This is a genomic window from Aquibacillus kalidii (assembly GCF_014280935.1).
Taxonomy (GTDB): Bacteria; Bacillota; Bacilli; order Bacillales; family Amphibacillaceae; genus Aquibacillus_D; species Aquibacillus_D kalidii.
Window position 1 is genome coordinate 1 of the sequence record NZ_JACLZI010000056.1, and the last position, 115,343, is coordinate 115,343.

Annotated in this window: 123 protein-coding genes, 1 rRNA gene and 1 pseudogene; 36 read left to right on the forward strand and 89 right to left on the reverse strand. The window is 35.4% G+C overall.

The window, feature by feature from the left end; translation table 11 throughout:
* Positions 1-339: 339 nt before the first annotated feature.
* Both asnB and H7K77_RS15740 read right to left on the reverse strand, forming a co-directional pair.
* Positions 340-2,187 (reverse strand): asparagine synthase (glutamine-hydrolyzing), encoded by a 1,848-nt coding sequence (asnB, locus tag H7K77_RS15735; RefSeq protein ID WP_186579065.1) that lies wholly within the window; start codon positions 2,185-2,187, stop codon positions 340-342.
* Positions 2,188-2,334: 147 nt separating this feature from the next.
* Positions 2,335-2,703 carry a YisL family protein gene (locus H7K77_RS15740; RefSeq protein ID WP_186579067.1) on the reverse strand — a complete coding sequence of 123 codons (369 nt, stop codon included), beginning with the start codon at positions 2,701-2,703 and terminating at the stop codon, positions 2,335-2,337.
* 153 nt (positions 2,704-2,856) lie between these two features.
* Between H7K77_RS15740 and H7K77_RS15745 the strand changes: the two genes are divergently transcribed.
* Positions 2,857-4,053: an ornithine--oxo-acid transaminase gene (locus tag H7K77_RS15745; protein WP_186579069.1), complete on the forward strand. Its 1,197-nt coding sequence runs from the start codon at positions 2,857-2,859 to the stop codon at positions 4,051-4,053.
* Between the two features lie 202 nt (positions 4,054-4,255).
* Here the strand turns inward: H7K77_RS15745 and H7K77_RS15750 are convergent, their stop codons facing one another.
* Complete coding sequence (locus H7K77_RS15750; protein ID WP_186579071.1) at positions 4,256-5,431, reverse strand: DUF418 domain-containing protein; 1,176 nt, start codon at positions 5,429-5,431, stop codon at positions 4,256-4,258.
* 120 nt (positions 5,432-5,551) lie between these two features.
* Between H7K77_RS15750 and H7K77_RS15755 the strand changes: the two genes are divergently transcribed.
* The 6 genes from H7K77_RS15755 (at position 5,552) to H7K77_RS15780 (ending at position 7,482) form a co-directional block, all read left to right on the forward strand.
* Complete coding sequence (locus tag H7K77_RS15755; RefSeq protein WP_186579073.1) at positions 5,552-5,770, forward strand: spore germination protein; 219 nt, start codon at positions 5,552-5,554, stop codon at positions 5,768-5,770.
* Positions 5,771-5,781: 11 nt separating this feature from the next.
* On the forward strand, positions 5,782-5,991 hold the full coding sequence (locus H7K77_RS15760; RefSeq protein ID WP_186579075.1) for a spore germination protein GerPB: 210 nt from the start codon (positions 5,782-5,784) through the stop codon (positions 5,989-5,991).
* A gap of 63 nt (positions 5,992-6,054) precedes the next feature.
* Positions 6,055-6,636, forward strand: coding sequence for a spore germination protein GerPC (gene gerPC, locus H7K77_RS15765; RefSeq protein WP_186579077.1), 582 nt, complete (start codon positions 6,055-6,057; stop codon positions 6,634-6,636).
* Positions 6,637-6,639: 3 nt separating this feature from the next.
* A complete protein-coding gene (locus tag H7K77_RS15770; RefSeq protein WP_186579079.1) occupies positions 6,640-6,849 on the forward strand; it encodes a spore gernimation protein GerPD in 210 nt (69 codons plus the stop codon).
* Positions 6,842-7,225: a spore germination protein GerPE gene (locus H7K77_RS15775; RefSeq protein ID WP_186579081.1), complete on the forward strand. Its 384-nt coding sequence runs from the start codon at positions 6,842-6,844 to the stop codon at positions 7,223-7,225. The genes H7K77_RS15770 and H7K77_RS15775 overlap by 8 nt, the downstream gene beginning before the upstream one ends.
* 38 nt (positions 7,226-7,263) lie before the next feature.
* Positions 7,264-7,482, forward strand: a complete 219-nt coding sequence (locus tag H7K77_RS15780) for a spore germination protein (RefSeq protein ID WP_186579083.1) — start codon at positions 7,264-7,266, stop codon at positions 7,480-7,482.
* Positions 7,483-7,535: 53 nt separating this feature from the next.
* On the opposite strand, the gene H7K77_RS15785 is transcribed toward H7K77_RS15780, so the two are convergent.
* The 6 genes from H7K77_RS15785 to addB form a co-directional block, all read right to left on the reverse strand.
* A complete protein-coding gene (locus H7K77_RS15785; protein ID WP_186579085.1) occupies positions 7,536-7,820 on the reverse strand; it encodes a hypothetical protein in 285 nt (94 codons plus the stop codon).
* 22 nt (positions 7,821-7,842) lie between these two features.
* Positions 7,843-8,202 carry a hypothetical protein gene (locus H7K77_RS15790; RefSeq protein ID WP_186579087.1) on the reverse strand — a complete coding sequence of 120 codons (360 nt, stop codon included), beginning with the start codon at positions 8,200-8,202 and terminating at the stop codon, positions 7,843-7,845.
* 166 nt (positions 8,203-8,368) lie between these two features.
* Complete coding sequence (locus tag H7K77_RS15795) at positions 8,369-9,007, reverse strand: hypothetical protein (RefSeq protein WP_186579089.1); 639 nt, start codon at positions 9,005-9,007, stop codon at positions 8,369-8,371.
* Entirely contained in the window at positions 9,004-9,336 is a 333-nt protein-coding gene (locus H7K77_RS15800) for a PadR family transcriptional regulator (RefSeq protein ID WP_186579091.1), read from the reverse strand. The genes H7K77_RS15795 and H7K77_RS15800 overlap by 4 nt, the downstream gene beginning before the upstream one ends.
* A 171-nt stretch (positions 9,337-9,507) precedes the next feature.
* Positions 9,508-13,236: a helicase-exonuclease AddAB subunit AddA gene (gene addA, locus H7K77_RS15805; RefSeq protein ID WP_186579093.1), complete on the reverse strand. Its 3,729-nt coding sequence runs from the start codon at positions 13,234-13,236 to the stop codon at positions 9,508-9,510.
* Positions 13,237-16,725, reverse strand: a complete 3,489-nt coding sequence (addB, locus tag H7K77_RS15810) for a helicase-exonuclease AddAB subunit AddB (protein WP_186579095.1) — start codon at positions 16,723-16,725, stop codon at positions 13,237-13,239. It lies immediately after the preceding gene.
* Between the two features lie 84 nt (positions 16,726-16,809).
* Here addB and H7K77_RS15815 point away from each other — a divergent pair, with 84 nt between their 5' ends.
* Positions 16,810-17,955 carry an MFS transporter gene (locus H7K77_RS15815; RefSeq protein ID WP_186579097.1) on the forward strand — a complete coding sequence of 382 codons (1,146 nt, stop codon included), beginning with the start codon at positions 16,810-16,812 and terminating at the stop codon, positions 17,953-17,955.
* Between the two features lie 39 nt (positions 17,956-17,994).
* Here H7K77_RS15815 and H7K77_RS15820 read toward each other — a convergent pair whose 3' ends face one another.
* From H7K77_RS15820 to H7K77_RS15830, 3 genes are all read right to left on the reverse strand, one after another.
* Complete coding sequence (locus H7K77_RS15820) at positions 17,995-19,530, reverse strand: glycine betaine uptake BCCT transporter (protein ID WP_186579099.1); 1,536 nt, start codon at positions 19,528-19,530, stop codon at positions 17,995-17,997.
* A gap of 173 nt (positions 19,531-19,703) precedes the next feature.
* Positions 19,704-20,252 carry a signal peptidase I gene (lepB, locus tag H7K77_RS15825; RefSeq protein WP_186579101.1) on the reverse strand — a complete coding sequence of 183 codons (549 nt, stop codon included), beginning with the start codon at positions 20,250-20,252 and terminating at the stop codon, positions 19,704-19,706.
* 53 nt (positions 20,253-20,305) lie between these two features.
* Entirely contained in the window at positions 20,306-20,947 is a 642-nt protein-coding gene (locus H7K77_RS15830; RefSeq protein WP_328701148.1) for a TVP38/TMEM64 family protein, read from the reverse strand.
* Positions 20,948-21,168: 221 nt separating this feature from the next.
* Here H7K77_RS15830 and H7K77_RS15835 point away from each other — a divergent pair, with 221 nt between their 5' ends.
* Complete coding sequence (locus tag H7K77_RS15835) at positions 21,169-21,555, forward strand: hypothetical protein (RefSeq protein ID WP_186579104.1); 387 nt, start codon at positions 21,169-21,171, stop codon at positions 21,553-21,555.
* 37 nt (positions 21,556-21,592) lie between these two features.
* Here H7K77_RS15835 and H7K77_RS15840 read toward each other — a convergent pair whose 3' ends face one another.
* Positions 21,593-22,063, reverse strand: coding sequence for a DUF3939 domain-containing protein (locus tag H7K77_RS15840; RefSeq protein WP_186579106.1), 471 nt, complete (start codon positions 22,061-22,063; stop codon positions 21,593-21,595).
* Between the two features lie 228 nt (positions 22,064-22,291).
* Here H7K77_RS15840 and H7K77_RS15845 point away from each other — a divergent pair, with 228 nt between their 5' ends.
* Positions 22,292-22,813 carry a competence protein ComK gene (locus tag H7K77_RS15845; protein WP_186579108.1) on the forward strand — a complete coding sequence of 174 codons (522 nt, stop codon included), beginning with the start codon at positions 22,292-22,294 and terminating at the stop codon, positions 22,811-22,813.
* A gap of 159 nt (positions 22,814-22,972) precedes the next feature.
* Positions 22,973-23,356 carry a hypothetical protein gene (locus H7K77_RS15850; protein ID WP_186579110.1) on the forward strand — a complete coding sequence of 128 codons (384 nt, stop codon included), beginning with the start codon at positions 22,973-22,975 and terminating at the stop codon, positions 23,354-23,356.
* A 94-nt stretch (positions 23,357-23,450) separates the two neighbouring features.
* Here H7K77_RS15850 and H7K77_RS15855 read toward each other — a convergent pair whose 3' ends face one another.
* From H7K77_RS15855 to H7K77_RS15870, 4 genes are all read right to left on the reverse strand, one after another.
* Positions 23,451-24,386 (reverse strand): hypothetical protein, encoded by a 936-nt coding sequence (locus H7K77_RS15855; protein ID WP_186579112.1) that lies wholly within the window; start codon positions 24,384-24,386, stop codon positions 23,451-23,453.
* A 21-nt stretch (positions 24,387-24,407) separates the two neighbouring features.
* Positions 24,408-25,613: a M48 family metalloprotease gene (locus tag H7K77_RS15860; protein ID WP_186579114.1), complete on the reverse strand. Its 1,206-nt coding sequence runs from the start codon at positions 25,611-25,613 to the stop codon at positions 24,408-24,410.
* A 147-nt stretch (positions 25,614-25,760) separates the two neighbouring features.
* On the reverse strand, positions 25,761-26,756 hold the full coding sequence (locus tag H7K77_RS15865) for a lipoate--protein ligase (protein ID WP_186579116.1): 996 nt from the start codon (positions 26,754-26,756) through the stop codon (positions 25,761-25,763).
* A 107-nt stretch (positions 26,757-26,863) separates the two neighbouring features.
* Positions 26,864-27,598, reverse strand: coding sequence for an MBL fold metallo-hydrolase (locus tag H7K77_RS15870; RefSeq protein ID WP_186579118.1), 735 nt, complete (start codon positions 27,596-27,598; stop codon positions 26,864-26,866).
* Between the two features lie 101 nt (positions 27,599-27,699).
* On the opposite strand from H7K77_RS15870, the gene yhfH reads away from it, so the two are divergent.
* Positions 27,700-27,828 (forward strand): protein YhfH, encoded by a 129-nt coding sequence (gene yhfH / locus H7K77_RS15875; protein ID WP_186579120.1) that lies wholly within the window; start codon positions 27,700-27,702, stop codon positions 27,826-27,828.
* Between the two features lie 130 nt (positions 27,829-27,958).
* Here the strand turns inward: yhfH and H7K77_RS15880 are convergent, their stop codons facing one another.
* The 7 genes from H7K77_RS15880 to H7K77_RS15910 form a co-directional block, all read right to left on the reverse strand.
* A complete protein-coding gene (locus tag H7K77_RS15880; RefSeq protein WP_186579122.1) occupies positions 27,959-28,645 on the reverse strand; it encodes a hypothetical protein in 687 nt (228 codons plus the stop codon).
* Complete coding sequence (locus H7K77_RS15885; protein ID WP_222599404.1) at positions 28,642-29,391, reverse strand: hypothetical protein; 750 nt, start codon at positions 29,389-29,391, stop codon at positions 28,642-28,644. Before H7K77_RS15885 ends, H7K77_RS15880 begins: the two co-directional genes overlap by 4 nt.
* The gene (locus H7K77_RS15890; protein WP_186579126.1) at positions 29,372-30,274 is read right to left on the reverse strand and encodes an ATP-binding cassette domain-containing protein; all 903 of its coding nucleotides are present in this window, start codon (positions 30,272-30,274) and stop codon (positions 29,372-29,374) included. The genes H7K77_RS15885 and H7K77_RS15890 overlap by 20 nt, the downstream gene beginning before the upstream one ends.
* Positions 30,274-30,657 (reverse strand): GntR family transcriptional regulator, encoded by a 384-nt coding sequence (locus H7K77_RS15895; protein WP_186579128.1) that lies wholly within the window; start codon positions 30,655-30,657, stop codon positions 30,274-30,276. The genes H7K77_RS15890 and H7K77_RS15895 overlap by 1 nt, the downstream gene beginning before the upstream one ends.
* Before the next feature lie 163 nt (positions 30,658-30,820).
* Positions 30,821-31,768, reverse strand: coding sequence for a ferrochelatase (gene hemH / locus H7K77_RS15900; RefSeq protein ID WP_186579130.1), 948 nt, complete (start codon positions 31,766-31,768; stop codon positions 30,821-30,823).
* Positions 31,769-31,791: 23 nt separating this feature from the next.
* Positions 31,792-32,826: a uroporphyrinogen decarboxylase gene (hemE, locus tag H7K77_RS15905; protein ID WP_186579132.1), complete on the reverse strand. Its 1,035-nt coding sequence runs from the start codon at positions 32,824-32,826 to the stop codon at positions 31,792-31,794.
* A 254-nt stretch (positions 32,827-33,080) separates the two neighbouring features.
* Positions 33,081-35,255, reverse strand: a complete 2,175-nt coding sequence (locus H7K77_RS15910) for a transglycosylase domain-containing protein (RefSeq protein WP_328701141.1) — start codon at positions 35,253-35,255, stop codon at positions 33,081-33,083.
* A gap of 167 nt (positions 35,256-35,422) precedes the next feature.
* Between H7K77_RS15910 and H7K77_RS15915 the strand changes: the two genes are divergently transcribed.
* Positions 35,423-35,926, forward strand: a complete 504-nt coding sequence (locus tag H7K77_RS15915) for an antibiotic biosynthesis monooxygenase family protein (RefSeq protein WP_186579134.1) — start codon at positions 35,423-35,425, stop codon at positions 35,924-35,926.
* A 130-nt stretch (positions 35,927-36,056) separates the two neighbouring features.
* On the opposite strand, the gene H7K77_RS15920 is transcribed toward H7K77_RS15915, so the two are convergent.
* From H7K77_RS15920 to H7K77_RS15945, 6 genes are all read right to left on the reverse strand, one after another.
* A complete protein-coding gene (locus H7K77_RS15920; protein ID WP_186579136.1) occupies positions 36,057-36,461 on the reverse strand; it encodes a disulfide oxidoreductase in 405 nt (134 codons plus the stop codon).
* A 5-nt stretch (positions 36,462-36,466) separates the two neighbouring features.
* Entirely contained in the window at positions 36,467-37,180 is a 714-nt protein-coding gene (locus H7K77_RS15925; protein WP_186579138.1) for a DsbA family protein, read from the reverse strand.
* A 692-nt stretch (positions 37,181-37,872) separates the two neighbouring features.
* Positions 37,873-38,511: a response regulator gene (locus H7K77_RS15930; protein ID WP_186579140.1), complete on the reverse strand. Its 639-nt coding sequence runs from the start codon at positions 38,509-38,511 to the stop codon at positions 37,873-37,875.
* Positions 38,512-38,527: 16 nt separating this feature from the next.
* Positions 38,528-39,565, reverse strand: coding sequence for a sensor histidine kinase (locus tag H7K77_RS15935; protein ID WP_186579142.1), 1,038 nt, complete (start codon positions 39,563-39,565; stop codon positions 38,528-38,530).
* 16 nt (positions 39,566-39,581) lie between these two features.
* Positions 39,582-40,358 (reverse strand): cell wall-active antibiotics response protein LiaF, encoded by a 777-nt coding sequence (gene liaF / locus H7K77_RS15940; protein ID WP_186579144.1) that lies wholly within the window; start codon positions 40,356-40,358, stop codon positions 39,582-39,584.
* Between the two features lie 179 nt (positions 40,359-40,537).
* On the reverse strand, positions 40,538-41,188 hold the full coding sequence (locus tag H7K77_RS15945; RefSeq protein ID WP_186579146.1) for a phosphatase PAP2 family protein: 651 nt from the start codon (positions 41,186-41,188) through the stop codon (positions 40,538-40,540).
* A gap of 235 nt (positions 41,189-41,423) precedes the next feature.
* Here H7K77_RS15945 and H7K77_RS15950 point away from each other — a divergent pair, with 235 nt between their 5' ends.
* Positions 41,424-41,867, forward strand: a complete 444-nt coding sequence (locus tag H7K77_RS15950) for a ferritin-like domain-containing protein (protein ID WP_186579533.1) — start codon at positions 41,424-41,426, stop codon at positions 41,865-41,867.
* A gap of 132 nt (positions 41,868-41,999) precedes the next feature.
* Entirely contained in the window at positions 42,000-43,169 is a 1,170-nt protein-coding gene (locus H7K77_RS15955) for a M20 metallopeptidase family protein (protein WP_328701142.1), read from the forward strand.
* A gap of 529 nt (positions 43,170-43,698) precedes the next feature.
* Here H7K77_RS15955 and H7K77_RS15960 read toward each other — a convergent pair.
* The 3 genes from H7K77_RS15960 to H7K77_RS15970 are packed head-to-tail and all read right to left on the reverse strand — an operon-like array spanning position 43,699 to position 46,382.
* Positions 43,699-44,415 carry an EcsC family protein gene (locus tag H7K77_RS15960; protein ID WP_186579148.1) on the reverse strand — a complete coding sequence of 239 codons (717 nt, stop codon included), beginning with the start codon at positions 44,413-44,415 and terminating at the stop codon, positions 43,699-43,701.
* 13 nt (positions 44,416-44,428) lie between these two features.
* Positions 44,429-45,643, reverse strand: a complete 1,215-nt coding sequence (locus tag H7K77_RS15965) for an ABC transporter permease (RefSeq protein ID WP_186579150.1) — start codon at positions 45,641-45,643, stop codon at positions 44,429-44,431.
* Positions 45,636-46,382: an ABC transporter ATP-binding protein gene (locus H7K77_RS15970; RefSeq protein ID WP_186579152.1), complete on the reverse strand. Its 747-nt coding sequence runs from the start codon at positions 46,380-46,382 to the stop codon at positions 45,636-45,638. The genes H7K77_RS15965 and H7K77_RS15970 overlap by 8 nt, the downstream gene beginning before the upstream one ends.
* A gap of 533 nt (positions 46,383-46,915) precedes the next feature.
* On the opposite strand from H7K77_RS15970, the gene H7K77_RS15975 reads away from it, so the two are divergent.
* On the forward strand, positions 46,916-47,347 hold the full coding sequence (locus tag H7K77_RS15975) for an HIT family protein (RefSeq protein ID WP_186579154.1): 432 nt from the start codon (positions 46,916-46,918) through the stop codon (positions 47,345-47,347).
* Between the two features lie 144 nt (positions 47,348-47,491).
* Positions 47,492-47,857, forward strand: a complete 366-nt coding sequence (locus H7K77_RS15980; RefSeq protein ID WP_186579156.1) for a YtxH domain-containing protein — start codon at positions 47,492-47,494, stop codon at positions 47,855-47,857.
* A 225-nt stretch (positions 47,858-48,082) separates the two neighbouring features.
* Here the strand turns inward: H7K77_RS15980 and H7K77_RS15985 are convergent, their stop codons facing one another.
* The 3 genes from H7K77_RS15985 to H7K77_RS15995 form a co-directional block, all read right to left on the reverse strand.
* A complete protein-coding gene (locus tag H7K77_RS15985; RefSeq protein WP_186579158.1) occupies positions 48,083-49,021 on the reverse strand; it encodes a glycine betaine ABC transporter substrate-binding protein in 939 nt (312 codons plus the stop codon).
* Positions 49,022-49,090: 69 nt separating this feature from the next.
* Entirely contained in the window at positions 49,091-49,924 is an 834-nt protein-coding gene (locus tag H7K77_RS15990) for an ABC transporter permease (RefSeq protein ID WP_186579160.1), read from the reverse strand.
* The gene (locus H7K77_RS15995) at positions 49,917-51,113 is read right to left on the reverse strand and encodes a quaternary amine ABC transporter ATP-binding protein (RefSeq protein WP_186579162.1); all 1,197 of its coding nucleotides are present in this window, start codon (positions 51,111-51,113) and stop codon (positions 49,917-49,919) included. The genes H7K77_RS15990 and H7K77_RS15995 overlap by 8 nt, the downstream gene beginning before the upstream one ends.
* A gap of 322 nt (positions 51,114-51,435) precedes the next feature.
* On the opposite strand from H7K77_RS15995, the gene H7K77_RS16000 reads away from it, so the two are divergent.
* Positions 51,436-51,954 carry a GbsR/MarR family transcriptional regulator gene (locus tag H7K77_RS16000; RefSeq protein ID WP_186579164.1) on the forward strand — a complete coding sequence of 173 codons (519 nt, stop codon included), beginning with the start codon at positions 51,436-51,438 and terminating at the stop codon, positions 51,952-51,954.
* A gap of 3 nt (positions 51,955-51,957) precedes the next feature.
* Here H7K77_RS16000 and H7K77_RS16005 read toward each other — a convergent pair whose 3' ends face one another.
* Complete coding sequence (locus tag H7K77_RS16005; protein WP_186579166.1) at positions 51,958-52,296, reverse strand: DUF1878 family protein; 339 nt, start codon at positions 52,294-52,296, stop codon at positions 51,958-51,960.
* 270 nt (positions 52,297-52,566) lie between these two features.
* On the opposite strand from H7K77_RS16005, the gene H7K77_RS16010 reads away from it, so the two are divergent.
* Both H7K77_RS16010 and H7K77_RS16015 read left to right on the forward strand, forming a co-directional pair.
* Entirely contained in the window at positions 52,567-53,103 is a 537-nt protein-coding gene (locus H7K77_RS16010) for a DUF3267 domain-containing protein (protein ID WP_186579168.1), read from the forward strand.
* Positions 53,104-53,210: 107 nt separating this feature from the next.
* Positions 53,211-53,390, forward strand: a complete 180-nt coding sequence (locus H7K77_RS16015) for a hypothetical protein (protein WP_186579170.1) — start codon at positions 53,211-53,213, stop codon at positions 53,388-53,390.
* A gap of 87 nt (positions 53,391-53,477) precedes the next feature.
* On the opposite strand, the gene H7K77_RS21565 is transcribed toward H7K77_RS16015, so the two are convergent.
* Positions 53,478-53,567: a YjcZ family sporulation protein gene (locus H7K77_RS21565; RefSeq protein ID WP_186579172.1), complete on the reverse strand. Its 90-nt coding sequence runs from the start codon at positions 53,565-53,567 to the stop codon at positions 53,478-53,480.
* 177 nt (positions 53,568-53,744) lie between these two features.
* Here H7K77_RS21565 and H7K77_RS16025 point away from each other — a divergent pair, with 177 nt between their 5' ends.
* The gene (locus H7K77_RS16025) at positions 53,745-54,656 is read left to right on the forward strand and encodes a peptidylprolyl isomerase (RefSeq protein WP_186579174.1); all 912 of its coding nucleotides are present in this window, start codon (positions 53,745-53,747) and stop codon (positions 54,654-54,656) included.
* Positions 54,657-54,772: 116 nt separating this feature from the next.
* Here the strand turns inward: H7K77_RS16025 and H7K77_RS16030 are convergent, their stop codons facing one another.
* The 8 genes from H7K77_RS16030 to H7K77_RS16065 form a co-directional block, all read right to left on the reverse strand.
* The gene (locus H7K77_RS16030) at positions 54,773-54,976 is read right to left on the reverse strand and encodes a sporulation YhaL family protein (protein ID WP_186579176.1); all 204 of its coding nucleotides are present in this window, start codon (positions 54,974-54,976) and stop codon (positions 54,773-54,775) included.
* Between the two features lie 61 nt (positions 54,977-55,037).
* Entirely contained in the window at positions 55,038-56,306 is a 1,269-nt protein-coding gene (locus H7K77_RS16035) for an MDR family MFS transporter (protein WP_186579178.1), read from the reverse strand.
* A gap of 39 nt (positions 56,307-56,345) precedes the next feature.
* The gene (yhaM, locus tag H7K77_RS16040; protein WP_186579180.1) at positions 56,346-57,290 is read right to left on the reverse strand and encodes a 3'-5' exoribonuclease YhaM; all 945 of its coding nucleotides are present in this window, start codon (positions 57,288-57,290) and stop codon (positions 56,346-56,348) included.
* 71 nt (positions 57,291-57,361) lie between these two features.
* Complete coding sequence (locus H7K77_RS16045; RefSeq protein WP_186579182.1) at positions 57,362-57,922, reverse strand: GbsR/MarR family transcriptional regulator; 561 nt, start codon at positions 57,920-57,922, stop codon at positions 57,362-57,364.
* A 94-nt stretch (positions 57,923-58,016) separates the two neighbouring features.
* Positions 58,017-60,983 (reverse strand): ATP-binding protein, encoded by a 2,967-nt coding sequence (locus tag H7K77_RS16050; RefSeq protein ID WP_186579184.1) that lies wholly within the window; start codon positions 60,981-60,983, stop codon positions 58,017-58,019.
* Complete coding sequence (locus H7K77_RS16055) at positions 60,983-62,212, reverse strand: metallophosphoesterase family protein (RefSeq protein WP_186579186.1); 1,230 nt, start codon at positions 62,210-62,212, stop codon at positions 60,983-60,985. Before H7K77_RS16055 ends, H7K77_RS16050 begins: the two co-directional genes overlap by 1 nt.
* Before the next feature lie 348 nt (positions 62,213-62,560).
* Complete coding sequence (locus H7K77_RS16060) at positions 62,561-62,917, reverse strand: YlbF family regulator (RefSeq protein ID WP_186579188.1); 357 nt, start codon at positions 62,915-62,917, stop codon at positions 62,561-62,563.
* A 65-nt stretch (positions 62,918-62,982) separates the two neighbouring features.
* Positions 62,983-64,092 (reverse strand): DUF445 family protein, encoded by a 1,110-nt coding sequence (locus tag H7K77_RS16065; protein ID WP_222599407.1) that lies wholly within the window; start codon positions 64,090-64,092, stop codon positions 62,983-62,985.
* Positions 64,093-64,285: 193 nt separating this feature from the next.
* On the opposite strand from H7K77_RS16065, the gene H7K77_RS16070 reads away from it, so the two are divergent.
* The 4 genes from H7K77_RS16070 (at position 64,286) to H7K77_RS16085 (ending at position 68,103) form a co-directional block, all read left to right on the forward strand.
* Positions 64,286-65,569 carry a YheC/YheD family endospore coat-associated protein gene (locus H7K77_RS16070; protein WP_186579192.1) on the forward strand — a complete coding sequence of 428 codons (1,284 nt, stop codon included), beginning with the start codon at positions 64,286-64,288 and terminating at the stop codon, positions 65,567-65,569.
* Positions 65,570-65,627: 58 nt separating this feature from the next.
* Complete coding sequence (locus H7K77_RS16075) at positions 65,628-65,813, forward strand: hypothetical protein (protein WP_186579194.1); 186 nt, start codon at positions 65,628-65,630, stop codon at positions 65,811-65,813.
* Between the two features lie 157 nt (positions 65,814-65,970).
* A complete protein-coding gene (locus H7K77_RS16080) occupies positions 65,971-66,888 on the forward strand; it encodes a PucR family transcriptional regulator (RefSeq protein ID WP_186579196.1) in 918 nt (305 codons plus the stop codon).
* A gap of 114 nt (positions 66,889-67,002) precedes the next feature.
* Complete coding sequence (locus tag H7K77_RS16085) at positions 67,003-68,103, forward strand: ABC transporter ATP-binding protein (RefSeq protein WP_186579198.1); 1,101 nt, start codon at positions 67,003-67,005, stop codon at positions 68,101-68,103.
* Positions 68,104-68,150: 47 nt separating this feature from the next.
* Here the strand turns inward: H7K77_RS16085 and H7K77_RS16090 are convergent, their stop codons facing one another.
* The 5 genes from H7K77_RS16090 to fumC all read right to left on the reverse strand — a co-directional run bounded on the left by H7K77_RS16090 (position 68,151) and on the right by fumC (position 71,056).
* Entirely contained in the window at positions 68,151-68,405 is a 255-nt protein-coding gene (locus tag H7K77_RS16090) for a hypothetical protein (protein WP_186579200.1), read from the reverse strand.
* Between the two features lie 321 nt (positions 68,406-68,726).
* Entirely contained in the window at positions 68,727-68,930 is a 204-nt protein-coding gene (locus tag H7K77_RS16095; protein ID WP_186579202.1) for an alpha/beta-type small acid-soluble spore protein, read from the reverse strand.
* Between the two features lie 52 nt (positions 68,931-68,982).
* Positions 68,983-69,186, reverse strand: a complete 204-nt coding sequence (locus tag H7K77_RS16100) for an alpha/beta-type small acid-soluble spore protein (RefSeq protein ID WP_186579204.1) — start codon at positions 69,184-69,186, stop codon at positions 68,983-68,985.
* A 149-nt stretch (positions 69,187-69,335) separates the two neighbouring features.
* Positions 69,336-69,539, reverse strand: a complete 204-nt coding sequence (locus tag H7K77_RS16105; protein WP_186579206.1) for an alpha/beta-type small acid-soluble spore protein — start codon at positions 69,537-69,539, stop codon at positions 69,336-69,338.
* A 131-nt stretch (positions 69,540-69,670) separates the two neighbouring features.
* A complete protein-coding gene (gene fumC, locus H7K77_RS16110; protein ID WP_186579208.1) occupies positions 69,671-71,056 on the reverse strand; it encodes a class II fumarate hydratase in 1,386 nt (461 codons plus the stop codon).
* A gap of 346 nt (positions 71,057-71,402) precedes the next feature.
* Here fumC and H7K77_RS16115 point away from each other — a divergent pair, with 346 nt between their 5' ends.
* On the forward strand, positions 71,403-72,332 hold the full coding sequence (locus H7K77_RS16115) for a zinc dependent phospholipase C family protein (RefSeq protein WP_186579210.1): 930 nt from the start codon (positions 71,403-71,405) through the stop codon (positions 72,330-72,332).
* 32 nt (positions 72,333-72,364) lie between these two features.
* Here the strand turns inward: H7K77_RS16115 and H7K77_RS16120 are convergent, their stop codons facing one another.
* The 3 genes from H7K77_RS16120 to H7K77_RS16130 form a co-directional block, all read right to left on the reverse strand.
* On the reverse strand, positions 72,365-73,219 hold the full coding sequence (locus tag H7K77_RS16120; RefSeq protein ID WP_186579212.1) for a M15 family metallopeptidase: 855 nt from the start codon (positions 73,217-73,219) through the stop codon (positions 72,365-72,367).
* Between the two features lie 184 nt (positions 73,220-73,403).
* The gene (locus H7K77_RS16125) at positions 73,404-73,649 is read right to left on the reverse strand and encodes an IDEAL domain-containing protein (RefSeq protein WP_186579214.1); all 246 of its coding nucleotides are present in this window, start codon (positions 73,647-73,649) and stop codon (positions 73,404-73,406) included.
* A gap of 175 nt (positions 73,650-73,824) precedes the next feature.
* Complete coding sequence (locus tag H7K77_RS16130) at positions 73,825-75,099, reverse strand: MFS transporter (protein ID WP_186579216.1); 1,275 nt, start codon at positions 75,097-75,099, stop codon at positions 73,825-73,827.
* Between the two features lie 479 nt (positions 75,100-75,578).
* On the opposite strand from H7K77_RS16130, the gene H7K77_RS16135 reads away from it, so the two are divergent.
* The gene (locus H7K77_RS16135; protein WP_186579218.1) at positions 75,579-76,463 is read left to right on the forward strand and encodes a cation diffusion facilitator family transporter; all 885 of its coding nucleotides are present in this window, start codon (positions 75,579-75,581) and stop codon (positions 76,461-76,463) included.
* A 55-nt stretch (positions 76,464-76,518) separates the two neighbouring features.
* On the opposite strand, the gene H7K77_RS16140 is transcribed toward H7K77_RS16135, so the two are convergent.
* The 19 genes and pseudogenes from H7K77_RS16140 to H7K77_RS16230 all read right to left on the reverse strand — a co-directional run bounded on the left by H7K77_RS16140 (position 76,519) and on the right by H7K77_RS16230 (position 91,401).
* A complete protein-coding gene (locus H7K77_RS16140) occupies positions 76,519-77,055 on the reverse strand; it encodes a GNAT family N-acetyltransferase (RefSeq protein ID WP_186579220.1) in 537 nt (178 codons plus the stop codon).
* Between the two features lie 35 nt (positions 77,056-77,090).
* Entirely contained in the window at positions 77,091-77,384 is a 294-nt protein-coding gene (locus tag H7K77_RS16145; RefSeq protein ID WP_186579222.1) for an AzlD domain-containing protein, read from the reverse strand.
* Positions 77,381-78,115, reverse strand: a complete 735-nt coding sequence (locus H7K77_RS16150; protein WP_186579224.1) for an AzlC family ABC transporter permease — start codon at positions 78,113-78,115, stop codon at positions 77,381-77,383. Before H7K77_RS16150 ends, H7K77_RS16145 begins: the two co-directional genes overlap by 4 nt.
* A gap of 115 nt (positions 78,116-78,230) precedes the next feature.
* Complete coding sequence (gene map / locus H7K77_RS16155) at positions 78,231-78,983, reverse strand: type I methionyl aminopeptidase (RefSeq protein WP_186579226.1); 753 nt, start codon at positions 78,981-78,983, stop codon at positions 78,231-78,233.
* Between the two features lie 249 nt (positions 78,984-79,232).
* Positions 79,233-79,334: pseudogene (locus H7K77_RS16160) on the reverse strand (YjcZ family sporulation protein); the annotation flags it as partial.
* Positions 79,335-79,462: 128 nt separating this feature from the next.
* Complete coding sequence (locus H7K77_RS16165) at positions 79,463-79,567, reverse strand: YjcZ family sporulation protein (RefSeq protein ID WP_186579230.1); 105 nt, start codon at positions 79,565-79,567, stop codon at positions 79,463-79,465.
* 177 nt (positions 79,568-79,744) lie between these two features.
* The gene (locus H7K77_RS16170; protein WP_186579232.1) at positions 79,745-79,846 is read right to left on the reverse strand and encodes a YjcZ family sporulation protein; all 102 of its coding nucleotides are present in this window, start codon (positions 79,844-79,846) and stop codon (positions 79,745-79,747) included.
* Between the two features lie 176 nt (positions 79,847-80,022).
* Complete coding sequence (locus tag H7K77_RS16175) at positions 80,023-80,124, reverse strand: YjcZ family sporulation protein (RefSeq protein ID WP_186579234.1); 102 nt, start codon at positions 80,122-80,124, stop codon at positions 80,023-80,025.
* An 87-nt stretch (positions 80,125-80,211) separates the two neighbouring features.
* On the reverse strand, positions 80,212-81,810 hold the full coding sequence (abc-f, locus tag H7K77_RS16180; RefSeq protein ID WP_186579236.1) for a ribosomal protection-like ABC-F family protein: 1,599 nt from the start codon (positions 81,808-81,810) through the stop codon (positions 80,212-80,214).
* A 281-nt stretch (positions 81,811-82,091) separates the two neighbouring features.
* Positions 82,092-82,847, reverse strand: a complete 756-nt coding sequence (locus H7K77_RS16185; protein ID WP_186579238.1) for a (S)-benzoin forming benzil reductase — start codon at positions 82,845-82,847, stop codon at positions 82,092-82,094.
* Positions 82,848-82,862: 15 nt separating this feature from the next.
* The gene (gene mug / locus H7K77_RS16190; RefSeq protein WP_186579240.1) at positions 82,863-83,360 is read right to left on the reverse strand and encodes a G/U mismatch-specific DNA glycosylase; all 498 of its coding nucleotides are present in this window, start codon (positions 83,358-83,360) and stop codon (positions 82,863-82,865) included.
* A gap of 175 nt (positions 83,361-83,535) precedes the next feature.
* Positions 83,536-83,682 carry a hypothetical protein gene (locus H7K77_RS16195; protein WP_186579576.1) on the reverse strand — a complete coding sequence of 49 codons (147 nt, stop codon included), beginning with the start codon at positions 83,680-83,682 and terminating at the stop codon, positions 83,536-83,538.
* A 65-nt stretch (positions 83,683-83,747) separates the two neighbouring features.
* Positions 83,748-84,815: a C39 family peptidase gene (locus H7K77_RS16200; protein WP_235988964.1), complete on the reverse strand. Its 1,068-nt coding sequence runs from the start codon at positions 84,813-84,815 to the stop codon at positions 83,748-83,750.
* A 226-nt stretch (positions 84,816-85,041) separates the two neighbouring features.
* Complete coding sequence (locus tag H7K77_RS16205; RefSeq protein WP_186579539.1) at positions 85,042-86,175, reverse strand: zinc-dependent alcohol dehydrogenase; 1,134 nt, start codon at positions 86,173-86,175, stop codon at positions 85,042-85,044.
* A gap of 311 nt (positions 86,176-86,486) precedes the next feature.
* Positions 86,487-87,623, reverse strand: a complete 1,137-nt coding sequence (locus H7K77_RS16210) for a trans-sulfuration enzyme family protein (RefSeq protein ID WP_186579241.1) — start codon at positions 87,621-87,623, stop codon at positions 86,487-86,489.
* 442 nt (positions 87,624-88,065) lie between these two features.
* Positions 88,066-88,181: ribosomal RNA gene (rrf, locus tag H7K77_RS16215) — 5S ribosomal RNA — on the reverse strand.
* Between the two features lie 597 nt (positions 88,182-88,778).
* Positions 88,779-89,099: an MGMT family protein gene (locus H7K77_RS16220; protein ID WP_186579243.1), complete on the reverse strand. Its 321-nt coding sequence runs from the start codon at positions 89,097-89,099 to the stop codon at positions 88,779-88,781.
* 357 nt (positions 89,100-89,456) lie between these two features.
* A complete protein-coding gene (locus H7K77_RS16225; protein WP_186579245.1) occupies positions 89,457-90,302 on the reverse strand; it encodes a DegV family protein in 846 nt (281 codons plus the stop codon).
* Positions 90,303-90,405: 103 nt separating this feature from the next.
* Positions 90,406-91,401, reverse strand: coding sequence for a DoxX family membrane protein (locus H7K77_RS16230; RefSeq protein WP_328701143.1), 996 nt, complete (start codon positions 91,399-91,401; stop codon positions 90,406-90,408).
* 487 nt (positions 91,402-91,888) lie between these two features.
* Here H7K77_RS16230 and H7K77_RS16235 point away from each other — a divergent pair, with 487 nt between their 5' ends.
* Positions 91,889-92,590: a YetF domain-containing protein gene (locus tag H7K77_RS16235; RefSeq protein WP_186579247.1), complete on the forward strand. Its 702-nt coding sequence runs from the start codon at positions 91,889-91,891 to the stop codon at positions 92,588-92,590.
* Between the two features lie 16 nt (positions 92,591-92,606).
* Here the strand turns inward: H7K77_RS16235 and H7K77_RS16240 are convergent, their stop codons facing one another.
* Complete coding sequence (locus H7K77_RS16240; RefSeq protein WP_328701144.1) at positions 92,607-93,800, reverse strand: alanyl-tRNA editing protein; 1,194 nt, start codon at positions 93,798-93,800, stop codon at positions 92,607-92,609.
* A gap of 154 nt (positions 93,801-93,954) precedes the next feature.
* On the opposite strand from H7K77_RS16240, the gene H7K77_RS16245 reads away from it, so the two are divergent.
* The gene (locus H7K77_RS16245) at positions 93,955-94,569 is read left to right on the forward strand and encodes an HAD family hydrolase (protein ID WP_186579251.1); all 615 of its coding nucleotides are present in this window, start codon (positions 93,955-93,957) and stop codon (positions 94,567-94,569) included.
* 18 nt (positions 94,570-94,587) lie between these two features.
* Here H7K77_RS16245 and qoxD read toward each other — a convergent pair whose 3' ends face one another.
* From qoxD to qoxA, 4 genes are read right to left on the reverse strand one after another with little or no spacing between them, the layout of a single operon-like run.
* Complete coding sequence (gene qoxD / locus H7K77_RS16250; RefSeq protein ID WP_186579253.1) at positions 94,588-94,890, reverse strand: cytochrome aa3 quinol oxidase subunit IV; 303 nt, start codon at positions 94,888-94,890, stop codon at positions 94,588-94,590.
* Position 94,891: 1 nt separating this feature from the next.
* Positions 94,892-95,488 (reverse strand): cytochrome aa3 quinol oxidase subunit III, encoded by a 597-nt coding sequence (gene qoxC, locus H7K77_RS16255; protein ID WP_186579255.1) that lies wholly within the window; start codon positions 95,486-95,488, stop codon positions 94,892-94,894.
* Entirely contained in the window at positions 95,485-97,431 is a 1,947-nt protein-coding gene (qoxB, locus tag H7K77_RS16260; protein ID WP_186579256.1) for a cytochrome aa3 quinol oxidase subunit I, read from the reverse strand. The genes qoxC and qoxB overlap by 4 nt, the downstream gene beginning before the upstream one ends.
* Position 97,432: 1 nt before the next feature.
* Complete coding sequence (qoxA, locus tag H7K77_RS16265; RefSeq protein ID WP_407926443.1) at positions 97,433-98,410, reverse strand: cytochrome aa3 quinol oxidase subunit II; 978 nt, start codon at positions 98,408-98,410, stop codon at positions 97,433-97,435.
* A 331-nt stretch (positions 98,411-98,741) separates the two neighbouring features.
* On the opposite strand from qoxA, the gene H7K77_RS16270 reads away from it, so the two are divergent.
* The 3 genes from H7K77_RS16270 to H7K77_RS16280 are packed head-to-tail and all read left to right on the forward strand — an operon-like array spanning position 98,742 to position 101,593.
* Positions 98,742-99,431 (forward strand): response regulator transcription factor, encoded by a 690-nt coding sequence (locus tag H7K77_RS16270; protein ID WP_186579258.1) that lies wholly within the window; start codon positions 98,742-98,744, stop codon positions 99,429-99,431.
* The gene (locus tag H7K77_RS16275) at positions 99,428-100,825 is read left to right on the forward strand and encodes a sensor histidine kinase (protein WP_186579260.1); all 1,398 of its coding nucleotides are present in this window, start codon (positions 99,428-99,430) and stop codon (positions 100,823-100,825) included. Before H7K77_RS16270 ends, H7K77_RS16275 begins: the two co-directional genes overlap by 4 nt.
* Before the next feature lie 18 nt (positions 100,826-100,843).
* Positions 100,844-101,593 carry a glucose 1-dehydrogenase gene (locus tag H7K77_RS16280; RefSeq protein ID WP_186579262.1) on the forward strand — a complete coding sequence of 250 codons (750 nt, stop codon included), beginning with the start codon at positions 100,844-100,846 and terminating at the stop codon, positions 101,591-101,593.
* A 45-nt stretch (positions 101,594-101,638) separates the two neighbouring features.
* On the opposite strand, the gene H7K77_RS16285 is transcribed toward H7K77_RS16280, so the two are convergent.
* Both H7K77_RS16285 and H7K77_RS16290 read right to left on the reverse strand, forming a co-directional pair.
* The gene (locus H7K77_RS16285) at positions 101,639-102,094 is read right to left on the reverse strand and encodes a GNAT family N-acetyltransferase (RefSeq protein WP_186579264.1); all 456 of its coding nucleotides are present in this window, start codon (positions 102,092-102,094) and stop codon (positions 101,639-101,641) included.
* Between the two features lie 105 nt (positions 102,095-102,199).
* The gene (locus H7K77_RS16290; protein WP_186579266.1) at positions 102,200-102,667 is read right to left on the reverse strand and encodes a GNAT family N-acetyltransferase; all 468 of its coding nucleotides are present in this window, start codon (positions 102,665-102,667) and stop codon (positions 102,200-102,202) included.
* 81 nt (positions 102,668-102,748) lie between these two features.
* Between H7K77_RS16290 and H7K77_RS16295 the strand changes: the two genes are divergently transcribed.
* A complete protein-coding gene (locus H7K77_RS16295; protein ID WP_186579268.1) occupies positions 102,749-103,249 on the forward strand; it encodes a metallophosphoesterase family protein in 501 nt (166 codons plus the stop codon).
* Between the two features lie 54 nt (positions 103,250-103,303).
* Here H7K77_RS16295 and H7K77_RS16300 read toward each other — a convergent pair whose 3' ends face one another.
* Entirely contained in the window at positions 103,304-104,083 is a 780-nt protein-coding gene (locus H7K77_RS16300; RefSeq protein WP_186579270.1) for an SDR family oxidoreductase, read from the reverse strand.
* Positions 104,084-104,216: 133 nt separating this feature from the next.
* Here H7K77_RS16300 and H7K77_RS16305 point away from each other — a divergent pair, with 133 nt between their 5' ends.
* Positions 104,217-105,227 carry a TIGR00341 family protein gene (locus H7K77_RS16305; protein WP_222599408.1) on the forward strand — a complete coding sequence of 337 codons (1,011 nt, stop codon included), beginning with the start codon at positions 104,217-104,219 and terminating at the stop codon, positions 105,225-105,227.
* A gap of 34 nt (positions 105,228-105,261) precedes the next feature.
* Here H7K77_RS16305 and H7K77_RS16310 read toward each other — a convergent pair whose 3' ends face one another.
* From H7K77_RS16310 to H7K77_RS16320, 4 genes are all read right to left on the reverse strand, one after another.
* Positions 105,262-107,070 carry a diguanylate cyclase gene (locus H7K77_RS16310; protein WP_235988965.1) on the reverse strand — a complete coding sequence of 603 codons (1,809 nt, stop codon included), beginning with the start codon at positions 107,068-107,070 and terminating at the stop codon, positions 105,262-105,264.
* A gap of 54 nt (positions 107,071-107,124) precedes the next feature.
* The gene (locus H7K77_RS21570; RefSeq protein WP_268911928.1) at positions 107,125-107,256 is read right to left on the reverse strand and encodes a hypothetical protein; all 132 of its coding nucleotides are present in this window, start codon (positions 107,254-107,256) and stop codon (positions 107,125-107,127) included.
* A complete protein-coding gene (locus H7K77_RS16315; protein ID WP_186579272.1) occupies positions 107,253-107,855 on the reverse strand; it encodes a DUF5317 domain-containing protein in 603 nt (200 codons plus the stop codon). The genes H7K77_RS21570 and H7K77_RS16315 overlap by 4 nt, the downstream gene beginning before the upstream one ends.
* 418 nt (positions 107,856-108,273) lie before the next feature.
* Positions 108,274-109,569 (reverse strand): ATP-binding protein, encoded by a 1,296-nt coding sequence (locus tag H7K77_RS16320; protein WP_222599409.1) that lies wholly within the window; start codon positions 109,567-109,569, stop codon positions 108,274-108,276.
* Positions 109,570-109,841: 272 nt separating this feature from the next.
* On the opposite strand from H7K77_RS16320, the gene H7K77_RS16325 reads away from it, so the two are divergent.
* Together H7K77_RS16325 and H7K77_RS21575 are read left to right on the forward strand one after the other, a co-directional pair.
* Positions 109,842-110,357, forward strand: a complete 516-nt coding sequence (locus tag H7K77_RS16325) for a CBO0543 family protein (RefSeq protein ID WP_186579276.1) — start codon at positions 109,842-109,844, stop codon at positions 110,355-110,357.
* A gap of 65 nt (positions 110,358-110,422) precedes the next feature.
* On the forward strand, positions 110,423-110,554 hold the full coding sequence (locus H7K77_RS21575) for a hypothetical protein (protein ID WP_268911929.1): 132 nt from the start codon (positions 110,423-110,425) through the stop codon (positions 110,552-110,554).
* Positions 110,555-110,767: 213 nt separating this feature from the next.
* Here H7K77_RS21575 and H7K77_RS16330 read toward each other — a convergent pair whose 3' ends face one another.
* The 4 genes from H7K77_RS16330 to H7K77_RS16345 form a co-directional block, all read right to left on the reverse strand.
* Positions 110,768-110,971: a cold-shock protein gene (locus H7K77_RS16330; RefSeq protein ID WP_186579278.1), complete on the reverse strand. Its 204-nt coding sequence runs from the start codon at positions 110,969-110,971 to the stop codon at positions 110,768-110,770.
* Positions 110,972-111,081: 110 nt separating this feature from the next.
* Positions 111,082-111,645 (reverse strand): MOSC domain-containing protein, encoded by a 564-nt coding sequence (locus H7K77_RS16335; RefSeq protein ID WP_186579280.1) that lies wholly within the window; start codon positions 111,643-111,645, stop codon positions 111,082-111,084.
* 149 nt (positions 111,646-111,794) lie between these two features.
* Complete coding sequence (locus H7K77_RS16340; protein ID WP_186579282.1) at positions 111,795-113,120, reverse strand: TrkH family potassium uptake protein; 1,326 nt, start codon at positions 113,118-113,120, stop codon at positions 111,795-111,797.
* A 699-nt stretch (positions 113,121-113,819) separates the two neighbouring features.
* The gene (locus H7K77_RS16345) at positions 113,820-115,241 is read right to left on the reverse strand and encodes a SpoVR family protein (protein WP_186579284.1); all 1,422 of its coding nucleotides are present in this window, start codon (positions 115,239-115,241) and stop codon (positions 113,820-113,822) included.
* Between the last annotated feature and the right edge of the window lie 102 nt (positions 115,242-115,343).

Below are 115,343 nucleotides of genomic sequence, written 5' to 3' on the forward strand. Positions count from 1 at the left end.
GACTCCTGTGGGAAAAGCAACAGGTGAAGACCCCACAGGAAGCGGGTTTCTTCCGAGGAGGCTGAGGCGTTGCCCACGGAAAGCAACTGCCCGGAACGGAAATCAACGTTGTACTCATCCTTTTCAAGCTGAACATTACACTATGACGGATTTTCTCTCGACTGCGTCATTCGGGAAGCCGATGCGAAAGAGCCTAATAAAATAATAGAAAAATTAAATATAAGTTTAATTTTTATGCTATAAGATAGTCAGTCCCACAACTAACTTCTCCACTAGATAAAATTTTACTGTTATGTACGAAAAAGACAGTGTAGAATACATTCTACACTGTCTTACTTTTTATTTCTCAATTTTAATGTCATACGTTCTTAACCAGTGGTCCATTTGTGCTAAATGGGCCAGCAACTGTGGTCCTGTCATTAGCTGTCCAAACCACGGAGCGCCTATTTCCTTCCCTTCACTTTCCACTAATTTTCGAATTGCCTCTTTATCAAACAGTTCAAAAAGTCGCGCATTTGGATCTTCTAAAATTTGGTTCATCCATTCAATAACTGCATCCTTATATACTGGGTTATGTGTTTTCGGATACGGACTTTTCTTACGATAAAGGATTTCATCAGGAAGTAGACCTTCTAGCGCTTTACGCAAAATTCCCTTTTCCCTATTTTGGTAAGTTTTCACTTCCCAAGGAATATTCCAAACATATTCAACTAGACGATGGTCACTAAACGGAACACGTGCTTCAAAACTAGCTCCCATACTCATTCTATCTTTACGATCTAACAATGTTGGCATGAACCAATGCATATTTAGGTAAAACATTTGTCTTCTTTGTCTTTCGATTTCGTTATCTCCTTCGAACTCAGGTGTTTCATCAATCGTTTCTTGATACTTTTTGAGCATGTATCCCTGCAAATCAAGTTCATCTTTCCATTCATCGTTTAATAATGATCTTCTCACTTCAGAAGAACGAATCCATGGAAATCCATCACGCTTCAGATCGTCTTCACGATAGAACCAAGGATAACCACCAAAGATTTCATCAGCACATTCCCCTGATAAAGCAACAGTCACTTCTTCTTTCGTTTTTCGGCAGAACCATAATAAAGAAGAATCGACATCTGCCATTCCTGGTAAGTCACGTAGCTCAACTGCCTCTTTCAATAAATCAGCTAACTCCTTGTTATTGATAACAAAGTTGTGGTGCTCTGTATCATTTGCATCGACCATATACCCAATGAAGTCACTATCGCTGGTAGGTTGAAATGAGCTTTTCTCAAAATGCTCATCATTACCTTCATAATCGATGGAGAAAGTTTTTAAATTATCCTTCCCATGACGCTTTAGATAGTTTGATGCAATTGCAGTAATTGCACTAGAATCTACACCACCAGATAAAAATGTTCCAAGTGGTACGTCTGAAATAAGTTGACGTTCCACAGCATCCGTTAATAAATAACGAATCGTATCTGCTGTTTCCTCTACATCATCGGTATGTGCAGTACTAACAACGTTCCAGTAACGTTCGGTGCGGAAACCACTTTTATCAAAAATACCATAGTGCCCAGCTCTTAATTCATTAATCCCCTTAAACACGCCATTTCCCGGTGTACGTGATGGGCCAAGTGCTAAAACTTCACTAAGGCCTTCTTTATCCAATATTGGTTCTATTTCTTCATGAGCTAGTAATGCTTTTAGCTCTGAACCAAACAATAGTCCACCATCTTGTTCCGTATAAAATAACGGTTTTACACCTAAACGGTCTCTAGCAATAAATAAGTACTCATTTTTGGGATCCCAAATTGCAAACGCAAAGATACCATTTAATTTATCTAAACATTTTTCTCCCCATTCAATATAGCTCTTTAATAAAACTTCTGTATCTGAATGGGAATCGAACGTCCATTGCTTATTAAGTAGTTCCTTCCTAATATCTTCCGTATTATATAATTCTCCATTATAGACCAATACATAATTTGCTTTATCCCGAATGCAGTCCATCGGTTGTTTCCCACCATCAGGATCGACAACAATCAGGCGCTGATGACCGAAAGCAACGTCCTTTGAAATCCACTCATTATGCTCATCAGGACCTCGATGTTGAATTGCATTCGCCATTTTTCTTATATTATCAATCTCTGTTGAAAGATCACGGTTAAAATCTACCCAACCTGTAATACCACACATTTATTAATCAACACCCTTTCTTTCTTAAATAAGGCACTTAATAATCATATGATGAATGCGCCCAAAGTGTGAAAGAAGTGCGTATTTTTCTATAATTTAAATAAAAAAACTGAGTCCCCCCATTTTATGGTTGGAACTCAGTTTTTATTAGTTTAGAAAATGTAATCCGTAGGTTAAACGCCCAAAACCTAAAACTAGTGTAATAGCAAAAGCAACTGCAAATTGAATCCAGAAGCTTTTTGTCGGTTTACCCTTACTTACCTTCACTAAAATCATTTCTAATGATGCGATCACCCATAAACCTGCTAAGATTTTAACTATAGCCTCACCTAACATATAGCTCTCTGTGAAATATTGTGTTGATAAACTTCCACCTGAATACAAAATCAATAAATAGTCTAAACGTAGAATCATGTGTAGAATTTTACCTGCTTTTTTCTCTTGTTTGTAAAATGATAATGAAACAAAAAACAAGATTAATCCTAGTACCCAGGCTGTAATATGTAAGTGTGTCATCTCGATCTCCTCCAAAAATTAGTCAAGCATATCATACCATTTTTTTCTTTTCTTTTCACTCTTAATGAAACCTTTATCTTTTTTATAAGATGAAAGAAATATAAAATCATGAATATACCTATGAAGAGAGTTATTAATGAATGGAGGAGCTATATGGTCCATACCAGTCAAGAAATCATCGACAAGACACAGGAATACGGAGCAAAAAACTATCATCCATTACCCATTGTCATTTCAAAAGCGGAGGGTATTTGGGTTGAAGATCCCGAGGGTAATCGTTACTTAGATATGCTTAGTGCCTATTCGGCTGTTAATCAGGGACACCGGCATCCAAAGATTATTGAAGCACTAAAGCAACAAGCTGATCGAGTCACTTTAACTTCACGTGCTTTTCATAATGATCAATTAGGTCCTTGGTTCGAAAAGATATGCAAATTAACTAATAAAGAAATGGCTTTACCTATGAATACTGGTGCAGAGGCGGTTGAAACAGCTATAAAAGCAGCAAGAAGGTGGGGGTATGATGTAAAAGGAATCGCTAATGACAAAGCGGAAATCATTGCATGTATTGGCAATTTCCACGGTAGAACAATGGCAGCTGTCTCTATGTCATCTGAAACAGAGTACAAGCGTGGTTTTGGTCCTATGCTACCTGGAATTAAACTCGTACCTTATGGCGATATCGATGCCTTGGAAGCAGCTATTACAGAAAATACAGTTGGATTTATTACCGAGCCAATTCAAGGAGAAGCTGGTATTGTCATTCCACCAGATGGCTATTTACATAAGGCTGCCCAAATATGTAAGCAACATAGTGTCCTATTTATTGCGGATGAAATCCAAGTAGGTCTAGGTAGAACTGGTAAGCTTTTTGCTTGTCAGTGGGAAGATGTAAATCCTGACATTCTTATACTTGGTAAAGCATTAGGTGGTGGCGTTATACCTATTTCATGTATTGTAGCTAATAAGGCCATTTTAGGTGTTTTCAATCCAGGGTCTCACGGTTCAACGTTTGGTGGTAACCCATTGGCTTGTGCTGTTTCCCTCGCATCCTTACAAGTATTAGAGGAAGAAAACCTTGCTGATCGGTCTTTAGAATTAGGTGAGTATATGAAGAGTCAATTAAACAAGCTCGACAATCCCATTATTAAGGAAATACGGGGCAAAGGGTTATTTATCGGTGTTGAATTAACAGAATCAGCTCGTCCTTATTGCGAGCGGTTAAAAGAAAAAGGTTTGTTATGTAAAGAAACACATGACAATGTCATCCGCTTAGCCCCTCCATTAATTATTAAAAAGGAAGAATTAGATTGGGCCCTAGAACAAATAAAAGAAGTACTCTCTATTTAAGAAAAAGGTGCTGTATCCTGTATACAGCACCTTTTCTACATTCTAGTTGTGACAGGGTACAAAGAAGTAATTCAAGTAGTTCCAAAAGCTGAGGATTTCCTCATGGAAAGCCACACCCTGGAACAGAAATAACGTCTCTACGTACTCAGAGTTTATTAGAATTTGAGTAAAACCTTATGAGCAATTTCAAGTCACACTCTAATTACGTTTTTGCTCTCTTATTACCTAACCTTTGTTTGTACATTAAACATCTCCATACCCATTCTAGCGGTCCATAACGATATCGATTAATCCACCATTTACTTAAAGGCAATTGGATAATAAAAATGACTATCACAATTAATACACTAACGAGTGGACTTACCTTTCCATATAGCTGAAATCCGTAGAATAATAGGAAGCTGATGATCGATTGGAAAATGTAATTCGTTAGGGACATCCTACCAATGTATGTTAGTGGATATAACCATTTTTTTGTCGCTCCCTTTTGAAACAGCAAAGTAATGGTAATTAAATAAAATATCGCAGAGGCTGGCCCTCCAATTCCATCCTGTATCATGGAAAACCATAGAGGATTTTCAAATAAATGCGGTCCTGCCTTCAGTACGATGAATAACAATAACGAAAGCCACCAAATCCTGATAAGAATTGTTTTGTGTTTTTCTACATCGTGCAACCATTTCACCCTAGCAACAACCATTCCTAACAAAAACAATGGCAGTAAGCTCATCGTTAACATGACAAAACTAAATATTCCGTTACTATAGCGCCAGTCTATGTAGTTTTGCGTCCAAACATCTATTAATGAACCATTTCCATATCGTTCAAAAGCGAGATCAATAGCCTCGTAGTCTACCCAATTTAGTTGGTCTCTTACCAAGTATAGGAGCCCTGTGTACAACATGGTTGGTATTACCAAAAGGCATATGCTCCAAACAATAAGTGTTGTCTTCTTCCTGTTGAAAAAGAAGAAAAGAAGAAACCCTATAACTGCATAGGAAATAAGGATATCCCCATGCCAAAGTAGAAATGCATGAAATATTCCAAATAAAAGTAAGACAAATAACCGTCTTAGAATAAAAGGTTTTAAGTTTAATTGCTTTTCTGCTAGATTTTCTACAATAATTTGCATACCAAATCCAAACAAAAAAGAAAACATTGTATAAAAGCTTGCTTGGAAAAAGATATCAATAATATCTTGAACAAATTGGTCTACATTGCTTGTCCAATGACTATCCTCCCCACCATATAAAAAAAATGGTGCATTAAAAGCAGGCACATTCACCATAAAAATCCCAAATATTGCAAATCCCCTTGCAGCATCTATCCAATCTAATCGTTTTTTATTGCTCAATGGTCGTCCTACTCTTCCTTCCATCCACATCCCCCTAATTTGACTATTTCTATGATCATTTTAAACTAATTATTTCGTTTACTCTACCTAATTGTAGAACAGAAAAGAGCTAGACTCATAAACTAAAAGAAAGGAGGGATTCAAGTGCCTGCAGTTGTGGGAGCAATTAAAGTTATATCTATCGGTTCTTCAAGTATTTTTAATGTAGGGGATGTCTATTCCATGAATCCCTATACAGAAGCAAAAACATTTGCTGGTGGTGGTTCCTTTAATACTGGAGATAATATACGGATTAATATTCCACGGTCTAACGTGACGGTTTCCGACTCGGACACTTTTGACCAAAACATCACGGACATTTGAGGTGATCTTACATGTATTTTACGGTTCATCAATCCATTAATATACATTTATTAAAAGTTGGGAGTGTATCTAATTCCTCCGTGCTACAAATTGGAAGTGCTGGTAGCATAGAGGGGGAATCCTCCCTTTACAATACTGGCGGATTCGAATCTTTAGCAGAGGAAGCAGACCCTCCTATAGGGGCTGAGCCACCACTCGTTCCACTAATTCCTCCTAGTTAATCACAGCAATGTATATGTTGCATATTCTATTAACAATTAGGTCATAGTCTAGGAGGTATTCAAATGACATCGAATGCTTGGTACGACTACATCAACCAACTACACACACATATACAACAGCAAGATAAGCGCATTAAAAAATTAGAAAACAGAATAGAACTACTCGAATCGAAGGGGCAAAATAGCCAACAAACAACCATTGAAAAATTAGAATACCATTTTGATCAGTTAAAAATTGAACGGTTAGATGGAACTCTTCATATAGGCTTATCTCCGGAAGATCTAAAGAAAGTTGATGATATGTCTATAAGTCAACCAAATCCAAATTCTTTTCAAAAACAAGCAGATCCAACGAATCAACAACTTGCTTCAGAACTCGACTCCTACTTAATGTCAGAAGGACCTATGATGATTCATCAACTAGCACAGGAATATAGTTACCCTTTAAACGATGCCTATCGGGAAATGATTATACATGATGTTCGAAAACAATTACCTAGTCGAGTTGCCCACTATCAAAAATTAGCCTCAGAGGAAAACGTAACAACAAATGAACGAAATCCTTTTATCAAAGACAAGATTAAGAAGGAAATCGATCATTCTCTAAGGCTATTTTTTACTAATGACCAAGAGAAGGGAGAATAGCAAATGCATTATGAAGTTCATAACTGGGGTTTACATGTTGGAAACATCCAAGTATCGGGCGTAACATCCTCCTCTGTCTTCTTAATAGGGGATAACGAGCAGATGGTGCTTGACTCCTATTTTGATACCCCACCAGAGTCTTATATTGTCGGTTCGTTTGTTCCATTAGGAAGCAGTAGCACCAACAGGTTGGAAGAAATATCAAATGAATAAGCGAACTACTTATGTAAAAAACGTCCGATTAACGACTCTTTCCTACAGCAGCGGATTGGAAATTGGAGATACGCACCAAGCCACCCCCAACTCTAAAGTAATTGCTGTTCAGAAAGAAGGAGGCTTTCATACTGATGAGGGTTATGAGTTTAATCAGTTCCCCATCTTTGATTTAGAAGCAGACAAACCAATATTTATTTCTAATATAAAGCAACAACACCATATGCATAACCCCACTATTCAAGTTGATCATATTGATATAACGGGTGTTTCAACTTCTTCCATTGTTCAGATAGGGAATTTAGACATTGTAAATTCTGAAGCTAGGATCAAACACATTCGAATATTAAAAGAAGCACACAATAAACCAATTTGAAATAAGATAAAGTAAAAACAAAAAAAGGGTGTTTATAAATGCCATCAATGGTCGGTCCAATTAAAATTAATAGTGTCGGCGGAGGCGTAGTAAACTTTGGAGATAGCTTTTATTTATCCCCAAAAAGTGCCTCAAAAACTGCAGCTGGATCAGGAGCATTAAACACTGGTGATTTTATTAATACAAACAACGGAATGAATGCAACAAATGCCATTGATCCCGACGCAGTTGACCAGGTTATAAATGGAAATGGATAATAAGATAATGAGAAGGGCCTCTAATTATAGAGACTTTTCTCATTATTTACATTTTAGGGCATGGAGTTTACTATTATCTCAATGAGAAACGATAAAATAACTAAGAATATCACCACAAGTGTTGAACAAAAGGCAATCATCATCGTATTCAATTCTTCATGGTTGTATCTTTTTCTAGAAAATAAGAATACGAATAGTCCTCCAACAATGGAACCAATCCAGATAATTCTCCCAAACACTGTTTCTAAAGTTTCCCAATCTGCTATCCATAAATAGATAACTCCTAAATGTAAACAGATCAAAACTAAATTAAGACTGATAAGAAATTTCTTTTGCATTATGCTTATCTCCCCATTTACCCTACATACTTGTAATCCCAGCTACAAAGATTGCAAATAAAAAGTTGATTAAAGAAAAACCAAAAACAGGCAAAGTACCATAGTAAGTATTTTTCCACTCTTTAACACCTGCAAAGAAACCTATTAAACTGATACCTATCCATAAAGGTAAAAATAATTGTTCCGCTATACTACTAGGTACAAATTGAATCAAATCTGAAATGTAAACGATCCAATTAATTAATAATAAACAAAGTGCAACCCATGTTAGCTTGCGCACATACCTTAATTTTCGGGATTGATAAAGGATAATAAATGGCCAAATTATTGCTCCTATCATTATGATTAAAACACCCAACAAAAAAATAATACTAAGACCCATTTTCACTCCTCCTTTAAGAAATAATATATTGTTGTAACTGCCTACTTATAGTGTTTTACATATGCAGATTAAAAATGAACAAACTTTATAGAACACTATTACCTAGAAATACTATGTATTAATCCAAAAAAATATCTTGTTGTTAGAAGGAATATACTGTTCCAATCTAGACAGATATTTTTTTACCATAGTGATATCCAATACAGCATACAGGATAGAAAAATCCAGTTAATAAAATACACACTAAAATAAAAGGGATAGTTAAAAACGGTTGAAACCATTCATATGGAATTAACTTAAACACAGTTAGATTCATCAACACGATATTTGGGACAATGCTATAACTAAATGTCTTTTTAAGTAACTTACTTCCTCTAGGACCAAATTCCTTACCAACCTCATAGCCGAGTAATACCCAAAAAATGAGATAAATCATGATAATAAGAAACGGGATGTTAACCAATCTATCCCACATGAATTCAACCCATCTCCAATTCATCTTGTTATAGACAACAGTAAGCATTCCACCACCGATAAACATACAAAAGTTCATCATGACAAATAACCATTGTATTTTTTGCGGGGTGATCCCTAATTCTTTCCACCAAATTGCAGCAATATCTTTTGGAGAACCTAATCGTTCCACTAGTTGGAGCTTAAGATCTGCTATTATTCCCTTCTGTTCCAATTCGGTTATCAATTGCTCCACGTGTATTTGATATTCATCTATTATTTCCTGTTTATTTGGACATTCACCTAAAGCGGTCTCTAACTCCCTTAGAAATGGTTGGGCTTTAGATTTCATGATTCATTTCTCCCAATCAATTTGTTTATCACTTGAACATAGCGATGCCACTCGCTTGTTTTTTCCTTTAAAATTTCTTGTCCTTCGCTTGTTATCCGATAGTATTTACGAGCCGGCCCCTTTTGTTGATTTTGCCAATAGCAATCGATATATGCTTGCTTCTCTAACTTATGTAAAGCAGGATATAGCGTCCCTTCCTTTACTTGAAGGTTGTAGTCACTTCGTTTGTCCATTTCCTTCACTAACTCATAGCCGTACATATTACGCTCTTCTAATAGCTGCAATATCAAAAGAGATGTACTCCCTTTAACAAGTTCACGATTAAACATTATTATCACCTACCTAGAATAAAAAGGTATAGAGTTATCATAAAACAACCGTGTACAAAATTCAAGTAAATATTTACCACTCCTCCTATCTCATAAGGCTAGGATCTTTCAAACAACCAAATGAAAAGGAAGTACCCTTTAACTTGCAGGTACTTCCTTCACCAATCCTTATCACTTTACATCTATCAACAGTGCTTTATCAAGAAAATATAAGTATTTCTCGTTGATAGGTTTTTTCCATATATCTTCTAGTGCCTTGGAATATAACTCTATTTGTACAGTATATCGTTCTTTTAATTTGGCTTTTAACTCTGGAGTTACTTCTTCCGTGATTTGGTCTGTCTTATAATCCAATAGGATGAATCCATCATCTACTGGAATTAAGCAATCTATAACCCCTTGAATTAAAACCTTTTCGTCTGTTTCTTCTTGCCAATTATGATACACTTCATTCGCTTTGAGTGTATAACTAAATGGTACCTCACGGTGAATTACCGGTGATTTAATCATTCTCTCGGCAATATCGGTAGCAAGAAACCGTTCGATAGCGTCTAGGTTAACCACTTCGGCTTCATCCTGCGTCAATATTTCCTTTATTACCATATGTGAAACAAACTCTTCTATTTCACTACTATTCCATTTTTTTGTTAAAGGAAGATGCTGTAGAACCGTATGCATAATTGTTCCGATCTCAGCAGCAGTTAGGCGTTTCTCTTTTTGCATGAACTTTGGTCGCTTTACGATCGGCGCTTTAAACGGTTGTATTAATTCGAGATCACTGTAGTCATCTTTTACTTCACGTTGGCGTTTAATTTCCGTAACAGATTGCTTCGCGCGGAAACTAGATGCGAACTGATGTGGATAATTATAAGCAAGACGGTCTGCAACAAGCTCGTCTAGTTTTCCATCTGTCTGATCAATTGGTTTCCAGTCATTTATCGCCTTTTGCAAACTTTCCTCTTGCTGTGCTTCTATTTCATTTAACTTAGAATATTCGCTACCATGAACAAGCCTTACCTTCCAACTTGAAATGTCTTCGCGAATGTCATCTGGTACTTGAACGCTTATATCGACTGTACGTAAAACATCGTTATGCTTGTGACGGATTAGGGATGGTCCTACCCAATCTAAGTAGGTCTTCGCTTCTAACCTGTAATGTGGAGGTAATACCCAGTCCTTGTGTTCCACAATTTCTTGCCACTTCTCCTGCTTCTTCTCAAAGGATGCAACATTACCAACCATAACAAGCTTTTCTTTTGCCCGCGTTAGTGCTACATATAAAACACGCATTTCCTCAGCCCACAATTCACGTTGCTTTTCTTTTTTTAAGGCATGATATGCTAGTGTTGGGTACATGATACGTTTCTCTGGATCAATGAACTTACTACCGAACCCTAAGTCTTTATGCAACAAATATTTCTGACGGAGATCTTGCTGGTTAAACTGCTTGTCCATTGCTCCAACAATTACTACAGGAAACTCGAGTCCTTTACTTTTGTGTATTGTCATGATTCGGACAACATCTTCCTGTTCCCCTAATGCCCGTGCTGCACCTAAATCGTCACCTTTCTCTTCCATACGCTCGATAAAACGTAGAAAACGGAATAATCCTCGGAACGAAGTAGATTCGTAGGCTCTAGCTCGATCATAAAGGGCTCTTAGATTAGCCTGACGTTGCCTTCCACCAGGAATACCACCAACAAAATCATAATAACCTGTTTCCCGATAGATTTGCCAAACTAGTTCAGATAAAGCTCCCTGTCTAGCTCGAACTCGCCAGTCACTTAGCTGTCTTAAGAATTGTTCTATTTGCTTTTGTTTCCCTCTATCTACGGTATCATTCATAAATGTTAGTAAGGCATCGTAATAAGATGTTCGTTTCTTTGCCAACCTAATTTGCGCAAGGTCTTCTTCATCTAATCCTACAATTGGAGAACGTAATACGGATGCTAACGGAATATCTTGCTTTGGATTATCAATTACTTTTAACAGGCTCAGCATCACTTTAATTTCGATTGCTTCAAAATAACCTGTGGAAAGTTCGGCATATACAGGTATTCCCTGTTGTTTTAGTTCCTCCGTAATCGTTGGTGCCCAGGTCATCGAACGTAACAAAATAACGATATCGCGGTATTGAATATTACGCTGTGATCCAGTACCCTTATCTACTACTTGCATTGGAGATTCGTCACGATTTCCGATCCAACGATTGATCATTTGGCCATATGCTCTAGCTTCAATTTGGGCTTTCTCTAAATCTTGAAATTCTTCCCCTTCAGCCTGATCCGCATCTTTTTCCTCTTGAACTTCTCGGTCAATAATGAGGAGTTCAGCTTCTGTATCGGACAAAGTTAATTCATCATAAATTTTATTGGAATATATTAATTCTGCATCCTGCTCGTAATTCATCTCACCGACCTCTTCATTTAGTAGTTGTCTAAATATATAATTGGTCGCTGATAATACTTGTTCCCTACTTCTAAAATTACGTGCTAAATCGATCCGTTTTGCTGGATGATCGTGGTTCGCAAATTGCTTATATTTGTCCATAAACAATGTAGGCTCAGCATGTCGAAAGCGATAAATACTTTGTTTAACATCCCCAACCATGAACATGTTTCCATTTCCTTCTCGATCAGACATTAGTGAAATAATAGATTCCTGAACAAGATTTGTATCCTGATATTCATCCACTAATAACTCAGAAAAACGCTTTTGGAGATCCGTAGCAACAGCAGATGGCTTAATCTGATCAGGTGATGAATCCTCCGACATTAAAAGCCTCAACGCATAATGCTCTAAATCAGAAAAATCGACTAGTGCTTTTTCTTTTTTAGCTTGTGTAAATCGTTCCTTGAATTCCTTAACAAGCACTGTTAACTGCATAATAGTTGGATATAATCCAGCCATGTCAGACAAATAAGAAGATAGCTTTCTGGAAAACCAATCACCAGCTAAATCATTCCATCTTTTTTTATAACTATTTCTTAAATTTTTTAGTCTTTCTTTCTTAGCTTCGTCACACTCTACTTTTTTACGTGACAATGCCGCAAACTTTGCTTCAGTGAATACGCGTTGCATATCATCCCAAGAAAATTTTAGCATTGCACTTGCTTCATTGATTAAAGCAAAGTCTGACTCTATTGCTTCTGCATAGTGGTATGGACCATCGCTTTCTTTCGTAAGTTCCATAGCAGCGTTCGCTTCAGCATGCATGGCCTGAAGCTGACTAGCTACTTCTCTCTTTAAAATGGAAAGCCATTCAATTGACGTTTCATCTTCATCTTCAGCCACATGATACATTTTTGTCATATTGTCTAGCCAAGCATCTGGCCAGGGGTTTTGTGTTGCAAAGTCATAAAGCGTTAAGATTAGTTCTTCTACATCTAGATCACTTCTATCATTAGAAAAACGATCGACAACTGCAAAAAAGGCGGCTTGTTCCTCTCCTTCTTTTCCATACCATTCCTCGAATAAATCCTCTAACACTTCTTGTCGGATCATATCTCCCTCTACGTCATCTGCAATTCTAAACGCTGGATCAATATCAAGTAAGTAAGCATACTTGCGAACTAATTCCATACAAAAAGAATGTAGGGTTGAAATCGAAGCACGTTGCAACAACGATAACTGTTTCTTTAAATGAGTGGAAGAAGGATTGGCCTCTAATGCTGCTTCCAATGCTTCACCAACCCGATTACGCATTTCCTGTGCTGCTGCATTAGTAAATGTCACTACTAGTAAGGAGTCAATATCAATTGGATTATCCTTATTTAGCAGCTTTTGAATAATACGTTCCACAAGCACTGCTGTTTTACCAGAACCCGCTGCTGCAGCAACTAGAATATCGCTTCCACTTGAATAAATCGCTTGCTCTTGTTCTTTCGTCCATTGTGGCATTTAGCCTTCCTCCCTTCTTTTTATAGCTTCTAATACATCTTCATCTTTCATATCTTGTAGTTTACGATAGTTATTCTCTTCTAAAGTTGGATCAAACTGACACACTGACTTAAAGTCACAATACGTACATGCTGTTTGTTGCTTATGCTGATAAGGATTTAATTGAACCCCACCACTCGTTATATCTACACCAGCAGTTATCATTAAATCCCTTATATAACCTTGAAGCTGTTCAAAGGTTTCCGGTTGTGCGGTGCTAGAACCCTTACGGAAATCCCCATTATTTTTTAAGCCAGCTGGAACAATTGTACTAGAACCACTGTCCAAATTTGTATCCATCATTTTTACGATTTGCTCATTTTCTACTAAAAGACCTTGCATCTTAAACTTCTTAAAAATTTCTTTTTCAATGGATTTGTCATCTAACTTTTTATTTCCTGATATCATTGGATTATGAACATGGAAATAAAGGACACCTGCTGGCGTTGCTTTTGTACCAAGCCATTTCTCTGAATTAGATAAAACAACATCTAAATAAGCCAACATCTGTAAAGCTAACCCATAATATACTTCTACTAAATTCAATCCTTTAGAACTAGATTTATAGTCAATAATTCTTAAATATAGCTCTTCTTGATTGAGCGCACGGTCTACTCTATCGATTCTTCCCCTTAACATTAATTCAAAGCCATTAGGTAGCTCTAGACTAATTGGCGCTAACTGATTACCAGGCCCAAACCCTAATTCTAAACCAACTGGAGAGAATTGACTTTGCCTTGATTGCTCACTTAATACAAAAGTTGCTCTAGCTATAATATCCAATAACTTTTGTTGAATAAATTGATAGCGATTGGAACTATGCAAGATTTGGTGTTGCAAAACTGGTGCTAGACTAGTTACTGCACGATTTGCATATTTTCTAGATTCAGCTTGATAGATTTGTGAAAAGTCTAAGCCCTCCTCCTGAATCCATTCGGTTATTTTCTTTAGTGCCTCATGAAATAACTGGCCAATATCAGGTGCATCTAACTTATAGGTTTGTCTTTCCTCTAATCCTAAGCTGTAACGAGCAAAATGCTGATAAGAACAACGGTGATACATTTCTAATCTAGACACACTAGCCTTAATTTGGGTTGGATAGATTTGTTTAACTGTTTCCTCTGATAATTTTTTAGGCTCATTTTTATAAAATAAACTTTGAAGTATTTTGTTTGTAGTTCCATCCCTTTCAGAATGAGAGATATACCAATTCAACACACTCCACCATACTGGATCAATTGGATAACCTCGGAATTTCCTTGCAAGCTGAGCTGTTAAAGCAGATCTTGTTTTTACAGGTGTTGTAACAAATCGTTCCGCCTCTGTCATTTCCTCTGGATCTTGTAAGAGAATATGGTGCTGACAGGCAGGAAACAAATCCTCGATCCTCTTGATAAGCTGGGAAGCTACCTTTAATTTCCCTTCTTCGTTACTTAATGGATAGCTAATCCAAAGTCTATCGGAAGCTGTTGTAAAGGCAAGATATAGATAAAACCAGTCATCTAATAACCTTCGTTTGCTCCCATCAGCTAATTTCATTCCTTGGATCGCAAGTAATTCCCTTTCTTCTTCTGAGATCATCCCATCAGAACTTGGTTTCATTGGCCAAATTCCCTCGTTAACCCCTAGCAATAATGCACATTTAACTTCACTCATACGCGAACGATCAATGGTACCTGTCACAACATGATCCATACTTGGTGGTACATGGGCAAATTTTAACGATTCAAACCCAGTATCTAAAGTAGCCCTGAATACCTGTAGAGACATTTTTTCATTGCCTGCAATTTCAACCATTTCATCTAAAAGTTGGATGACCGCTTCCCAAACTTGCTCCTGTTCCCTACTTCTTTCAATTCTTCCCTTCTGCTCCAAATCATCTCGTACGCTTTCTAATTGCTCTGAAACTCCCATTGATTCTAGCCATTCAAATATGATTACCGCTTTGTCCTGAATGGTTGCTGCATCTCTTAGTTTTTCATCGAAAGCTTGAATTGCTTTTACTACTTGATTACGGTAACGATTTATCCTCTTTTGCATTTCTTTTTCCTGATCTGTTTGCGACGCTTTATCAAAACCACGGAACCGTTGAAACACCCATTCCTTTTCACTAAACCAACGACTTCTACCACGAATCCCATACTCTAACACATAATTTTCTAACTCATCGATGGCGTCTTCATCTAATGGGAAATATCGATCGCTCGGAGGGATTAGACCAGTTTTCAGCACACGAAAAACAGCATCATAACGCCAATTCCCTTCCACAATATCTAAGACTGACCTTAGTAATTCAATTAAAGGATGATTCATCATCGTTCTTTTTTCATCAATAAAAACTGGAATATCATAATCACTAAATACCGTTTCGATCAAATCGTGATAAACATCTGTTTGTCTAATTAAGAGCGCAATATCCTTAAAGCGATAGTTTTCCTCTCGAACGAGCCTTAATATCTCTTGAGCAGCACCTTCGACTTCTGCCCGTGGATGTACTGCCTCAGCAATTTGGATCGGCACCTTCCCTTCATATTTGGGGGCAGGTCTTACATCAAAATATTTCTCCAAATGGGCAAAATAAGGTTTATCTTTAAATGCGCCTTCTGACTCTTCCATTAAATCTACTTGTGTATTTATTTGGTTCTCTTTAGCAAGCTTCATTAGTGCAACGTAAGTCTCTTTTGTCTGCGCAAATAGATCAAGTTCGGATATATTATCTTGTGCTGGCTTGTCCAAGGTTAACGTCACTGATACGTGTTTTACTTTTTGTAAAAGTGCCTCAACAACCAATAATTCCTGAGGAGTAAATCGGTGGAACCCATCTACATACACTTCTGCTTCACTTAAAAAATCGGCTTCTCCAATTTTATCAGCTAGCTGCTGTAATTGATCTTCACTGTCAATGTAGTTATCTTTTAATGCATTTACTAAATGATCATAAATATAATGAAGATCCTCTAATTTATTACGTAAGGCGATTTCACCTGTGTATTTATGTTGAAATTGATCCATTTCCATCATCTGCAGGGCTACCATTTCTGGTGTAATTCGGTATCGTTTGAATTCCGTAATCATCGACTCTAATTGTTCCATAAAGCCTTGCTTTTCAATTGCCTTCTGAAACATCTTCCAGTCGGTCTTTTTTTCTTCTGCGATTTTTCTTATCATCATTTGGATACCAGTCGAACTCACATATTTCCTAGTTCCCCCACCAGTTTCCTGTAAGACACGCCATCCAAGTCGTGAAAAGCTAAACACTTGAGCACGAATACTTCCATTTACTTCTTCATCACTTAGAAGTGCATACTCCTGTTGAAACGTCATTTGATCCGGAACAATATAGATAATTGGTGGACCTTGAGGATTTGTTTTTAGTTTTTGCTTGATTTCTTCCACACACTTTTCACTTTTCCTAGTTGCTGCTTTTCCTAATATAAATCGAATCCCCACACTAGCCCCTCCTTTATTTTTCTGCACACAAAAGTTGCGTACTTTCATATAGTACAATAGTCTATTTTACTGAGGTGACTCTGTATGTCCAAGTCAACCACAACTGCAATTGTTTTCATTTACTGCTCCGTTTTCATAGCAAGTAGTATCTACGTAATGATCCCATTACACCCACAACTAGCTAGCCTGTTCGATGCGTCTATACAACTTGTATCGCTAACGAGCACACTATTTGTTTTACCTTATTCGTTTGGTTTACTTTTATTTGGAATGCTTGCTGAACGCTTTTCCTTACGTACTCTTTTACTTATCGGTATGGCTTTACTTTCCACCGTGACCGGTCTATTGAGTATCAGCGATTCCATCTATACTTTAATTGTATTACGTATTTTTCAAGGGATATTAGCTGCAAGCTTTGCCCCTATTACATTTGCTTATTGTTTTCAGCATTTCAAAGGCTCATTTCAAGCATTTGTAATCGCAATGGTTAATACTGGATTTTTATTTGCTGGTGTTTTTGGACAAATGATCTCAGCATTTTTTGCGGAAACATTTTCCTATCATGCTGTCTTTATAGCCTTTTGCTGTTTCTATTTAAGCTGCCTAGTTGGCCTATTTTTCACTTTATCATCTACAACTAAATCTAATAGCACTGTATCCTTAAAAATAAAGCAACTGTATCTTACTATTCTATCATGTTTTCGTAATCAATCCTTGAAAAAGCTTTACAGTATAACGTTTTTCCTACTATTTACGATTATGTTATTTTATGGTTCATTGGAAATATATTTGTATAAACAAACGAATGTGTTTCCTATTTCGTTACAATTAATAAGAGTAATCAGTTTGCTTGGCATCTTACCTGCTTTCTTTGTAAGTAGGTTAGTTAAGCAGTATGAAGCGAAAACAATTTTGAGGGTCCAGCTAGGGGTAATGATTATTGGGTTCATTCCAGCTATCCTAAGTATTAATGTCTATACAGTTGTGATTGCTTCGCTTTCTATGATAGCGTCGACCTCTTTAACAATTCCTATGGTCGTACTACTTGTCGGGAAGTACGCACAACAAAATAAGGCAACCGCTGTATCATTCTACTCCTTCGTCCTCTTAATTGGAGCTAGCATAGGCTCTGTTTTAGCAGCCACCCTTTCATTTGAAACGATTCTTATGAGCATTCCAATTTTATTTATTTGTATACTGTTTATTGCTGCAAGACTACCTTCTGGATAACCATTAATCTTAAAAACCCACAAAAAAGACAGATGAGAATTAAATCTCATCTGTCTTTTTTTGTACATTTTTTCTAGGTTTTGGCTTAAAGTAAAGCCCTAATTCTTTTTTCTCTTTTGATAAGGATCGATAGAGCGAGACCATCATGAGTGCCATTATAAACGAGAATGGAAATGCTGCGATAATTAAAGCATTTTGCAATGCTTGAAGTCCTCCACTAAACAGTAAGGTTAAAGCAACTGTTGACTGCGCAATACCCCATGTTAATTTCACACTATTAGACGGGGTTAGAGAACCATAAGTTGTTTGCATTCCTAGTACAAATGTCGCGGAGTCCGCAGATGTAATAAAAAAGGTACTTATTAACACAATAGCTACAATGGATAACACTTGTGAACCAGGAAATTCATTAAAAATAGCAAACAGTACTTCCTCTGTTGCATATTGTGTCAAATCAACATTACCAATACTCTGAATGTCAATTGCTGATGTTCCAAACGTTGTAAACCAAATAAAGCTCACTAATGCTGGTAATAATAAGACGCCAATGATAAACTCTCGAATCGTTCTTCCTCGCGATACACGTGCAATAAAAATCCCAACAAATGGCGACCAAGAAATCCACCATGCCCAATAAAATATTGTCCAGCCATTAATCCAATCACGGTGATCTTGATTCAAGGGAGCAATACGAAAACTCATTTGGGCAAGATTTTGTATATAACCACCAATTGAATCTGTAAACATGTTTAGAATTAAAATGGTCGGGCCAATAAAAAATGTTAATACAAGTAAAGTAATCGCTAATACCATATTTGTATTACTCAAGTACTTTATCCCTTTCCCCAAACCAGACCATGCTGAAATCATAAATAAGACAGTAACTGATGCTATAATAATAAATTGTACAGTTATATTATTAGGAATCTTAAATAAGTAAGATAATCCACCATTAATTTGTGCAGCGCCAAATCCTAGTGTAGTGGCAACGCCTATTACTGTGGCAAAAACAGCTAGAACGTCTACAACGATTCCTAGAGGACCTTCCATACTTTTTCCTAGTACTGGCTTTAATGTTGCTGATATCAAGCCTGGTTCATCTTTCCTAAACTTATAATATGCTAACGCTAAAGCGACAATAGCATATATTCCCCAAGCATGAATACCCCAGTGGAAAAAGGTGTACCTCATTGCTTCTTTCTGCGCTTGGTTTGTTCCAGCATCCGCTAATGGAGGACTCATGAAGTGGGAGAGTGGTTCTGCCGCTCCCCAAAATACAAGGCCTATACCCATTCCAGCACTAAACAGCATCGCAAACCATGTTCCTTTGGAATACTCAGGTTCCTCATCAGCTTTTCCTAATTTGATTGTACCTACAGGACTAAATATAAGAAATACACAAAATATAACGATGATGGTTACTAAAATAAGATAGTACCACCCAAATGTTGATGTAATTATTTTTTGGATATTTGCTGTAATTTCTTCAAAACTATTTGGCGTTGCTGCACCAAAAATTACAGCTACTAGTACAATGGCAAGTGTAATCCAAAATACACTGGATACCTTCTTCATAAACTTCTCCTCTCGATTAATAATTGCAAATAGTATATTACCCAGTTATCTATATTACATAAACCTACATTTTTCAACAACCTTCTTTTCTTATAATTCCTAATTACTTTCTACCTATTCATTTCAAAAGTTTTGTGTAGATCGTCTTGTTCACTCTCATGTTTTATCTAAATCTAATTATTAAACGTTAACCCTAGCTGTGATACAGGCCAATACCTAATATCTACTTTTCCCACTACTTTCTCTTCATCAACAAAACCAAAGTATCGGCTATCTAAGCTTTTCTTTCGATTATCCCCAAGAACAAATAATTTTCCATCTGGGACAGTTAAACTATCTGTAACGTCCTCTAAAGAAAAATCTTCCGTTAGTAGACTACCATCATTTGTTCTGTACGGATCTAAATAATGTTCCTCTACTTTTCTTTCATTAACATATAACGTATCATTTTTATATTCAATGTGATCTCCTGGCTTTCCGATGACCCGTTTCACGTAATCTTCTTCCTTATTTGCATGAAACACAATGACATCAAATCGATCAATATCAGTTAGATCATAGATCATTTTGTTAACCATTAATAAATTCCCATCATACAAAGTTGGTTCCATTGATTTTCCATCCACAATGTAACTAGCAAATAAGTAGGAGCGAAATATCATGGCTAACAATATAGCTATCAATACCGTTCTTAATATGGGCCAAACTTTCATACTCTTCATATTCATTTCCCCCAAAAGGATCGTTATAACTATTTTACCCCTGTGGAAATATTTTAATCCTTATTGGCTTTTAATATATCTTGTCTTTCTGCTTTTTTTTGTAAACGTTTCTCCATGTATTTACCAACTAACCAAAATAGGGCAATTCCAATAGCTACAACAATGGTTTTCATTGGATTTTTAGCAAAAGACATAATACTATCTCCTACGTAAGAAATCGTAAATATCATGACTGTTTTACCGAGCAAGACTGCCAAGGCAAACTGTTGAAAACTAACCTTAGATAAGGCTGCAACAATATTAATGATGGCAGACGGTGAAAATGGAAAACACATTAATAAAAATAATGGCCCAAAACCATGGCGCTCTAACCAGTTCGTAACCCTCATTACTTGTCGATTCTTTCTTAACCACTTAAAAAAACGTTTGTCACCCAATTTTCTTACGATCACAAAAACAGATAAGGCACCCGCACTGGCACCAATCCATGAAAATAAGAAGCCTTCTAGCAATCCATATGCAGCTGCATTTGTCATCACAAATACTACTAAAGGTAAAAATGGTAAAAAAGCTTCTAAGAACGGCAAAACCACTCCAGGAATTGGTCCAAGGCTCTCATAGCCCTGTAATAAATGAACGATTAAATCATCGAAACGATTACTTTCAATTAACTGTTTAATTTTTTCAATATCGATGTTTTCTAATGTTAAGTTTTCTATGCTACTAAATAAATACACGACGTCAAGACCCCTTAATTGTTAATCACCTTTTACTGGTATTAGTTTCCCTCATTTCATTTTAATGTAAACAATGGAAATTTCCTATTGTTACGTTTTTTTAATTTAGTTATTTTTTTCTTTGTATTTCATATACTAACATTATATAATAGAACATACGTTCGTTAAGGAGGGAAAACATGCGCTATCTCAGCGAAAAAGAATTAAATATAGCTTCCCGTTTCCTATTCCTTTCTATGGCTATTCTTGTCATAAAACAAGATCTTCAAAACATCGAGAAAGGAACAATCCTTAAAATTAAGGAGCCATACATCGAACTACTTAATAAAATGGAAGCCGACGCAACGAATGAAAGAAAAAGGTTGCGCAAACAAATGAGGAATTTGCAATTGCAAGTGACACAGCTAAACAAAAACGATGCTTTCTCCTCTTACCTATTTATTTGTAAGGGTCGGGAAGAAAAACGTAACTATTTTAACCCTGCAATCCGAAAAAAAGTAGAATTGATATTGGATGAATTGATGCATAAAGCATACGCCCTAAATAATAAAGTGGTATCTAACTAGAAAAAAAAGACAGTGTCATCTGTCTTTTTCACCTTGCTTACTTAGGCTTAATAGTTGTAACTAAGTCCTCTTGATCCGTAAGATAATACTCGTTTTCAGGTCGTGAAGCTAATAAACGTAACTTTGAAAGTTTATGAAAACTTATCTTTTTATACGGATCTCCATTAATAATAGGTAATTCATTGGTTTGCCGAATGTAATCATCTACCGCTTTTTGAACGTTGTCTAATTCAATAGCTAATGCATAATCTTGTTCATGGAATAAATCATATGTTTCACGAGACATGTAGAAGATTGACTCAGGGATACCTTTCAGTATTGGAGCAAGTAATTGGTAATCAATCGTTAAATCATCATTGATTAACACGCTGAGAGGTACTTCTCGGGGTAACTGCGAGCTATATTCTTGTATAGCAGTCTTTAGTTCATCAAAGGATATATCTTTCGTTGGGTACTGTTGTTGATTTTCCGCTTGCTGAGATTCTTTCCTGTTAAACTTTTTCCACATAATATCCCCTTTCCCTTGTTTACAGTTGATTAAATTTGAGAAAACAACACAGAAACTAGCCAATGAATACGCTTGCTTACCTTAAGTATAACAAATTTCATCCAAATAGGTCACAAATATGGCAAATTTACGTACAAACTAGCCATTTACTATAAGCCGTTATTTTAATTTTGCTACATTATAATTATTAAATGCTCAAAAAAGAGCATAATGAAAGGAAGATTTGTAATGAACGAATCGTTAAAATTAAATTATGAGGTAAACCCCTCCACTTTAGCTATTATCGCTAAAGAACTTGATGGTCGTCATGTAGCTTGGATTATGGAAGATGGAGAAGATGCTGATTATTATGTAAGACAATCTCCTAGAAAAATTATGGATGTAACCTGTCGTTTTTTTGGAAGTAGCCTTAAAGGCAGACAAGATGGCACTAAAGATGTATGTGGTATAAGCCATAAAGCACCTATATCAATCGACTCATCAAGCGGGATGTACTTCTTTCCCACAACATCACCAAACAACGTGAATTGCTCCTGGATTGCGCATTCACATCTAGACCGAATAAACAAACTGCCAGAACATTTTACCGAACTAGTATTTAAAAATGGAAGAACTGTCATTTTAAAAGTTTCGTATGGATCAATGATTAATCAAATTCAACGTACTGCGCAATTCCGCTATTTATTAGACAAACGGATAAAAGATTTATTAAGAAACAGATCCGATTTTGTTGCTGAACCATTTATGTAGCAACCATACAGCAGGAATAGCAGTCAACATTGATGTTCATTATAGATTAGAAAACACCAAATACTTTTGACAAATGCTCTAATTCATGTTTAAAAATGGCAAAAAAAACTCAAAATAATAGCAAATTCATTTGCCAAGGTAACAGGAAGGGAGCTAATAATGGACACTTTAATCAACCTTGTTACAGATAATTCCATAATAGGAATTATTGTCGTGATTATAGCTATTTCTCTAATAGTGGGGGTAATTAAATCTTTATTTAAAATGGCAATAACCGTTGCAGTAATTGGACTTGTTCTAGTTGTTTTCTTTAATTTCAACCCGAAAGAAATTATCAACAGTGGCAAGGATATAGCACATACAGGTTCACAGATTTTTGATGGCAGCCAATACTTAATGAACCTTTCCGAGACGGATTTTATTAAGGAAGAAAATGGAGAAACAATCGTAGAAATAGCGCCGTTAGGAATCAAGTACAATATAGAGAAATTATTAACCCAAATAGGTTCAGAAACAAAAGAAACAAATCCTCTTAAAGAATAAGTAAACTAATGAACAGAAGCGAAGATCATCGGTCAGCGACACAATTTCTTTTAAAATGACAAAAGCCAGGACTAAAAAAAGTACTGGCTTTTCATTAGCCTAACGTAACAAGATTTTCCCATTCCACTTTCAATCGTTGAACCGTCTTTTTAGTATTATCTAATAGTAGTTCTAATTTGTTTAGTGTGCTATCTGTTTCTCGATACATTTTGTCAACTTCTTGATAAGAATTATTAATTTTATCTTGTACAAGCCAATCCGAAATTAAACCATCAAAAAAATAATCCATGAAAGTTAAACCTCCAGAAACAGACAAGTTTGCTTCAAATTTATGACCAATGTCATCCAACTCATAGGAAAACTTTCTTAGCAATCGTTGCGCCCTGTGAACCTGTTCTTTAGCCGAATCAATATGCCCGTGTTTAATAGAAGTAGAGATAACACCTCCACCAAACATATCGAATGTTCCCCAGTTCTTCGCTTTATTTAAGGATTCTGAGGCATCTGCCAAGGCACTTCTAGCATGTTTCCCTGCCTCTAAGGCTTCTTTTATTTCTTTAACATCTGAGTTTAACCCTCCTATTTTATCAATGAGGTTCAATGCTTGATGTCCTTCTTGTTGACCGGAATGGATTAAATAATCCTGCTTATCTAACAATAATTGCTGATACGTCGCTTCTGGATCACCAAGGCTTTTTATTTTCCCTTCAAGCTGCTTTATGTCTAGTTCAAGATCTGCTATGGATTCCTGAGCTTCTTTCCACTTTAGCTGCGCTGCCAATACTTCTTGCTTCTCTTGATCGAGACGCTCATCTTTCTTTCCCGCTAATGCAAGAAATAAGCCTGCGATACTAAAGCCTTCAAGCTTTTCAACATCAATTTTTTCTTCATCTAGCTTCCGTTTATATGTACGTTCTTTGCGTCTAACTCCATTAAGCTCTTTCGTTAATGCTTCCTGCTCTTTCGTCAACTTGGCTAACTCACGCATCTTTTCTTTTTCAGCTACTAATTGTCCATGGAATTGATCCATATAAATCACCTCTCCTTCTATTTACGAATCAAACTGTTCCAATGTTTCACGTTTCTTCATTTCGTTTTGAATTAATTCTATTCTTTCCGATATCGATGGGTGACTGTACCTCATCCACTTCACCCAAATTAACGGGTCAATATCACTTTTGGATTGAATTGCTAGGCGTTTATAACTTTCCATTGCAGGTGTTAAGTTCTCGGTATGCTCAATAGCATATTTATCGGCAGACAATTCCATCTGACGCGACACATACAACGAGATTGGTTGAGACATTGTTAACAAAATAGACAAAATTAATAATAGCTTAGGTATATTCTCTAGCTTAGCCCCCTGACTATCTTTCGTTTGTTGTTTTCCCAATATCCACCGATATAGTTGTGCAGCAAGATAAAATAACACAACACTCAACAACAGATAGCCGCCAACCCCCATATAAACATGATTCATCACATAATGGCCTATTTCATGAGCTAAGATAAATAAAATCTCATCTTGTTCCATTCCCTCTAGCGTTGTATCCCATAATACAATCCGAGCGTTCCCCATAATCCCTGTGACATAAGCATTGAAGGTGGTTACCTTTTCACTCATATTGACTTGCAATAACGTTACATTCTCTAAGCCCATGCGAGACGTTAATTCCTCTATTGACGTACGTAACGTACCTTCCTCCAACGTGGAAAAGTCTTCATATAAAGGATCGATCCATACAGGTTGGATGTACACGATAAATGCCACGATAGGAAGGATCAATAACCAAAGAACGAGCCACCACATTTTTTTATACTTTTTTAATAATATTCTGGTCATCCAGATTCCAAGTGACAATGCTATCCAATAAAGAAATAAGTCTAATCCCATTTCACCAAACCAGTCTAGCAATGGTTGACGACTTGTACCTTCCCTATGGCTAATAACAAACCATAATAAGTTAAAGGGTAGTCTTAACAATCCATAACCTATAATGATTAATAAAGAAAAAATCATCGTTTTACCTAATTCAAATTTGACAAGACGGTTTATCCAACCGATCCAGTTGGATACACGATTTTTATCAATCAAGTAATATAGCAAAAGCCATTCTAAGGGTAGCTTAGAAAAGAAAACAGCATGGGCAAGTGCACCATAGTTAGAATCACTAAATGATTCTAATGGGTAAAAATAGTAAAAATATCCCCAGACAATAATTAAATAAAGACAATAAATACCTATGTACTTTTTCATCTAACCCCTCTTTCCTATAGACAGTGTTAGTTTGACCACTAACGTTTGAGACTAATCAGTGATTAAGGTTATTGTATTCAAAATATTCTACCTTATATGTATAAAAAAGAGTATCCCTCACAAGAGCTTGTAAGGGATACTTATACACTAGTATATCAAATCAATAAAGTCTTCCTTTGTAATTCTACCTAAATAGTGTGCCACATTCACTTCACTTAATGCCTCTTCCATTGCTTGTCTCTCATAACGAGTTCCCTCTAAACGCTGCTCCACTTCACTGACATCACCCACACCGAAAAAGTCCCCATAAATCTTACAGTTAGTGATGATACCTTTTTCAACATACAATCGTACATCTACTAAACCAGCATCGAACTTATGAGATTGCTTCACATTGAAGGAAGGTGATTTCCCATAATTCCAATCCCATTGTTGATATCGCTCTCTTGATAATTGATGAATATTTTCCCAATCTTGATCGGTTAATTTATATTCGGGAACATCGTTAATATCCTCTACATCGAAAATATAACGAAGAATATGTTTTTTGAATTCTTCCATTGTTATTTTTTCTTCCATAAATTCAGATATATTGGTTACACGACTCCGAATTGATTTAATTCCTTTTGACTTAATTTTCTCTGCATTTACTTTCAAAGCAGAGACAACATGTTCTATTTCAGAATCAAACATTAAAGTTCCGTGGCTAAACATACGACCTTTTGTTGTAAATTGAGCATTCCCAGATATTTTTTTTCCATCAGCAACTAAATCATTTCTTCCTTTTAATTCTGCTGGAACACCAAGTTGATTAAGTGCTTCCACCACAGGTTGAGTAAACTTAGCAAAGTTGTGGAAGCTATCTCCATCATCCTTTGTTATAAAACTAAAATTTAAGTTACCCTCATCATGATAAACAGCTCCACCACCAGATAAACGACGAACAACATGGATACCATTATCATCTACATATTTAGTATTAATTTCTTCAATGGTATTTTGGTTTTTACCAATAATAATAGACGGCTCATTTATATAGAATAATAAGTATGTATCGTCTGCACCAAAGTTTTGCAGCACATACTCTTCAATCGCTAAATTAATATGCGGATCTGTAATTCCTTTATTATCAATAAACTTCATTTAAATACGCTCCCTAATAAGATAATCTATGTGAAATTCTTCCTAAGATGATGCCTACTAGTAGTATAAGGGAAAAGGTTTTTGAAGGCAATTTAGATAGTTTAGTACTACTTTTCCCACGTCAACGCTTCTCTTGCAAGTTCAATTTTGCCATTATAATACTTCTCGACCTGTATCTTTAATTCCTTTCTGTCACCAAAATGTGGGAGATGACTTAACCATAGCTCCTTTACATTTGCATTTCTTGCAATAGTAGCACAATCCTTACTATTCATATGACCACCAGCAACACTTCCATCCTGATTCTCATAAAAACTGCATTCTGTAATCAATAGGTCTGCATCTTTTGTAAACGGAATAAAATCTTCTATATAGCTAGAATCAGCTGTATATACCATTGTACTCACACCATCTGAAACACGCATGGCATAACAAGGAACTGGATGAGCTGTTTTTAGAAAATTAATATGAAAAGGGCCAATCTGTAACTCCTTTGTCGGATCATAAGCAATACCTTTTGTACATTGATGCGTTAACTTTTGAAAAGACGCTTTATCTTCCTCATGACCATAAATCGGCAAAATTTGCTTAGAGTCCCTTAAGTAACTTTGAACCAGCCAACTGTACTGTAACACCCCTATATCCGCTATATGATCCTGATGATAATGTGAAATTAGAACAGCATCAATTTCCATTATATCGATGTAATTTTGTAGCCTCGACAACGCTCCGCTTCCACAATCCAATAGACAGGAAAAGCCGTCTTTCTCAAGTAGATAACATGTTGTAGCACTCTCGGCTTCTGGGTATGCTCCCCAATAGCCAATAACTGTAATCTTCATTTAAATACTCCTTCACATTAATTTTGTTATAAAACAAAGTGTTGTTTTTATCTATCTGTTATAATACAATAGAGTTAATAAAAACATGGAGGGGATACTGAATGAAAAGTATCGTTGAATTCTATCGCAATTTGCCTCGAAAAAAATGTTCCAAATGTGGTAAAGATTTTATTGAACAAGCAGAATGCTACAGCAGTCTATGCGAGAAATGTGATCACCCTGCACTGTAAATATTTCTAATAAAAGTATAATCAATTTTCCCTAAGCAGCTTTTGAGAAGCTGCTTTTTTTAAAACTTCAAAACCTTCCTAAACCATCTTCAAAAAAAGAAGCTCATAAGTAAGCTTCTCCTACATGTAACTACTTTAATAGATAAACATCACCGCTAAGCTTTATATCCTTTGGAATCTGCAAGTAATAAATCTCTGCACTCACAAGACCACTTACTCTCAAGTCCATGATATTTTCTTTATCAAATTGGCTAGATGTTAAAGTTTTTCCGAACATCGCTAAGTTTAGATGGATGTATGGTGGCTCTGTAACGCTTAATGTATTGCCATCCAGAATCAATTCGCTACTCGGTAGACTTATACCCTCTAACACCTTCTTTGATACATAACGGATTACCTCAATACGATTATCCTCCGTATCCACTCTTTCTACGTAAATGGGAGTACCACTATATTCTAAGTTATTGGATTTAATTAACATTTCGTTATTCTCATAGGGAAGAAACCACTTTTCTTCTACTTCGAGGGCATTTAATTGATTCAACTCTTCTAAACTCTGTATCTCATACCTATTATCTCTTACTAGTTCAACACCTTCTGTCATATTATCAGTTAAATAAGCTTTTGTATCTTGTGGAATCATATAATAGGCTACGATTCCAACCAATAATATTATGATGTAAACCTTTAAAAAAAGCAGGCCTTTACTTGCAGATAAATTCCTAGATTTAGAGGTTTTCCTAATAACTAGAACAACCGCTAGAACCAAAGCAATAAGTATAAGAAAAGGAAGTAATGTAACGATTAGTGTTGTCATCTTCTTACCTCCAATCGGTTAGATAGAGTGATTGACGCCAAAAACAGTATGATCAATGAAGCTAAGACTTTGAAAACAAATAAGAAAAAAGAGGCTTCTGTCGTGTAAATACCTGATATCCAATTAACAATAGCTGAGTAATCATACCAACTAGCTCCAATAAATAATTCACCAATAAACAAAGCAGGTATTACAAAACCAAATAGCCTATTAATTTGGACTAGAACACCAAGTAAATAACCGAGAGCGCCACATAGAAAGATATACAAAACGGTTGAAGAAAAACCGGTAATGGTTTCTGCTAGGGAATTAGTTGTATAAATGATATAGTCGTAATCATAAACGAGTAGGGCAATTATTTTATTCAAATAAAAAGACATCGAAGCAGTAAAAGCCCCTATAATACCAATAGTCAATAAAAAGAGAATGTTAGACATATTACTGGTGATTCTATTAGTTACAAAATTAAAGTCCTCATAGCGATATGCTTTAGTCGTGATAAGGATAGCTGTAGCAAATGCCCAAAACATGGTAAAAATCAAAACAAGCGCGTGTGAATAAATCGATACCTCAATATCGAATCGCTCACTGCTTCCCCCACCCATATGACTCATACCACCAACAGATAATAAAATAGCGATTAACTGTACCATAACGAGGGATGTATAGCTACCAGCATAAGATTTTAATTTATAGCAATACTGGTTAAAAATAACTTTCCAAAAGTTAACCTTGGTTAAATACATCATCGATTCCTCCTTTTGTTTCAGCTGTTAAATGGACACATAAGTCATCAGGGGAAATGGCTGTAACCTTGATTCCACTATCCCCCAATTTCACAAGTTCTTGCTTGGTGAGATCGTTCTTTATGACAAGGTAAGTATTCTTAACTCCTATATGTTGTTTATAAATTATCTCTTTGGAGTGAATCAGTTCTTCCAGAAGTTCGTTCTCCCCCTCCAATCCAATAGCATAGCTTTTTAGCTCCTCAACAGGTAAATGAAAAATTAAGTTTCCTTTATTTATTAAAATTACTTCCTCTAATATATCGATTAATTCATTTAATAAATGGCTGGACAACACGATAGACCTAGGATGTTCAATATAATCCTTGAGAAGTGCCCGATAGAAATCTTTGCGAACAGCAGAGTCCATACCTGTAGTCGGCTCATCAAATATAGTTAACGCACATCTTGAACAAAGTCCAAAGATCATATTAAACGTACTTTTCATCCCTTTTGAGAGACTCTGGTGGGTTGCTGTTCTGGGTAAAGAGAAATAGTCAATTAATCTCTCTGCTAACGGAAGATCAAATTTATCATAGAAGTTATTTGCTACTATCAATAATTGACTAAGGTTTAAAGATGACGGCAAATTCATGTTATCGTCAATAAATATCATATTTGCTGACACCTTTAAGTTATTATATGGCTTCTCCGAGAAGACTTTTAATTCACCTGATGTCTGCCGATCAAACCCGGAAATAAGCTTTAAAAGTGTCGTTTTCCCTGCACCATTTCGACCAATTAATGCCGTGATTTTTTTCTCTTCAACAGAAATGGAAAATTGATTCAATGCATGCTTCCTACCATAAGTCTTCGTTAACTGACGAGTTTCAATCACATTCACTATTTATCCCCCTTTACGTTGCTATTGGCTTCTATAATCAGTTGTATTAATTCCTTTTCACTCACCTCAAGGTGCCTTGCTTCTGATACTAATTCCTCTACTAACTTATTTAGGGTCTCATTCTTGCGTTTCGACAAAATAATTCCCTTGGCATAACTAGAGACAAATGTACCGAGACCTCTCTTTTTGTAAAGTATTTCTTCATTTATCAACATGGTTATCCCTTTTGCAGCTGTTGCAGGATTTATGGTAAACATATCAGCTAACTGGTATTGGGAATACATTTTTTCATCTACTTTAATATGATCATGTAATATTTCTGTTTCAAGCCATTCTGCAATTTGCACATAAATCGGTTTTATACTATCAGAATCTAGAATCAAAAGCTTCCCCCTCTCAACCATAGTACATTACTGTTGTAATGTACTATATATTAATTACCAATAAAATGCAATAGGCTAAATCCAATAAAACCTAAATCTGAAAAGAAAACCTTAAAAGAAACAAAAAAATCTCCCGGTTTATTTCCGAGAGATTTTCTAACTATTATTTATTTATTAAAACACTTTTATATTTTTTTAATACTACCTCTGCCAACGTATCGATAAATTTAGGCGCTACATTTGGCATTTCAGGACGATAGTATGTTGCTCCTAGTTCATCACAAACCACTTTACATTCATAATCATTATCGTAAAGAACTTCTAAATGATCTGCTACAAAACCAACTGGTGCGTAAACAAAGGAACGAAATCCTTTTTCATTATATAATTCTCTAGTCAAATCTTGAACGTCTGGTCCTAACCATGGATCTGGCGTGTTTCCTTCACTTTGCCAACCTAAAGCGTAATTAGTAATCCCTGTAGCCTCTGAAATCAGCTCTGCAGTTTTTTTCAATTGATCAGGATAAGGATCTCCATTTTGCAATATCTTTTCTGGAAGGCTGTGCGCAGACACAACTAAACAAGCTTTTTCTTTTTCTGCTTCCTCCATTTTTGAAAATTCTCCTATAATGGCATTTGCCCAGTAATCAATAAAGCCTGGTGCATCGTACCAATCTTCCACAGAGAAAATCGACGGTTTGCCGTGCTTATCTGCTTCCCTTTGTGCACGTTCATTATAAGATTTTACACTAAATGTAGAATAGTGAGGTGCAAGCACAATGGAAACAGCCTCTTCAATTCCATCCTCTGCCATTTGATGTACAGCATCCTCAATAAATGGCTCAATATGTTTTAGTCCAAGATATTGTACAAATTCCACTTCATCCTGACCATTATTCAATTTTGCCTCTAGCGCATCCGCTTGTTGCTGTGTAATTTTAGCTAGTGGAGAAATACCACCAATTGCTTGGTAACGGTCTGTTAAATCCTGCAACATTTCAGGAGTTGGTTTTCTTCCATGTCTAATATCAGTATAATATCTTTCAATATCATCTTCCTTATAAGGTGTCCCATAAGCCATTACTAATAAGCCGACTTTTTTCTTTGCCATGATGTAGCACTCCTTCTAATTATTTATTTTTTTGAATATTGATGAACAAACTCAGTCAATTTCTTTAATCTAGCTGGATCAATTTCTGGTGTCACTCCATGCCCTAAATTAAATACATGCCCAGGTTGTCTTTTACCTTCATCAAGGATGGCCTTAGCCCTTTGTTCCGTAACTTCCCAATCAGCCAATAAGAAGGCTGGGTCAAGGTTTCCTTGTAAAGCTTTCGTGACTCCTAGATTCCTAGCTTCTGTAATAGACATTCGCCAATCTAGTCCAATTACATCCACAGGTAAATCATTCCATTCTAAAATTAAATGACTAGCTCCAACACCAAATATAATTAATGGTACGCCTTCTCCCCTTAATTCTGTGAATATTCGATTCATGATAGGTTTAATAAAATAACGGTAATCAGCTACGTTTAAAGCACCTACCCAAGAATCAAATATTTGAATTGCCTTGGCACCAGCTTTCACCTGTGCTTTCACATATGTAATCGTCATATCAGCTAACTTTTCCATAAGTGCAAACCATGTTTTCTGATCACTATACATCATTGCTTTTGTTTTATGATAATTTCTTGACGGGCCACCCTCGATCATATAACTAGCCAATGTAAATGGTGCACCACTAAAACCAATTAGCGGAACCTCTAGTTGTTCTTCTGTTAGCAAACGAATCGTGTCCAATACATAGGGTACATCAGACTCTGGATCAATCTGCCCCAATTTTTCTACATCGCGATAGGACTTAATTGGATCATCGATCACTGGACCAATACCAGATTTAATTTCCACATCCACGCCAATAGCTGGAAGTGGAGACATAATATCCTTATACAGTACAGCAGCATCAACATTATACATTTCAACCGGTAACCGGGTTACATATGCACATAGTTCAGGTTGATGCGTAATCTCAAATAAAGAGTATTTCTTTTTAATTTCACGGTACTCCTTTTGGGATCTTCCAGCCTGTCTCATATACCAAACTGGAGTATAATCCGTCTCTTCGCCTCTAAAAGCCTTTAATATTGTATCATTCATTTTTTTTGCCATTTTTTTCACCCTCATAATTCGTCAATACTACTTTCCATTGGCTACTATTTATAACTCTTAAATATTAATAGATAAGATCCTACTCTATCAGTTAGTATAACCAAGTAAAGTTATACATTACCTATGTTATAAAAAAGCATTCGTTTAATAGTACATAAATACTATAACGATTTAAGCCCCTCCTGTATAGGGATTAACACTAATTGTCACTAAATTGTAATTATTTTAATTAAATAATACTTGTAATCTATTCCCTAAAAGTCTACGGATAAAACCGCTTTATTAGATGGAGTTCCTTCGCGCTTTGTTAAAGGATCATAAGGTGTAACATAATAGGTCTTCTCTTCGAATAAACTAACCCTATCTAACGTGTATTCCCCAGCACCCTCAACCGTTGCGATCAAAGTATCTTCCTCACCATTCTCTTGATATATCTGATATACAATTCTAGCGTCTTCTGCCTCTGTCCAAGTAAGCTTCCCTTTTACAAAAGCAAAACCACCTAATTTAAAATCAGCTGCAAGATCATTAATAGTAGGTAACTGGATTGGTTTAGGTAATTCCTCAACATTATTTGGCTTAGTGAAATTGGAAGTCAGCTGCTGTTGTTGATCAATAGATTTAAGGATGCTTTTGGCAAGGACAGTTGGTGCCTCACTTCCTTTAGTTAAATAATGGGCTTCATCTGACTTATCATACCCCATCCATGTAGCTGTTACATAATTAGGTGTAAATCCCACAAACCACGCATCCTTTACTTCCCCAGTAACTACTGGGTGTTGAGTAGAACCTGTTTTGCCTGCAAGCGCCTTTGTGTACTCCCCTTTACTCGCTGTACCATTATCTACAACAGCTTCTAACATTCGAACCATGTTCCACGCTACCTGACTAGAAAAAACATCTGTAGTCTCGGGCTCTATTTGACCTATTTTTTTACCACTGCGGTCACTAATTTTTTCTATCGTATGTGCAGAGATCCATTCACCGTTATGAATAAAGGTTCGATAGGCCTCTGTTAGTTGGATTGGAGTTAGTCCATCTTTCAGTCCGCCTAGTGCTATGGACAACCCTTTGTCGGGTAATTGAACCTTCATTTTTTCTAAATAGCTTTTACTATATTCAATGCCAATTTCATTTAGCAACCACACAGCTGGAGCGTTTTTCGACTCCCTAATTGCATCATACATCGTAACATCATTTGCATAGATACCGTCAGCGTTTGATGCCTCGTAACCATCGTAGCTCTGTTTTTTATCTTCAAGAAGTGTATATGGCTGATAGTCCGCTTGCATCATAGCAGGTCCATACACAGCTAAAGGCTTCATAGTAGATCCTGGCTGCCTTGCAACCTCGACGCGATTCCAATCTCCAAGAGTATAATCTCTACCTCCTATTAACACTTCCAGATGCCCATTCTCTTGATTCATAAGGACAAACGCGCCTTGAACACCATCCGTCGATCCATAAAAATACTGATTATCCTGAAATTTTTCATAGGCTAGTTTTTGAGCTTGTTCATTAAGATGGACAACTATATTGTATCCTCCTCGCTTTAATGCCTGAGTGGATAACTGATATTTTTCAGCCGCCTCTTTAATGACCATATCAAGATAGTCATCTAACCAAGGCTTCTCCTCATCTTTTGCTATCTTGATACCTAGCGTTTTACCTTGAAGGTCTAGCATTTCTTCTGTACCTATTTCATTTGTTTCATTCATTTGTTGTAAAACTAGGTTACGTCTTTCCATCGCCTTTTCTGGATCGTTTATAGGGGAATAAGAATTAGGAGCTTTAGCTAGAGCAGCTAACATTGCACCCTCTTGAATATTTAAATCCTCTACACGTTTATCAAAATAAAACTGTGCTGCAGTTCCAACCCCGTATATCCCATGTGCAAAATAAATTTCATTTAAATAAAGTTCTAGAATTTTATCTTTACTATAATTCCGTTCTAAATAAATGGAGGCCATCACTTCCTTTGTTTTGCGCATCCACGTTTTATCATTTTGCAAAAACAAATTTTTTGCTAGTTGTTGGGTGATCGTACTTCCCCCTTCAACCTTGCTCATCGCAATGATATCCCGATAAACAGCTCTTGCTACTGAAGGCAATGATATACCTGCATGTTCATAAAAACGTTGATCTTCTATCGCAATAAATGCTTTTTCTACATGATCTGGAATTTGCTTAATCGTTACTAAATCCCTGTTTTCTTCATACAACTTCCCAACCAAAGCCCCATCTTCTGTTATAACTTTTGTGGTCGATGGAAGAATTAGATTTTTTTCATCAAACACAAACCTTCCACCGAAGATAATAAATAAATATCCAATAATAGCAAGCAGCATCATCGAAGCTATTGCAATAACTGGCCATTTAGCCTTTCCTAACCATTTAGGAATTTTGGATATTGATGTAATAAAGTTCAAGATGATTCACCCTCCTGAAGTCCCCTCTTTCGTTCATGCCATATAATTATACTTTAGTTGATTTGGAACTTAAAGTTTTGGAAAGAATAGAGACAATATTAACTTGCTAAACAATACAGTCCGTTGCTACACTGAAGTTATATATTTTAATAGAAAAGAGGGAAACTATGAAGGCATATATGACCAATGGTACGATCGATTTTTTATTAAAAAAGGAGAAAAAACACCCAGATCTTCATTTTCTGTTTATGCAAAATAATAACAAAACAATCGCCTATTATGAAGATACCGAATCAACTGTGTTTGAAACAGCTAGAAATTATGAAGTGATTGTTTCTAAAGGGGACATTAAAAAAGAAGGGTTTGTTGTGATCAACAATATTCCTGTCACGGATGAGGGTAGACCAATTTTTGAGACCCAATTCAAGAACCGCGCTGGTATGATTGATGGATCCCCCGGTTTCCAAGCTTTACGCGTTCTTCGACCACTCCAAGGAAATATCTATATTGTTTTAGTGGAGTGGGCTGATGAGCTAAGTTATGAGACATGGAAAAACTCTGAGTCGTTTGCTAATTCTCATAAAAAGCCTTCTGGTACTAAGGAAAGGCCGCCGTATTCAGCAGGTCCATCGTATGCAGAAAGCTTTCATGTTGTAGAGGAACAAGCGTAATTTGCTTATCTAATATAACTAGTGGTTTTCACTTATATTTAAGGCAGATGTTGCGTGAAATTATTGTGAAGAGTCGTTGACTACTTGACCATGAATAATCAAAAAGATGAGGCAAAAGAAACCTTTTGCCTCATCTTTTTATTAGAATAACGATTTGGGTAATGGCAATCAATATAAAAGCTGTTAATGCAAGAAAAGGAATAGTTATGAAACCAAACCAATTAATATACGCCCCTGAACAGGGAACACCATCTGTACACGTTTCAAACTGACGCATATATGGAATCTTTTGGAGCATGTAATGGTAACTTGAAATAGCAGCTCCTATTATGGAAAGGGGTAAAATATAATAGGCAACTTCTTTATTCTGACGATAATATGCGATACCTAAAATGATAGGAAGAGGATACATAAATATACGCTGAAACCAGCACAATTCACAGGGAATAAACTGTTTCACTTCACTAAAATATAAACTCCCTAAAGTAGCTATAATAGAAATAATCCATGCAAACAGTAGGTTTTTATTTGGCATTTTACTTACTCCTTATTCGCTGCTTCTTCTACTGCTTTTTTTAAGTCATCATACGAACTGCCTTCAAATTTCTTTCCGTTTATGAATAAGGTTGGAGTACTTTGTACATTCAGTTCTTTGACCATATCCATGTCTGTCTTCCATGCCGCATCTGCCGAATCCTTTTCAAATGAATCCATGACTTTCTTAGTTTCTTCGTCTGTAGCAATTTTGCTTAAAGCCTCTTCAAGAAAAGATTGTGTTAATACATCCTTTTTTTCAGACTCCATGTTTCCAGGGTGGTTTTCAAATAAAAGTTCATGAAACTCCCAAAATTTTTCATTTCCTAATTCTTTATAAACTGTCTCCGCAAACTTAGCTGAACGAATTGAATCAGTATTTATAAAAGAGTAGTTAATAAAGTAAAAAGATGCCTTTCCTGTATCAACTAAATCCTTTTTTATCTGTGGGAAAAGGGTGTCATTAAAGTTTTTACAATGAATACACTTATAATCACCAAATTCCACTATCTTAACTGGCGCTGACTCCTCCCCTAAAAAAGGTTGTCCATCATAATCTATCTCATTCGCACTATTTGTGTTGGAAGAAGTATTAGCATTTGAAAGGAATATAATCACTGCTATAACTATCGCCACTATACCGATGATCCAGACAATAATTTTAGATGGTTTATTCGATTTATTTTGTTGCTTTTTCTTTTTCTTTGACAAGTTATCCACCTTCTTTTCTATATTTTTATAGAATTTCAATATACTATTTTGTTTAAATTATATAGAAATTATCTCTTCAAATTGTATGCAACTTTTATACAATGGTCAAGGATGTAGGTTCTCTTTCATAATTGTAATCTAATTAAATAAAAATAGTCTAACTTATTTATCTACTAAACTAAGACTTTGCACAACCTTGTGGCTGTTTAGATGAATAGTTGAGATAAAATCTGCAGTAACTTATAAGAACCTTTGGATGTGTGCTTGAACTCGTTCCGGCAGAATACTCCGCTTTCCGTGGGCACGGCCTCAGCTTCCTCAGAGCAAAGAACACTCTTCCGGGATCTTCGGACACGTGCTGTTCCCACAGGAGTCTCCGTATTCTGCCTACACTTATGATAGATTTCTACCTCTTATAGAACATTAATCGTCCAACTAAAGTGCTTGATTCTAAGGAATGTTACTCCTGTAATTTCTCCACCTTTATTGTTGATTGTAGCGGAGTGCAGTTGACTCCTGTGGGAAAAGCAACAGCTGAAGACCCCACAGGGAGCGTTCTTTGCGACCGAGGAGGCTGAGGCGTTGCCCACGGAAAGCAACTGCCCGGAGCGGAAATCAACGTCTCCACTTATTGGTGATTCTATATAAAAAGTGTACTAGAAAGCCAAGACTTTCTAGTACACTCCCAATTTTTCAGTATTCTAATTACTGCGAAACAACCCATTTTTATGTGCGTAAACTGCTGCCTGTGTTCGGTCATTTACTTGTAGCTTGCTCAAAATATTACTAACATGGGTTTTAACTGTCTTAATCCCAATAAATAGCTTGTCACCAATCTCTTGGTTAGTTAACCCGTCTCCAATACACATTAGTACTTCTAGCTCTCTATCTGTTAATAGTTTGTGCGGTTTACTAACGTTTGAGGAGCGAAAACTTGTCATCATTTTACTCGCCACTTTAGCCTCTATAACATTCTGGCCACTAGCAGCCTTCTTAATTGCTTTTGCTATGTCATCTGCAGAAGAAGTTTTTAGCATATAACTAAATGCCCCAGCCTCAAGAGCTGGAAAAACTTGTTCATCGTCATAATAACTAGTTAAAATAATTACTTTACAGTCTGGTAAAGTTTCCATTATTTTTTTCGTTGCCTCAATACCTGTGCCATTTTCCATAATTAGATCCATTAAAACAACATCAGGTTTCTTTTCAAGAACAACCTTTGCACCTTCATTTCCACTTGAGGCTTGCCCTACAATTTCTAAGTCAGGCTCTGTCATTAAATAGGAAATGACACCCTTTCGAACTATATCATGGTCATCAACAACAACAACTCGAATCATTTACCCACGCTCCTATTTATAATGGAATTCTAATATCTATATGTGTCCCTTCCCCTTGATTGGACCTGACAGCAAAGCTTCCACCAATCTCCTCACTACGTTCTTTCATCGTTTTCAATCCATATGACGTTTTTTTCTTTTGATCCGACTCTAGATCGAATCCTGTTCCATTATCTGCAATATGTACAAACAAGTCGTTATTTCTTTTCACTATCTCCACAGTCACTTCTGACGCATTCGCATGCCTTAACGTATTAGATAATGATTCCTGAATAATTCTAAATAGATGTTCTTCTGTTGTTTCAGATAAACCCTCAATTTCATCGATATGGATATGAAAATCGATTTGGCATTTTTGCTTCAATTCATCTATCAATTTACGAATTCCGATTTCTAAAGGTTCCCCTGACAAGTGGACGGGACGTAAATGAAGTAATAAAGCTCTCATCTCAGTCTGTGCTTTAAGTGCTGTTTCAGAAATTTCTCGTAGCTGTTCTCTTGCCTGCTCTGGATTTCTATCAAATAAGCGTAGAGATGCTTGTGACATCATTGTTAATGCAAACAATTGCTGACTTACAGCATCATGTAAGTCTCGTGCTAACCGTTGCCTTTCCTCAATTGTAGCTGCTTTATGTGCCGTCTTTGCATACTCTGCTTTTTCATCCGCCATTCTTTGTAAGGATTTTACCTGTCCTTGCATTTTTTCCCCTAACTCATTCAACTCAGAGCCAATTCTCGCAATCTCATCATCCGCATTATCATAGACTCTGGATGAATAATTCCCTCTAGCTAATTGGGCAATTAGTACCGATAAATAGTCCATACGCGCTTTCATGTCACCACTAGATTTAAAACCCACATAAACAGAGAATATAAAGGCTAAAACGATGTACAATATAATAAAGACAAAAATACTAACCTTACTTAGCCATCTAGGTTCAAACAGAACTTGTATGGATAACAAGATGGCAAGTAATGTAACACTAGTAAGAAACAGGCCATATAAATGGGATTTAATATAGGTGTATCTAATCGTATTAAGCTGTTTTAACACGCATGCTTTCCCCCTTTTATACTTTGTCTACTCTTATAGAACCCGCTTTTAAGTTTAGGTATATATTTAATTTTCTTGTTGCAGATTGATAATTAGGTGTTACATAGGTTAATTCTCGATTAATTCCATCTGCATTTTCACCAAATACATTAATATCTCCTGCTTTAACATGTGCTTCAAGTGCAAACTCTACATTCTCAGGCATTAGCACCCGAATATCTCCTGCCCATCCTTGGATATGAATTGGAATTTCCTTATCTGGAATAAAAGCCTTTGTAAAGTCAATATGATAATCCCCAACAGCATTCCATATATCCATAGGTTCCACTTTCCAATTCGGACTATTAAATTTGTGATCACCAACAGCAAATTTATGTTTTTTTACCTTCATTTTACCTTTTTCAACACTATCATTGGAATCAAATATGAATTGGAATGCCTTCTTTTTATGACGTCTACTTGAGGATCCAAAAATGCTAAATCCTAAGTAAACAATAAGTAGCGGCCAAAGCTTGAAAATATCCCAAAAAGTAAAATTTAAAAGGTTAAAACGATCTAATAATAACAACGTTCCAAAAATGACTAAGAAAGATCCCGATGACAAACCGCCATTTCCTCTTAGCCCATCAATCATCCATTTAAGGCCTAATATGACAAAAAACGCGGGATAAATATAAAGCCAGGCTTCTGTAAATTCCCAAGTAACAACCCCGACATTAGTAAGTACTAATACAATTCCTAATAAAATAATGATAATAGCAGCTGTGTTTCTAAAGAAGCTATTCTTTTTCATTGTATTCACCCTTTACATATACTTCATATTTAATATTCTAATAAACTAGGTATAATTCCTCTATCATAGAATTCTTTTCTTTTATCTCTTCTAACGATTTAACTATACTTTATCTTACATTCATTTTAAATAAAAAACTGTCGATCTTTAACGACCGACAGAATGGTTTCGCCTCCGCCCTAAGACGGAGATGTATTTTTTAAAAATGAATTTATAAGATGATAGATACCAATCCATATCATTAAAAACATGTAACCAAACATGTAACCAGCAAGGACATCTGTAAGGTAGTGAACTTGGATAACATATCGGCTGAAGCCTATGAGAAGTATCAAAGCAATACCAATTATATTTATCCATAAAACCGCTTTACGTGAAGCAGTATATTTTGTTAGAAAGTAAAGAAATAAGCCATATGCTATTATCGCTACCATTGCATGCCCCGATGGAAAACTATATCCAACCCCTTCTGCCTCTGCAAAAATCCTTGGCCTTTCTCTTTCCACTATCAATTTAATCCAATGATTAACTCTATACCCCAATAAGATTCCTGAAAATATCATAACTGGTGGTAACCATTTTTTTGAGTATCTCCACATAAAAAAGGAAAAGAATATAGTGAATGGCGTTAAGAAGCTCCCAGATCCTAATTCTGTAATCCATCTAAAAATATCAAACGTAACAGAATTTTCTATGCTTGCTACAGCTGGTGCAGACCAAACATCAATAACAGGAGTCTCTCCCTGAATAATACGTATCGTTAATAACCCACTACTTATCAAAGCTATTAAAAAAAAGGAAGAATAGAAATATTTAGTCTTCAATTTCATATTAGATAACACCTCTTTCGGATATATAGCAAGTTTTATCAACTATTCCAACCAATTTATTATATTTGTTATAGATAAATATAATACAAAATTTTACTAATAAACTTCAACCAAATTCAGCAAGAAATAAGACAAAAATAAGCAAAAAGTTTAGATTATTAACAAATGGGAATATAACTAATATAGGTTAAAACATACAGAAAGGATGGTTATGATGGCTAACAATGTAAGACAAATGAAAAATAATGACGAATTACAGGAATTAATTGAAGGGTTAAATGAAGATTTGGCAAATGAATACGCCGCAACAATTATGTACACTTATAACGCTTCTGTGGTGTCTGGATTATACCGCTCCATCCTAAAACCTTTCTTCGAGGATGAGATTAACGATGAAATCGGACACGCATTATACCTATCTAACAAAATTAAAACGTTAGGTGGAACCCCAACAACGACACCAGCAAAAGTAAAACAATTAACAAATGTAAAAGAAATGTTAGAGGAGACAAGAAATGCAGAACAAGATACCATCAACCGTTATGAAAAAAGAAAACAACAAGCAGAGCAACTAGGATTAACAGAGCTTGTTGTTAAACTGGAGGATATGATTGCTGACGAAACGGGTCATAAAGAAGAGGCTGATCGCTTACTAGCAGACTCTACCTTCTTTAACTAAGGCCTTACAGAGTACCTTGTTGATTAACAAGGTACTCTTTTTTTATTCGATGAGCTTATCAAACCCTAACAACGGACTATTTCAAGTTGTTATGATATACTTTAAAGAAAATTCATAGGGGGAGAGTTAAGTTTGAGAGAGCATATTCTAAATGAAGTTGAAGATTATTACGATGAAATGGTAGAGATGCGAAGATATTTACACCAACACCCGGAACTTTCCTTTCAAGAAGATAAAACAGCTAAATTTATTGCTGATCAATACCACAAACTTGATATTCCCTACCGAGAACATGTAGGTGGAAATGGTGTTGTTGCTACCTTAAAAGGTGCTAAACCCGGTAAAACAATAGCATTACGGGCTGACTTCGATGGTCTACCAATTCAAGATGAAAAAGATGTGCCCTATAAATCAACGGTAGATGGTGTTATGCATGCATGTGGTCATGACGGACACACTACAACCTTACTTACGATTGCCAAAATTATGAAAAAACATCAACAGGAACTCCAAGGTACATATGTATTTGTTCATCAGCACGCGGAAGAACTTGCACCTGGGGGCGCAAAGTCTATCGTGGAAACTGGTGTACTGGATGATGTTGATGTCGTATTTGGTACGCATTTATGGACGAATACTCCTTATGGTGTTGTGCAAACCTCACCAAAGGAATTCATGGCTGGAGCCGATAGATTTTCGATTACGATTCAGGGTAAAGGCGGACATGGTGCAATGCCACATCAGACTAGAGATGCTATCGTGATCGGATCACAACTAGTAACTAACTTACAGCAAATTGTTAGCAGAAGGATTGATCCCTTAGCAACTGCTGTGCTAACAATAGGAAGCTTCCAAGCAGGGAATACATTTAACATTATAGCAGATACTGCAACACTGACAGGAACGGTTCGTACGTTTGACCCTGAGTTACAGGATCAAATTATTGTAGAAATGGAAAAAGTGATCAAAGGAACCTGTGTTACTAACGATGCTACCTACGAATTTAATTATGAAAAGGGATATCCTCCAGTTGTTAATCATCCGGATGAAGCTGCATTAATTCTGACAGCTGCCGAACAAATTGAAGGTATAACAAAAGCAGAAGAAGTTGTTCCGAGTATGACAGGTGAAGACTTTTCATATTATCTTTTAAAGAAACCTGGAGCATTCTTTTTTACTGGTGCACAAAAAGACGGCCAGTTCTATCCGCACCATCATCCTAAATTTGACTTTGATGAGCGAGCAATGGTCTTAGCTGCCAAAACATTAATGCAAACTGCCTTTTTATATCAAGAAAAATAATCAAAAAACTGTCAGTGCTAGAATAATTTCTCCCACCGGCAGTTTTTTTATTGAAATTGATTTTTACAGGCTTGTTATACAGTAGAGAGAAACTCTCCAGTAACTTATTAGAACCTTTGGATGTGTGCTTGAACTCGTTCCGGCAGAATACTCCGCTTTCCGTATTCTGCCTACACTTAGACAGACTTCCAATCATGAAATAAAATGATCGTCAAGTATTTTAGTGTAAAACTAATTAAGTTAGAGTTTTTTTCACTATTGTTTTGTTGATTGTAGCGGAGGCAGTTGACTCCTGTGGGAAAAGTAACAGCTGAAGACCACACAGGGAGCGTTCTTTGCGACCGAGGAGGCTGAGGCGTTGGCCACGGAGAGCAACTGCGCGGAGCGGAAATCAACGTCTCCACTTACTGGTGATTCTATGGAAATTTTGTAGTACAGAATCCAAGTTATTTCTTCTTATGGAATCTTTAGTGAAAAGGGAGGAAAACTCGTTTATGAGTTTTCCCTCCCTTTTTTTATATAACACTGCTCACTTCGAATCCAATATCCGAATACGGTACATGTTCATGGCCGCTTCTGCCAATTGATCAAGCAGTTTCCTGTTTGCAATTGCACCTACAACAACACCTAGCCCAGGGATAAGCTGCATCATTTTCACAAAGTCAATAGAATCACGGTATTCCAGTTGAAGGGTCTTCCAATCAATATCTTTGCCATCCACCCGATTACTTTCCCAGTCTAGTAACGTTTGTAGAACTTCTTTTTGATTATCATCACTAGAAAAAGCAAACAAAAATACATGTAATAAGTACATTCGCTCCTCATATTCTTTCACATTATATCCATAAATTTGACCTACATCGAAAAGAAGTTTCATTTTTATACTTAATAAAAGTGGAAAGTCAGCAAGCCCAAGCATGATCCCACCCGCTCCTGTACCTGCCCCTTCAATCATCGCCGTTTGTTTGTATTGGTTTAATCGTTCCTTAATCAACTTCTCTTTTCTTTCCAAACTCCAGTAAGTATCTACATTGACTGGACGAATATATTCTGAGGAATAAAGCGCTAATTCAATCATTTTTTTTATACTTTCAGTTACAATCGTATGAACTTTTTCAGGGATCGTTGTGTTAATTTTGGTCTGAATTTTTTTTGAAGAACGTTTTATTAAAGAAGATTTTTTTCTGGTTGATCTTACATAACGTTCTGCATCATGAAGTACTCTCTGTTCGTAACCTTCAAGCATGAGATGACTCCTTTTATATTAATCGTTTTTTTACATAGCCTTGGGTAAATAAATAACTGAACACCATACCACCCAACCATACGATTGTGAGCCCTAAGAGGTTCCAATTAATTAAAAAAAGAAGACCAAAAATAAATGTTTGCACTATCATTAACCTCATTAACCATGATAGCAAGGCTCTTTGTCTTAATTCTTTAGCTAATGGATAAAGATCTAACCAAGCAATTGTACGGTGATGTTGCCAAAGTGTCATCAGTTGAAATGCACTTAAATATAGGAACAAAAATGCAAATGCCATTTTCACCCAAGTATTTGGTACAGAATAGATAGCCAATCCTCCAATTGCGATTAGTCGCGTGTACATCCCTAAGTAATCGCCACTTCTGATAGAGGTTATACGGTATAAATAATCGAATGAGTTTTCTTTTTTAAATGGGATATTTCTAATTGCAAGGCTAACTAGCCCATGCCTTTTCTTTATTTGTACTTTTAGCTGAGGCACATCCGTAAACATATTTGCAATCCTGTAAAATGTACGCATTCGCATTTGATCTTTCTCTACAAGTAAATCCCATACGATCGTTGCATGCTGCTTAGATAAGTAATAGTTGTACACAAATATACCAAATAATAAGAGTGTGACAATTCCTGCTAAGACTAGCTCTCCTTGTACAAAAAAGTAAAATACTACGATATTCAATAACAAACGTATAAATTGATCGGTCCAACGACTCCGTGGTTCCCTTATTTTAAGCATCCACCAATTCGCTAATAAATTCCATATTTTTAAAATGAATAAAACAAGAATAACAAGTAGGTAACTCTTTCCTGAACGATATGGGTACGAGGCAAAATATAAAGGACCTAAAGCAGCCGCTACTAGCATTAACATATAGAGCTGTATGACAAAACTATAAATGAGCGTATTACGGAAATATGGCCCCATCTTGTTTTCTGCTGGCAATAAGAAAACCAAATCAGGTTCCTTTAACATTGTACGAACAGGACTATAGCTTGCTACTAATCCAAACGCTACTCCAATAATCATAGCTGTCGGAAAATCTTCAGGAATTTCAGCTAACCATCGTTGATAATAATAGGCTAGTGCAGAAACCATGAACATCATTGCTATAACAATATGACCTGTAAATATATATCTTAGATAACGACTAGTCTCTTTTAAATGAGAGGAGAATCGTTCCATAAAGAATTGATGTGCATTAAACATGGCTATCTTCTTCCTTTGTAAGTTGAACATAGAGATCATCTAGTGTGGCCTGAGGCATATTAAAATCGGCACGAAGCTCTTCTAACGTTCCTTTAGCTCGTACTTTACCGTCATGTAAAATCACAAAACGATCACAATACCGTTCTGCAGTTGCCAGTATGTGTGTCGACATTAAAACCCCAGCCCCCTTCTCTTTCATTTCATTCATCCATTGTAAATAGGATTGAATACCTAATGGATCGAGTCCAACAAATGGCTCGTCCACGATGTAGAGAGAAGGCTCTACTAAAAAAGCACACATGATCATTACTTTTTGACGCATTCCTTTGGAAAAATGAATTGGAAACCATTTTAGTTTCTTTTCAAGACGAAATTCTTTCAATAGTGGGTCTAATCTCTTCTTAAATGTTTCTTCCGATAAATTATATGCCATTGCAGTCAAACGTAAATGCTCATATAATGTTAATTCGTCATATAGTAACGGCATCTCTGGAATATAAGCAAACTTGCCTCGATATGCTTCCATTGAATCTTTAATTGTTTTCCCTTCTATCGAAACAGTCCCTTTTTTAGCCTGTAATAAGCCAATTATGTGCTTAATTGTGGTACTTTTACCAGCACCATTTAAACCAATTAAACCGACTATCTCATTTGGATATACGTCAAATGATATTCCATGTAAAACATTTTTATGTGTATATCCACCCTCTAAATTTTCAATATGTAATAAAGGATCCAATTTAATATTCCTCCTAGTTTTTAGATCTGAACTGATTCAAATTTTACCATTTTACCTTCACTTTGCCAAAAATATACTGTGTATAAGGAGTTAATTTCTTGTCCATACTACGGAGGAAGGAGTTAGGATTTACTTTTACTCACAGTCATTAAGTTGGTTAATCCACGAAATGAGGTGTCAGTGAAAGCACAATATCATTAAGCTTTTCCAAAAGAAAGAAATCCTAGTAAATGGGGTGTCTGTGAACGACAACTTGTAGCTAGAACTTTCAAATTGGACAACATTCTTTAAGTCAAATGAGGTGTTGACGAAAGAGCTAATACTTGATAAACCTGAATCATTCCCCTGGTTCTGCATTACAAGTGTAAGATGATCCTAATCCGACTCCTTCAGGCAGCGGGTTGTCCCAAGGAGAGAAACCGTCTCTCTATTGGGATCAACCCGCTTGTTTTTTTATCTAAAAAACATCCTTTACTTTACATAAAAGGAATATTATTTATACAATATAATTATACGAAATAAGGAGTGATAGCATGACAACAAAAACAGATTGTATCTTTTGCAAAATTGCTAATGGTGAAATACCCTCTGCAAAAGTTTATGAGGATGAACATGTATATGCATTTTTGGATATAAGCCAAGTAACGAAAGGCCACACCCTAATAATCCCTAAAATACATGCAAAGGATATTTATGAAACCCCAGAAGACGTCGCGAGTGAGCTTTTTAAGCGTGCACCTAAAGTGGCTAACGCTATCAAAGAAGCTTATAACCCTGTCGGAATAAACATTCTAAACAACAACGGAGAAGAAGCAGGACAATCTGTCTTTCATCTACATATTCATTTAATCCCTCGTTATGGAAAAGGTGATGGGTTTGGTGCAGTCTGGAAGACAAACAATGACCAGTACAATCAAGATGATTTAGCAAAAATTGCAGATGATATTGGTACTAAAGTAAAATAACAAACCAAAGATTCTTTAGCGGGCATATTCTAATAGGATAAAAGCATTGCACTAACAAATTGAAAATATTTTTTTACAAAATTAAAGTTTATCACTACAACAAATGAGAAAATAGTATAATGGAGGCAGAAAGGAGTGTAAGCGATGAATGGCAAGTCATTACTACTTGGTATTTTAGCAGGTGGAGTCGTTAGTGCTGCAGTAACATTACTTAGTACTCCAGTATCGGGCAAGGAACTTCGTAATGATGCAAAAGAAAAAGGTGAAAAAGTAGTTGAGTCAGTAAATAAACTTAAATCTGATGGTTTTAACCTGAAAGAACAAATTGCGCAAACATCAAAAGAAGGTGCTGCTTTAATAAAGGACCTATCTGTAGATGTTAAAGAGTCAATTGAGACATGGAAAAAAACAGTGGAACCCCATCAGAGAAATATTCAAAAGTACTTATCACAAATTGAACAAAGTCTTAAGGAATTAGAAGAGAAGACAAATAACAATCAACAACAATAATAACAAATGAGAACCCTTTATTCATGGACAGGGTTCTTTATTTTTATTCTCAAAATGTTAAGACAAGTATCTTTTTTCTATAATGGAATGTAAAAATACGGTGTGGTTAGTGAATGATTTTTTTCTTCCGTATCCTCGATTTACCCCAAAGTCTTTGGACTCCCTTTAAAAGTAAAAAAACCACGACACGTTAACATGTCATGGTTTTTTTAGATATTATGCTTATTATTCAGCTGACTGTAGATCTTCGATTGAATCCACATCCATATATTTTGGAACAACTAGACCGATTTTAGCACCTTCTAAGTTAGCACCTAAATCTACAACAGCATCTCCGTATTCTGCAAATTGCGCTTCGTGTGTAGCTGGCAACCAAGCTGCTACCATACCATCAGCTTCTCCATCAGCTACAGTTTGCCACATAACAGCATTGTCAAGTGGAGTAACTTTTACATCAAATCCTTTTTGTTTCATAACCTCTGCAACAACATGAGTAGAAGCAACTTCAGAGTCCCATTCAACATATACTAATTCGACTTCTTCACCGTCTACATCTTCAACACCTTCAGTCCATGTAGCAACTTTGTCAGCATTTTCCTCTACCCAAGTTGCAGCAGCTTCTTCAGGTGTAGCGCCATCTTGTATATTTAACATAATACTTTCCATATCAGAAGTTTCCCACGCAAATTGATCTAAAAGTTTGTATGCATTAGGCTTTTCATCTTCTAAACCTTTACGAACCATTGTTTTAATTTCCTCTGCCTCTCCAAATACACCTTTAGGATCTTCTAAATACTTTAGATCATATTTTGCAAATTTCCAGTGCGGAGTCCAACCAGTTACAATAATAGGTTCTTCATTATCAATTGCTTCTCCTAGAGCTGTTGCCATTGCTCCACTTGAAGATGTTACAACTTCCCAACCAGCTAGATTTTCATAATCTTCAATTGCAGTCTCAGCAGAGCTTACAACTCCTGATCCTGGTTCAATACCAGTAATTTCGTAACCCATTTCTTCTCCATAGTTAGTAGCAGCTTCCTCGCCACCCTCTGATCCTGTATTTTCTTCTGTTTCTTCATCAGAACTACCGCAACCTGCAGCAATTAGTGTTAGTGAAAGTCCTGCAGCGATACCTAACTTTTTTAAATTAAGTTCTTTTAGCATAAATAGATACTCCCCTTTTCCTTAATTTTATTTTATATTAACTTTTCAAATGAAAAGTTTCCCACTGGTTTACTTATTAAGATTTTGAGTAAAACGGTCAATTATGATTGCCAAAATAACGATCCCAATACCGGCTACAAACCCTGTACCTACCTGAGCACGTTGAAGAGCTGACAATACCTGTCTTCCTAAACCTGGTGCTCCAATCATAGATGCAATTACAACCATGGAAAGAGATAACATTACTGTTTGGTTGATTCCAGCCATAATTGTTTTCTTCGCCATCGGTAATTCCACTTTAAATAACTTTTGCGAACCAGTACTTCCAAAAGCCTCAGACGCTTCCACTAGTTCTCTAGATACTTGTCTGATACCTAGGTTCGTAAATCTTACCGTTGGTGGTGTAGCAAAGATTAAAGATGCAAAAATACCAGGTACCATTCCAATACTGAAAAACGCAACAGCAGGAATTAAATACACAAATGCAGGCATTGTCTGCATAAAATCTAATATAGGAGTTAAAATTGTTTCAGCAGTTTTACTCTTTGACATTAATATACCGATTGGCACTCCAATAATTACAGACAATAAACTCGATGCTAGTACTAAAGTAAATGTAAACATCAAGTCTTCCCACATTCCTTGGTTATAAACTAGCCATAGGCCAATTATTGAGAATATAGAAAGTCCAAATCTTTTACCACTAATAAAGAATGCAAGAACTGCAACTACTAATATGACTATGACTGCTGGTATAGAAGCGAGTAAATCTGCTCCCCACTCCATAAAGTCTCCGAATTGATTTTTAATAGGGTCAAATAAAAATGCAAACATATCCGTTATAGTATCAGTTAAATCACTAATAAATTCTGCAATAGGTATCTTAGGTGCAAAATCAAGCATTTATGTTCACCTCACCTTCACCAGCTAATGCTGCTAATACAGCACCTCTAACTATTATTCCATACAACTTACCATCCTCTACAACTGCAATTGGGACTGGTGAGTTATGAATCACTTCAAAAATATCATGCATTGGTGTGTCTTTTGAAACTGTCGGTACATCCGTTTTTAAAATCTCTTTAATATCACGTATGTCGTTTTTCCGAGCATCCGACGCATCCTCTGCTGTTATATAACCTTTCAAGTTACGCTTACCGTCAGTCACATAGATACTAGAAAGACCTTCTTCTTTCATACGTTCTAATGCAACTCTTGGTCCATGTTTCTCCATATTAACGGTTTCAGGACGTTTCATTATATGTTCTGCTGTCAACACTTTTGAACGATCCACATCTTCAACAAATTTTTCTACATATTCATTAGCAGGATTAACAAGTATTTCTTCAGGGGTACCAATTTGTACAATAGAACCATCTTTCATTAGTGCTATTCTGTCCCCAATTCTTAACGCCTCGTCTAAATCATGTGTGATGAAGATGATTGTCTTTTTCATTGATTCTTGTAAATCTAATAACTCATCTTGCATATCCTTACGAATAAGTGGATCAAGCGCGGAAAATGCTTCGTCCATTAATAACACTTCTGGATCATTAGCTAGTGCTCTTGCTAATCCAACACGCTGTTGCATCCCACCAGATAGTTGTCCAGGATATTGATGAATATAACTTCCAAGTCCAACCAGTTCCAGGGACTCTTGAGCTTTCTTGCTTCTAGTTTCCTTATCAATCCCTTGAATTTCTAACCCAAACTCGGTGTTCTCCAGAATCGTACGATGTGGAAATAATGCAAACTTCTGAAAAACCATACTCAACTTTTGTCTGCGAACTTGTCTTAGTTTGTTTTTGTCGACTTTAGCTAAATCTTCCCCATCAACAAAAACACTACCTTCAGTTGGCTCAATTAAACGGTTTAATAACCGAACTAATGTTGATTTACCACTCCCTGATAAACCCATTATTACAAATACTTCTCCTTGTTCCACTTCAAATGATGCTCTATTAACACCTACAGTTGCACCAGTCTCTTTTAAAATTTCTTCCTTCGTCTTACCCGTTCCAAGGAGCCGAAGTGCTTCTTTCCAGTTTTTTCCAAAAACCTTCGATAAACCATCTACTTTAATAATCGGCACTACCTTCACCTCTTTACTTCATATGTTTCATACACTTATTTTTATAAACGCGTTATTAAACGGTTCAACTAACCATAAACAAAAACAAAGTGTAACAAGTAACTTTATCTTTTATACTATATCCTTTTCCCAACATATAATTCAAACGGTAAGAACCTTCAATTTCGTTCATATTTTACGTACAGTTTAAACTGTATAAACTTTTAGTTAGTTATCCTTTTATTTACTCCAAAATACTCGATTTTTGTATAATATCAGCTATTTTAATTCTTTTATTAATTAGTGTAATGTATTCTTATAATCGGATTCTGGGGAGGGAATTATGTCAAAAGATCAATTAGAAAATATAAACAACCTACTTATTGTGGAATTCGCGAAAACTGTCGAGATGTTTGCTATTTCTCCATCCGAAGCTAGATTATTTGCCATTCTTTATTTAGAAGGAAAACCGATGACTTTAGATGAAATGAGTGAATCCATAGGGAAAAGTAAGACATCGGTTAGTACGGGGATTCGTACATTGGTAGATTTACATTTAGTTGAAAGAGTATGGAAGAAAGGTGTAAGGAAGGACTTATACAAAGCAGATGAAAATTTATACCGGAAGTTTATGACATCATATATAAATAAATGGATTAATGAGACAACTAGACAAAAGCACTCTTTACAAGAAATCGAAAAATTATTGATGGAAGAAAGTAAGTATTATAAGAAAACCGAAGAAAAAAATAAAGAAATCAACATACTTTCTGAAAGAATAGAAGAGTTGATAACCTTTCACCAAAAGATTGAGAATGCATTTCGAGAAATTAATCCAAAAAAAAATAAAAAGATGGATTAAGTATTAAGTGTTTCTTTCATGTATTTTCAATAACACTTCAACTAGGGAGGGATAACACCCTTCTTTTTTTAGTGCATGTAATGTTTTAATCGGTTCTAACTTCTCGTTTAACATTCCAACGAAGTGCAGTAGTAACCATTCATAATCCAAAAAACCCTCCTCTTTTTGAGATTTATAACTATCATTTAGGTGGTTTAAGAATGCTATTAATTGCTCATACTCCAATTTAGAAAATTCATTTTCTAACAACATTTTTGTAAACGGATATTGCTCCATGTCACTAATTTGTAGTAATAAGTCTATTTTTAGTCTTAGATTTTCTAAATCTCCACTAGAGCCCATTCGAAAGCCCCTCCTGTTACATATCATCTGTATTGACATGCTTATCGTAATTTATTTTAGATACAACTTGCAATCTTAAAGCTTCTTAAACAGCAGCAGCACAATCTATAATTACATTATTATACTCGCTGTGAATTCGAATAATCTTTAATTTTTATTAAAGTTACAAAAACCTATTGATTTTTGGGACAAAAAATACTATATTCGTTGAGGGATATTTTCCTTTATTCATTTAAAAAAATAGACACCTTTATGTAAGGGGGATTCACGATGAATTGTTGGAAAACGATAAACGTAACCAGACAAGTAGGAATTAATCGGATTTATTTATTTTCACTAATTATGTTACTTTTATCTTTTATATTTCTGTACCTACCGTTTTCAATCATTCATCAATCACATGATATAAGAGATCATGGAATGTTCCCATTGATAATTGGCTTAATACTGTTACCACTTGCGCATAAACTCATGCATATTTTACCACTGTTATTAGTAAATAGACGAATTAAATTTAAATGTTCTATGAAAAATAGTTTCATACCGAATATTTCATTATTATCACGAGCCAAAATGTCAAAGAACATGGTATGTTTTGTATTATTAGCACCAACCCTTTTTCTAACTATACCCGGATTAATATCTAGTTATTTATTTGCAGATTATTATGTATACTTTTTAATATTCACTTCCTTCAATATCGGATTATCTTTTACAGATTTCCTTTATACGAAACATTTATTAGAAGCACCTAAAAAATGTATCATCGAGAATGCAGGAGATGGATATGATATATTAGTACAGTAATGGAAATGCACCCTTCAATAGGGTGCATTTGATTTTAGATAGGAATATACTGTTCAAGTTTAGTATTTTTTGTTAAAGTAGTTTCATAGGTATAAGGAGGTCACATTATGGCAATTGTATTTGTGTTGTTTTCACTATTTATCTTGTTTCTGTTTAATACATTAACGCATCGCTTGTGCTTACAAACAGAAATGTCAAAAGAGCGACAACCAAATGTATTTAGGACGATAAATATACTTATTACAATCTTACTTATTTCTTCCTACATTGAGGTTTTATATACGTAACTCGCATAATAGATCTCTTCATTAAAAAAGGATGATAAAGTGCTTCCTGAGCATTTTATCATCCTTTTTTTAAGTAATGTTTTTCACTTAGAGCCAAGCTGCACCAAAAATTATTCGTAAAACAAATAATTTAACAATCAAAGCAAATCCGCCTGAATATGCGAACCCATTTATCACTTCCAAATTGTTTTTTATAATATGCTTTCCTCATTACTCCGTGTGGACTATTTATGTAAAAAGTAAGTAATTTACAGCTTGGACTATTCATTTCCTATCGTTTTATGTTATATTATTTCAAGAGCTTCCAACGGGAGGCAAAAAGTAAAAGAACAAAGATTAGGAGTGTTTATATTAATGAAAAAACTAGCTATTGCAGCAACAATTGCAGCAGGTGTCCTTACACTATCAGCTTGTTCTGAAGAAAAGTCAGAAGTTGTTGTGGAAACCAGTTCTGGAGATGTTACTAAAGAGGATTTCTATAACGAACTGAAAGCAACAAGTGGGAGTCAAGTACTGCAACAATTAGTTCTTGCAACCGTTCTTGAAGATAAATACGATGTTACGGATGAAGAAGTTGATGAACAATTTAACACTTACAAAGAACAATACGGCGAACAATGGGAAGCTATCTTAGAACAAAGTGGATACAAAGATGAAGATGCCTTTCGTGAAGACCTACGTATGAATCTTCTTCAGGAGAAAGCAATGATTGAAGATGTTGAAGTAACCGATGAAGAATTAAAAACTCGTTATGAACACTCTAAAACAAATCTTGTAGCTAGTCATATTCTGGTTGCTGACGAAGAAAAGGCAAAAGAAGTTAAGAAAAAATTAGAAGAAGGCGGAGATTTCGCTAAACTAGCTGAAGAGTATTCTACTGATACAGGGTCTGCGGCTCAAGGTGGAGATCTTGGTACATTCGGAGCTGGGGATATGGTACCTGAATTTGAAAATGCTGCTTATGACTTAGAAGTCGGAGAAGTCAGTGAGCCAGTCAAATCTCAACACGGTTTTCACATCATCAAAGTAACTGATCGTGTGGAAGTAGAAGATGTTAAACCATTTGATGAAGTAAAAGACAAGTTACGTAATGAAATAGCTAAAAGCAAAGTGGATACTACAGTCGCACAAGAAAAAGTTCAAAAATTACTAGATGATGCTAAAATCGACGTTAAGATCGATGAGTTCAAAGACTTGTTTGAACAAAAAGCAGAAACAACAGAAAAATCTGATTCTACTAAGGAATCTGGTTCTACTAAGGAATAATGTTAAAACGGTCTGTTTTCATTTGAAAACAGACCGTTTTTTTACACTCATTATTCTAATTTAGAACAATTGAATACATGAAGTTTACAGATTGAAAGATACTCCCCTAAGTGTCGTTAACTGGAAATAGGCTCCTTCCCATCCTCTTCTTTTCTTTTGCTACGTGCATACTCTATTCGTTCCATATATACTTGTCCTTGTGTTTCAATATACTGCTTTTCAAGTTTTCTTTCGGCTACCATTGCCCTGAACGCCATGTAACCGCTCAAAAAGATAAATAAAATAAACATGTAGACCCACCATGGAATTCCTAAAATCATTTTTGTCGTCCTCCCTTGTCCACTTATGCTAAAAATATATGCTGGACATTTGAGATTATGATTAAGATGGCATACTTTTCATTTTTTGGTCCATTTTTTGAAACATAATCATGTAGGTTAAGGCACTTAGGACTGCAAAAACTCCTAATAGAAGAAAAACAACTGTATAGGATAAATAGCTTGTTAACACTAAGCTTAGAGGTGCGATTAGTTTTCCAACAGTAAATCGTAAACTTGCTGCCGAGAAATACTGTCCCCTCATTTCCTTAGGAGACAACTTCGAAACAAAGCTCTCTTGTATTCCAACAACCATCAATTCCGCTATAGTAAATAAACCCATTGCCACCATAAACATCCAAATATTCTGTGTAAGTCCATATAAGGTAATTCCCAAAGCATACATAATGCTTGATCCAATAAAGACGTATCGTTCTTTAAATTTTGTCATCACACGTGTGATATATACTGTAAAAAGTGCAACCAATAGTCCATTTTCAGCTAAAATGAGTGCAAATGCTGTTTCACCACTTACTGAAAAATGTAATTCGCCTATATTCAATAATGTTTGATTCTCTATGACAGCACTTGTGTACACGGCTATAAGAATATCTAATTGCATAAAAGTTTGCGCAACTAAAACTCCTGCTACAATAAACAATAAGAATGTCTTATCTTTAGCTATAACCCGATAGTCGCTTAACTCATCCCAAACAGCCTTATACCAAGGCTGTTTTTCTACCTTTACTTTCTCCTTAAAGGTAGCAGTCTCCCCTAAGAAGATTTGAAGTATAAATGTAAGAATACCTGTAAGGAGCGCACCTGCTAAAAGCATTTCAAATCGATAACTATTAAAAACAAAACTACCAATAATAGGACCAACAACTACTGCTATATTGATCGAAGTATAAAAAACAGCAAAAACAGCTGCTCGGTGTTTTTCACTTACGACATCAGCAACCATTGCATGCGATGCTGGCCAATATAGTGCACCCCAAACCCCTAATAAAGAGAATGATATAAAGGTTAGCATAGGTGAACTTTCCCACGGTGAATTTGCATATGCAAATAATAAAAAGGTCAAAAATTGTCCAAAGGTTGAAATGACCATCATACGCTTTCTACCAAAGCGATCTGCACAATACCCACCTACTAGACTTGCTATTACTGAAAAAGCTTGTGAAACTATTAGTAATAGTCCAGCCTTGTCTTTCCCAAACGACTTTTCAAAAAAAATAGTCATAAATGGGAAATATGACCAAAACAAAAAATTCATTGTACCTTCACCAAAAAGGCGAATCCTTAGATTTCTATCCCAATCTTTCCATTTCATCTTGTTTGCGCTCCGTTCATGATGTATTCATACATTTCTTTACTCGTCAAAAACTGGTTTGTAAAATGATCGATTATCCATGGCAAATAACCGCTCGGTAAATTCTCCAGGCTTCACTTTATCCAGTGCACGATTTAACATATTCATTTTTGCATCAATCAAATCTATTAAGTGAAGTAACTCTGCTTCCCTAATCATTGGAGGTTTAGGGCTTCCCCATTCCGACTTACCATGGTGACTAAGCACCATATGTTGGAGTATCATGACCTCTTCACTTTCAATTTCTAATTCTTTAGCAGCATGTCCTATTTCTTCAACCATTATCGGGATATGACCGATTAGTTTTCCTTCTAATGTATAAGACGGAGTAGCAACACCTGACAACTCTTTCATTTTCCCAAGGTCATGCAGTATGACACCCGCGTATAGTAAATCCCCGTTAATCTCCGGATATAGACTTTTTAACTCTTTAGCTAAATTGAGCATTGAAACAACATGGTAGGCAAGTCCTGAAACATATTCATGATGGTTTTTGACAGCAGCCGGGTAAAGAAGAAGATCATCCTGGTATTTTTTAATGAAGTATCTTACAATTCGTTGAAGATTAGGATTCTTCATTTCAAATATAATCTCTGTTAATCGGCTCATTAACTCTTCTTTATCAACTGGTGCTTTTTCGATAAAGTCAGATATCTTTACACCATCAGTTGGTTGAACTGGCCGAATCGTTTGTATTTTTAACTGGGGTCTTCCTCTATATTGGTTAACATCACCAGTTACTTTTACTAATTTCTCCGCCTGAAATAAATCCTCATCTTCAACTGAAGCGTCCCAAAGCTTTGCTTCAATGTCACCTGTTATGTCCTTTAGAATTAGGGTTAGAAAAGGTTTACCGTTACTAGCCACTCCCTTAGTAGCTGATTTTATCAACATATAATAATCAAATTGTTCTCCTACACTATAAAATGCTATCCCTTTTTTCAATTCATTCCCTCCCCTTTACTTACGAAAAACCCTTACAAGAGACCTAAAGGGCAGTAAGGGTTTTCCGTTCCTTAAGATTTGTTTAAATCATGCTTTGGTACAAAATTAAAAATTTCACCAGTTTCCACAACTTGAATGAATCTCATTAACCAACTGTAATAATTCTGAGCATATCGTAGACGTTCTATATCTAAATCTATCTTTTCAGTTAGTTTTTCATTATCTGTTTCTTCTTTTATTTCTTCTAATGCATGAATAGCTTCCTCGGCTTCATCAATATTTGATTCAGTATGGTGACGCCACCTGTTTCCAAATAAAGATGTAAATGATTTATACCAGTCATCATCTGCTTTATATAGATCCTTGCGTACACCTTTTTTAAAAGCAGGTTCAACCATTCTCATTTCTGCCAAAGCTCGTACTCCTGTTGACATGCTCGTTTTACTCATCTCTAATGCATCACGCATATCGTCTAATGTCATAGGCCCATCATTAAAATACAAAGCACCATACAGCCTTCCTACCGAGGGTTGTATGCCATATAGATTCATATTTTTAGCAATTACTTGGACAAACTTATCTACAATTTCTTCGTGTTTGGACCACTCATGATTTGATTCGTTTTTTGGCAATGCTACACCCCCCACCGCATAGAACTTATTGGTTAATCTTAGTCTTCTATATTTTTAATATGCTTTTTATTTTATCATTTTCATACCAGTTTTGCTAACCTGTTATACAAACCTGTGTAGTATGATTGTTCCTATCATCAACCATTTGCTTTACAGTTTCATGGCATGTAAATAAAATCACCTGCTGCGTTAACGCTAAATCATCTAATATAGATAACATTGACCTCTGTCGATTGGCATCAAAATGTACAAATGCATCATCGATAAAAAATGGAGATTTATCATGCTGATTCATGACTTCGCTTAACGCAATACGCAAGGAAATGTATAACTGATCTTTCGTTCCTTGAGATAATTCCGTTACCTGAAATCTATTTCCATTACTAGCTTCAACATACAACGCCTTTCCTTCCATTGGAGGATAAACACATGAGTACTTACCACTTGTAAGTCTGTTAAAGTAATGTGTTGTTCTCTTCATTACTTTTGGGAGGTATTTATTTTGATATACCTTTTTAGTTGCTAATAGTTTCTCTTTTGCTGTTTGATATACAGCCCACTGTCTTGCATACTGCCTCAATTCATCTAATTTTAATGCATATCGATGCTGTAACAAGGAATAATCTTCAGATTGCTCCATTGTTTTGATATGGGCTTTTGTATCAGATAATTGCTGTTGTATGTTCTTTCGATAGGTCTCTATCTTTTCTATTTCAGCTAGTTGTTCTGACAATTGTTGTTCTAAAAGGAGTTTATCCCAAATACCATCACGATCAAGAAGCTCCAACTCATTCTTACCTATCATTTCGAATAATTGTTGATAGCTTTTCTTTACTAGCTCCTGTAATTCAATCTGTTTTATCCTAAGTTGTCCTACTTTTAGAAAGCTATCTTCATCTTTTACACTTGCTACAGACCAAAGTTCATTGATTTCTTCCGTATAAGGTAGAAGTTTTGTTTCTACTTTCCGTTTTCTATCCGCCGTTTCTTTAGCCCTTTCTTGTGTCTTTTTCCAGTCTTCCAAGTCCTTTTCTTGCTCTTGCAGTAGAGCATTTACTTGTTCCATTTTAGAAAAAATCGTATCTTCTACAATATCTATCCCCAGTTGAGAAGTTAATTGATCAACTTTTATCCCAAAACTTTTCATTCTCTCATTGTACTCTAACTTTCGTTGTCGATACTCACTTAACCTTTTGTATTTTGAAAGCAGCTGACTTAATAGATGATATAATTTTGGCCAATACTGAATATTTACCTTATCTAAAAATGGATAGTCTTCTAGATGATCCAACACTCTTTGTTTATATCTTTCTTCTTTTTGTACTAAAAAAACACTTCGTTCCTCTAGTTTCAGTAGTTCGACATTTAGTTGACTTAATCTTGTATCAATCTGATTAACTTTCTTTTGAAACTGTTCTTGCTCACTTACTTTCATCTCTAGATGATGCAATTGGTCTCCACTTAGAAGAGAAATATTCTCATTTTGCTGATGTTGAGTATTTACAATGTTTTCGAAGGTTCTAGCGGAATATCCGACTACCCCTCTTTGAGCACTGCCGATCCCGGTTACTGCTATCCCTACTATTAACCACTCAAGTTGCCCTGTAACGACCGTTACAATAAGGAAACCAACAAGTGCTGTTAGACTAAAGAAGAAAAATTGTGTAGATAATCTTTTTCTCTTTTTCCAGTCTTGCGCTAGTTGTTCTATCTTGCTTCTGCTTTGACTGTCTTGCTGATGGGTACTATAGTATCTATTTTGAGAGATCTGTTCTTTTAGCTTGTTCAACTCGTGATGTTCCATTAAACGATTAACAATTGTATTTTTTTCCTGGTTTAGTTCATCTATTTGTATAGTTGAAGCATCTAAGTTAATATTTAGCTTTTCTTTTTCCGCTTGAATTTGTTCTGATTCGTGCTTTAATAACGACCACTCTTCCTCAATATGAAACGGAAAAGTCAATCCTTCTAGTTCGTACATATTTAATCCAATATTTAGTTGGTTAATTTCCTGTTCTAGCTCTTTTTCTAATAGATTCATATCCTGTTTAATAAATAAATAATTATTTTTTTCTTGGTAATCATTAAATTCACCAAATAACTCTCTCATGTCCTCAACTAGTCCGTCTTTAAGCCTTCTTTCCGCCAATTTATTCAGCTCTTGCCGATACCGATTATACGTGTCGTCTAGTACTGCCCATTCACTTTGTAATGGTAACCTTTTTTCCTTTAACCTTTGATACCGTTCTATTCCTTGCTCTGGAAATGGAATATTTTCAGGTAGTTTATCTAGTTCGTTTTTTGCATTTATATATTCAGAAATAACCGAGTAATTCTGAATGCGCTTCTCATTTTTTTCCTTTTGCTTATTAAGCATAGTTAACTTTGATTGAACTGTTAAAAGCTGCTCATCTAAATCATATTTCGCCTGTTTCAAGTTTACGTATTCATTTTCCTTAAGTGCTAACTCCGTAATTTTCCGATTAATATCCTCCGCGTCACCAAGTAACCTATTTATAATTGGCTTCTTTCCTTGTGGTTTAAATAAATCGTTTACTAGATTTTCTAACCTTTTTTCAATCTGATTAATTTTATCAGTACCAGTCATCCCGATTCCCAACAACACATCTCCTAGTTCTTTTTCCTTTATGGCATGTAATCTGTTCAAATCATTGGAATCAAATGAGTATATAGATGAAAAGGTTTGCTCGTTTAGCCCCGCTAGCTGTTCCTTTAGCCAGATTTCTGAGTACTCGGATCCATCTGACTGAAAACAAATTGCCTCCCCATTATGGCGATCATGTATACGCTCGATCGTGAACTGTCCTTTTTCCTCCATCCAAACTGTTAAAGTACCACCAAGTCGACCACCTGTTTTCGGTAAATAAAATTCTCTTTTTTTAGGTGTCATCCCAAATAACATAAACATAATAAATTGCCTTATTGTTGATTTCCCTGACTCATTTTCACCGTAAACGACTGTTAGTGATGCTTTGGAAAAGTCTAATTGATAATCTTGCCATTTCCCAAATCCGTAAATATAGGCGTTTAATAACCTCATTAACTCTCCTCCTTATCTAACAGCCAAGTTACTAATAATTCTTCTGCTTCTTCATTTATTGATTTTCTTTCATCTGATGTAAAAGGCTCCAAAAATTTTCTTGCCTGCCTATGTATGTGTAATGGTTGAAGATACTTTCCGTCCTGTTTATCATCAAAGGCTCGAATGACTTCTCCAATAAAATGTTGACCATTTGCTAACTCATCCTTGTTATAGTTTACTTTTTTTGTTAAGGTGATGGTTTGAACAATAGCCCATAAATGCTTTTGGTCTGTATCATTCACCAAGTCCCTAAGTTCCTCCACAAAAATGGATGGTTCTCCCATCACCAATTCCTCATTGACCGTAATATTAATCATTAAAATACATTTAAGAAAATTAATGCTTGCTTGATGAACAACTTGTTCAAGCAGCTCACCAACTTCTTGGATTTGTCCACACTCACTTGCATCTACTTCTATTGCCTCGAACCTTATATGCTGAAGCGGTATAAATTCAAGCGAACTACTACTTTGGGTTAACTCCACATAATAGCAACCTTTTTCACCGGTTTCTTTTTTTGACCTACCTTGAAGATTACCTGGATAAACGATAGGTGGTTTTTCCTTCAGCTCCTGACGTTTATGAATATGACCAAGTGCCCAATAATCAAAGTTCTTGTCTACTAATTCACTTATTTGAAAAGGTGCATAAACATCATGATCCTTATTACTAGCTATACTTCCATGCAACATACCGATATGAAAGGGGGTATTTGTTTCGCGTTTATACTCTTTAGTTTTATTTGCTAAGACAGCTCGTTCCTGGTAGCTAAATCCATAGATGGTTGCCACCGGTTGTCCTTGCTTATAATGAATGAAATGAGATACCTGTTCACTTTCAAATACATGAATATTTTCTGGAAAATCAAATGAAAATAGTCTTCCATTTACATGGTCATGATTTCCATAAGACAGATAAACATGAATATCTTCTTCCTGTAATTTTTTAAAAGCTTTAACAAGTCGTGTAAGTGACTTAATGCTTTGTGTTTCATTATCAAAAATATCGCCTGTCATTAGAACAAAGTCTACTTCTTTATCAATTGCTACACGGATAAGTTTTTCTAATGATATAAAAGTACTTTCCTTGACTTCTTGGAAAATCGCTTCAGGGACGTAACTTAACCCTTTAAAAGGACTGTCTAAATGTAAATCTGCACTATGAATGAAAGAAACGTGCTCGTACATAGTACACCCCTCTCTATAAACTATTATCTGTTACTATTTTAGCAAATCAAAAAGACGAATGCACGTTCGATTTTTTGATTTTTAATAATACTACTAGTTTAACAACTATTCACGCGCAACGACCATGATAAAATACTTAAATCCTACTTCACAAAATGGAATGTAACATACCACGATGGAAAAACATGTTCTTCTCTCTCCATTCACAGTCATATTACTAGCTATCTAAAATTAGTTTTCAAAACTAATACTATAAGCTAAGAACTCTGTTAGGACGCATAAAAGGGTACCACATAGAGTGGTACCCTTTTATGCATTGAGCAGTATGTAATAGAGTGCTTCTATTTGTTACTGTTGTTGTTCTGGTGTTCCATAAAGCTCTTCTAATGGCTTTGTAATGATTCTGCTAATATCATTAATTAAAACATTTAAACGTTGCTCTTGTTCCATTAATTTAGATATTTCAGCGTGTTGCTGAACTAATTCTACAACACTTTTCGCTTTTTCTACTTCTTCTTCCGTAATTTCTAGCCCTTGCATTTGCTTTTGTTGAAGTTCTAACTGAGTGTCACGGAAGTTTTCAAACATTTTCTTAGCAGTTTCATCCCCCATTACATTATCGTATGCCTGCTTTAATTCAAGAAACTCCTGACTATTCCTAATTGCTTTCTCAAGCTCATATGCACTATCATAAATATTAGCCATTAAATTAATCCTCCTATAAATTCCTTTTAATTTCCTTCCAACCCACTATAACAAACCATTTGTAATTATCCAATTAATACGACAAGGATTCCTTGGATTAACCCAATTATTCCACCTAATAACGCACCTAAATACGTAATTAACTTAAACTCTTTCCTAGAGATATTTAATACTAACTGCTCAACCCTCTGAAGTGGAAACCCACTCACTTCCTTTTCAACAATTTCTTCTAGACCAATATTGTTTAAAATTGGCTCAATTCGATCGGCAAGCACGGTTAGTAGTTTCTCCACTGTGTTCGGTAGGATTTGGTCAACTAATTGAGGTTTGATTGGATTAACTAATTCACTAACAGGCCCATTTAAAATGTCGTCAACAGGTACATTTGTCGCAATAATTTTTCCTATTGTATCCCCTATTACTTCTCGATTAAGTTTATCATCTACCACACTAATCGGTCGATCTAATAGGCGATTCCACTCCGTTTGCACCATCTGATTTATCCAATGCGAGGCTTCCTTAGACCTACTATAATCAACCAATACTGGCTGCACCTTGTCAGCTAATCCTTCTTCTCCAATAAATGATGAGATCATACTACCGAAGAAGCCTTTACCATCTAAATAACTATTAACCAAATTGTTTAGCCTCTGCCTTGCCGCATCACTTGCTAGCGCAGCTGTTAACTGAACTTGAATGTAATCCCCGATTTGGTTTATACCGCTTGTTGCTTTAGCAATCAGCTGTTCGTCAAGGACATCCCTAATCAGTTGGTCCTTGTTCTCTACCATATATTTCTGAACGTAATTACTAGACAACTTTGTTAGTTTATCTCGCAGATGTTTCTCTGTTATGTTTATACCAACCTGATTCAAAAAGTCTTCCAGTCGTATCTCTTTATTCAACTGTTTTTCTAGTTCATTCTGTGCCCATTCTGAAACTTGTTGCCTAAAAGATTCTTGTTTTATTTTTTTTGATATTCCCTCTGCTGTTATCAAATGTTCTACAACCATTTTCCCTAATTGTTTTGCTAGTTCTTCTCTTCGTTTAGGTATTAGCCCAGGTGTAAAGGGAATTTTCCAATTTCCGATAAACTTTGGCTCATAAGGCCGAAATAGCATTTTGATAGCTAATGAATTGGTTACACCACCTATTATTGCGCCTATAATGATCATTACTATAATAGTTAAAAAAACTGTCACTGAAATCTACCTTTCCTTATATTCACTTGTTTGGATAGCTAGTCATTAGTTATAAAGTATTGACATATACATATAAAAAATAGACACTACGTACTTTCAAAAGGAGGGGCAAGCAATTAATACATACACTTTTGATATCAAGTTTTATCCCGGAAACAAAAAAAGAATGATTGTCCCACATCAAGTTTTTCAACAACTTCACAAAGTTAAATATATACAATACGGGCCTAATCAGTCTCCAGTTGAATGTCTCGGACACCATAAAGATACAAAAACCTTATTTATTTCATCTAAACTTAAATCAACCATAAATCTTGCAACACACAAATCATTGACAATCCATATCCATGATAACACATGTAGGATTCCACTTACATTAGGTGTTTTCATTGCGGGATTTGATTCAGAAAATGAATTATTAGGACCACGTACTTCATTATATGAAAAAATGTCCCAAGCAGGAAATAAAATGGGCTTTCAAACAGTATTTTTTGGTCATCAGCATATTTTCTCTAATAGTAAAGAAATTTATGCTTATTACTATAACAAGAACAAGTGGCAACGTAAGTCTCTTCCCATTCCAACTGTTATATACAATCGCATTCCAAACAGGAAGATAGAACACCACCCAAATGTAATCGAGGCAAAAAAGATACTTAATAAACAAGCAACATTATTTAACCAAAACTTTTTTAACAAATGGGAAATTTACGAGCGTTTAATGAAAAATCCTGATTGTTCCTATCTACTACCTAAAACCATTTTGCACCCTTCCTACAAAAAAATTGCTACACTAGTTGAGCAGCATGGACTTTATATTAAACCGATTCACGGTAGCCGAGGTGAGGGTATTGTAAAGTGTAGTAAGCTAGATACAGGAGAACTGGAATGTCACTATTACATTAAGGAAAAACCACAAGTAAATCGTTATATTAATATAGACGCTTTTTTCACTCAACACTTTCCAAATGGCTTAAAGGGTTATGTAGCACAAGAAGAAATTCCTTTGTTGAAAAAGAGAAATAGTGCAATCGATTTTAGAGTTCATGTAAATAAAAATGATCGCAATAATTGGGAAGTAACCATTATCTGTGCAAAATTTGCTGGCAAAGGAAGTCTAACAACGCATGTGCAACGAGGAGGTAGTTTGCACCTAGTTGATGAGCTATTTAGTAAAGAAGAGACAAAACGAATTACGAATAAACTTAGTACTACAGCGGTTGATCTAAGCTATAAGCTGGAACAAGCACTTGAGGAAAACGTTGGAGAAATAGGCTATGACTTCGGAATTGACCAAGAAGGAAAGATATGGCTATTCGAGGCGAATTCTAAGCCTGGATTTAGTATTTATCACCATCCTGGTATCGAAAAATTAGCTAACCATGTATTGAGTTATCCCTTTCAATACGCATTTTATCTACACAATTTACGTAAGAACAAACTTAACTAACTTCAGGTGTATGTCTTTTCTTACTCGTGAAAAGATAAGCCAGAAGGAGGTTTGTTTAATGAACAAAAATCAAAAGTATAAAAACGATCCTTATGAAGATCGTAAAGAGTATGAATTAGATGTCGATCGTATGATTAGTGAAGGAATGGCCGGCGGAACTACTAAGTCTGTTCATGATCGGATGCAGATAGAACAAGCGAGAGAGTTACCAGAAGAGAACGAACCGTTTCCTGAAGAAAGCTAAACAAACACTAGCGCAAAGCATTGCGCTAGTGTTTTGTTTTTTTAGCAATAACCTCTTTACGTTTGATATAATAAAGAAATACATTGTTTACTGTATTTCAGTTGTCACGATTCCTAGATATTATAATAGAAAATTAAAAGAAAGAGGATTATTATTTATGATAGAAAAATTAAAGCAAATATACCCCTCACTAATCGAAATACAATCAGACTCTGATGTAGATACAGATCAGTATGTCTGGTATATCACCTCCACTCATCATATTGTCGGGATTCATAAAAGTGAGTTATCTGACAAGGAGAATAATTTATTAGAGACTTTCCTCTCTCCCTATTATACTAATCAAGCCCCTATTACAAATCGCGAAAAAGAGTGGCTAAATGTCATTTATAATGGCGGTGACCAAACTAAATTCAAAACGGAGGAAATTCTCAACTACAGATTCATTTACTTCTCATTATCTGATGACACGGTTGATCCCATTTCTTTTCGTGAAGCAGTTCACGGATTATTTCCTAGTAAAGTACCAATCCTATGGGAAAATAATCATGAAGGAGTCATCATTCAAGAAAATTGGAAATCAAGTGATGAATCCATATCCTATTTGGAAATTATTGATGTTCTAACTAGTGATTTCTATATGAATGTACATTTATTTGAAGGACCCATATTTTACGACACTAACTCTGCCGCTCATCATTACGAATGGATTAAGAAGTGTTTTCGTACTGTTCTTCCATATAGCAAAGGTAAGTTTTCGAACTATGTCTCTTCATTACCTTATTTATTAATAAACCATTTTGATGAAAGTTATGTAGAGACGTTGATTGACTCAATTCTAAAAGAAACTAAAACGGAAGAAGAACTTTTAAATACTATTCACGTTTTTCTAGAATGTAATTCAAACGCAACATTAGCAGCTAAAAAGCTTTATATGCATCGGAATAGTCTACAATATCGGGTGGATAAGTTTATTGAAAAGACAGGGATAGATGTGAAACAATTTGAAGGAGCAATTGCTGTGTACTTAACTTTAATCTTAAGAAATAAGAGAGCAAAAGAAAAAAGTATGTAAGCGTGCACAAAGAGCGAATGCTTTTTTGTGCACCGTTGCCATTTACCTGTCCTCAAATTTACAGTACACTAAACACATAGATAAAACGCTTTCAATTAAAGGGAGGAAATAATAATGTCAGAGTTAACATTAAAAAATATTGATAAGATTTATGATAAAGGTGGATCTAAAGCAGTTGATAATTTCAACTTAGATATCGCAGATAAAGAATTCATCGTATTTGTTGGTCCATCTGGTTGCGGTAAATCAACAACATTACGTATGATTGCAGGTCTTGAAGAAATTTCTGGAGGAGAATTTTACATTGATGATAAATTAATGAACGAAGTTGCTCCTAAAGACCGTGATATCGCAATGGTATTCCAAAACTATGCACTTTATCCGCACATGAACGTTTACGATAATATGGCATTCGGATTAAAACTTCGTAAATTTTCAAAAGAAGAAATAGAACAACGTGTCAATAACGCTGCTAAAATCCTTGGACTTGAAGCATACTTAGACCGTAAACCAAAAGCTTTATCTGGTGGTCAACGTCAACGTGTTGCTTTAGGACGTGCAATTGTACGTGATGCAAAAGTGTTCCTTATGGATGAGCCGTTATCAAACTTGGATGCAAAATTACGTGTACAAATGCGTGCAGAAATCCAAAAGCTTCATAAGCGTTTACAAACTACTACTATTTACGTTACACACGACCAAACGGAAGCTATGACAATGGCAACTCGTCTTGTTGTTATGAAGGATGGTGTAATCCAACAAGTTGGTGCACCTAAGGAAGTTTATGACAAACCGGATAACGTATTCGTTGGTGGATTCATCGGATCTCCATCTATGAACTTCTTTAATGGTAAATTAGAAGATGGATTCTTCGTTCAAGGCAATTCAAAAATAGCAGTTCCTGAAGGAAAAATGAAAGTACTTCGTGAACAAGGATATGTTGGAAAAGACATCATTCTTGGTGTACGTCCGGAAGATATCCATGATGAACCAGTATTTATTGATGCTAACCAAGGTTCAAAGATTACTGCTACTATTGAAGTTGCAGAGTTAATGGGGTCTGAATCCTACTTATATTCTAAATTTAATGACCAGGATTTCGTTGCTCGTGTTGATTCTCGTAATGATATCCAAGGAGGAGAAAAAGTAGAACTTGCATTTGATATGCACAAATCTCACTTCTTTGATGTAGACAGTGAATCAAGAATTAAATAATACAATTTTTCAGGGATATAACCATTTGGTTATATCCCTTTTTTATTTCACCTAATCATTTCCTTAACTGAAACATTATTTGTTGCCTCACATTCGGGGCAATAGAATAAGTGAACACATGTGTGACTTTCTAACGAATCTGGATCATGATCAATAAGTTTCGTCCCCTCATAGTCCAGATAAGCAATATAGTCACCCATAAAATCAACTAGTCTCCCTTGGTTTTCCATATTTCCCTGGCATGTTGGGCATGGTGGTGAATCGTTTATGAATCCATTACATAACGGACATGTTCTCTCCATTGTAGTCCCCCTAAACTTATTAATTTTCCTAATTATTATTGTGAACCCTTTGCCTTACTAACCATAGAAAAAGTTGGTATTTTTATTTAAAAATATTTAAATTCTTAGAATAAAAGGCATTTTTTAGTAAATGATATTAATGAAATAAAAGATTTTGAATTGTTTTAAAATCAAAAAAATTCATTAAGACAGCTTGGTTATATGTAGGTAAAAGTAAAGACGGTAACGAAAGTTTTTATGTGATTGACATTGAAGCATTAATTTCTTAGACCAAAAAAAGGAGACACCTTGTAGGTGCCTCCTTAGCCATAAAATATTTAATTATCTTGTTTGACCGCCGAATTGTTGTTCTGCAGTTTGTACTAAACGCTTAGTAATTTCTCCACCTACAGAACCGTTAGCGCGAGAAGTTGTGTCTGCTCCAAGGTTTACACCAAACTCTTGTGCAATTTCATACTTCATTTGATCTAGTGCTTGTTCTACTCCTGGTACTAGTAATTGGTTAGAATTGTTGCTGCTTGCCATGATAAAATCGCCTCCTGAAAGTTTTTAAATTATTTTAACGTATAGTTGATTCTTACTTAACTTGACCGCCAAACTGTTGTTCTGCAGTTTGTACTAGTCGCTTAGTGATTTCTCCACCTACAGAACCATTAGCGCGAGAAGTTGTATCTGCTCCAAGATTCACACCGAATTCTTGTGCAATTTCATACTTCATTTGGTCTAGTGCTTGTTCTACACCAGGCACTAACAATTGGTTTGAGTTGTTGCTGCTTGCCATGTGTATCACCTCCTGTATTTTATAGTGTTAACAGGTAACCCCAAATCCTATGCATGATTTTTTTTGGTAATAGTTGGTAAATACCACCTAGGGGTTGGTGAACTAGGGAAACAAATTCACTCATTTTAAAGATGCTTTCACAACTTTAATTATCTAGTTTGACCACCGAATTGTTGTTCTGCAGTTTGTACTAGACGTTTAGTGATTTCTCCACCAACAGATCCGTTAGCACGAGAAGTTGTGTCAGCTCCAAGGTTCACGCCAAATTCTTGTGCAATCTCATACTTCATTTGGTCTAGTGCTTGCTCGACACCAGGAACTAATAATTGATTTGAGTTGTTGCTGCTTGGCATGTTTATCACCTCCTGTACTCACTATTGTGGGCAGGTAAAGCAAATCTTATGATAATTTTTTTCTGGAAAAATCATGAAAAAAGCTCAAAATACCATTATAATAGTATTTTGAGCTTTATAATTTTTTATTATTATTTAGGATATGTCATCTCTTTGGGGTTAATTAGGCTATTAAATTGTTCCTCAGTGAGTAACCCCGAATCCACCGCAGCCTGTTTTAATGTAGTATTTTCTGTAAAGGCCTTTTTGGCAATTTTAGCTGCATTTTCGTAACCTATATGTGGATTCAATGCAGTCACTAGCATAAGCGAATCATTTAGATTCTTCTCTATATTCTCATGGTTTGGCTCTAAACCTACTACACATCGATCGTTGAACGATAGCATACTATCTGCTAGTAACTGTGCAGATTGAATAAAGTTGTAAGCAATCACCGGTTTAAACACGTTTAATTCAAAGTTTCCTTGGCTAGCAGCAAACCCAATGGTTGCATCATTTCCAATTACTTGTGCCGCAACCATCGTCACCGCTTCACTCTGTGTAGGGTTTACTTTACCTGGCATAATTGAACTACCTGGTTCATTAGCAGGAATATTAATCTCTCCAATTCCACACCTAGGTCCGCTGGCTAACCAACGTACATCATTGGCTATTTTCATTAAGTCCGCCGCAAGTGCCTTAAGTGCACCATGTGCGAAAACTAACTCGTCATGACTTGTTAGTGCATGAAACTTATTTGGAGCCGGAATAAATGCTTTTCCAGTAAATTCACTAATTTTTTGACTAACTCTTTCCGAGAATTCAGGATGTGCATTCAAGCCTGTACCTACAGCAGTCCCTCCAATGGCTAGTTCTTGTACATATTCCATACTATTGATTATCATTGATTCTGTTTTTTCCAACATACGATGCCAACCACTTATCTCTTGACCAAGCGTTAACGGTGTAGCATCTTGTAAATGTGTACGCCCAATTTTAACTATATCTTTAAACGCTTCCATTTTTTCTTTTAACGTTAACTTAAGTGTCTGTAATGCTGGCAATACTTGATCCTCTAATTGCAACAATGCTGCCACGTGCATTGCTGTTGGATACGTATCATTCGAGCTTTGAGATTTATTGACGTCATCATTAGGATGCAATGTCAGTTCACTACTTTGCTCCTTCAACCACTTGTTTCCGACAAAAGCGATTACTTCATTAACATTCATATTTGATTGTGTCCCACTACCAGTTTGCCATACTACTAGCGGAAAATGACTATCTAACTTACCTGAAATAATCTCATCAGCTGCATATGTAATGGCCTTTGCTTTCTCTTCTTCAAGTAAACCAAGATCATGATTAACCAATGCTGCACTTCGTTTTAAAATGGCAAATCCATTAATGATTTCTTTGGGCATTGTCTCAGAACCAATAGGAAAGTTTTGTTTACTCCTTTGCGTTTGCGCTCCCCAATATTTATCTGCTTTTACCTTTATTTCCCCTATTGTATCTTTCTCCACACGGTAATCCATTTCCCTATACCTCCCCATTAAATTATACTTCATTAGTATTGTATCAATTTTTATACTTTTAATAAAATTGAAAACTCTTTTATGGTAAATTTTATTAAAAGTCACATATATTGTGTCATTTCTGATGACACTTTACATGTTATAATAAAGTTACTTATTAAGAGAGGAGAGGAAAATCTAGAGATTTCCTCGATAATCTTTATAGCGCAAGTGGGTTAGATCTCTATTCATTAGAGATCTTTTTTTATTGGGATTGACACAAAATAGTACGGATTATGCTGCCATTAAATTGACTGCATCTTTTATAATAGATAAACAAAGGAATATCTTTAAAGGAGGGTGCATAATGCCCAATATTTGGACACACATTTTATTTTGCGAAGAATTAGTAGATGTAACAGAGATGGCTACTGGTTTTAACAGAAAAGACGAAGCATATCTAAATTTAGGTGCACAAGGGCCCGATCCTTTTTTCTACTACAACTTTTGGCCATGGAAAGCAAAAAGCCCCGTTAATGATATTGGTTTAATTTTACATACCGAGCAATGCGGAAAATTTTTAATGAATATGATAAAGGGAGCTAAGAGCGGCAGTAGAGCTATAAAAGCCTATGTAATTGGATTCGTAACACACCATATCCTTGATCGAAATACGCACCCCTTTATCCATTACCATGCCGGATATGAGAAAAATAAGCATCAACAACTAGAAATTATTATTGATACAATTATGATGGAACGATTTAAGAACCTTAAAACCTGGCGTGCTCCAGTTTATAAAGAGATGGATATAAGTCGTAAACTCGATTATGCCCTTATTAACATGCTTTATCAGAATATTAAGAAGGTGTATTCTCCAATAGGAACACCAAAGAACTACATACAAGCATCTTTTCGGGATATGATCCTTGCCCTTAAAGTATTGCACGACCCACATGGATGGAAAAATAGTATATTGCGATCAGCTATTTCATCCTTTTCTCATCAACCGGTAAGTAATAATGGAGTGGATTACTTAAATGATAATGAACAAATTTGGTTTCATCCTGCTACAAATGAAGCGTCCACGAAAAGCTTCCTCACTTTATATGAACAGGCCCGTGCAGAAGGACTTGAAATTTTACCGGAGATCATAAACTATTGGGAGAGGCCGTTTGGAACTGATGTGATCGAAAACGAAAGCAAATTAGAAAAACTCATCGGTAATGTTTCCTATGATACGGGACTGCCATTAGATTTAAATTACAGCAACCAATACGCAAGGCCGATTATTTAAAAAGACGAGACTAACATGGTTAGCCTCGTTTTTTAGTATCCAAAACCAAAATATTCTTCTAGAGTTAGCTGCTGCTTATAAACCTCATTAGCTATTTCTTTCCCTACATATCGTATATGCCATGGCTCATAACTATAACCAGTTATTTCTTCCTTACCTTCTAAATATCGAATGATATAACCGTATTTGTGAGCATTTTCTGCTAACCAACTGCCTTCAGCTGTTTGTTTAAAAGTTTGCTCAAGTGCAAAAGCCATTTCTGCAGAAGTAACATCCATGGCTAATCCTGTCTGATGTTCACTTGTTCCAGGCTTAGCTGAGAACTTATCGGCATTTTCTTGTCCGTTTCTAGCCACATTATTATCATAAATCACTTTTTGCCTATCGTATGACCTATAACCTGAAGCTGCAACTAAATCTAAACCAGCCGCTTCAGAAGCAGCGAATAATTCTTCCAGAGCCGCAGCTGCTTCTTTCCGTAGTTGTTTTCTAGGATCCTCGCCTGTAAAAGAAAAAGGCACATTCGGCACCATTAAATCTGGTGGAACATATCCGTCTGGAAGCTTCCGCTGCTTATTAACAAGAACTTCCTTACTTGTCTCATTGTCTACTATAGTAAGACCTGTTGACTCCTCAATCGTTCCATGTTGATCAACTTCCTTAGCTGGTTCAGTATTGGTCTCATCTTTAAATATATTAGCTTCCTCATCAGAAGGTGGCTCTTCTTTGTTTTGATCTGTTCCATTTGTTTCAACTAACTCTTTATTCGTTACTTCCTTTTGACTTTCTTGTACATCATTAGCTTTTTCTCTATTATTTGTGCAAGCAGATAATGTAATGGTTGTCAAAATTAGTATTGTAGCAGTTATAAACTTGAATTTCTTCATAGTTTGTTTCCCCTTCAGAACTTTTTTACATAACATTATTTAATATAACATATTTGACAGTCTCTTGATTATCGAAAATATTATTTCTAATATATACTAAATTCTTTGCCATTCTCCTTTTAGACATAGTACCTTCTAAAACTCAAAAAATCCTTGTCACTATCGACAAGGATTTTTTATTAAATCAATATTCCCATGTGTACGTTTGAAAGTCCTTACTTAATTTTAAAAATGTTTGTTTGTCCCTTAAATCAATTGATTCGTTAATCTGTTCTTCTAAGCGTGCCTTGTTCCAGTTAAAACATAACTCATCGAGGATAAGTTTTGAAGCTAATTTAATCTCATACGAAATTTCTCTTTTTGCCACAATTCTTGAAACCTTCTGACGACTAAATTCTTTTAACTTATAGTTAACTTTATGCTTTTTCATGGAACACGCCCCCTTGTTCCTTTTTTTTATTATCCTAGATTTTTCAGTTAAATGCAATAACTTTTATTAAATTTCCTTAAATTTTCTGAATATTTATATATCAATACCCTTTATGTATGTAATGTAAACATAAAAAAACCGACCACTCCTAAAATAGGCTGGTCAGTTTCAGTTATTACTGTTTTGAAAATAAAGTTGTACTCGGTTGTTTTTTGTCTGCAGATTGTGGCTTTATCGTCACTAAAGCAAGGATACCTGCTAAAATGGCACACGTCATAAACGTGATTACCAACCATGTTACACCTCTGTTCATTAACATGGCTGCTATTGGTGGGCCAGCTGCAACCCCCATATACCTAGCAGAGCTGTAAATACAAGTTATTGTTCCTCTTACGCTTTTTGAAATACTCTCTGTAATAAGGGAATCGAGACAAGGCAGACCTACTCCTATTCCAATTCCACAAATAAGAAAGACAATTAATAAATAGACAAATTGTTCAGAGAAACGTACTGCCAATACAGATCCAGCTGAAAGAATAATTCCAAAAAATGTTATCCATTTCATTTTTGATAAATTGTCCTTAATAACCTTCCCTGTAATATACGATGCCAAGCATAACGCGGCCAAAGGGCCAGCAAGATAGAGTCCTTTTTGTATTCCTTTAAAGTTATACGTATCCTCCAAGATACTAGACAAATAAAATAAGATTCCAAATAAAACAAACATAAGGATGGCACCTATCGCAAAAACGCCTAGAAGCCATTTTCCATGTTTGTGAAATGTCTCCTTTGTATTTTTCCAAAATACAGGAAAAGGAGGTCCTTTTTTATCGTTCTTCGGTTTCTTAACTAAAAATAATACTAACAACGCAGAAATTAGGCAAAAAACTGGAATAGACAAAAAAGGTAAAAACCAAATAAAACCAGCTAAAATCGAACCCAATATTGGACTTAGAACTTTTCCAAATGTATTGGACGTTTCCACTAACCCTAGTGTTGTACTAACATCTTTTTCTCTTCTAAACATATCCCCTACTAACGGTAAAACGATTGGTGCTGTACCTGAAACCCCAACCCCTTGTAATATTCTTCCAACTAAGACATATATATAAGCATTTTCCATTTTCCATGCCGCATAACCAGATATTAAACCACCTAATCCCGAAATAAGAAGGGATGGTACAATAATGACTTTCCTACCAAATCTGTCAGACAAATACCCTGCAATTGGGATAAGAAATATAGCGACAATCGAATAGACGGTAATAATATAACTTGATTGCAGTTTAGATATTCCCATCTCCTCTTCCATCATAGGAAGAACAGGTATTAACATCGAATTTCCTAACGTCATAATTAGTGGGATGGATGCTAATGATACTATAGCCCATCGTTTTGCATGGATTTCATTATCTTGTTGGTTGTTTTTTGTGTCTTGGCTATGTCCCATAAATCCATTCCTTTCAATAAAGTGCTACCCATAATATTGTCCTATTTAAAAATTTCATTCATGAAGAAAACTACAATTGTATAACAGGCCTCTTTCGTAGGAATTGGTCTTATCTCGGTTTATGATCATTTTTTTATATACTGCTAACTTAATGCTAATTAGCTAATATGCACCTAATTGATAAATTAGATTCCCTTCAAGACCAAGATAGTGCTCTGCATCAAGATGATACTGATTCCTTCCTAAAGTAACGTGTGTACCTTAATGGAGCGGAAAATACCTGGATGCTTTGTATGTAAATGAAGATTTAGAACAACAATAAATATCAATCTCGAACTAAATGTAATGTTGTGCACCACTAAAATTCTTGCCGCACAACAAATCATATTCATTGGCGACTCTTTTTTTCTCTAGACTTATCCCATAGTCTTTTGTTAAGCTATTAATGCTTTTTCAATCAGGATTCGGAGGCAATATAAATGAATCAATATGAAAATATAAAACAAGGTGAAAAAGGCGCTTGGATTAGTATTTTTGCTTATATCTTACTTTCTGCCATTAAACTAATTATCGCCTACATAGGGAGTTCTTCTGCACTTAGAGCAGATGGGCTTAACAATACAACAGACGTAATTGCTTCTATTGCAGTACTGATTGGGCTTAAAATTTCTAGAAAACCACCAGACAACGATCATCACTATGGTCACTTTAGAGCAGAAACAATTGCTTCCTTAATTGCGGCATTTATCATGGTAACTGTTGGTTTACAAGTAATTGTTGGTACTATTCAGTCCATAATAGAGGGTAATTATGAACAACCAAATATGTTAACAGCCTGGACCGCACTTGGAGCATCCGGGGTTATGTTAATTGTTTTCCGATACAACCTAAAGCTTTCAAAGAAAATTAAAAGCACTTCCCTTTATGCTGCAGCTCAAGACAATAAATCAGATGCATTGGTTAGCTTAGGGGCATTTATAGGTATCATTGGTGCACAGTTTGGTATTTACTGGTTAGATCCTATTGCAGGATTAGCTGTTGGGGTCATTATTGTAAAAACAGCTTGGGAAATTTTTAGAGATGCCAGCCACACCTTAACGGATGGTTTTGACGAAGATCAACTTAAAGAAATTAAATCAAGTATTGCTAAACATCCAGAAGTTGAAGAGGTAAAAGATGTAAAAGGTCGACTGCATGGTAGCCAAGCTCTAGTTGAGGTCACGATATTTGTAGATCCTGACCTCACTGTTCAGGAAAGTCATGACATAACAGAAAGAATTGAAACACTACTCGACGAAAAGCATGATGTACCACATGCTCACATCCACATAGAACCGTTTCACGAAGAAAATAATAAAGAATAGTATTTCTAATAACGAAGAACCAAAAGACTACTCTGTGCTAGAGTAGTCTTTTCAATTATTTATTAAATTTCAGCAATAAGTCATCGATATCGTCCCATCCATATGCTGTTTCTTGGTAGGTTCCTTTTCCAATTGTTGTTTCTTCTTTTTCTAGTTGTTTCGCACCATAATCCTTATAAAAACGATTAGAAGGATTCTTTGTTAAAACCCAGACGAGAAGAGACTGATAACCAGACTGCTTCATTGCTGTCGCAAATGATTCAAGCAACATCGATCCTAGTCCTTTTCGCTGATATTCTTCTAGTAAATAGATGGCGTATATTTCACCATCATAACCAAATCGCTTCGTCCTTTCCTTCCCTCCGGAGATAAACCCGACAATTCGTTCTTTGTTATCTACAATAACTAACGCAGGTTGATTTTCATTAGGCATACAGAGGATCGTTTCCCATAAGACTTTCCGATTATCATAGGTGATATTTGACATATCTTGTTCATTTATAAGCTCAGAATACGTTGACTTCCAGCTTTTTACATGAATATCTGCTATTCGCTCTGCATCTTCTAGCTTTGCTTCTCTAACCTTGTACATCGCTATTCCCCCATTTAAGACTTAACTTTAAGGTACTAAATGGTAAGTAAAAATACAGCCAATATCGCACCGATTACGACAAGTATAATATGAATATTAAAAACCGCTAACACAATAGCTATGATTCCTGCTAACACTCCAACATATGGCTTATCGGGTATAACAGACATGATTCCTGGAAAAATAAGAGCACCAAGAGCTGCATAAGGTATTGCCGCCAACCATTTGTTGACCCACTCAGGAAAGTTCACCCTATCCACAATATAGGCAGGAATAAATCGAGGAATCATCGTAACTAATGCCATTCCAATAATGATTACGACTATCATGATGACTCATCCTCCTCTTTAATCAGCACTATACCTACTAATCCACCAATTAGTGTACCAGCAACAATTGCCCATCCTTGATCAAGAAATTGGCTAAATAAATAATTAGTTAACATAGCAATAATGGGAATCAGGACAAGTTTTAACTCTTTCTTAACAGATGGAATGAGCAGTCCAATGAACATCGCATAAAGCGCTACTCCCATACTTTGACTGAGAGCCTCTGGTATTATATCCCCTAAGACTCCGCCGAGGAAGGAACCAGATACCCAAGATGTATAGGCTGTTATCATCATAGCTGCATAGAAATATGCACCGTTTTCCTGTTGAGCTTCTTTTGTATGTATAGATGCCACTGAAAAAGATTCATCTGTTAATCCTAAGGAAAGGGGAACTTTCCATCTTAATTTATAAGCCTTTATCCGATTCATAAAAGACAAACTCATGACAAAATGTCGAAAGTTCAAAACAAATGTTGCAACAATTATTTCAATAGCACCAGTACCAATCGCAATCATTCCTGCTCCCATGAACTGTGCAGCACCAGCATATACGAGCACACTCATTAATGTAAGTTCTGTAAGTGTCATGCCTGCTTGTTTTGCCAGAACCCCATAAGCAAGTGCAATAGGCAAGTAGCCTAACATTATTGGAAATCCTTTGGCAATTCCACGTTGGACCATCATAATCCTTGTGGAGGTATGAGGTTTATCTATTACCTTTGTTGTCATATCCTCTTCTCTACCCTTTCCTTTCACTTAGCACTTACAAAGAAGTTATTTCGTAGTTAAGTATTTTACTAAAGAGTTTTAGACAGACCTTACTTAGGTCTGCCCCAGCTTAACCTTATTCACCCTGATCAGTTAATATTAAAGGACCATCTTTTTTTATAACAATAGTATGTTCATACTGCGCAGAGCGCCCTCCATCAACAGTTCGAGCAGTCCAGTTATTATCATCCATTTTACTTTGCCATGTACCCTCATTTAACATTGGTTCAATTGTAACAACCATACCTTCTTTCAAACGAACCCCTTTACCAGGCTCTCCAAAATGGGGAATATGTGGATCTTCATGTATAGTTGGTCCAATTCCATGTCCTGTAAAATCACGTACAACTGAAAATCCTTCCGCTTCAGCATATTGTTGGATGGCATGACCTATGTCACCAAGTCTATTTCCTGGTACAGCTTTCTCTATCCCTTTGTATAAAGAAGCTTTCGTAACATCTAACAGTTTCTGTGTTTTCTCATCTGCTTTCCCTACCACGTAAGTCCAAGCAGAATCTGCCAACCCACCATTCAAATTAACTACCATATCTATCGTTACAATATCACCATCTACTAATTTCTCATCTCTAGGAAAGCCATGGCAAATTTCATCATTAATGGATGCACATGTAGCATACTCATAGCCGTTATAGCCTTTTTGTTCTGGGGTTGCACCATGTTTAGCTAAATATTCTTCAACGAAGGAATCGATTTCTTTTGTGGTTACACCTGGTTTTATCATCTTTGCTATTTCTCTATGGCAGTTTGCTAGCAATTTGCCCGCTTCCCCCATCATAGCTATTTCTCTTTCACTTTTTCGATTAATCATTAACTAACTTCCTTTCTGTCTATATGTACTAAGTTGTTGTGGTTATCACTTTTTTCATCATATAAAGTTTATCATATTTACCCCTGAAGTATGTTAGATAATACTCAGTTCTTTTCAAAATCAAAAGAATTCTAAAGTAAAACAGAAGTGTCCCCCTCATAGAGGGAACACTTCTCATTAATCCATATTAGTTAGTAATTAATAGCCATATCCGTAGCCTGCTCCGTAGCCATATCCAGCTCCGTAGCCGCCACCTAGCCAAGAAGAACCTACAATGATTAATAGAATAAACAACACAACAATTAACGCAAATCCTGAACCATATCCGCCTTCTACTACAGGTGCACTCATCTTTACATCCTCCTTCTACTAAATTACATCGATTTATTTGGTATTATCAGTTGATAATACGGGATCTACAATACTATAATCAGTTTGTCATCGATCCAAGCCAAGCTTAAACTAATGATTAGCTCCTATTAATAAGCTCCGTATCCGCCCCAAGAAGCACCAACAATAATTAATAGGATAAACAGCACAACGATTAGTGCAAAACCTGCACCATAACCATAACCTGCACTCATCTAATAATCCCTCCTTTAATTGGTTCACTAACATACTATGTAGCGGTTAATTAAACGGAAGGCATTTTTTAAAAAATGGGTGAAAACCTATATAGACTAGCCCATACATAAATTGATTTTATACATAAAAAAAGATAGAGGGTCGATTGAGACCCTCTATCCTTTAAACTTTACTACTTAGTATGCACCATAACCCCAAGATGCACCAATGATAATTAACAAGATGAACAATACTACGATCAACGCAAATCCTTGACCACTACCGAAACCTGCACTCATTAATAATTCCTCCTTTAATTTGTTTCACTAATAGACTATGACGCATTCTCATTTTTGGAATGGTTTTTTTATAAAATGGGTAAAAACCTATTTTATATTGTGTGGTAACTAGAGTAATGACAAAGTATCTAAAGAAGAGAGAGAATCTCTCTTCTTTAAGAAATACGTGCGCTTAATTAGTAAGCGCCATAACCCCAAGATGCACCAATGATAATTAATAGAATAAACAATACTACGATTAACGCAAATCCTTGACCATAACCGTAACCAAAGCTCATGAATTAACCCTCCTTTGTTTATTTCACTACATAGACTATGTGGTTTTAGCTAAATCGGAAGGGTATTTTATAAAAATGGGTGTTTGACTAGATAGACAGCTTTTTTCTAAGACCCTGCAGTGCTTTTAATATTCTTTGATACTCCGCTTCAAGCTCTTCTTTATTATCCTTTGGGTTAGATAAGCTTAATCGACTAAGCAACTCTGTCAGTTTAGTTTCTAGTTTCAAAATTCGTTCACCAATATCAGTCGGTGCTTTTTTTACTTTCAACGATTCCTCATATTCAGAAACAGTTCCATCAAAGGAATCGAGTATTTTGTTTTCCAAAATCCATAGATTGGTTGCAGTTGCTTGAACAAACTTTCGATCATGTGATACAAACAATACAGTTCCTTGATAATCCCTAATTAACCCTTCAACAGCTTTCAGTGCATCAAGATCTAGATGATTAGTTGGCTCATCCAGGACAAGTAAGTTGTAGTCACCGACAAGTAGTTTAGCTATAGCTATCTTAACCCTTTCCCCACCACTTAGAACTCCAATTCGCTTATTTACTGCCTCCCCATGAAGGTGGAGTCTTGCTAAAATAATACGGATTATGTGTTGAGGTAAATAACTATCCTTAGAAACATAAGCATACACCGTCTCATTTTCAGGTAGCTTTTCAAGTGCTTGATCAAAATGTGCTACTTTGATTTGTTCGGCCCTGTCTATTTCTAGATCAGTTAGTAATTGATTTATCAAAGTGGTTTTTCCACTTCCATTTTCGCCAAGAATAGCTGTTTTTGAACCTGTTCTTAGCTTTAGGGAGCTTATATTGTATAGCAGTCTATCCTGTATTTGCATCCTTAAGCGCTTGGCCATCAATATTGTTTTACGGTGAATTGGGGTTAGAGGTCGAAAATCCATTTTTACTTGATCCCATTCAATTGGTTTTTCAACCTTTTCTAACTGTTCCACTTTTCTTTGTATTACTTTTGAAACATTTTGTACCTTCTTTTGTTTTGCTTTTGCGTAATTTTTATGAAGTTGCCATTCTGAGTTCCCCATCCTTGATGGTGGTTTTAACATTCCTTTCGCTTGATTTTGTTTTTGTCTTATCGTTGCTTCCAATCGATTCTTTTCCTTTAAGTAAGTTTCATGTGCTTCATACTGCTGCCTTCTTTGTAACTCTTTTTCAGCCTCATAAAAGCTATAATTACCATTGAATTCTGTTATCTTGGTGTCTTCAAGCTCCCATATTTTGTTACAAACCGCGTCCAATAGGTGGCGGTCATGAGAAACAATTAATATAGAACCTTTATAGTTGGCTAGCTCTTTTTCTAACGCTTTAACTCGTTTCCAATCCAAATTGTTAGTAGGTTCGTCTAATAATAAAACATCTGGTTTATTTTCTAAAACTTTGTTTAGTTTAGTAATTGTCTTTTCCCCACCACTTAAATAATGATCTACACCTTCCTCTGCTCTGTTTAACTGCTCAAAGTGTGCCCAGGATCCCATCCAATTAACCCGAAAGTCTTCACCAAGTGTGTTTGTTAATGCCTTGATGAGTGAAGTCTTTCCTTGTCCGTTTCTTCCAATCAGACCAATTCTATCACCTTGATGAATGGTTATATTAGCAATATCTAAAATAGTTCGATCTCCAATCGAATATTGTATCTCGTTTGCTCTCATGTACAATAACATAAAAAAACCTCCCTGATTTTCCAGAGAGGCATTGGCATTTCAATTTAGATTCCATAATTAAAAAGCATTCATTTCGAACGAAGAGAAATGTAAATGTGCAGACTGATTCCTAATCAAGAACCGGCAAATTATAGGCTTTTAAAAATGGACATACCAACCCTATCTGGAACGAGTAAAATAAATATTTAAGACTCGTAAAAAAAATAGGATTAATACTTCATTAGCCTACAATTCATTCCCTTCCAACTTTAATTAAGATTATTATAACCTGAAAAGGATAATTATGACAAGTAATCCTTTACATTATATTGTTTTCCATTTTCAATAGTTGTAGGATTAATGAGAACATTTACTAGCACACGCGCAACGTCGTCTGTAGATCGTAGACTATTATCCTCTTTGTACTGTTTAAATGTCTCAATATCCTTAAAAGCCTGTTTATCTGCTGAACGAATATCTGCTTGCATTTCTGTATCCATAATTCCTGGATTATATAAAATCACTTTATGATCAGTATTTAATTCCTCCTGCTCTAACGCAACCGTTTCTGTAAAACGATTCAGTCCCGCCTTTGTACTACAATAAGCACTCCATCCATAAACAGAACGATTAGCAGCACCTGAAGTAACATTGGCTACGATAGCACGTGTAGTTATCCCTTTTACAGCTTGTAGCAACATATTAGTTGCTAACAACGGCGCTAAAAGGTTTAATTGAACATGATTTGTTAAATCTGCCGATGCCATACTACCTGCCCGTTCAATCGGCTCAACCATCGCCGCATTATTTACTAAATATATCAATTCTGGCTTTTCGTTTATTATACTTGTCATTACATCCATTAAGGGGGTTTCCATTGCACTATGATCAGCTAAATCTATAACAGCGTGCGTATAGGAACCTAAACCATTGTAATTCTCAAGCATCTCACTTTCACGTCTTGAAATCCCTATGACGTGTATCCCCTCGTCCATTAGTAAACGGGCAACCGACTCTCCCAGCCCTTTTGACGTTCCTGTAACAATGGCATATTTCAAAGCATTATCCTCCTTTTATAGGCATGTATGTATTCCTTTATAAATTTCTACTATATCAGCCTTTTTCATTCTAACTAACCCACTTGAGGAAGGTGCCACGTATTCAACAGCCTTTGAAACAGAATGTTCCTGTTTTCCCCATGATAGCTTTTGTTTCTTGCTATATTGCTGATAGACACCTTTCCCAACAAAACAAACTACTTTTGGTTGATACTTTTCAATTTTTTTTAGTAGTTCAATTCTCCCTTCTTGATACTCCTCCCTCGTAATTTCAGCAGCTTCTTTCGTAGGTCTAGCTACTATATTCGTTAATCCGTAACCTAATTTGAGTAAATCACTATCCTCTTCTGGTTGTAACTTTTTAGGCGTTAGACCAGATTCATGTAAGATTGACCAAAATCTGTTGTTCGGGTTTGCGAAATGATGGCCTGTCTCAGAAGAACGAATACTGGGATTAAATCCCACAAATAATATATTAAGTCCCTTTGCCAAATGATCCTGAATAGGTTTCATATTTTCTCCCCTCTATATATATTTTTTATAAGTTTAACATTTTGCCTTAGCAAAACAAAAGACGAAGGTGTTAACCAATTTCGATGCACACTCAATGATTAGTCATTCTTGTTATACTAGGTAACTTTAATTTCCCATACAAAAAAACACCTCAAATTGAGGTGTTCCCTACTTTTTATTCACTTGATTCCGTGATATTAAAGAACATCTTGTCATCAGGTTTCTTTTGATCTTCTGTTCTACGTTTTTTTGTTTGCTTATCCTTCCCCATTACACCATCAGATTCATAACTTTTATTATAGGGAATTTTCTCTTCTTTCAAAAGTAACGCCTCCTTTTGGCTTAGTATCTTACAAATTGTTTATCTATATTCTACTAATGATTACTTTATCGTGTAACGACTATAGCTTGGCTTCCCATTTGCTTCCACGCATCTTCAAAGTTTTCTCTTTTTACTTCACGATTTTTCGTTCCATATGGATCATTCAAGGATACAGTACCCTTATCATATCCAGTTAGTACAACACTATGAACACTAAACGTAATGTCAACCTCTCCAGTAGGCGTTTGCCAAGTTTGAATATCACTAACAGGTGCATACGCAGTATTGATGATCACCCAAACTGGCAGACCTTGATCCAAGTAGTAGTACAGTTCTTCCAAATTGCTACCTGTTAAATTAAGCGCTCGCTCACCTACATGATCTTTAGCCACATCATAAACAGGTCCATGATTTACACCTAGACCTGGCCCATCAACAATATCACCTACAAAACCTTCATTTGGATTGCCTTTTAAACCGCTAGCATAAGTCATTGGAACATAACGAAGCTCATTGGCTAATTCATTTTTTGTAACATCAAGTCCGTGAAATTGTAACAACATTGCAAGACTAGTTATCTCACATCCATTATATAACCTTGGTGATGCCATTTGATTGATTAACGGAACATCAAGCGGAAATTGTGCTTTTCTGTATATAGTAATGGTTTTAACTCCCTCTCTTTTATCTGTCTCAACAAGATAATCTGTATTATCTTGTATAAATGATAAAGGTATGAATAAGTTCTGTTTCAGTTCTAATACAATGTAGTTTCTTTCCGTTTTGGTGTCTTTTGTTTTGTTCAACAGATCATCCATACTGAATAATTCACTAGGTCGATGAATAGATAAATAAAATGCCTGTTCTTCATGAAAAACAGTAACCATATCAATTAACGGATTGATCATAATATTTCCTTTGACGATATTAGAAAGGTTACTTAATGGGATATAATATTGTTCCTTATAAAGTATAATCTCTTCTTCTAATTTGTTAAATTCAATATATAGCTCTATATCATTTTGCATTAAACTTTGCTCATAATCCATTTGGTAAGTTGTTTCTTCTTCCATAGTGTTAGCAACAGCAATTGCTTCTGTATCTTGCTGACTGTCACCAACATATTTACTCATGAAGACCAGTATTACTACAAAAAATAATATAAGTTTTTTTATCCATTTTCTGCTTACACCCAAATACTCACTCCTATATTTTTGGATTCAAACGACTTCCTTTTGTTAAAAAAAACTGCCTTATATTATAGCTTCATTATTTATTATTGTGTATGAATAACTATTACATATTTATGACAAAAAAAAACGAATAAGCAGGACTAATATGCTTATTCGTAGATATTCACTAAGGTTTTAATACTATTTTGATACAATTATCATCTTTTTTGTTAAACATTTCATACCCTCTTGGTGCATCATCAAGTGGCATTTCATGTGTAATAATCTTCGTAGGATCGATTTCTCCATTGACAATTTTATTATAAATTGGCTCCATGAACGATCTAGCATGCGCTTGTCCAGTTTTAATATTTATGTTTCTTGAGAAAAAGGGTCCTAAAGGAAACATGTTATATAAACCACCATAAACACCGGTTATTTGATAGGTTCCACATTTCCGAACAGCCTTTGTAGCAATTTGAATCGGTCCAAGTGTTCCTCCTTGTAGTTTCAACTTTTGCTCTACAAACTCTAGAGGTGATTTTTTCCCATCCATTCCGACACAATCTATTACTACATCTGCGCCACCCTTAGTCTCTTCTTTTAAAACTTCTCCCATGTCCTCATACTTAGTAAAATCATATACTTCAGTTTTATTCTGTTGTTTTGAAAAAGCTAATCTATTTTCGATGTAATCAACGGCTATAACACGTTTTGCCCCTTCTTTCCAAGCAAATTCTTGTGCCATCAAACCTATAGGACCACAACCAAGTACAATTACGGTATCGCCTTTTTTTACGCCAGCATTCTTAACACTCCAATACGCAGTAGGTAGTACATCCGATAAAAATAGTAAAGCATTATCTTCTAACTCACAGCTTTCTGGTATTTTGAATGGCGTATAATTTCCAAACGGAACCTTTAAATATTCAGCTTGACCCCCAGGGTGGTTTCCAAACTTTTCAGAGTACCCGAAATATCCACCTGAATCATAGTGAGGATTTGCATTATCACACTGACTCTCATGATTCTCGTTACAATACTGACATTGACCACAAGCTACAGTAAAAGGGATTACTACTCTATCTCCCTTTTTTACTTTCGTAACATTAGGCCCTACTTCTTCTACAATACCCATTGGTTCGTGGCCAATGCTATACCCTATGGGTAAAGGGAAATTCCCTTGATATAGGTGTAAATCGGAACCACAAATAGCAGTAGAGGTTATTCGAACAATTACATCTTCCTTATCTTCAACCTTAGGATATTCTTTTTTGGTAACAGCAATAGAATATTTCCCTTGATATGTGACTGCTTTCATCTTCACTTCCGTCCCTTCTACTGAATAAATTCCTCTTTATAGTGCCTTTATTATCCTTCCTTTATGTATCTATAGGGTTATTTTCCATATTACTTTTACATAACAGAGAGTAATTTTATAAGAGCTTTTAAGATGGACGATGTGAACAGGACAGAGGAGATTTTACAAACAAAAAAAACAGTTTTCCGTTGTTAAAACGAGAAAACTGTTTTGTAAACAAGAAAACCCCTTTAATAGGGGTTTTTGGTCTAAGAGATACGATTATTTAATTAAATTCCATAACCGTTAAATGTTTGCTTGCTCGTACATTTTTACAGTTTGGCATGCTGTATGGCATTTTCAAATGCAGCAACAATATCATCTGCATCTTCTATACCAACAGATATTCTAACTAGTCCTTCTGTAATACCTAGTTCTTGTTGTGTTTCCTTAGGCAAAGCACGATGAGAAGTAGTTAATGGATAAGATACTGATGTCTCTACACCAGCTAATGTTGGAACTATTTTAACCCATGATAAGGATTGGAAAAACTTCTCTACATTACATGAACCGGTGATATCAATCGAAACAATTGCACCATTACCTTTTGACGAAAAATCTTTAGGATAATAAACTTTAGCAACGGCATCATTTTTACGTAATGCATCTGCAAGAATTTGAGCATTCTTAGTATGTCGTTCCATTCTGACACTTAATGTTTTAATACCGCGACATGCCAACCATGCATCAAAAGGACTCAAGTTAGTCCCTATGTTAACAACCTTTGTTTTCGCTTTTGTGATTAGTTCTTCATTACCAACCAGTACCCCAGCAGTCACATCACTGTGACCACCTAGATACTTTGTAGCACTATGTACAACTAAGTCCACTCCTAATGTATATGGTTGGCACAAATATGGCGTAGCAAATGTATTATCGATCATGGATTTTATACCATGCTTATTTGCTATTCTTACTACTTCTTTAATATTTTCGACTCGTAGCAACGGATTAGTAACTGACTCAGAATAAATAAGCTTGGTATTGTCTTTAATATAACGCTCGATTTCTTGTTCAAAATCAACAAAAGAAACTTCTATACCAAAGTCACTCAACTCATTTGCTAATAATTGATAGGTACCTCCATATAAGTCAGTAGATGCTAATATATGATCGCCTGCTTTAACCACAGCCAAAATACCAACTAAAATAGCAGATAATCCAGATGAAGTCGCCACACCCTGAGGAGCTTCTTCTAATTGAGCAACAGCACTACCTAGTTCGTCTGAATTTGGATTACCGACCCTTGTATATAAATATTCTTTATTTCCTGTATAGAAACTTTCTAAGTCTTCTAAGTCTTTAAACTTAAAAGCAGAGGTCTGATAAATAGGTGTTACCTTACTATCTATTTTATTAGTATTATTTAACGATAGCTGTACTGATTTTGTATCAAAATTTTGCCCCATATTATATCTCTCTCCTTTGTTATCTTATTACTACTTTAACTTACAATGGATAAAAAGCCAATAAAATTAAAGATCAATTTTATTACTTTATTTATTATAAAGAAAACTAACAAGAAATATATATTCAACTTATCTTTGTTAATTTTTCCTATGGCATAAGAAACGATAATTTACCATTAAAAACGCCTACACAACAATAATAAGTATTTTAGTAAAAGTGAGCATGTATGATTATTTTCATAGCATAAATGGGAGATAATTACATTAAAGATCATTCAAGATTTTTACCCATAGAGCTTCAACTAAATAACTCCCTTATTAAAAAGAGGGGTATGGAAAATAAGATTCAATAATTGTAGCTTTGACGGTAGCATATCTATATTTTAATATAATCTAAAACAAAAAAACTTCTAGGAATTAATCTTAGAAGGTTTTTTGTTTTGCTTGGCGACATCCTACTCTCTCAGGTGCAAAGCCCCAACTACCATCGGTGTTGGAGAGCTTAAATACTGTGTTCGGCATGGGAACAGGTGTGATCTCTCCGCTATTGCCACCAAACCATATTAAGTTGAAGGTTGTACCTTCCAACGTAGATAAGAATGAGACATAAACAACAACCGTAAGCATTCTATCTACAGCTCCTAAAAGCTAGCGTATAGTTAATCCATCATTTCATACTCAAAGATCAAGTACTACATGCTGTCTTATCTATCCGTACACTTTTGAACAGTCGCTTTCGCTTTTAATTTTAGTTAAGTCCTCGATCGATTAGTATTCGTCAACTACACATGTCACCATGCTTCCACCTCGAACCTATCAACCTCTGGCTTTTCTTGGCAGTATGAAATCAGGAACTTCGGTACTATAGTTTCCTCCCATCACAGCTTGTGATTGCCAGACGGATTTGCCTATCTGACTCATTCACTGCTTAGGCGCGCATATCCAGCAGCGCGCTTTCCTTATCCTACATTGTTCAAACGGTCACGAGGTGGTACAGGAATGTAGGTACACGGTTTCAGGATCTCTTTCACTCCCCCTTCCGGTGATGAGGGATTTCTACATATACCATGATCTTCCCCTTTATCCTATCTAATGGTAGCCATTAATCATCTTTACCTTGATTCATAGAAAGGTTTCTATCTTCTATTCATTAAACTAATTATTTATATCCATACTATTTATCCTAAATTGATATTTTTCCAAATCTACTATATCATCTTTTACTGTAATGCCCTCATTTTCTAAAAAATACTTTTGTGACTGAAGTCCTTCTCCAGACAGACTTATTTCTCCTAGTCTATTTATTACTCTATACCAAGGTAGTGAATATTTCTCGCTCATAGAATGCAATATTCTAGCCACTTGCCTTGCTGCTCTCGGGTTCCCAGCAAGTGTTGCAACTTGTCCATAAGTCATTACTTTACCAAACGGAATTGCCTTTACCACACTTAGAACATTCTCTGTAAATATCTCCATAAATACTCTCCCTTTCTCCTTCTCCTATCGTATAATTAATTCCTTCAGATACACATTCAATATTCACAAAATACCTCGGCTAAAAAACAAGTAAAGAATTGCACAATTAAATATTGTTTTCAACTGGAGGATTGATTAGATACTTGATTTTAAATATGTTCTTATTCATATAGATATTGACTCTCTTTCTTTATTTTGTTCATCCTTTGATTAATCTTACTGAGCGCTCTTTCTGTTACATTTAAGTTAGTACCCTCTATATATACATACCTTGTAAATACCCTCTTTAATTATGCGCTTTTTGACCAACAATCAAGAAAAAAGAGTAACCCTATATGGATTACTCTTTACCCTCTTTTATTTTTTCCTCAACCAAGCCACACTCATAGTACCATATCCGGTATGGACACCAGCAACAGGAACAAGTGTCTGAATTTTAACTTTCATCTCTTGATGAATCTTTTCTAGTTCATCTTTCCACTTATTAGCCTGTTCAAGTACACCCGCATGTAAAATACACATTTCTTTTAATTGATGCTTTTCTACCGCGTCACTAATTAAGTCAAATACTTTTCGTTTCGCTCTCTTTTTAATTCTCACTTTATCATGAACAACAACTTTCCCATTATCAAAACCAAGAATAAGATTAATGTGAAGGAGAGTCGCAAATACAGATTGAGTAGTGCTTACTCTTCCACTTTTCCTTAATTGATCCAGACTTTCTGGCAAAAGATACATCTCAGCTAAATCTGGATAAGTTCTCATTTCCATAACAATTTCTTCGTAGCTCTTGCCTTGGTTCTCAAGTTCAAGTCCATTTTCAATCATTTTCCCCAGGGCATAGTCGCCGATTTTTGAATCAATGACTTGTACTGGAAAACCAGTCATCTCTGATGCACTAATTGAGCTTTGATACGTTCCGGTCAACTGGCTTGATGCGTGGACAGCTATTCCGTAATCGTATTCTTCTTTAAGTTTTTCATATAAAGTAATAAAATCTCCATAAGATGGCTGACTTGTCTTTGCGCCATCTCCATGCTCTTTCAGTAATTCATAAAATTGTTCCTTCGAGATATCCACGTCTTCTTTATAAGATTTACCATTAACAATAACGTTTAGTGGTAAGACATGAATATTATGCTTTTCAATAAAGTCCTTTGAAAATCCACAAGTACTATCTGTAATCCATGCGATTCTTTTCATGATAATCCCCATTCTACACTTTGTTATCTTTAGACGAACAATATAATTAAGTCATTATTGACTATTTTACTGTATTATACATCATGTGTAAAATTTTCTACCATTATCCGAATCTATAGTAAACGAGTATAAAGGTAGCCAACACAAAAATAAAGTTTAGAAAGACAAACACCATTTGATCAAGCCTTGTCTTATGAATTCTAATTGGTGGATGATAGAACGAAACACCTTCAATGATAAAAATGATTAAAACAATATGGATCATGGCGTGTCCGATTATTTCCGTCATTCCAAATATGGTTGTAGTTAAAATGAAAATAATTGTAACAACTACGGCCAAAATTCTATTCAAAATACCAACTACTAATAAATAACCTACAACAAATTCTACAAACGCTGCCATGACGATGAACAAAGCAGGTTCGAAACCGAATGTTGGGACGTGATGACTCTCTACAATATTTATTGTCATTCCAGGGTATACCCATTTCTCTACAGCAACCCAGCATAAACTTAATCCTGTTCCTAAGTATAAGAAAGGGAATCCCCAATCCTCTAACTTGGTGCTGCCAACTAGAAGTACTCCAATAATGGCAATGTAAAACCCATAGTCAAGCATGTAAAACCAACCTGTGTCAATCCACTCGTACACAAATAAACCTAACATTAATAACGCCGCAATCTTGGTAGAAATATGATGTGGTACGAGTAAAAACGCTATTATTACCCACATCATGATTGCTTCCCACATATAATTAATAGCAAAGTCAGGAGCAAACATCGTTCCCGATAACACTTGAATAATAAATGCAAACGCAGTTCCGTATTTTAAAATATATCGAGAATACTTTCGAAGTCGATCCAGACCATTATCCACTTTTTTAGCGATAGGTATATCTAATAATTTATGCATCACTTGGGATAAAATTGCTAATAACAAAGCTATTAGCAAGGCGAAAGTAATGAAGAATGGTGACAAAATTTCTTCAATTGACACCTTTTCCGGTGGTACTTCTGCAAACCATTTAACATGCCCATAAACTATCATAGGAGTAAAAAGAATAATCCAAAACATAAATAAAGATAATTTCTTACTCAAAACTTTTCTCTCCTTTTGTTCAAGATATTAATTTTCTGTGTTATTATCCACAGAATATCGTCAATTATGATAATTTATTTAAGTCAATCTTTCTTTCCATCATTTTATTTACCCGTCCAACTTTTATTAGAAACATTAAAAGCCCCTTCTCACACTGTGAAAGAGACTTTTAACAATCGTTATAAAGATAAGCATTAACCATAGAAATACTCCTTAAATTTTATGATTACTTTATTTAGGTCTGCGTTGATTTATAAACTCCTGAATATCTATTTCATTATACATCCATTTTACTCCTAACTTTGCTTTGCAATGTATCTTACTTCTTCTTTCTTTCTGCTCTAAGTATAGCTACTTCCAATCTTTACCTTAACCGGTTTAGGAATGAAAAAGAGTACGACCACGGTCTGATTCTAAATCAGCCTTTTTTTTATATGAATGGAACATTAAATATTAGGTACTCTAATATCGAAAGGAGCAGTGAACAATGGAACTATACAATTTAGTGCTAAGAATCGTACTGTCCTTTGGTGTTCTGTTGGCTTTAACCAGAATTATGGGAAGAAAGGAGTTATCACAGTTAACTTTCTTTAATTTTGTATCAGGAATTTCTATTGGTTCCATCGGTGCAATGTTAACTGTCAATAGTACCCTTTCTATAAGGAACGGGGTTATTGCTTTAGTGGGTTGGAGTTTGCTAACAATTGTAATGGGTTATCTTGACATTAAATCTAAAACAGCAAGAAAAGCTATTGTTGGACAACCTATGATCCTAATTAAAAATGGAGAAATTATGGAAAGTGAAATGAGAAAAGCCCGTTTGGATATTGATGCCCTTAACTCAATGCTAAGACAAAAAAACGTATTTTCACTTAAAGATGTTCAGTACGGGATTTTAGAAACAGATGGAAAATTGTCTGTGATGAAAAAAGACTACAAACAAAATGCTACACGTGCGGATATTGGGGCCCAAACAGCCTCCCCCTCCAATCAGTTCGATATCTCTACAAAAGTAATTTCGGACGGTAATATAGAAACTAAAAATTTAAAAAAACTGAATTTAGACGAGAACTGGTTAAATGAAAAGCTATCTGAAGCAGGTATTGATGACGCATCAGATGTTTTTTATGCAGAAGTCCAAAAAGATGGCAGCTTATATATCGATAGCAAAGATGATGTGGTGCATTAAAAAAGAAGTGATGAGACTACTTCCTCATCACTTCTTCTATCAACTTCTTCCAATCACTAGCTGACAACGTGGCCTCTGCCCCACCCTGTGCAAAACTGTCATTGCCTCCACCTTTACCGTTAACTAGTTCAAGTGCATTTTTTAAAAGTGTCTTCATACTTGCCTCCACTTTATTTCCTCTAGCACACACAATCTGAAATTTATTTTCATTTTTAGTAATTAGTACGATAATTGAAGTATTAACTTTAGCAACTACTTGCCTTGCCAAATATTGAACATCTTTCATTTCTTTATTTTCCAACAACTTGATTATAACCTGGTTATCGATCTCCTTCATTTCCCGAACATAACTGTCCGCCTCCAAAGATAAAACATTTTCATTTGCCTCTTTTAGTTTCTTTTTCGTTTCTAAATATTGCTGATTCAATTTTACTACCGATTCTGAAAGTTTAGGTTCAGGAGCGTTTAATAATTGAGTTAATTGGATAGTAATTTGATGTTTTGTCTCTAATTGTTGTAAAACCCGATTCCCACAAACAAACCTAACTCTCACTTGCCCTTTTTGCTTTTCCCAATCCAAGACTTTTAACGAAGCTACTTGCCCCGTTGAGCTCGGATGTGTGCCGCCACAACCATTATAGTCAAAGTCCGGAATAATCACCAAACGAATATTCTCCTTCACAGTTAGCTTCTTTCGGAGTTGATATTGTTCTAACTCCTGTTCTGATACCCATCTAGTTTCAATAGGCCTGTTTTCTAGGATAATGTCGTTTACTTTTTTCTCAATCAATTGTGCCTCAGCCTTCGTTAAGCTTTCTATATCAAGGTCAATTGTGCAGGTATCCTGTCCTAAATGAAAGCTAACTGTTTTATAGCTTAACAATTCTTCAAAGGCTGCTGATAATAGATGTTGTCCTGCATGCTGCTGCATGTGGTCAAATCGTCTATTCCAATCAATTTCTCCTGTAATCCTATCTTTTTCTGGTAGGTAATTTTCTATATAATGACGCAACTGTCCTCCAACCTCTTCGACATTTACTATATGAACATCACCAAGTATTCCTAAGTCATTAGGTTGCCCACCACCAGTTGGATAAAAAGCGGTCTGATCTAAGACGACATAATATCCAAATTCATCTTCGTTTTGTTCCACGATTTCCGCTTCAAAACTTTGTTGATAGGGATCCTGATAAAATAATTTAACCGTCACATTCCCACTCCTATTACCCTTATAAATTGGACATGCATTTTGTTTCATTTTATTAGAATTAGATAGAAATATCCATTATGAGATTGTTTTTAATGAAACATGGTGCGAAAATATAGTCTAGCAATAGCAAGTATGACTTTGGAGGGATTTTTTAATGCGTAGGTCCAGACCTCAACTTATTCTTGATATAGGTGGAGTCCTTGCCCCAAATTTAGATGAATTTTGGATAGAAATAGCCGAACAAGCGAAAACACCACACTCGGAAATCCGTTCTCATTATAAGCAAGAAATTAGCGATTCTTTATGGACGGGGAAAATAACAGAAACAGAGTTCTGGAGTTGGTTTAGAAAATATCCTACTATTAACATTGATCAAGCTAGAGAGTTTCTTATGTCTATTTTAAAGCCACTCCCAGCAGTTAAATATATACCAATTTGGAGTTCCTCTGTGGATATTCATATTCTTAGTAATCACAGAATTGAATGGATCAGGCCGTTACTAGAACCTGTTGAGTCCTACTTAACTAGTGTTACTATCTCTAGTCAGATAGGCTTTTATAAACCGAATCCAGCTATATTCAAGGAAATTACAAAACAGATAGATTCCCATAATAATATTTTGTTTGTAGACGATTCGAAAAGCAATTTAACTATCGGAACAGACCTAGGTTGGGATACCTTACTAGCAGATAAGGATGGTAAATGGATAGAAACCGTCCAGAATTATATCTTATCTATTGATAGCAAAAAAAATAGGCCCACCATTTAATGGTAAGCCTATTTATGTTTAGTGAGCAGCGTGGCCTGTTGTTAGTATCCAGATAGATCCCACAACAATAACTACTGCTAAAAATACACTATAAGTGATATTAATAATATTAATGACACCTGATTTTCCTTCTGTAATGTGCATAAACATAAATAATTGGATGGCAGCTTGTAAGATAGCTAGTGTACCAATTATAAACATGACTGTTGATTTAGAGAAATCAGTGTATTGAACCATCAATACTGCGAAAATAGTTAATGCAATTGAAAGGAAAAAGCCGATAACGTGATTCCACGGAAACCCTTTATGACCTTTAGACATGCTACATCATTCCTTTCAAATAAACAAATGTAAAGATAAAGATCCAAACTACATCCAGGAAGTGCCAATACAGACTAGCAACAAATACTTTACGTGCTGTTACAGGAGTAATTCCTCTCTTCATCATTTGGATAATTAATAGGGTTACCCATCCAATCCCTAACGAAACGTGAAGTCCGTGAGTTCCTAATAGGGTGAAGAAACCAGAAAGGAAACCACTTGTTTGGATGGTAGCTCCTTCATGTACATAATGAATAAATTCAGAAATCTCCATGTACACAAATCCTAATCCAAGCAACAACGTTACGATTAACCAGACAATCGTATCACGCTTATTACCATTACGCATCTCGTGAATAGCTAACCCACAAGTAAAACTACTAGTTAATAGTAGGAATGTTTCAATTAATACTTCTTTCAACATAAACAACTCTTCGCCTGTTGGACCTCCAGCAGTGTTATGTTCTAATACAAAATACGAAGCAAACAAAGTGGAGAAAAGCACGATCTCTGCGCCTAAGAAAATCCAAAAGCCGAGAATAGTCATTTGGTTTTGTTGACCTTGATATTCTAACGGTGTAGTTGATTGTGAACTCATTTTAGATCACCTCTCCACTTACGTTCTGTCTCTTCTACTTCCTCAACGGAAACATGATAACCATGATCATAATCGAAGGAATTTAGAATAAGACCAATTACAATCAATACAGCTGAAATAGCAGCTGGGATAAACCACTCAAATACTAGGAAGAACCCTACAATACCGAAAGCGACAGCCATAAATAATGGTGTCCATGAATTACTCGGCATGTGAATTTCCTCGATTTCATTTTTCTTCAATCCCGTAATGCCGGCTTTTTTATTTTCCCAGAATTCATCTAACTGAGATACCTCTGGTACTTTTGCAAAATTATAATGTGGTGGTGGTGATGCTGTTGCCCATTCTAATGTTCGAGCATCCCACGGATCATTTCCTACATCACGTGATGCATAACGGAAACTCCAATAAATGTTATAACATAATGCTGCGAAACCTGCTGCTAGTATTAAGGCACCAATTGCTGATAACCCTAGTAATGGTCCCCATCCAGTGCTAGCAGAATACGTGAACATACGACGTGACATACCATCTAATCCAACAAAGAACATTGGCATGAATGTTACGTTGAAACCAATAACGAATAACCAGAAATGCCAGTATCCAATTTTCTCATTTAATTTAAACCCAAACATTTTTGGCCACCAGTAGTAAAGTCCAGCAAACACCGCAAAAACAACACCCGGAATCAATACGTAGTGGAAGTGTGCCACTAAGAACATAGTATTGTGATACTGGTAATCAGCTGCTGCCATCGCTAACATAACACCTGTTACCCCACCAATGGTGAAACAAGGTATGAATGCTAGAGACCAAAGCATCGCATTGGTGAATTTAATTCGACCTTTACGCATTGTAAATAACCAGTTGAATATTTTAACACCTGTCGGGATAGCAATCGCCATTGTTGTAATCGAGAATACAGAGTTAACAGCACCACTATTACCCATTGTGTAGAAATGGTGAACCCATACAAGCATACTTAAGAATGCAATCCCCACGATTGAAGCCACCATTGATTTATATCCGTAAAGGTTCTTACGCGAGAATGTAGAGATAACTTCCGAGAACATACCAAATGCTGGTAAAACCACGATATAAACTTCAGGGTGTCCCCAAAGCCAGAATAGATTTAACCATAGCATCGGGTCCCCACCAGCTGCTACCGTAAAGAAATGAGTTCCAAATAAACGGTCAAGCGTCATAAACGCTAAAGCAACGGTTAAAATCGGGAAAGCTGCAACGATAATAACGTTTGTTACTAATGCCGTCCAAGTAAACATTGGCATTTTCATCAAAGTCATACCAGGAGCTCTCATCTTTAAGATTGTTACTATAAAGTTAACGCCCGTCGCTAGTGTACCTATACCAGCAATTTGCAAAGCAATTGCATAATAGTTGTTTCCTACACCAGGGGTAAATTCTTTACCTGCAAGTGGGAAATACGCTGTCCATCCAGCATCCGGTGAACCACCAATTACGAAGGAGATGTTGAATAACATTGCCCCTACAAAAAACACCCAAAAACTAAGTGCATTCAACTTTGGAAAAGCAACATCACGCGCGCCAATTTGTAATGGAATAACAACGTTCATAATCCCAATTAACATCGGCATCGCCATAAATAAAATCATAATAACACCATGTGTGGTAAATACTTCATCATAGTGTTGTGCATCTAAAAATTCTAATTCCGGTCTTGATGTTTGAGCTTTCATCATTAGCCCATCGACACCACCGCGGAAAAACATCACTACACCTGCAAGAATATACATAATACCTATTTTTTTATGGTCTACTGTTGTGAACCATTCTTTCCATAGCCACTTCCATCTTTTCAGGTAAGTAACTAGAACGACTAATCCAACCATTGTTAATGCAATCGCAATTTGCGAAGCTAGGATTAATGGGTCACCAGTAACAAAAAATTGATCCCAAGTCATATTACTCACCACCCATTTCATGATTCATATTTTCATGATCTTCATGATTTTCTTCACTATTATCATCTTGCTCTTGTTCATCTACTGGATTACTCTCTTCTTCAGAGTCACCATGATGGATTCTATATTCTTCTGGATTAATATAATCAGAAGAACCACCGTGTGCATGATTTATCCATTGTAAATGTGTACCATTAAAAGTTTCTGTACCGATAATCGTTGGTGATAAAATTTCTTTATAATGGTCTTCTGTTAAGTCGCCTGCTGTCTTTTTAACTTCCTCTATCCATTCATTAAAGTCTTCTTCAGTCTGAGCATTTACGTCAAACTGCATAGCAGCATAACCTCGGCCATTAAAGCTTGTATTTCTACCTATATACGTTCCAGGTTTATCTGCAACGAGGTACAATTTTGTTTCCATATTAGCCATTGTATATTTTTGGCCTCCAAGAGCAGGTACCCAAAACGACTGCATGGTCCCAGCAGAAGTCATCTTAAAGAGAATTGGTCTATCTTCAGGAATGTTTAGGTAGTTAACTGTTTCAATATCTTGTTCTGGATAACTGAAAATCCATTTCCAATCCGCAGACGTTACATGAACGACTAGCGGTTCTAGGTGGTCATATCCTTCTGGTATATCTTCCACCTCATAAATTGTCTTTACAGTCGGTATTGTTAAAGCAATGACAATCACTACAGGAATAACGAACCAAGTAATCTCCAATAGGTGACTCCCTTTTTCAACAGGTGGTTCATAATCCATATTGTCTTTTCTTTCACGATATTTCCAAACAATTGTTCCAAATAGAACAAAAACGACTAAGACGATTATGGCCATGAAAATAATCGAGAAAATAATTAATTCTGATAAATTCTTAGCAATCGGGCCTTGCGGATCGAAAACGACCATATCCGATTCACATCCCGAAAGCACAAAAGCTACTGTGAAAAACATAATGGCATACATAGTTTTACGAATGTATTTCACTCGAATTGCTCCTTTCTATCAAGGGTATACTCTTACTTGAACGATTGAGTATACGGAAGAAAAAGTTATTATACTTAAAAGTTGTTTAAGTTTAGAAACAGCCTTTTAGCTATTATCATTTTCACATGTAAATTTGATGAAATTATGAAGAATCGAAATAAGTCACAAAATGTTCATATACTTCCAGGAAAGCTGTGATTTAAATTACAGTATTTTTTATTACCATCTGTTGTCATGGGCTATTATTTTACTATTAGATTATTTTTCTTTAATATCGACTTAGAGACACTTGTTACTATAAACGAATTGAGAGTGAGAGAAAATGAATAAACCTATCGTTCTTATTGTTGACGACGAACCGCAAATGCGACTGCTGTTAAAGGTTCACTTGCAAGAATCGTTTCAAATATTAGAAGCATCTGACGGAATAGAAGCTATAAACCGAGTTAAGAGTGAGCAAGTTGACGTGATTTTATTAGATATAATGATGCCCAATTTAGACGGTAAAGAGGTATGTAAAAGAATTAGATCCTTCAACAAAGAAATACCAATTATATTGTTAACCGCTTTAAACGAATCGAAAGATAAGGTTGAGGGTCTAACTTTAGGAGCGGATGACTATGTAGTAAAGCCCTTTGATCCTGAAGAATTGGAAGCGAGAATTCAGGTTCAATTAAGGCGATTACCTAAATCAGATACAACGGGAATAAATTTTGATGGATTAGTGATTGACGGTAATTCACGAGAGGTATCTGTAAATGGATCTCCACTTAAACTTACTCCTAAAGAATTCGATCTCCTTTATTTAATAGCCTCAAACTCTAATTGGGTCTATACACGTGAACAATTACTTGATAAAGTGTGGGGGATAAATGATGTAGTGGATATTCGAACAGTCGATTCACATGTTCGGTACGTAAGAGATAAATTAAAGAAGGCTGGGTTGGCGAAACAACCAATCAAAACGATTTGGGGAGTCGGATATAAATTTTCAAGTGGTGACACAGAATGAAGCTAAACAGTGTCGTGATTAAGTTAGGTGCTACCATTCTTTTTTTACAGCTTATCATTCTTATTCCTTTAGGCTATATCATAGTCCAGATTATTCTTAATTTTTCTTACAATGACGTAGAAAACCAGTTAATCGACCTATCTCAAAAATACGCTGAGAACATTCAATCCATTTCCGATGAAGAGACATTTAGAAATATTAATAATATTGCAGATATTACAGATATGGAAGCAGTTGTTACAGATATAGATGGAAAGATTCGAATGAATACCGAGTGGGATAACTTGTTGGAACATCCCGTTTTGAATCAAAAAGAACTAAAACAATTAAACAAAAAAGAAACAATTGTGAATGAATATATTAATAAGGAAGCTAAATATTTAAAAGTTGGTCAGCCCATTATCCATAATGGAAAAGTTATCGGCAGCATCTTTCTGTTTTCTCCCCTGCATATAATAAACGAGTCGATCCAAAACATTATTAAGTTAGTTGTCTTAGCTAGTTTAGGTGCGGTTATATTAGCGATTGGCTTTACCTTTTTTATATCAAAAAAATTGGCAGCCCCGCTTTTACAAATGGAGCATGCTACAAAAAGAATAGCTAACAAGCAGGATTTTAGCACCAGGGTTACTTATAAAGGAAATGACGAGATTGGTTCACTTGCGAATGCCATAAATAACATGTCTAGTACACTAGAGCGTTATCAAACGAATCGAAATGAGTTTTTTTCAAATATCACACATGAATTAAAGACGCCATTAACATACATAAAAGGCTATACACAAGCGATCAGAAAAAATCTGTACCAATCGGATAATGAAAAAAATGACTATCTTAAAATTATTGAAAATGAAGCAAATCAGATTAACACACTAATGGATGACCTGATGGACTTGTCAAAAATTGAAGAAGGGAAACTTCCATTCCATATGGAAGATCTCGAATTAAATGAATTAATTGAAACTATTATCACAAAAGTACAGTTCAAAGCAAATCAAAAGAATATCGATGTTCACTTTTCTCCTTCTACTAGTGTTGCTTTACTCTATGCCGATGGTAATCGAATGGAGCAAATCTTTAACAACTTACTAGAGAATGCAATCCGGTACACAGAAAAAGGATCGATAAAGGTAAACCTTATTAATGAAACAAACGGAATAACTGTAAAAATTGCTGATACAGGAATCGGTATTGCGAAATCAGATTTGCCTTACTTATTTGATCGTTTTTACCGCGTAGACAAATCACGATCTCGTTCAAACGGAGGAACTGGACTAGGGCTGTCAATTGTCAAAAAACTAGTTGAAACGCACAACGGTACGATTGAATTCCAGAGTGAAAAAGATCAAGGAACAACCGTCATTTTATATTTCCCTAATGATTCACATGAGTAAGGAGAAAGGATTGGTATCATGAATTTTAAAGATAGTGTCGTGATTGTTACAGGAGCAGGTAATGGAATTGGAAGAGGTGTAGCCCTTGGGTATGCCAATGAAGGGGCAAAAGTTGTTGTTGCTGACATTGATAGAGAAGCGGCTGAGGCTACTCTTAATTTGATAAATTCTACATATGGTGATGGTCTGTTTATCGAGACTGATGTTCGAGACCCGAAGCAGATAACTCATCTAATGGATGAGACCATCAGAATCTACGGCAAAATCAATATTTTAATTAATAATGCAGGCGTGTCGCGTTTTAAATCTGTTTATGAGCTTAGTGTAGAAGAGTGGGATGATGTACTGAACATCAATCTTCGCGGAAACTTTTTGTGTGCTAGAGAAGCTGCTAAATATATTCGCAGAAATGATAGCGGAGGCGCAATTGTAAATATAGCATCAACTCGTGCATTTATGTCCGAAAAAGATTCGGAAGCATATGCAGCGACAAAGGGTGGAATATACGCATTAACCCATGCACTAGCAATGTCCCTTCAAGATGATCATATACTAGTCAATTCGATAAGTCCGGGTTGGATTGAAACAGGTGACTATTCATCACTGAGAAATATTGATCATAAACAACACCCCTCAAAAAGAGTGGGCAAACCAGAGGATGTTGCACGTGCCTGCCTGTTCTTAACCAACCCAATGAATGATTTTATTACTGGCGAAAATTTAATCGTTGATGGTGGTATGACTAGAAAAATGATATATGAACACTAATATGGAAAAGAGCACAAACTATTTTAAGTTTTGTGCTCCTTCTTTTTAACTTAATTCATAATGTAGATATTCGGATAAATGACCACCCATTTTAGTATATAACGCTTGGGCAATATGATTATCCTTATCCGTTTCCCACACCATCGAAGCAAATTGATTCTCTCTCGTAAAGGTAAGGCATTTCTGAAACAGTTTTTCACCAATTTTTTGTCCTCTGGCAGATTGCTTAACAAATAAATCATTAAGTATGATCTGTTTTTGAACACGCAATGTACTAAAAGTATAATAAAGAGTTGCGAAACCTAACAATTGGCCGTCTTTAGTTGATGCAACAAATTGGGTTCCAATACTATCTGTAGTTTTTTGTAAATCATGAATGAGTTTATTCAATTCATTGGGGTCTGGTTGCTTTTGTTTATAAAAATGTACAATGTAATCAATCATTAATTCTTGAAGTTGGTCTATATCTTGTTCATTTGCTTGCCTAATTGTTATTTGCATATCTGATTTCCCCCGACTATATATTTGAATGAAATCTAATCATAAGGCGTTTAAGAAAAGCGTCTATATTTTATATTTTATTACAAATTTATCGTAGTAAAAGAATTAGTTTGTTAAATCTTTATATACAAATTCTCTTACTTTTTTAAAGCCTTGCTTTTTATAAAATGATTTAGCTATTTCATTATCAGCCCAATAATCTAGTTCTATTTTAAATATACCATTATTTCTTGCGAACATGTAAATATTTTCCATTAGTTTGGAACCATATCCTTTACTTTGCGCTTTCTTAACTATACTGATTTGATGAATATATAACGACCTATAACTATGACCAAACTCACTATCTGGATAATCAAAGATTTCAGCCCATACATAACCTAGTGCTTGGTTACTATCTTCTAACAACAGAAAAATACTGTTTGGATTATGAACAGCGCGTTGGAAAAAACCGACTATCTCGTTATATTTATATTTCTTAAAAAAATTTGGGTATAATTGTGCATGTAGGTCATGGACCTCTTTGTTTAAGAGTGCGATCTTATGATAATCTTTTGTTGAAATAATCCTCATTTTTATCCCCCTAAATACTTGTTATTTTAATGTACACAAGATTAGGGGAAAACGTGAGGCTTATAGAAAGGGTTGAATTGGATGTTTAAAATCGTTGTTATAGCAGACACACACATGCCTAGAATGGCTAAAACTATTCCAAAAAAACTACTATCTGATTTAGAGGCTGCTAACTTAGTCATTCATGTAGGTGATGTGCAAACAGTAGAAGTGTTAAAAGCTTTTGAGAAGTTTGCTCCACTAGTTGGTGTCTATGGAAATGTAGATGACTCTGACATTCAATCACGATTCCCCAATTCCTTATTATTAGAATTAGACAATCTTACCATTGGTATAACACATGGGCACGGGAAATCAAGGACTACTGAAAAAAGGGCAATAGAAAAATTTCAGTTCGAGGATGTTGACATCATTATCTTTGGACATTCTCACATCCCTATCCTTAAGCAATATGAAGACATTTTGTTATTCAATCCCGGTTCACCAACAGACAAACGAAGAGAGAAGCAATTTTCCTATGGCATAATTGAAATTTCAGAATACGTAAACATCAAACATATTTTTTATGATGATAAATCTTAATGAGACTACCAGTAGGAGTCAATCCTCCTGATAGTCCGTATAAGACTCCTTCTTTTACCTTTTAAAACCACCCTCAGAGTGAATAACCTGACCTGTTATCCACTTTGCGTCATCACTTGCTAGGAAACTTATAAGTCTCGCTACATCCCCAGGCTCGCCTAGTCTCTCAAGCGGAAAACTACCTTTAAGCACTTCTTCGTCCTCTTCCGTTACCCAACCAGTTTGGGTGGGTCCAGGATTGACAGCATTCACCGTTATCCCCTTATACGCGACCTCTGCAGACAGTGTCTTAGTAAATGCCTCTACAGCTCCTTTAGTAGTAGCATAAGCTAGTTCACCAGGCATTGCTCCCAGTGATTGGCCAGATGTCAGATTAATAATCCTCCCCCCACTAGCTGAAGAGAAGTGACGGGCAAATTCCACGCTTAACAATGTTGTTGCTCGAATATTCACAGCGTAATGATTGTCCATATCAGTCACTTGCAAGTCCATGAAACTATTACTTGTGGAGAATGCAGCGTTATTTACTAATATCTTTGGCTCACCTAACTTTATCCTTACCGTTTTCATTAATGGTTCAATATTTTCTGGATTTGATAAGTCAATTTCTGCTTTATAACAAGTTACCCCTAGGCTCTCAATCTCTTTTTTTAGTATTTCTGGTTCATCTTGCTGCACACCCCAAGGCATTGATTGATCATAATCTGACCAGTAAGTAAAGTAAATATCTGCCCCTTCCTTAGCAAGCTGCTTACAAATGGCTGCACCAATCCCCTTAAGTCTACCAGCTCCTGTAACGAGTGCTATCCTATTATGTAATTTGCCTTGTTCCATTACCATTCGCCTCCCTCATTTATATAATTACTTTTAAAATAACATTATTTAGTGAAAAGGTTGAGTACTTTATCCACACCCTACGTATAAAAAAATAGATTTGCGTTAAAATTAGAAATTAGTTTATTAATTTTTGAAGGAGAGATGCTTTATTGAATTACAGTTAATAGAGGTATATTTACCAAAGCAATCATTATCTACCTTCTTAGATAACTTAACACAATTTACTTATATCTCTCACTGGCACACAACAGAGTCAGAAACCGAAGAACTTGTGCGAATACTGGTAAGAAAAAAACATACCGAAGAGATCTTAAATTTCCTAGAAGTTGATGCCAAAAGTAGTAATGATCTTCATGCACTCCTTTATAATATACATACATATATTCCAAGAATTGATGATGATAAAGAGGAGGAAGATAAGAATAATAAATCGGAACTAATGCGTGCCAGTAGACAAGAACTATACAGTGTTGTACATTCCTCAAGTGAAATTACATATAGCTTTATATGGTTCTTATTATTATCATCTTTAGTTGCTACAGCTGGTATAGTGAAAGATAGTGCGGCAATTGTAATAGGCGCCATGGTAATAGCCCCATTAATCGGTCCATTTACTTCCTTAGCATTTGCGGCTACATTAGGTGATTATAAGCTTATGCGGCAATCTGTCATTACTTCAATATTTGGCTTATCTGTCCCTTTAGCTATGTCAGCCTTGTTCGGTCTATTATTTGATTTACCTATGGCAAGTGATGAATTTGTTGCCCGTACAAAAATTGAAATCATGGACATTGTCGTTGCATTGGCTGCAGGTGCTGCAGGTGCACTCTCTTTCATTAAAAGAGTTTCAGAGGCATTAGTTGGGGTAATGGTATCAGTTGCGTTATTACCACCTACAGTCGTATTGGGAATGATGCTTGGCGCTGGGGAATGGTCATTATCCTTCACACCACTGCTCCTGTTACTAGTAAATATTAACTCAATTATTTTATCGGCCATATTAATCTTTTGGTCAAGTGGTATTAAACCCGTAAACTGGAGAGAAATCCAAATGGCCAATACCTCGAGAAAATACGCCATTCTATTTATTGGTATTGTAATTTGTGTATTAGCATTGATCATTTTTTTAATTACATTTTAACAAAAAGAAACCGTAAGCAGTGAGCTTCGGTTTCTTATACAGTGTCAACTGTTTCTACTGAAATATAATTTTTTTCTATATAGTCGATAAATCCTTCGACAAAATAAGGATCAAACTGTGTTCCTGCACATGCGCGAAGTTCAACTATAGCTTCTTGGAAAGTCTTTGTTTTCTGATAAGGTCTTTCTGTAGTCATAGCATCAAAAGAATCAATAATACAAAGTATTCTTGCTAACTTTGGTATTTCCTCCCCTTTTAGCCCATGGGGATAACCCTTACCATCATAGCGTTCATGATGAAGCTCTACTAAAGGAGAAATATCCTTATTTTTATCGTGTAACTCAACAATCTGCTTACCCCAAGTTACATGGTTTTTAACCAATTCCCATTCTTCTTTTGTTAACTTTCCTTTTTTGCTAATTATTTCTCTTGGAACTTCTAACTTACCAATATCATGAATTAAGGCACCTAGCATTAGTACCTTACGCTCATAGTCCTTCAAATCCAATAATTTACTGAATTCTACTGCATATTTAAATACTCGTTTACTATGTCGATACGTATAAATATCTCGAGCAAGGAAAATTTTGAGCTGTTGCTCCATTTCCTCCATAGGTTCCTCTATACTAATAGCTTCTATTTCTTTCCCATACACATGCGTATTATTTTTCCCTTGCGCTTTGGCATAATACATAGCCTGATCGGCATGACTTAGGAATTCAGAAGAACTTTGTATCTCCGAATTCCACTCAATTACCCCAGCTGAAAAAGATAAACAACCGTATGGAAGGATCTCAACCCCTTCATAATACGTATCATTTATTTTTTTTCGAAGGCTATCTATAAAATGGGCTGCATCTAATTCATTCGTTCGCTTCATTAAGATAACAAATTCTTCCCCGCCATATCGTGCAACAATATGCTGATTTGCAACACATTCTCTTTCTAATTGTTGTCCAAAAAAGGTTAATAAATTATCACCTTTTAAATGGCCATTTGTATCGTTATATTTTTTAAAGTCATCTATATCAAGCATCGCAAGGCTAAGTGGCTCTTTGCTTTGCTTTATTTCCAAAATTGTTTTAGCTAATTCTTCTTTAAAATATCCGTGGTTATTTAAACCAGTCAAATGGTCTTTGTTCGCTTTATCTGCAACCTTTTGATAAAGCTCAAAATGTTGTTTAAATGTAAATGATAAGAGTAAAGCAATACATACAAACAAAAATAGCCCCATAAATGGTGCCATATTTACTAAAAAACTTAAAACTATAGATAATAATAAAGTGCACAAATAACTTTCAAATGCACCAATTAGAACGCCTTTTAAGGCATCAATTAATCCTGTCTTTTTCATTAAGTAAATAAAGATAGCCATAAGAAACAAATTTATTAAAAAGTAAATACCAAGAGAAAATACATACCCTAATACGTTCTCAATACGAACTTCCCCAATTGTTCCACCTACAGATAAATAAGCGAAATGAGCCATCCCAATCATAATCGCATACAGAGAAAAATTAAAAGGGGAAATCCACCAAAAGTCTTCACGAAAGTAAATAAAGTGGATAATACTACTAAGTAGCAATACAACTAATGTAAAATCTAGCCCGAACACAAACAAAGTTGCTAAATAAATAGCAGAATCCATAGATAAGAAATTCCCCTCAGGAGGAAGTTGAATTCTGTAGTGATCTACAACCAAAGTAGAAGCAACAAGTGCATAAATGAGTACCCAATCTGATAAACTAAATTCAAAATCAACCATCATAAAGAACAGGATAGTTCCTATCAGTATTATTAATGCAGCATATATATGTTTATTTTCCAACACTCTATATTTCATTTTTTAAGTCACTTCCAAAATTAAATTAAAGGAGAGAAATAACTTCTCCCCCCTTTAGTTTCCAATTCCAGGCCCAGCTTTGAAGCCTGATGTAAGACTAGAAACCAATGAATATATAATAAAAGCATTAATTAGTAAACCTGTAAGTTTGATTCCTAGTAAACTTTTTTTATTGTTTTTCTTCATACTATCTCACCTCCTTCAAGTTTATTTACTTTAGAAGGTGGATCATTTAACTTCTTTTTCGATTCCATCATTTTATCTTGAATGAAAATAAAAATACCTATATTCATTATTACATCACCAATACTAATTACTTGGCTTTTTGGATATGGTGATGTAATTGGAATGATATCTCCTAAAAAACCTAGATTAGTAGAATCAGTTAACAATTGATGTTTCGCGTATAGTCCATTATTAATTGCATCTATATACGAAGGATCTAAAACCAAAGCAGCTTCTGCGGAAACTGGCATTCTTCCTCCATTAAATAGCATAACAACAAAGTTCAATAGAACTCCTAAAAATAGAACTGAAATTCCTTTTCGATCCCGGTTCATCCATAAAAATATTAAACCTATGACATAAACTATCACAAATATATAATTACTCGCTTGACCAATTATGTCAATATTATTTTGTAAATAAAAGATAGTAAATTGTAGGACTAACAAGACAGGAAAAATCCAACCCCACCTAAACAGTTTTTCATCAAGTAACCACTTAAGGTTACCTTTTCGAAGAAAGCCAATAATAACTGACCATACAATTCCATCGACTACCATAATTGATTTCCCCATCCAATTAGTTAATATTTGATATAAATTCATCAAAGTTGTCTATCATTCTACATAGAATATAGTAGAATTTTCTGGAAAAATCAAATCTACCATAATGTTCCCAATACGTAATAATTAGGGAAATAGGTCTATAAATTTAAACTATTCATATGAAATACTGATCTTTTTTAAACACATTTTACATAATACCATACTTTTTCTAAGACTTCTTTACAAAAATAGTTGCTTATTAGGAATATATAACCAATTTTTAAAAAATATCACATTTTTTTATCTTTTGTTCTTTTTTGTCAATTGAGATACTCTACAAATCCTTTTAGAGATACCACATTTTGTATTAGTACCCTTACTTATAAGATAGATCAGCACTTAAGAACCAAAAAAATCCTAAAATTTTAGGATTTTAATTAACTGTTGGTAATATAATTTCAAACGTAGTGCCTTTACCCTCTTCACTATGAATCTTTACTGTTCCACCATGACTTTTTATTATATTGAAGGATATGATTAAACCAAGTCCCGTGCCGTCTTTTTTAGTTGTATAGAAAGGTTCACCGATCTTATGAAGTTGCTCTTTTGGAATTCCTGGACCCTCATCGGTTATCATCAAAATGACATTATTAGAGACTTTTGCTGCCTTAATTGTAATTCTGCCACCATTCATTACTTCAATTGCATTTTTAACCATATTAATAATAACTTGTTTAACCTTTGTATCATCACAAACAATGTTTAAATCTTGAGACATAAACATTTTCTCTATAAGGATACTTTTCATTACTGCTTGTGATTCCAATAGCACAACAACTTCATTAACAATGTTTACTAGGTTATGTACCTCTCTTTGTTCAGAGTGAGGCTTTGCAAGAAGCAATAACTCACTCGTAATTTGTTGGATTCGGTTGAGTTCATTTTCTATCACTTTATAATATTTCGTATTATGATTATCATCCTTTAAGAGTTGGAAGAAACCTTTAATGGTTGTTAACGGATTCCTTATTTCATGACAAATTCCTGCAGCAAATTGACCTGCAAACGATAATTGTTCCGAGCGCATCATAAAATTATCCGCTTCTTTTTCTAAGTTAATTTGATTAGAGATGGAAGGTGAGTCACTTTCATCATGATTATATAAGTATGAGGGTATAAGAAAAGAATCAGTCATAAAATATGGATGAGAGTTTAACATCTCTATTACTAAAGATGCTGAAATTAAATTACCATCATATGCGCATACGGTGTAAATTTGAAGATTTCTGATGAACTTATCCGCCTTCTGTTCATAAGACAACACTTGCGAAACCTCTTGGATTCTAACATTACCCCAAACTCGGAGGACTTTCCCTTTTTCTAAATAAGGATCCGCCAAACTAGCTAATTCTTCCAAGGACTTTTCCATAGGAAATCCACTTCTATAAAATAAATCCGATTCAACAAAAGATATATTTTGAATTTCTGTCTCGCTTACTGATTTATCCTTTAGTTTGTCGATTATTTGATCTATGTACACTTTATGATCGACATAAATGACACCTTCATTATTTATAAGCCCTTCGAAAATAAAATTAGTCGCATTTTCTATGTACTTTTCACGGTCATTATAGATATATAAAATATGACCTCCTGTAGACAGACTGTTGTGATGTACATTTGATTCCTCAATTTTCTCATTTAGCATGACAATATTTTCCTCTCTCACCATACTTACATTAAAATTCGCCTTTTGGTTAATTATAACAATAGGTAAAGATTATGAAAAGTTAATATTATCGCCGCTTGAATTTTATTTTCATTCATATTTTTAAGTACGATATGCTTTTAAAAATAATTATCTATATAGGGTTGATCATTTCACTTATAATTTCTTTGCTACTACATTTTCAATATTAAGATTGGGAATGTTAACATATTATTCGCTTTATTACACATACTTTTCATACACTATATTTTGTTTCTCGAGGAATGATTTAATTGCACGTATTCATCTCTATCCTAGTTATTTCTGCTGTATGGCTTAAAGGGGACTGGAAACACTGGGAAAAGTACCATTCGGTAATGTTATATTTTGCAATAGGAAATCTTACATATAATTTTTTAACGGCCAACCATTTTCTTTGGAGGATAGACCCGGATTTCCTGTTTAACCATACACTTACCGAGATGATTTATACCTTTATTATTTTTCCAGGCTGTGCGTTGTTATTTATCGGTAATTTCCCTAAGGGCCGTAGCAAAGTAGTAAAACATTATGCATTTTGGTTAATTGTTTTCATTGTTGGGGAATACCTATTAACTTTAACAGACCATATCAAATACCAATATGGTTGGCACTTAGGGTGGTCTGCATTGTTTGATTGTATTATGTTTCCTATGATGAAACTGTTTTATCATAGACCTTTATTGGCTTATATAATTTCAATCCCATTAGCGATTTTTTTCATTTGGTATTTCGATGTTCCTGTACATCTTCCAGTAGAAGACCGGTAGTCGTGTATAATTTTTTATGATTTAAAAATAATAAACAAGATCGAATATGATGGGAGGGTTCATGCGTGAAAAAGAAAACGTACCAACCAAAAGACACAGGTAAACTAACGAATTTCCATTACGGCACCGATAAAGATGAAAGACAAGAAGATGCACTGACACAAAATGGGACAGTCAATATGAAAAAGAAAAAATAAACAAACGTAAAACGTCGGTTATCGGCTTAAGAATTATACTCGATATAAGAAATCACTTGTTTATGTCTGAATAGACTTTGTATTTCTATGTGCGACCTTTGTGATAAGGAAAAACGGCAAATTACCCATTATAGTTGACGTTTACACTGGATGTTATGCAATATCAGCCAATAAAATAATAAAGGAGTAGGCATAAGCCTACTCCTTTATTATTTAACCTACTCTACTTACGTTTGTAGCTTGAGGTCCACGTTGACCTTCTTCGATATCAAATGTTACTTCTTGACCTTCTTCAAGCGATTTATATCCTTCACCTTGGATTGCACTAAAGTGTACAAATACGTCTTCTCCGCCCTCACGCTCAATGAAGCCAAAGCCTTTTTCATTATTAAACCATTTTACTTTTCCATGTTCCAATTTTGTGCCTCCTAAAACTTTACAATTTAAAAGAATTGTAATTTATTATACTCATCTATTATGACCTATTACTTTTCAAAATATACTTAATTTGTGAATTATTATTGTTATTATTGCATAGGATTATCATATTCGTTTTCTAAAATATTTATTTCATCACCAACTGCCATTAAACCTGGCACTTCGACTAGACATACAATTCCCCTTCTTTTAAAGCCTGCTTTCACAAATTTAGCTGTTAAATTCGGTTGATCAAAGTGTACTTGAATTTGTTCGCCAGGTAATGTACAAGGTTTGTTCTCGCCCATGCATAACAAGCCTGCACCACTTGGTAGTATCATTCTTGAACCAATCGGAAGGTTAGTCAAATTTGGAAAGCCACTGACCATTACATTAGCTCCTAACCATTCCGGATCAATATAATCTACTCCAAGGCAATCTGCCATCTCCATACATTCTTCTACAGAAGTTATTGTTAATTGTCTTCGATTAAAGATAGTTGTTCCCCTGGGATACATTGGCTGACGAGAATCTGCTAAGCTCGTTATTCCAAAATGACGGTCCCCTTCTATTCCACCTAATGTAATGTGTGTTCGTGGGATCCGCCTACTTACAAAAGTATCTGGATTATCAGCAATTAATATAGCCTCTATATTAGCATTATATTTTTTCATTTTAACTCCTTTTTAACAGTACTTAATAATGGAATAGTATACCAGATTAACAATGGTAAATATGCTTTATCGGAAGACCTTTTTTGACAAAAAATATCTCAAGAATTAAAGAAAAGAAGAGTAGGAAATGTTTCTACTCTTCTTAGTTGTCAGCCTGTTAAAATGTCTTCTTTAGGGTAACGTATATTCGATTTAGTTGGATGTGAGAAAGAAAAAGCCAAGGTTAATGGTCCGACTTTCCCTATCATCATAATAGAAATAATGACTATTTTTCCTATCATGGTTAAGTGACTCGTTACACCTGTCGATAAACCAACTGTACTAAAGGCCGATACAGTTTCAAATACTAGTTCAATAAAGGGTGCATCTTCCGTAATATTTAATATGAAAATTGCCAAGAAAATATACGATAGCCCTATTATCGTTATCGCTAATGAACGTACAATCGTGGAAAACGTAATAGCTCTTCTAAAAATAACGATCTCCTCATTTTCTTTTAAAAAAGAAAAGACAGCAAAAATTAATGCAAAGAATGTAGTTAACTTTATCCCACCGCCAGTAGAAGCACTTCCAGCCCCAATGAACATTAATAATATAATGAAAAATAGAGTGGATTCCTCTAAACTGGCTATATCAAGTGTGTTGAAACCTGCTGTTCTTGGTGCTACCGCTTGAAAATAAGAAGCCTGTAGTTTATCAAAGCTTGATAGGTTACTTATCGTATTTTGGTTATTATATTCCAATATGAAGACGGTGATTGTTGCTAACACATTAATAACGAAAGTGCCAAGTATCATCAGTTTAGTATGGACACTTAGGTCACGGAACTCCTTTTTCTTCCACATATCGAAAATTACCGTGAATCCTAAACCACCTACGATAAATAATAACGTAATTACGATATTTACGACAGGATCGCCAACATAGTCCATCAGGTTATTTTGCCAAATTGAAAAACCAGCATTATTAAATGCAGAGATAGAGTGAAATATACTTGCATAAATTCCCTCTCCCCACCCAAACACTGGTACCCACCGAAACGATAAAAGAGCAGCCGCAATAGTCTCTAGTATGACAGAAAACAAAAACAGCCTTTTTGCCAATGAAACAATTCCACCAACGGAGGTCTGGTTGAGAGCTTGTGATACTAATAACCTTTCCTTAAATCCTATCTTTCTTCCAAGGATTAGGAATATGAATACTGCAAATGTCATTATACCTAAGCCACCAATTTGGATGAGAGCTAAAATTACAATTTGTCCAAATAAGGTGAACACTGTGCCCGTATCAAACACGATTAGCCCCGTTACTGTCATGGCGGAAGTTGCTGTAAATAATGAATCCATCCAACCAATTGTGGTCGTTGTCGAAATGGGTAATTTTAGTAATACCGTTCCAATAAAGATAAATACTACAAAAATGCTTAATAAAAACTGGGGAGGACTAAGATTCACAACTTTTTTTGTCCATTTCATTGGTTACACCTTCTACTCCATATAATAGGGATATTACATCTTTACGCCCGTTAGTGTTTGATTTAGTGTGAGTTTTTATGATGTAATAATTCACTATTTTATCACAATGCTTGAAAAGGGAAAGGTGAATTTTTTATTTTTTGTACAAAAAAAGGACTGATCACTCATAGTTGCGATCAGTCATCTTATTATATATTTTGTAGTTTATTAAGCATATCTTTTGCTCGGATTGAATTATTGTTTCGTAACTTCTCAATTAACATTTCTTTCACATTTTCATCGCATTTCTCTAAAATCAAAAAAGCTTTCATCTCATTTGAGGTCATGATCTTCCGATACAATTTGGAAATAGACTTCCCACTATCAACCATACTATAGAAGATTGTTCTCCCCTTTCAATAATTCTACGTACATTATATAGTTTTCTGAATAATTTGTAAATTGGTAATTGTATTTAAAACGACAATTAAGATTCCCATTTGATAAGATAAAAATTTAACTTTATTACCTTATTGGGAGGAATTCACTTTTACTTAGTATTATTTGTTAAGCTAAATATTTTCTTAATTTTTTTGCTTTCTTGGTACTGCGTTGAATCTAATAATAATTACCTTTCCCAATATAACTTTCTCCAATTCTATATCCTAATTCCCAATTCGTGTATCTAGATCTATATCTACATCCACAATTGCTTTTTTATCATAAATACTTTTTCATAACTCTATTCCCTTCGTAGGTAAATAAGCAATGTCTTTCCTCTACCATCGTTTCCATATGGACCGTTCTTCCCCAAAGTTGATGAATATATGGTAATGTTTTTTCAAGATAAGTAAGATCAAGTTCTATTCCCTCATAATGATGTTTTAAATATAATTCACCATTATGGAAATAATCCCCATTTTGTACCGTAATGTAAGGAAATCCTCCGTTAAATCGCATTGTTATTAACTGATCGCGTACATGTTCCCAATTCTTGTCCGTCACTTTATACTCGTTCCCCAGCTTTTCGAATAAATATAGATCCTCGCGATCCACAAAGTCTTTTGTTAAGTAATTTCTTAGGAATGAGATGTCTGATTCTATTTCACGAACTTCAAATATTTTTTCCCGTCCAGAACCCGGTTTAACACCAAACTGAATCATTTCTTCAGTTGGATTATTATATCTATCTTCTATATCTTCAAACATTTTAACTCCTAAGTAATATGGGTTAATTTGTGTCTTTGAAGGTTGAACAACTCCTGCATTTAAGCTCGCAAATTCTACTACTTCATCACTAGTTAAGTCCATTTCCCTAAGGATTCTCTGATGCCAGTAGGACGCCCAACCTTCATTCATAATCTTCGTTTCCAGCTGTGGCCAGAAATAGAGCATCTCTGCACGCATCATTGTTAAAATATCTCGCTGCCAGTCCTCAAGATTTTTGCTATGCTCTTCAATAAACAATAAAAGGTCCTTTTCTGGTTTTGGAGGGAATGATTTCTTTTTCCTTTTTGGGGCCGCATTTATTTGTTTCTTAGGCCCATCTAGCTGCCATAAGTCATCATATTGAGTGGGTTTTGGAGTAGGTTCATCCTCAACTTCAAAATCGTCTGAAATTTCCCATTCCAATTGGGGTTTTAATAAAGTAGGATCAATATGTTCTTGAATAGCTAAGACAGCATCTAGAAACGTTTCTACTTCTTGAATTCCATATTCTTTTTCATATGCTGCAATCCGATCAGCTGTTGCTGACATACTTTCAACCATATCTCGTTTCGTGTTTTGAAAACGGGCATTATTTTTAAAAAAGTCACAATGGGCAAGCACATGGGCTACAATTAGCTTATTTTGGATTAGACTATTTGAATTCAGCAGAAAAGCATAACAAGGATTAGAGTTAATTACTAACTCATAGATTTTACTAAGTCCAAGATCATACTGTAATTTCATTTTATGAAACTGCTTCCCAAAGCTCCAATGAGAAAAACGAGATGGCATACCATAGGCACCAAAAGTATAGATAATTTCAGGTGGGCATATTTCATATCTCATCGGATAAAAATCAAGCCCAAATCCCTCAGCAATTTCAGTGATCTCAGTAATTGCTCTTTCCAAATTCTTTTGATCTGCTTGTTTCAAAGACGATCTCCCCTTTTGATGTATTAAAACAGTATATGCTCGTGATAATCCATTGATGAAAAACAGCTGTGTATAAGCTCCAAATACCCGACTTCTATTAGC

Excerpts from the sequence above, each read along its gene's own strand:
- H7K77_RS15760 (WP_186579075.1), top strand. The coding sequence starts at position 5,782 with ATGTATTTTACGGTTCATCAATCCATTAATATACATTTATTAAAAGTT.
- H7K77_RS16275 (WP_186579260.1), top strand. The coding sequence starts at position 99,428 with ATGAAGCTAAACAGTGTCGTGATTAAGTTAGGTGCTACCATTCTTTTT.
- H7K77_RS15795 (WP_186579089.1), bottom strand. The coding sequence starts at position 9,007 with ATGAAATCTAAAGCCCAACCATTTCTAAGGGAGTTAGAGACCGCTTTA.
- H7K77_RS15930 (WP_186579140.1), bottom strand. The coding sequence starts at position 38,511 with ATGATTCGAGTTGTTGTTGTTGATGACCATGATATAGTTCGAAAGGGT.
- H7K77_RS16010 (WP_186579168.1), top strand. The coding sequence starts at position 52,567 with ATGAATTGTTGGAAAACGATAAACGTAACCAGACAAGTAGGAATTAAT.
- yhfH (WP_186579120.1), top strand. The coding sequence starts at position 27,700 with ATGAAAAGTATCGTTGAATTCTATCGCAATTTGCCTCGAAAAAAATGT.
- H7K77_RS15840 (WP_186579106.1), bottom strand. The coding sequence starts at position 22,063 with ATGTGGAAAAAGTTTAACAGGAAAGAATCTCAGCAAGCGGAAAATCAA.
- hemH (WP_186579130.1), bottom strand. The coding sequence starts at position 31,768 with ATGGCAAAGAAAAAAGTCGGCTTATTAGTAATGGCTTATGGGACACCT.
- H7K77_RS15770 (WP_186579079.1), top strand. The coding sequence starts at position 6,640 with ATGCATTATGAAGTTCATAACTGGGGTTTACATGTTGGAAACATCCAA.
- H7K77_RS15855 (WP_186579112.1), bottom strand. The coding sequence starts at position 24,386 with ATGGATCAATTCCATGGACAATTAGTAGCTGAAAAAGAAAAGATGCGT.
- abc-f (WP_186579236.1), bottom strand. The coding sequence starts at position 81,810 with ATGTTATTGTACATGAGAGCAAACGAGATACAATATTCGATTGGAGAT.
- H7K77_RS15800 (WP_186579091.1), bottom strand. The coding sequence starts at position 9,336 with ATGTTTAATCGTGAACTTGTTAAAGGGAGTACATCTCTTTTGATATTG.
- H7K77_RS16050 (WP_186579184.1), bottom strand. The coding sequence starts at position 60,983 with ATGAGGTTATTAAACGCCTATATTTACGGATTTGGGAAATGGCAAGAT.
- H7K77_RS16175 (WP_186579234.1), bottom strand. The coding sequence starts at position 80,124 with ATGAGCTTTGGTTACGGTTATGGTCAAGGATTTGCGTTAATCGTAGTA.
- H7K77_RS16000 (WP_186579164.1), top strand. The coding sequence starts at position 51,436 with ATGTCAAAAGATCAATTAGAAAATATAAACAACCTACTTATTGTGGAA.
- H7K77_RS15790 (WP_186579087.1), bottom strand. The coding sequence starts at position 8,202 with ATGGGTCTTAGTATTATTTTTTTGTTGGGTGTTTTAATCATAATGATA.
- H7K77_RS16070 (WP_186579192.1), top strand. The coding sequence starts at position 64,286 with ATGATTGTCCCACATCAAGTTTTTCAACAACTTCACAAAGTTAAATAT.
- hemE (WP_186579132.1), bottom strand. The coding sequence starts at position 32,826 with ATGGCAAAAAAAATGAATGATACAATATTAAAGGCTTTTAGAGGCGAA.
- H7K77_RS21570 (WP_268911928.1), bottom strand. The coding sequence starts at position 107,256 with ATGAAGAAAAACAATAAAAAAAGTTTACTAGGAATCAAACTTACAGGT.
- H7K77_RS16205 (WP_186579539.1), bottom strand. The coding sequence starts at position 86,175 with ATGAAAGCAGTCACATATCAAGGGAAATATTCTATTGCTGTTACCAAA.
- H7K77_RS16115 (WP_186579210.1), top strand. The coding sequence starts at position 71,403 with ATGCCCAATATTTGGACACACATTTTATTTTGCGAAGAATTAGTAGAT.
- H7K77_RS16150 (WP_186579224.1), bottom strand. The coding sequence starts at position 78,115 with ATGACAACAAAGGTAATAGATAAACCTCATACCTCCACAAGGATTATG.
- H7K77_RS15915 (WP_186579134.1), top strand. The coding sequence starts at position 35,423 with ATGAAGGCATATATGACCAATGGTACGATCGATTTTTTATTAAAAAAG.
- mug (WP_186579240.1), bottom strand. The coding sequence starts at position 83,360 with ATGAAACCTATTCAGGATCATTTGGCAAAGGGACTTAATATATTATTT.
- H7K77_RS16165 (WP_186579230.1), bottom strand. The coding sequence starts at position 79,567 with ATGAGTGCAGGTTATGGTTATGGTGCAGGTTTTGCACTAATCGTTGTG.
- H7K77_RS15820 (WP_186579099.1), bottom strand. The coding sequence starts at position 19,530 with ATGAAGAAGGTATCCAGTGTATTTTGGATTACACTTGCCATTGTACTA.
- lepB (WP_186579101.1), bottom strand. The coding sequence starts at position 20,252 with ATGAAGAGTATGAAAGTTTGGCCCATATTAAGAACGGTATTGATAGCT.
- H7K77_RS16220 (WP_186579243.1), bottom strand. The coding sequence starts at position 89,099 with ATGGAGATATTTACAGAGAATGTTCTAAGTGTGGTAAAGGCAATTCCG.
- fumC (WP_186579208.1), bottom strand. The coding sequence starts at position 71,056 with ATGGATTACCGTGTGGAGAAAGATACAATAGGGGAAATAAAGGTAAAA.
- H7K77_RS15860 (WP_186579114.1), bottom strand. The coding sequence starts at position 25,613 with ATGAAAAAGTACATAGGTATTTATTGTCTTTATTTAATTATTGTCTGG.
- H7K77_RS15960 (WP_186579148.1), bottom strand. The coding sequence starts at position 44,415 with ATGCTTGAAGGTTACGAACAGAGAGTACTTCATGATGCAGAACGTTAT.
- qoxD (WP_186579253.1), bottom strand. The coding sequence starts at position 94,890 with ATGTCTAAAGGTCATAAAGGGTTTCCGTGGAATCACGTTATCGGCTTT.
- H7K77_RS16170 (WP_186579232.1), bottom strand. The coding sequence starts at position 79,846 with ATGAGTGCAGGTTTCGGTAGTGGTCAAGGATTTGCGTTGATCGTAGTA.
- H7K77_RS16140 (WP_186579220.1), bottom strand. The coding sequence starts at position 77,055 with ATGTACAAGGTTAGAGAAGCAAAGCTAGAAGATGCAGAGCGAATAGCA.
- H7K77_RS16200 (WP_235988964.1), bottom strand. The coding sequence starts at position 84,815 with ATGAGTAAATATGTTGGTGACAGTCAGCAAGATACAGAAGCAATTGCT.
- H7K77_RS16285 (WP_186579264.1), bottom strand. The coding sequence starts at position 102,094 with ATGCAAATAACAATTAGGCAAGCAAATGAACAAGATATAGACCAACTT.
- H7K77_RS16100 (WP_186579204.1), bottom strand. The coding sequence starts at position 69,186 with ATGGCAAGCAGCAACAACTCAAACCAATTGTTAGTGCCTGGTGTAGAA.
- H7K77_RS16025 (WP_186579174.1), top strand. The coding sequence starts at position 53,745 with ATGAAAAAACTAGCTATTGCAGCAACAATTGCAGCAGGTGTCCTTACA.
- H7K77_RS16135 (WP_186579218.1), top strand. The coding sequence starts at position 75,579 with ATGAATCAATATGAAAATATAAAACAAGGTGAAAAAGGCGCTTGGATT.
- H7K77_RS16300 (WP_186579270.1), bottom strand. The coding sequence starts at position 104,083 with ATGGAACAAGGCAAATTACATAATAGGATAGCACTCGTTACAGGAGCT.
- H7K77_RS16080 (WP_186579196.1), top strand. The coding sequence starts at position 65,971 with ATGATAGAAAAATTAAAGCAAATATACCCCTCACTAATCGAAATACAA.
- asnB (WP_186579065.1), bottom strand. The coding sequence starts at position 2,187 with ATGTGTGGTATTACAGGTTGGGTAGATTTTAACCGTGATCTTTCAACA.
- H7K77_RS15985 (WP_186579158.1), bottom strand. The coding sequence starts at position 49,021 with ATGCTAAAAGAACTTAATTTAAAAAAGTTAGGTATCGCTGCAGGACTT.
- H7K77_RS15920 (WP_186579136.1), bottom strand. The coding sequence starts at position 36,461 with ATGCCAAATAAAAACCTACTGTTTGCATGGATTATTTCTATTATAGCT.
- H7K77_RS15990 (WP_186579160.1), bottom strand. The coding sequence starts at position 49,924 with ATGCTTGATTTTGCACCTAAGATACCTATTGCAGAATTTATTAGTGAT.
- H7K77_RS16290 (WP_186579266.1), bottom strand. The coding sequence starts at position 102,667 with ATGAGGATTATTTCAACAAAAGATTATCATAAGATCGCACTCTTAAAC.
- liaF (WP_186579144.1), bottom strand. The coding sequence starts at position 40,358 with ATGAAAAAGAATAGCTTCTTTAGAAACACAGCTGCTATTATCATTATT.
- H7K77_RS16280 (WP_186579262.1), top strand. The coding sequence starts at position 100,844 with ATGAATTTTAAAGATAGTGTCGTGATTGTTACAGGAGCAGGTAATGGA.
- H7K77_RS16075 (WP_186579194.1), top strand. The coding sequence starts at position 65,628 with ATGAACAAAAATCAAAAGTATAAAAACGATCCTTATGAAGATCGTAAA.
- H7K77_RS16060 (WP_186579188.1), bottom strand. The coding sequence starts at position 62,917 with ATGGCTAATATTTATGATAGTGCATATGAGCTTGAGAAAGCAATTAGG.
- H7K77_RS16015 (WP_186579170.1), top strand. The coding sequence starts at position 53,211 with ATGGCAATTGTATTTGTGTTGTTTTCACTATTTATCTTGTTTCTGTTT.
- H7K77_RS15780 (WP_186579083.1), top strand. The coding sequence starts at position 7,264 with ATGCCATCAATGGTCGGTCCAATTAAAATTAATAGTGTCGGCGGAGGC.
- H7K77_RS16125 (WP_186579214.1), bottom strand. The coding sequence starts at position 73,649 with ATGAAAAAGCATAAAGTTAACTATAAGTTAAAAGAATTTAGTCGTCAG.
- H7K77_RS16295 (WP_186579268.1), top strand. The coding sequence starts at position 102,749 with ATGTTTAAAATCGTTGTTATAGCAGACACACACATGCCTAGAATGGCT.
- H7K77_RS15835 (WP_186579104.1), top strand. The coding sequence starts at position 21,169 with ATGCGCTATCTCAGCGAAAAAGAATTAAATATAGCTTCCCGTTTCCTA.
- H7K77_RS15975 (WP_186579154.1), top strand. The coding sequence starts at position 46,916 with ATGACAACAAAAACAGATTGTATCTTTTGCAAAATTGCTAATGGTGAA.
- H7K77_RS16335 (WP_186579280.1), bottom strand. The coding sequence starts at position 111,645 with ATGAAAAAATATAATGCTAATATAGAGGCTATATTAATTGCTGATAAT.
- H7K77_RS15980 (WP_186579156.1), top strand. The coding sequence starts at position 47,492 with ATGAATGGCAAGTCATTACTACTTGGTATTTTAGCAGGTGGAGTCGTT.
- H7K77_RS16085 (WP_186579198.1), top strand. The coding sequence starts at position 67,003 with ATGTCAGAGTTAACATTAAAAAATATTGATAAGATTTATGATAAAGGT.
- H7K77_RS15950 (WP_186579533.1), top strand. The coding sequence starts at position 41,424 with ATGAAAAATAATGACGAATTACAGGAATTAATTGAAGGGTTAAATGAA.
- H7K77_RS15870 (WP_186579118.1), bottom strand. The coding sequence starts at position 27,598 with ATGAAGATTACAGTTATTGGCTATTGGGGAGCATACCCAGAAGCCGAG.
- H7K77_RS16225 (WP_186579245.1), bottom strand. The coding sequence starts at position 90,302 with ATGAAAAGAATCGCATGGATTACAGATAGTACTTGTGGATTTTCAAAG.
- H7K77_RS16120 (WP_186579212.1), bottom strand. The coding sequence starts at position 73,219 with ATGAAGAAATTCAAGTTTATAACTGCTACAATACTAATTTTGACAACC.
- H7K77_RS16035 (WP_186579178.1), bottom strand. The coding sequence starts at position 56,306 with ATGAAATGGAAAGATTGGGATAGAAATCTAAGGATTCGCCTTTTTGGT.
- H7K77_RS15880 (WP_186579122.1), bottom strand. The coding sequence starts at position 28,645 with ATGACAACACTAATCGTTACATTACTTCCTTTTCTTATACTTATTGCT.
- qoxC (WP_186579255.1), bottom strand. The coding sequence starts at position 95,488 with ATGAGTTCACAATCAACTACACCGTTAGAATATCAAGGTCAACAAAAC.
- H7K77_RS15885 (WP_222599404.1), bottom strand. The coding sequence starts at position 29,391 with ATGTATTTAACCAAGGTTAACTTTTGGAAAGTTATTTTTAACCAGTAT.
- H7K77_RS16065 (WP_222599407.1), bottom strand. The coding sequence starts at position 64,092 with ATGATCATTATAGGCGCAATAATAGGTGGTGTAACCAATTCATTAGCT.
- H7K77_RS16090 (WP_186579200.1), bottom strand. The coding sequence starts at position 68,405 with ATGGAGAGAACATGTCCGTTATGTAATGGATTCATAAACGATTCACCA.
- H7K77_RS15750 (WP_186579071.1), bottom strand. The coding sequence starts at position 5,431 with ATGGAAGGAAGAGTAGGACGACCATTGAGCAATAAAAAACGATTAGAT.
- H7K77_RS16030 (WP_186579176.1), bottom strand. The coding sequence starts at position 54,976 with ATGATTTTAGGAATTCCATGGTGGGTCTACATGTTTATTTTATTTATC.
- gerPC (WP_186579077.1), top strand. The coding sequence starts at position 6,055 with ATGACATCGAATGCTTGGTACGACTACATCAACCAACTACACACACAT.
- H7K77_RS15865 (WP_186579116.1), bottom strand. The coding sequence starts at position 26,756 with ATGAAGTTTATTGATAATAAAGGAATTACAGATCCGCATATTAATTTA.
- map (WP_186579226.1), bottom strand. The coding sequence starts at position 78,983 with ATGATTAATCGAAAAAGTGAAAGAGAAATAGCTATGATGGGGGAAGCG.
- qoxB (WP_186579256.1), bottom strand. The coding sequence starts at position 97,431 with ATGACTTGGGATCAATTTTTTGTTACTGGTGACCCATTAATCCTAGCT.
- H7K77_RS16340 (WP_186579282.1), bottom strand. The coding sequence starts at position 113,120 with ATGAAATGGACAAAAAAAGTTGTGAATCTTAGTCCTCCCCAGTTTTTA.
- H7K77_RS16210 (WP_186579241.1), bottom strand. The coding sequence starts at position 87,623 with ATGGGGCAAAATTTTGATACAAAATCAGTACAGCTATCGTTAAATAAT.
- H7K77_RS16245 (WP_186579251.1), top strand. The coding sequence starts at position 93,955 with ATGCGTAGGTCCAGACCTCAACTTATTCTTGATATAGGTGGAGTCCTT.
- H7K77_RS15965 (WP_186579150.1), bottom strand. The coding sequence starts at position 45,643 with ATGTTTAATGCACATCAATTCTTTATGGAACGATTCTCCTCTCATTTA.
- H7K77_RS16270 (WP_186579258.1), top strand. The coding sequence starts at position 98,742 with ATGAATAAACCTATCGTTCTTATTGTTGACGACGAACCGCAAATGCGA.
- H7K77_RS16235 (WP_186579247.1), top strand. The coding sequence starts at position 91,889 with ATGGAACTATACAATTTAGTGCTAAGAATCGTACTGTCCTTTGGTGTT.
- H7K77_RS15845 (WP_186579108.1), top strand. The coding sequence starts at position 22,292 with ATGAACGAATCGTTAAAATTAAATTATGAGGTAAACCCCTCCACTTTA.
- H7K77_RS15850 (WP_186579110.1), top strand. The coding sequence starts at position 22,973 with ATGGACACTTTAATCAACCTTGTTACAGATAATTCCATAATAGGAATT.
- H7K77_RS16315 (WP_186579272.1), bottom strand. The coding sequence starts at position 107,855 with ATGGTAGTCGATGGAATTGTATGGTCAGTTATTATTGGCTTTCTTCGA.
- H7K77_RS16130 (WP_186579216.1), bottom strand. The coding sequence starts at position 75,099 with ATGGGACATAGCCAAGACACAAAAAACAACCAACAAGATAATGAAATC.
- H7K77_RS16310 (WP_235988965.1), bottom strand. The coding sequence starts at position 107,070 with ATGAAATATAGAGTGTTGGAAAATAAACATATATATGCTGCATTAATA.
- addA (WP_186579093.1), bottom strand. The coding sequence starts at position 13,236 with ATGCCACAATGGACGAAAGAACAAGAGCAAGCGATTTATTCAAGTGGA.
- H7K77_RS15945 (WP_186579146.1), bottom strand. The coding sequence starts at position 41,188 with ATGAAATTGAAGACTAAATATTTCTATTCTTCCTTTTTTTTAATAGCT.
- H7K77_RS15785 (WP_186579085.1), bottom strand. The coding sequence starts at position 7,820 with ATGCAAAAGAAATTTCTTATCAGTCTTAATTTAGTTTTGATCTGTTTA.
- H7K77_RS16005 (WP_186579166.1), bottom strand. The coding sequence starts at position 52,296 with ATGGGCTCTAGTGGAGATTTAGAAAATCTAAGACTAAAAATAGACTTA.
- H7K77_RS15745 (WP_186579069.1), top strand. The coding sequence starts at position 2,857 with ATGGTCCATACCAGTCAAGAAATCATCGACAAGACACAGGAATACGGA.
- H7K77_RS16055 (WP_186579186.1), bottom strand. The coding sequence starts at position 62,212 with ATGTACGAGCACGTTTCTTTCATTCATAGTGCAGATTTACATTTAGAC.
- H7K77_RS15775 (WP_186579081.1), top strand. The coding sequence starts at position 6,842 with ATGAATAAGCGAACTACTTATGTAAAAAACGTCCGATTAACGACTCTT.
- H7K77_RS15815 (WP_186579097.1), top strand. The coding sequence starts at position 16,810 with ATGTCCAAGTCAACCACAACTGCAATTGTTTTCATTTACTGCTCCGTT.
- H7K77_RS16145 (WP_186579222.1), bottom strand. The coding sequence starts at position 77,384 with ATGATAGTCGTAATCATTATTGGAATGGCATTAGTTACGATGATTCCT.
- H7K77_RS16105 (WP_186579206.1), bottom strand. The coding sequence starts at position 69,539 with ATGCCAAGCAGCAACAACTCAAATCAATTATTAGTTCCTGGTGTCGAG.
- H7K77_RS16095 (WP_186579202.1), bottom strand. The coding sequence starts at position 68,930 with ATGGCAAGCAGCAACAATTCTAACCAATTACTAGTACCAGGAGTAGAA.
- H7K77_RS15740 (WP_186579067.1), bottom strand. The coding sequence starts at position 2,703 with ATGACACACTTACATATTACAGCCTGGGTACTAGGATTAATCTTGTTT.